103 protein-coding genes and 1 other RNA gene (2 of these 104 running past the window's edge) are annotated in these 115,343 nt (G+C 49.1%); 39 read left to right on the forward strand and 65 right to left on the reverse strand.

The window, feature by feature from the left end; genetic code table 11:
* The 5 genes in view from ACJJIT_RS00270 to ACJJIT_RS00290 are tightly spaced (at most 27 nt apart) and all read right to left on the reverse strand, a layout consistent with a single transcriptional unit that may run on beyond the window.
* On the reverse strand, nucleotides 1–667 hold the 5' portion of the coding sequence (locus ACJJIT_RS00270) for a DUF4350 domain-containing protein (protein WP_444899584.1). Its footprint begins 641 nt before the window's first position; only the first 667 of its 1,308 coding nucleotides appear in the window; the start codon lies at nucleotides 665–667; the stop codon falls past the left edge of the window.
* Nucleotides 657–2,252 (reverse strand): DUF4129 domain-containing protein, encoded by a 1,596-nt coding sequence (locus tag ACJJIT_RS00275; RefSeq protein ID WP_444899585.1) that lies wholly within the window; start codon nucleotides 2,250–2,252, stop codon nucleotides 657–659. Before ACJJIT_RS00275 ends, ACJJIT_RS00270 begins: the two co-directional genes overlap by 11 nt.
* Entirely contained in the window at nucleotides 2,242–3,213 is a 972-nt protein-coding gene (locus ACJJIT_RS00280; RefSeq protein ID WP_444899586.1) for a stage II sporulation protein M, read from the reverse strand. The genes ACJJIT_RS00275 and ACJJIT_RS00280 overlap by 11 nt, the downstream gene beginning before the upstream one ends.
* A 6-nt stretch (nucleotides 3,214–3,219) precedes the next feature.
* Entirely contained in the window at nucleotides 3,220–3,903 is a 684-nt protein-coding gene (locus ACJJIT_RS00285; protein WP_444899587.1) for an RDD family protein, read from the reverse strand.
* Between the two features lie 27 nt (nucleotides 3,904–3,930).
* The gene (locus tag ACJJIT_RS00290; protein ID WP_444887459.1) at nucleotides 3,931–4,677 is read right to left on the reverse strand and encodes a hypothetical protein; all 747 of its coding nucleotides are present in this window, start codon (nucleotides 4,675–4,677) and stop codon (nucleotides 3,931–3,933) included.
* A gap of 170 nt (nucleotides 4,678–4,847) precedes the next feature.
* Between ACJJIT_RS00290 and ACJJIT_RS00295 the strand changes: the two genes are divergently transcribed.
* Both ACJJIT_RS00295 and ACJJIT_RS00300 read left to right on the forward strand, forming a co-directional pair.
* Nucleotides 4,848–5,465, forward strand: a complete 618-nt coding sequence (locus ACJJIT_RS00295; RefSeq protein ID WP_444899588.1) for a DUF2939 domain-containing protein — start codon at nucleotides 4,848–4,850, stop codon at nucleotides 5,463–5,465.
* A gap of 2 nt (nucleotides 5,466–5,467) precedes the next feature.
* Nucleotides 5,468–5,845 (forward strand): DUF2237 family protein, encoded by a 378-nt coding sequence (locus ACJJIT_RS00300; RefSeq protein WP_252083689.1) that lies wholly within the window; start codon nucleotides 5,468–5,470, stop codon nucleotides 5,843–5,845.
* Between the two features lie 83 nt (nucleotides 5,846–5,928).
* On the opposite strand, the gene ACJJIT_RS00305 is transcribed toward ACJJIT_RS00300, so the two are convergent.
* From ACJJIT_RS00305 to ACJJIT_RS00365, 13 genes are all read right to left on the reverse strand, one after another.
* Nucleotides 5,929–6,933, reverse strand: coding sequence for an AgmX/PglI C-terminal domain-containing protein (locus ACJJIT_RS00305; RefSeq protein WP_444899589.1), 1,005 nt, complete (start codon nucleotides 6,931–6,933; stop codon nucleotides 5,929–5,931).
* Nucleotide 6,934: 1 nt separating this feature from the next.
* Nucleotides 6,935–7,456, reverse strand: coding sequence for an ExbD/TolR family protein (locus ACJJIT_RS00310; RefSeq protein WP_444899590.1), 522 nt, complete (start codon nucleotides 7,454–7,456; stop codon nucleotides 6,935–6,937).
* 1 nt (nucleotide 7,457) lies between these two features.
* On the reverse strand, nucleotides 7,458–7,985 hold the full coding sequence (locus ACJJIT_RS00315) for an ExbD/TolR family protein (RefSeq protein WP_444899591.1): 528 nt from the start codon (nucleotides 7,983–7,985) through the stop codon (nucleotides 7,458–7,460).
* An 11-nt stretch (nucleotides 7,986–7,996) separates the two neighbouring features.
* The gene (locus ACJJIT_RS00320; RefSeq protein ID WP_252083686.1) at nucleotides 7,997–8,665 is read right to left on the reverse strand and encodes a MotA/TolQ/ExbB proton channel family protein; all 669 of its coding nucleotides are present in this window, start codon (nucleotides 8,663–8,665) and stop codon (nucleotides 7,997–7,999) included.
* 236 nt (nucleotides 8,666–8,901) lie between these two features.
* The gene (locus ACJJIT_RS00325; protein WP_444899592.1) at nucleotides 8,902–9,180 is read right to left on the reverse strand and encodes a hypothetical protein; all 279 of its coding nucleotides are present in this window, start codon (nucleotides 9,178–9,180) and stop codon (nucleotides 8,902–8,904) included.
* The gene (locus ACJJIT_RS00330) at nucleotides 9,180–9,830 is read right to left on the reverse strand and encodes a tetratricopeptide repeat protein (RefSeq protein ID WP_252083684.1); all 651 of its coding nucleotides are present in this window, start codon (nucleotides 9,828–9,830) and stop codon (nucleotides 9,180–9,182) included. Before ACJJIT_RS00330 ends, ACJJIT_RS00325 begins: the two co-directional genes overlap by 1 nt.
* Complete coding sequence (locus tag ACJJIT_RS00335; RefSeq protein WP_444899593.1) at nucleotides 9,817–12,684, reverse strand: tetratricopeptide repeat protein; 2,868 nt, start codon at nucleotides 12,682–12,684, stop codon at nucleotides 9,817–9,819. The genes ACJJIT_RS00330 and ACJJIT_RS00335 overlap by 14 nt, the downstream gene beginning before the upstream one ends.
* The gene (locus ACJJIT_RS00340; RefSeq protein WP_444899594.1) at nucleotides 12,677–14,773 is read right to left on the reverse strand and encodes a hypothetical protein; all 2,097 of its coding nucleotides are present in this window, start codon (nucleotides 14,771–14,773) and stop codon (nucleotides 12,677–12,679) included. Before ACJJIT_RS00340 ends, ACJJIT_RS00335 begins: the two co-directional genes overlap by 8 nt.
* A 6-nt stretch (nucleotides 14,774–14,779) precedes the next feature.
* Nucleotides 14,780–15,304, reverse strand: a complete 525-nt coding sequence (locus tag ACJJIT_RS00345) for an AraC family transcriptional regulator (protein ID WP_444899595.1) — start codon at nucleotides 15,302–15,304, stop codon at nucleotides 14,780–14,782.
* 111 nt (nucleotides 15,305–15,415) lie between these two features.
* Nucleotides 15,416–16,417, reverse strand: a complete 1,002-nt coding sequence (locus tag ACJJIT_RS00350) for an FAD:protein FMN transferase (RefSeq protein WP_444899596.1) — start codon at nucleotides 16,415–16,417, stop codon at nucleotides 15,416–15,418.
* Between the two features lie 12 nt (nucleotides 16,418–16,429).
* On the reverse strand, nucleotides 16,430–18,001 hold the full coding sequence (locus ACJJIT_RS00355; RefSeq protein ID WP_444899597.1) for a hypothetical protein: 1,572 nt from the start codon (nucleotides 17,999–18,001) through the stop codon (nucleotides 16,430–16,432).
* A gap of 159 nt (nucleotides 18,002–18,160) precedes the next feature.
* The gene (locus ACJJIT_RS00360; protein ID WP_444899598.1) at nucleotides 18,161–20,644 is read right to left on the reverse strand and encodes a LamG domain-containing protein; all 2,484 of its coding nucleotides are present in this window, start codon (nucleotides 20,642–20,644) and stop codon (nucleotides 18,161–18,163) included.
* Between the two features lie 5 nt (nucleotides 20,645–20,649).
* Complete coding sequence (locus ACJJIT_RS00365) at nucleotides 20,650–21,876, reverse strand: hypothetical protein (protein ID WP_252083677.1); 1,227 nt, start codon at nucleotides 21,874–21,876, stop codon at nucleotides 20,650–20,652.
* 225 nt (nucleotides 21,877–22,101) lie between these two features.
* On the opposite strand from ACJJIT_RS00365, the gene ACJJIT_RS00370 reads away from it, so the two are divergent.
* Genes ACJJIT_RS00370 through ACJJIT_RS00395 form a run of 6 tightly spaced genes read left to right on the forward strand, consistent with a single transcriptional unit; the run spans nucleotide 22,102 to nucleotide 28,115 of the window.
* Complete coding sequence (locus ACJJIT_RS00370) at nucleotides 22,102–24,717, forward strand: HzsA-related protein (RefSeq protein ID WP_444889156.1); 2,616 nt, start codon at nucleotides 22,102–22,104, stop codon at nucleotides 24,715–24,717.
* Between the two features lie 3 nt (nucleotides 24,718–24,720).
* A complete protein-coding gene (locus tag ACJJIT_RS00375; protein WP_444889157.1) occupies nucleotides 24,721–25,611 on the forward strand; it encodes an SH3 domain-containing protein in 891 nt (296 codons plus the stop codon).
* A complete protein-coding gene (locus ACJJIT_RS00380) occupies nucleotides 25,581–26,234 on the forward strand; it encodes an outer membrane beta-barrel domain-containing protein (RefSeq protein WP_252083674.1) in 654 nt (217 codons plus the stop codon). Before ACJJIT_RS00375 ends, ACJJIT_RS00380 begins: the two co-directional genes overlap by 31 nt.
* A 34-nt stretch (nucleotides 26,235–26,268) precedes the next feature.
* A complete protein-coding gene (locus tag ACJJIT_RS00385; RefSeq protein WP_444883052.1) occupies nucleotides 26,269–26,745 on the forward strand; it encodes a TlpA family protein disulfide reductase in 477 nt (158 codons plus the stop codon).
* 4 nt (nucleotides 26,746–26,749) lie between these two features.
* The gene (locus ACJJIT_RS00390; RefSeq protein WP_020414172.1) at nucleotides 26,750–26,968 is read left to right on the forward strand and encodes a DUF4266 domain-containing protein; all 219 of its coding nucleotides are present in this window, start codon (nucleotides 26,750–26,752) and stop codon (nucleotides 26,966–26,968) included.
* Entirely contained in the window at nucleotides 26,955–28,115 is a 1,161-nt protein-coding gene (locus tag ACJJIT_RS00395; RefSeq protein ID WP_444899599.1) for a DUF3570 domain-containing protein, read from the forward strand. Before ACJJIT_RS00390 ends, ACJJIT_RS00395 begins: the two co-directional genes overlap by 14 nt.
* Before the next feature lie 76 nt (nucleotides 28,116–28,191).
* Here ACJJIT_RS00395 and ACJJIT_RS00400 read toward each other — a convergent pair whose 3' ends face one another.
* Complete coding sequence (locus ACJJIT_RS00400) at nucleotides 28,192–28,509, reverse strand: antibiotic biosynthesis monooxygenase family protein (RefSeq protein WP_444899600.1); 318 nt, start codon at nucleotides 28,507–28,509, stop codon at nucleotides 28,192–28,194.
* Between the two features lie 4 nt (nucleotides 28,510–28,513).
* Nucleotides 28,514–28,846, reverse strand: a complete 333-nt coding sequence (locus ACJJIT_RS00405; RefSeq protein WP_444899601.1) for an NIPSNAP family protein — start codon at nucleotides 28,844–28,846, stop codon at nucleotides 28,514–28,516.
* Nucleotides 28,847–28,932: 86 nt separating this feature from the next.
* On the opposite strand from ACJJIT_RS00405, the gene ACJJIT_RS00410 reads away from it, so the two are divergent.
* The 6 genes from ACJJIT_RS00410 to ACJJIT_RS00435 all read left to right on the forward strand — a co-directional run bounded on the left by ACJJIT_RS00410 (nucleotide 28,933) and on the right by ACJJIT_RS00435 (nucleotide 35,688).
* Nucleotides 28,933–29,619, forward strand: a complete 687-nt coding sequence (locus ACJJIT_RS00410; protein WP_252083669.1) for an ArsR/SmtB family transcription factor — start codon at nucleotides 28,933–28,935, stop codon at nucleotides 29,617–29,619.
* A 172-nt stretch (nucleotides 29,620–29,791) separates the two neighbouring features.
* On the forward strand, nucleotides 29,792–30,415 hold the full coding sequence (locus ACJJIT_RS00415) for a GDSL-type esterase/lipase family protein (protein ID WP_444899602.1): 624 nt from the start codon (nucleotides 29,792–29,794) through the stop codon (nucleotides 30,413–30,415).
* Nucleotides 30,416–30,556: 141 nt separating this feature from the next.
* On the forward strand, nucleotides 30,557–31,948 hold the full coding sequence (locus tag ACJJIT_RS00420) for a pyridoxal phosphate-dependent decarboxylase family protein (RefSeq protein WP_444899603.1): 1,392 nt from the start codon (nucleotides 30,557–30,559) through the stop codon (nucleotides 31,946–31,948).
* A gap of 177 nt (nucleotides 31,949–32,125) precedes the next feature.
* Nucleotides 32,126–32,476, forward strand: coding sequence for a hypothetical protein (locus ACJJIT_RS00425; protein ID WP_444889164.1), 351 nt, complete (start codon nucleotides 32,126–32,128; stop codon nucleotides 32,474–32,476).
* A 65-nt stretch (nucleotides 32,477–32,541) separates the two neighbouring features.
* Entirely contained in the window at nucleotides 32,542–33,477 is a 936-nt protein-coding gene (locus ACJJIT_RS00430; protein WP_444900880.1) for an alpha/beta fold hydrolase, read from the forward strand.
* A gap of 246 nt (nucleotides 33,478–33,723) precedes the next feature.
* The gene (locus ACJJIT_RS00435) at nucleotides 33,724–35,688 is read left to right on the forward strand and encodes a VCBS domain-containing protein (RefSeq protein WP_444899604.1); all 1,965 of its coding nucleotides are present in this window, start codon (nucleotides 33,724–33,726) and stop codon (nucleotides 35,686–35,688) included.
* 378 nt (nucleotides 35,689–36,066) lie between these two features.
* Here ACJJIT_RS00435 and ACJJIT_RS00440 read toward each other — a convergent pair whose 3' ends face one another.
* Complete coding sequence (locus ACJJIT_RS00440) at nucleotides 36,067–36,843, reverse strand: DUF2884 family protein (RefSeq protein WP_444899605.1); 777 nt, start codon at nucleotides 36,841–36,843, stop codon at nucleotides 36,067–36,069.
* Nucleotides 36,844–37,040: 197 nt separating this feature from the next.
* Between ACJJIT_RS00440 and ACJJIT_RS00445 the strand changes: the two genes are divergently transcribed.
* Nucleotides 37,041–39,434, forward strand: a complete 2,394-nt coding sequence (locus ACJJIT_RS00445) for a zinc-dependent metalloprotease (RefSeq protein WP_444899606.1) — start codon at nucleotides 37,041–37,043, stop codon at nucleotides 39,432–39,434.
* 66 nt (nucleotides 39,435–39,500) lie between these two features.
* Here the strand turns inward: ACJJIT_RS00445 and ACJJIT_RS00450 are convergent, their stop codons facing one another.
* Together ACJJIT_RS00450 and ACJJIT_RS00455 are read right to left on the reverse strand one after the other, a co-directional pair.
* A complete protein-coding gene (locus ACJJIT_RS00450; protein WP_444889168.1) occupies nucleotides 39,501–40,325 on the reverse strand; it encodes a transglutaminase domain-containing protein in 825 nt (274 codons plus the stop codon).
* Between the two features lie 4 nt (nucleotides 40,326–40,329).
* Nucleotides 40,330–40,560 carry a DUF350 domain-containing protein gene (locus tag ACJJIT_RS00455; RefSeq protein ID WP_252083660.1) on the reverse strand — a complete coding sequence of 77 codons (231 nt, stop codon included), beginning with the start codon at nucleotides 40,558–40,560 and terminating at the stop codon, nucleotides 40,330–40,332.
* Between the two features lie 123 nt (nucleotides 40,561–40,683).
* Here ACJJIT_RS00455 and ACJJIT_RS00460 point away from each other — a divergent pair, with 123 nt between their 5' ends.
* Nucleotides 40,684–41,571, forward strand: a complete 888-nt coding sequence (locus ACJJIT_RS00460) for an SPFH domain-containing protein (protein ID WP_252083659.1) — start codon at nucleotides 40,684–40,686, stop codon at nucleotides 41,569–41,571.
* A 272-nt stretch (nucleotides 41,572–41,843) separates the two neighbouring features.
* Here the strand turns inward: ACJJIT_RS00460 and ACJJIT_RS00465 are convergent, their stop codons facing one another.
* The 3 genes from ACJJIT_RS00465 to ACJJIT_RS00475 form a co-directional block, all read right to left on the reverse strand.
* The gene (locus ACJJIT_RS00465) at nucleotides 41,844–43,346 is read right to left on the reverse strand and encodes a S8 family serine peptidase (RefSeq protein WP_444899607.1); all 1,503 of its coding nucleotides are present in this window, start codon (nucleotides 43,344–43,346) and stop codon (nucleotides 41,844–41,846) included.
* Between the two features lie 320 nt (nucleotides 43,347–43,666).
* Nucleotides 43,667–46,486 (reverse strand): M16 family metallopeptidase, encoded by a 2,820-nt coding sequence (locus ACJJIT_RS00470; protein WP_444899608.1) that lies wholly within the window; start codon nucleotides 46,484–46,486, stop codon nucleotides 43,667–43,669.
* A gap of 332 nt (nucleotides 46,487–46,818) precedes the next feature.
* Nucleotides 46,819–47,217, reverse strand: coding sequence for a globin domain-containing protein (locus tag ACJJIT_RS00475; RefSeq protein ID WP_444887434.1), 399 nt, complete (start codon nucleotides 47,215–47,217; stop codon nucleotides 46,819–46,821).
* Between the two features lie 464 nt (nucleotides 47,218–47,681).
* On the opposite strand from ACJJIT_RS00475, the gene ACJJIT_RS00480 reads away from it, so the two are divergent.
* The 3 genes from ACJJIT_RS00480 (at nucleotide 47,682) to ACJJIT_RS00490 (ending at nucleotide 51,098) form a co-directional block, all read left to right on the forward strand.
* A complete protein-coding gene (locus ACJJIT_RS00480; protein ID WP_444899609.1) occupies nucleotides 47,682–48,845 on the forward strand; it encodes a phosphoglycerate kinase in 1,164 nt (387 codons plus the stop codon).
* Between the two features lie 88 nt (nucleotides 48,846–48,933).
* On the forward strand, nucleotides 48,934–49,998 hold the full coding sequence (gene fba, locus ACJJIT_RS00485) for a class II fructose-bisphosphate aldolase (RefSeq protein WP_252083654.1): 1,065 nt from the start codon (nucleotides 48,934–48,936) through the stop codon (nucleotides 49,996–49,998).
* A gap of 119 nt (nucleotides 49,999–50,117) precedes the next feature.
* Nucleotides 50,118–51,098: an alpha/beta hydrolase gene (locus ACJJIT_RS00490; protein ID WP_252083653.1), complete on the forward strand. Its 981-nt coding sequence runs from the start codon at nucleotides 50,118–50,120 to the stop codon at nucleotides 51,096–51,098.
* Nucleotides 51,099–51,816: 718 nt separating this feature from the next.
* Here ACJJIT_RS00490 and ACJJIT_RS00495 read toward each other — a convergent pair.
* Nucleotides 51,817–52,257: a DUF6326 family protein gene (locus ACJJIT_RS00495; RefSeq protein WP_252083652.1), complete on the reverse strand. Its 441-nt coding sequence runs from the start codon at nucleotides 52,255–52,257 to the stop codon at nucleotides 51,817–51,819.
* Between the two features lie 545 nt (nucleotides 52,258–52,802).
* Here ACJJIT_RS00495 and ACJJIT_RS00500 point away from each other — a divergent pair.
* On the forward strand, nucleotides 52,803–53,183 hold the full coding sequence (locus ACJJIT_RS00500) for a VOC family protein (RefSeq protein ID WP_252083651.1): 381 nt from the start codon (nucleotides 52,803–52,805) through the stop codon (nucleotides 53,181–53,183).
* A gap of 108 nt (nucleotides 53,184–53,291) precedes the next feature.
* Here ACJJIT_RS00500 and ACJJIT_RS00505 read toward each other — a convergent pair whose 3' ends face one another.
* From ACJJIT_RS00505 to serA, 6 genes are all read right to left on the reverse strand, one after another.
* Nucleotides 53,292–53,741: a cupin domain-containing protein gene (locus ACJJIT_RS00505; RefSeq protein ID WP_252083650.1), complete on the reverse strand. Its 450-nt coding sequence runs from the start codon at nucleotides 53,739–53,741 to the stop codon at nucleotides 53,292–53,294.
* Between the two features lie 25 nt (nucleotides 53,742–53,766).
* Nucleotides 53,767–54,918 carry an MBL fold metallo-hydrolase gene (locus tag ACJJIT_RS00510; protein WP_444887431.1) on the reverse strand — a complete coding sequence of 384 codons (1,152 nt, stop codon included), beginning with the start codon at nucleotides 54,916–54,918 and terminating at the stop codon, nucleotides 53,767–53,769.
* A gap of 143 nt (nucleotides 54,919–55,061) precedes the next feature.
* Nucleotides 55,062–55,844, reverse strand: coding sequence for a LytR/AlgR family response regulator transcription factor (locus ACJJIT_RS00515; protein WP_444899610.1), 783 nt, complete (start codon nucleotides 55,842–55,844; stop codon nucleotides 55,062–55,064).
* Nucleotides 55,841–56,917 carry a sensor histidine kinase gene (locus ACJJIT_RS00520; RefSeq protein ID WP_444899611.1) on the reverse strand — a complete coding sequence of 359 codons (1,077 nt, stop codon included), beginning with the start codon at nucleotides 56,915–56,917 and terminating at the stop codon, nucleotides 55,841–55,843. The genes ACJJIT_RS00515 and ACJJIT_RS00520 overlap by 4 nt, the downstream gene beginning before the upstream one ends.
* 62 nt (nucleotides 56,918–56,979) lie before the next feature.
* The gene (gene rarD / locus ACJJIT_RS00525; RefSeq protein ID WP_444883034.1) at nucleotides 56,980–57,888 is read right to left on the reverse strand and encodes an EamA family transporter RarD; all 909 of its coding nucleotides are present in this window, start codon (nucleotides 57,886–57,888) and stop codon (nucleotides 56,980–56,982) included.
* A 204-nt stretch (nucleotides 57,889–58,092) separates the two neighbouring features.
* Nucleotides 58,093–59,340 carry a phosphoglycerate dehydrogenase gene (serA, locus tag ACJJIT_RS00530; RefSeq protein WP_444899613.1) on the reverse strand — a complete coding sequence of 416 codons (1,248 nt, stop codon included), beginning with the start codon at nucleotides 59,338–59,340 and terminating at the stop codon, nucleotides 58,093–58,095.
* 150 nt (nucleotides 59,341–59,490) lie between these two features.
* On the opposite strand from serA, the gene ACJJIT_RS00535 reads away from it, so the two are divergent.
* The 6 genes from ACJJIT_RS00535 (at nucleotide 59,491) to ACJJIT_RS00560 (ending at nucleotide 64,300) form a co-directional block, all read left to right on the forward strand.
* Nucleotides 59,491–60,153, forward strand: a complete 663-nt coding sequence (locus tag ACJJIT_RS00535) for a fumarylacetoacetate hydrolase family protein (protein WP_444887427.1) — start codon at nucleotides 59,491–59,493, stop codon at nucleotides 60,151–60,153.
* A gap of 140 nt (nucleotides 60,154–60,293) precedes the next feature.
* Complete coding sequence (locus ACJJIT_RS00540; protein ID WP_252083643.1) at nucleotides 60,294–61,802, forward strand: aldehyde dehydrogenase; 1,509 nt, start codon at nucleotides 60,294–60,296, stop codon at nucleotides 61,800–61,802.
* A gap of 239 nt (nucleotides 61,803–62,041) precedes the next feature.
* On the forward strand, nucleotides 62,042–62,440 hold the full coding sequence (locus ACJJIT_RS00545; protein WP_252083642.1) for a hypothetical protein: 399 nt from the start codon (nucleotides 62,042–62,044) through the stop codon (nucleotides 62,438–62,440).
* A 69-nt stretch (nucleotides 62,441–62,509) separates the two neighbouring features.
* Nucleotides 62,510–62,824: a putative signal transducing protein gene (locus ACJJIT_RS00550; protein WP_252083641.1), complete on the forward strand. Its 315-nt coding sequence runs from the start codon at nucleotides 62,510–62,512 to the stop codon at nucleotides 62,822–62,824.
* Nucleotides 62,825–62,988: 164 nt separating this feature from the next.
* Nucleotides 62,989–63,375: an STAS/SEC14 domain-containing protein gene (locus ACJJIT_RS00555; protein ID WP_444899614.1), complete on the forward strand. Its 387-nt coding sequence runs from the start codon at nucleotides 62,989–62,991 to the stop codon at nucleotides 63,373–63,375.
* 163 nt (nucleotides 63,376–63,538) lie between these two features.
* Nucleotides 63,539–64,300 carry a TerC family protein gene (locus tag ACJJIT_RS00560; RefSeq protein ID WP_444889182.1) on the forward strand — a complete coding sequence of 254 codons (762 nt, stop codon included), beginning with the start codon at nucleotides 63,539–63,541 and terminating at the stop codon, nucleotides 64,298–64,300.
* A gap of 78 nt (nucleotides 64,301–64,378) precedes the next feature.
* On the opposite strand, the gene ACJJIT_RS00565 is transcribed toward ACJJIT_RS00560, so the two are convergent.
* Nucleotides 64,379–64,834 carry a phosphate-starvation-inducible PsiE family protein gene (locus tag ACJJIT_RS00565; RefSeq protein WP_444883029.1) on the reverse strand — a complete coding sequence of 152 codons (456 nt, stop codon included), beginning with the start codon at nucleotides 64,832–64,834 and terminating at the stop codon, nucleotides 64,379–64,381.
* A gap of 76 nt (nucleotides 64,835–64,910) precedes the next feature.
* Nucleotides 64,911–65,507 (reverse strand): esterase/lipase family protein, encoded by a 597-nt coding sequence (locus ACJJIT_RS00570; RefSeq protein ID WP_252083637.1) that lies wholly within the window; start codon nucleotides 65,505–65,507, stop codon nucleotides 64,911–64,913.
* Nucleotides 65,508–65,774: 267 nt separating this feature from the next.
* Between ACJJIT_RS00570 and ACJJIT_RS00575 the strand changes: the two genes are divergently transcribed.
* A complete protein-coding gene (locus ACJJIT_RS00575) occupies nucleotides 65,775–66,722 on the forward strand; it encodes a DUF5996 family protein (protein WP_444899615.1) in 948 nt (315 codons plus the stop codon).
* A 250-nt stretch (nucleotides 66,723–66,972) separates the two neighbouring features.
* On the opposite strand, the gene ACJJIT_RS00580 is transcribed toward ACJJIT_RS00575, so the two are convergent.
* The 7 genes from ACJJIT_RS00580 to ACJJIT_RS00610 form a co-directional block, all read right to left on the reverse strand.
* Nucleotides 66,973–67,797, reverse strand: a complete 825-nt coding sequence (locus ACJJIT_RS00580; RefSeq protein WP_444899616.1) for a DUF5694 domain-containing protein — start codon at nucleotides 67,795–67,797, stop codon at nucleotides 66,973–66,975.
* A 38-nt stretch (nucleotides 67,798–67,835) separates the two neighbouring features.
* Nucleotides 67,836–68,663 carry a DUF5694 domain-containing protein gene (locus ACJJIT_RS00585; RefSeq protein WP_444899617.1) on the reverse strand — a complete coding sequence of 276 codons (828 nt, stop codon included), beginning with the start codon at nucleotides 68,661–68,663 and terminating at the stop codon, nucleotides 67,836–67,838.
* Nucleotides 68,664–68,867: 204 nt separating this feature from the next.
* Nucleotides 68,868–69,329 (reverse strand): YccF domain-containing protein, encoded by a 462-nt coding sequence (locus tag ACJJIT_RS00590; protein ID WP_252083634.1) that lies wholly within the window; start codon nucleotides 69,327–69,329, stop codon nucleotides 68,868–68,870.
* Nucleotides 69,330–69,617: 288 nt separating this feature from the next.
* Nucleotides 69,618–70,136: a nuclear transport factor 2 family protein gene (locus tag ACJJIT_RS00595; RefSeq protein ID WP_444899618.1), complete on the reverse strand. Its 519-nt coding sequence runs from the start codon at nucleotides 70,134–70,136 to the stop codon at nucleotides 69,618–69,620.
* Between the two features lie 332 nt (nucleotides 70,137–70,468).
* Nucleotides 70,469–70,699, reverse strand: coding sequence for a hexameric tyrosine-coordinated heme protein (locus ACJJIT_RS00600; protein WP_152455425.1), 231 nt, complete (start codon nucleotides 70,697–70,699; stop codon nucleotides 70,469–70,471).
* Between the two features lie 96 nt (nucleotides 70,700–70,795).
* Nucleotides 70,796–71,173: a PH domain-containing protein gene (locus ACJJIT_RS00605; RefSeq protein WP_444899619.1), complete on the reverse strand. Its 378-nt coding sequence runs from the start codon at nucleotides 71,171–71,173 to the stop codon at nucleotides 70,796–70,798.
* Nucleotides 71,174–71,338: 165 nt separating this feature from the next.
* The gene (locus tag ACJJIT_RS00610) at nucleotides 71,339–72,259 is read right to left on the reverse strand and encodes a LysR family transcriptional regulator (RefSeq protein WP_252083631.1); all 921 of its coding nucleotides are present in this window, start codon (nucleotides 72,257–72,259) and stop codon (nucleotides 71,339–71,341) included.
* A 206-nt stretch (nucleotides 72,260–72,465) separates the two neighbouring features.
* Here ACJJIT_RS00610 and ACJJIT_RS00615 point away from each other — a divergent pair, with 206 nt between their 5' ends.
* From ACJJIT_RS00615 to ACJJIT_RS00625, 3 genes are all read left to right on the forward strand, one after another.
* On the forward strand, nucleotides 72,466–73,911 hold the full coding sequence (locus ACJJIT_RS00615; RefSeq protein WP_444899620.1) for an NAD-dependent succinate-semialdehyde dehydrogenase: 1,446 nt from the start codon (nucleotides 72,466–72,468) through the stop codon (nucleotides 73,909–73,911).
* Between the two features lie 130 nt (nucleotides 73,912–74,041).
* Nucleotides 74,042–75,355, forward strand: a complete 1,314-nt coding sequence (locus ACJJIT_RS00620) for an aminotransferase class III-fold pyridoxal phosphate-dependent enzyme (protein ID WP_252083630.1) — start codon at nucleotides 74,042–74,044, stop codon at nucleotides 75,353–75,355.
* Between the two features lie 340 nt (nucleotides 75,356–75,695).
* Nucleotides 75,696–76,277, forward strand: coding sequence for an HdeD family acid-resistance protein (locus ACJJIT_RS00625; RefSeq protein ID WP_444899621.1), 582 nt, complete (start codon nucleotides 75,696–75,698; stop codon nucleotides 76,275–76,277).
* Between the two features lie 128 nt (nucleotides 76,278–76,405).
* Here the strand turns inward: ACJJIT_RS00625 and ACJJIT_RS00630 are convergent, their stop codons facing one another.
* Both ACJJIT_RS00630 and ACJJIT_RS00635 read right to left on the reverse strand, forming a co-directional pair.
* Nucleotides 76,406–79,141, reverse strand: a complete 2,736-nt coding sequence (locus ACJJIT_RS00630) for a M1 family aminopeptidase (protein WP_444899622.1) — start codon at nucleotides 79,139–79,141, stop codon at nucleotides 76,406–76,408.
* 143 nt (nucleotides 79,142–79,284) lie between these two features.
* Entirely contained in the window at nucleotides 79,285–80,835 is a 1,551-nt protein-coding gene (locus ACJJIT_RS00635) for a CocE/NonD family hydrolase (protein ID WP_252083618.1), read from the reverse strand.
* Between the two features lie 327 nt (nucleotides 80,836–81,162).
* Here ACJJIT_RS00635 and ACJJIT_RS00640 point away from each other — a divergent pair, with 327 nt between their 5' ends.
* Both ACJJIT_RS00640 and ACJJIT_RS00645 read left to right on the forward strand, forming a co-directional pair.
* Nucleotides 81,163–82,665, forward strand: a complete 1,503-nt coding sequence (locus ACJJIT_RS00640; RefSeq protein WP_444883016.1) for a hypothetical protein — start codon at nucleotides 81,163–81,165, stop codon at nucleotides 82,663–82,665.
* Nucleotides 82,666–83,059: 394 nt separating this feature from the next.
* On the forward strand, nucleotides 83,060–85,225 hold the full coding sequence (locus tag ACJJIT_RS00645; protein ID WP_444899623.1) for a transporter substrate-binding domain-containing protein: 2,166 nt from the start codon (nucleotides 83,060–83,062) through the stop codon (nucleotides 85,223–85,225).
* 17 nt (nucleotides 85,226–85,242) lie between these two features.
* Here ACJJIT_RS00645 and ACJJIT_RS00650 read toward each other — a convergent pair whose 3' ends face one another.
* The 8 genes from ACJJIT_RS00650 to ACJJIT_RS00685 form a co-directional block, all read right to left on the reverse strand.
* Nucleotides 85,243–85,617 carry a RidA family protein gene (locus ACJJIT_RS00650; protein ID WP_444887416.1) on the reverse strand — a complete coding sequence of 125 codons (375 nt, stop codon included), beginning with the start codon at nucleotides 85,615–85,617 and terminating at the stop codon, nucleotides 85,243–85,245.
* A gap of 40 nt (nucleotides 85,618–85,657) precedes the next feature.
* The gene (locus ACJJIT_RS00655) at nucleotides 85,658–86,710 is read right to left on the reverse strand and encodes a Kelch repeat-containing protein (protein ID WP_444899624.1); all 1,053 of its coding nucleotides are present in this window, start codon (nucleotides 86,708–86,710) and stop codon (nucleotides 85,658–85,660) included.
* A gap of 39 nt (nucleotides 86,711–86,749) precedes the next feature.
* Entirely contained in the window at nucleotides 86,750–87,217 is a 468-nt protein-coding gene (locus ACJJIT_RS00660; protein WP_252083613.1) for a GNAT family N-acetyltransferase, read from the reverse strand.
* Between the two features lie 222 nt (nucleotides 87,218–87,439).
* Nucleotides 87,440–90,133, reverse strand: coding sequence for an aminopeptidase N (gene pepN / locus ACJJIT_RS00665; protein WP_444887414.1), 2,694 nt, complete (start codon nucleotides 90,131–90,133; stop codon nucleotides 87,440–87,442).
* A 264-nt stretch (nucleotides 90,134–90,397) separates the two neighbouring features.
* Nucleotides 90,398–91,738: an aspartate aminotransferase family protein gene (locus tag ACJJIT_RS00670; protein WP_444887413.1), complete on the reverse strand. Its 1,341-nt coding sequence runs from the start codon at nucleotides 91,736–91,738 to the stop codon at nucleotides 90,398–90,400.
* 335 nt (nucleotides 91,739–92,073) lie between these two features.
* The gene (locus ACJJIT_RS00675; protein ID WP_252083610.1) at nucleotides 92,074–92,637 is read right to left on the reverse strand and encodes a phosphoribosyltransferase; all 564 of its coding nucleotides are present in this window, start codon (nucleotides 92,635–92,637) and stop codon (nucleotides 92,074–92,076) included.
* 11 nt (nucleotides 92,638–92,648) lie between these two features.
* A complete protein-coding gene (locus tag ACJJIT_RS00680) occupies nucleotides 92,649–94,010 on the reverse strand; it encodes an NCS2 family permease (RefSeq protein WP_252083609.1) in 1,362 nt (453 codons plus the stop codon).
* A gap of 1 nt (nucleotide 94,011) precedes the next feature.
* Nucleotides 94,012–94,797 (reverse strand): outer membrane protein OmpK, encoded by a 786-nt coding sequence (locus tag ACJJIT_RS00685; RefSeq protein WP_444887412.1) that lies wholly within the window; start codon nucleotides 94,795–94,797, stop codon nucleotides 94,012–94,014.
* Between the two features lie 927 nt (nucleotides 94,798–95,724).
* Between ACJJIT_RS00685 and ACJJIT_RS00690 the strand changes: the two genes are divergently transcribed.
* Nucleotides 95,725–96,141, forward strand: coding sequence for a VOC family protein (locus ACJJIT_RS00690; RefSeq protein ID WP_226642070.1), 417 nt, complete (start codon nucleotides 95,725–95,727; stop codon nucleotides 96,139–96,141).
* A gap of 234 nt (nucleotides 96,142–96,375) precedes the next feature.
* Here ACJJIT_RS00690 and ACJJIT_RS00695 read toward each other — a convergent pair whose 3' ends face one another.
* The 5 genes from ACJJIT_RS00695 to ACJJIT_RS00715 all read right to left on the reverse strand — a co-directional run bounded on the left by ACJJIT_RS00695 (nucleotide 96,376) and on the right by ACJJIT_RS00715 (nucleotide 104,484).
* On the reverse strand, nucleotides 96,376–97,911 hold the full coding sequence (locus ACJJIT_RS00695; protein WP_444899625.1) for a cryptochrome/photolyase family protein: 1,536 nt from the start codon (nucleotides 97,909–97,911) through the stop codon (nucleotides 96,376–96,378).
* A 472-nt stretch (nucleotides 97,912–98,383) separates the two neighbouring features.
* Nucleotides 98,384–99,577: a CaiB/BaiF CoA transferase family protein gene (locus ACJJIT_RS00700; RefSeq protein ID WP_444899626.1), complete on the reverse strand. Its 1,194-nt coding sequence runs from the start codon at nucleotides 99,575–99,577 to the stop codon at nucleotides 98,384–98,386.
* Nucleotides 99,578–99,819: 242 nt separating this feature from the next.
* Nucleotides 99,820–100,968 (reverse strand): acyl-CoA dehydrogenase family protein, encoded by a 1,149-nt coding sequence (locus ACJJIT_RS00705; RefSeq protein WP_444883005.1) that lies wholly within the window; start codon nucleotides 100,966–100,968, stop codon nucleotides 99,820–99,822.
* A gap of 141 nt (nucleotides 100,969–101,109) precedes the next feature.
* Nucleotides 101,110–103,266: a 3-hydroxyacyl-CoA dehydrogenase NAD-binding domain-containing protein gene (locus ACJJIT_RS00710; protein WP_444899627.1), complete on the reverse strand. Its 2,157-nt coding sequence runs from the start codon at nucleotides 103,264–103,266 to the stop codon at nucleotides 101,110–101,112.
* A gap of 9 nt (nucleotides 103,267–103,275) precedes the next feature.
* Entirely contained in the window at nucleotides 103,276–104,484 is a 1,209-nt protein-coding gene (locus ACJJIT_RS00715) for an acetyl-CoA C-acetyltransferase (RefSeq protein WP_444899628.1), read from the reverse strand.
* A 377-nt stretch (nucleotides 104,485–104,861) separates the two neighbouring features.
* On the opposite strand from ACJJIT_RS00715, the gene ACJJIT_RS00720 reads away from it, so the two are divergent.
* Nucleotides 104,862–106,103: an OmpA family protein gene (locus ACJJIT_RS00720; RefSeq protein ID WP_444899629.1), complete on the forward strand. Its 1,242-nt coding sequence runs from the start codon at nucleotides 104,862–104,864 to the stop codon at nucleotides 106,101–106,103.
* Between the two features lie 107 nt (nucleotides 106,104–106,210).
* Here the strand turns inward: ACJJIT_RS00720 and ACJJIT_RS00725 are convergent, their stop codons facing one another.
* The gene (locus ACJJIT_RS00725) at nucleotides 106,211–107,245 is read right to left on the reverse strand and encodes an AraC family transcriptional regulator (protein ID WP_444899630.1); all 1,035 of its coding nucleotides are present in this window, start codon (nucleotides 107,243–107,245) and stop codon (nucleotides 106,211–106,213) included.
* A gap of 452 nt (nucleotides 107,246–107,697) precedes the next feature.
* Here ACJJIT_RS00725 and ACJJIT_RS00730 point away from each other — a divergent pair, with 452 nt between their 5' ends.
* Entirely contained in the window at nucleotides 107,698–108,012 is a 315-nt protein-coding gene (locus tag ACJJIT_RS00730) for a helix-turn-helix domain-containing protein (RefSeq protein WP_252083600.1), read from the forward strand.
* A 178-nt stretch (nucleotides 108,013–108,190) separates the two neighbouring features.
* On the opposite strand, the gene ACJJIT_RS00735 is transcribed toward ACJJIT_RS00730, so the two are convergent.
* The 3 genes from ACJJIT_RS00735 to rpiA form a co-directional block, all read right to left on the reverse strand.
* Entirely contained in the window at nucleotides 108,191–108,571 is a 381-nt protein-coding gene (locus ACJJIT_RS00735; RefSeq protein WP_252083599.1) for a DUF4168 domain-containing protein, read from the reverse strand.
* A 212-nt stretch (nucleotides 108,572–108,783) separates the two neighbouring features.
* On the reverse strand, nucleotides 108,784–109,407 hold the full coding sequence (locus tag ACJJIT_RS00740; protein WP_444899631.1) for a transglycosylase SLT domain-containing protein: 624 nt from the start codon (nucleotides 109,405–109,407) through the stop codon (nucleotides 108,784–108,786).
* Nucleotides 109,408–109,419: 12 nt separating this feature from the next.
* Nucleotides 109,420–110,094, reverse strand: coding sequence for a ribose-5-phosphate isomerase RpiA (gene rpiA, locus ACJJIT_RS00745; protein ID WP_252083597.1), 675 nt, complete (start codon nucleotides 110,092–110,094; stop codon nucleotides 109,420–109,422).
* Nucleotides 110,095–110,310: 216 nt separating this feature from the next.
* Between rpiA and ilvA the strand changes: the two genes are divergently transcribed.
* The gene (gene ilvA / locus ACJJIT_RS00750) at nucleotides 110,311–111,825 is read left to right on the forward strand and encodes a threonine ammonia-lyase, biosynthetic (protein WP_444899632.1); all 1,515 of its coding nucleotides are present in this window, start codon (nucleotides 110,311–110,313) and stop codon (nucleotides 111,823–111,825) included.
* A gap of 245 nt (nucleotides 111,826–112,070) precedes the next feature.
* On the forward strand, nucleotides 112,071–112,208 hold the full coding sequence (locus ACJJIT_RS00755) for a hypothetical protein (protein ID WP_252083595.1): 138 nt from the start codon (nucleotides 112,071–112,073) through the stop codon (nucleotides 112,206–112,208).
* A gap of 168 nt (nucleotides 112,209–112,376) precedes the next feature.
* Here ACJJIT_RS00755 and ACJJIT_RS00760 read toward each other — a convergent pair whose 3' ends face one another.
* The 4 genes from ACJJIT_RS00760 to ACJJIT_RS00775 form a co-directional block, all read right to left on the reverse strand.
* The gene (locus tag ACJJIT_RS00760; protein ID WP_444882996.1) at nucleotides 112,377–112,955 is read right to left on the reverse strand and encodes a 5-formyltetrahydrofolate cyclo-ligase; all 579 of its coding nucleotides are present in this window, start codon (nucleotides 112,953–112,955) and stop codon (nucleotides 112,377–112,379) included.
* Between the two features lie 27 nt (nucleotides 112,956–112,982).
* Nucleotides 112,983–113,163: non-coding RNA, 6S RNA (ssrS, locus tag ACJJIT_RS00765), on the reverse strand.
* A gap of 73 nt (nucleotides 113,164–113,236) precedes the next feature.
* Nucleotides 113,237–113,566 (reverse strand): cell division protein ZapA, encoded by a 330-nt coding sequence (locus tag ACJJIT_RS00770; RefSeq protein WP_252083593.1) that lies wholly within the window; start codon nucleotides 113,564–113,566, stop codon nucleotides 113,237–113,239.
* Nucleotides 113,566–113,769 (reverse strand): TIGR02449 family protein, encoded by a 204-nt coding sequence (locus ACJJIT_RS00775; RefSeq protein WP_152455364.1) that lies wholly within the window; start codon nucleotides 113,767–113,769, stop codon nucleotides 113,566–113,568. The genes ACJJIT_RS00770 and ACJJIT_RS00775 overlap by 1 nt, the downstream gene beginning before the upstream one ends.
* A gap of 120 nt (nucleotides 113,770–113,889) precedes the next feature.
* Here ACJJIT_RS00775 and ACJJIT_RS00780 point away from each other — a divergent pair, with 120 nt between their 5' ends.
* The gene (locus tag ACJJIT_RS00780; RefSeq protein WP_444882995.1) at nucleotides 113,890–114,531 is read left to right on the forward strand and encodes a UPF0149 family protein; all 642 of its coding nucleotides are present in this window, start codon (nucleotides 113,890–113,892) and stop codon (nucleotides 114,529–114,531) included.
* On the forward strand, nucleotides 114,531–115,343 hold the 5' portion of the coding sequence (locus ACJJIT_RS00785) for an aminopeptidase P N-terminal domain-containing protein (RefSeq protein WP_444899633.1). It continues 543 nt past the right edge of the window; the window shows 813 of its 1,356 coding nt (coding positions 1–813); its start codon is at nucleotides 114,531–114,533; its stop codon lies beyond the right edge, outside the window. Before ACJJIT_RS00780 ends, ACJJIT_RS00785 begins: the two co-directional genes overlap by 1 nt.

The following is a 115,343-nucleotide window of genomic DNA, read 5'->3' on the forward strand; positions in this document are numbered from 1 at the left end:
CGTGATAGAGCAGTTGGCCTGCGTCGAAATGTAATTGAATCTCAGCCCCACCGGCGGTAGGCAGAGTGATCAAGTCTTCCGGTTCAACATCAGGGTTGCGGGGTTTTTTCTTTTTGGTCTCGGTCTGCTCTTCGGCTTCGTCGATTTTGCGATTGTATTCGCGCATAGCCTCACCGGGGCTCTGCTCCGGGCTCAGTTCGGCATCTTCGCCCAACAGTGGCTGCAGGGGATGCTCAAAGCGATATTCCTCGTGGCCTTCTACGATGGAGACGCCCAGGTTTTCCAGCAGCCAGTCGCGTTCGGCACTGCCTCCTTTCTCGGAATCGAACCCTGCAGTATGTGCCACTACGATGGCGTGCCCCCCGCTTTCCACCCATTGCAGTAGCTCCTCAACCCGCTGGGAGTTGTAAGCTTGGTTGGAGTTAGCGATAAACAGAGTCGCATTTGGGGACAGCCCATTCAGGACGGAGATATTTTCTGCCTGGCGCGGTTCCAGCCCTACTTGCGCCAAGTAGTGCTCGGCCGCCAGAAACAGATTGCGCCGCGCCTCAGGCCCCCAACCGCGATCCTTTTCTTCTGTGTAGCGTTCAAAAAAGGTGAGAAATAACCATACCAGTGCCGCACAGAGCAGCAGGGCGAAGCCAATTACTAGACGTTTAACGGTCATTGCCGAACACCTCCTGCCACTGTTGGCACAGGCCGCCCAGCTGCTCATCGGCGGGGGGGCGATGAGCATAGGCCAGCTGTTGCCAACTGCCGGTGAGTTGCTGCACAAACTGGCTCAGTGGGGCGCTGACTGGGCGCAGCGCTTCCTGTGGTGATCGCTGGCGCTGGCTTACCAGCTGGGCACACTCGCTTTCGGTAAGGTGGTCGCCAAACTGGAACTGGAAATCCTCAATTAAATGGGACAGGGTGGAACGATACAGGAGGCCGAGACCGGCGCGTTGATCGCCGGTCCGCCACAGGCGCATTACTTCCGCACATACGTCGTCGGGCAGGCTGGATTGACGTACATCGAGTCCGAACAGGGTTTCTGGCGCTACCGGTTTTGTTTTGGGTTTGTGTTGCCAGCGCAAGCTGTTGAGGATGGCTTCGCGGTGGCGCCACCCCAGATAGAGCAAGCCGGCAATCACGCCAATCCAAAGTAGTAACTCAATGGGCTTGGCGAGCAGTGCTCCCCAGTTGATGTCTGAGGAATCATCAGTCTCCTGAGAGTTTTGCATAAGCCATTTGAATAGCCATTCGAATAGCTCAATGATCCACTCGGGAATTTTTCCTCGCTCTTCTTCAATTTTTTTCAGGCGCCAGCCGCTCTCCTGCTCAATGCTGTGAAAATCCTCTCCGGCGAGAATTTCGTCAATATGTCGTTGCGCTTGAGCCGGGGTTTGCAACGTTTCCGCATAGGCCTGTGGCGCCGGTGCCAGGGAGGTGCCGGCCAGGACGCACAGTAACAACAGAGCGGCTAGGGGGGAGGTGCTAGTGGCGGTCTTTTTACCAGCCCGTTGAGCGTCTCGGTAGCGCTCGACCAAATCGCGGAATTGAATCTCGATATCCCAGCCTTCCAGCTCGATGCGCCGGCCGATATACAGGCAAAAGCCGCTGACGATATAAAATGGCGCCACCGCCGCCATAATAAGTAAACAGAGAATATTGGATGCCCATTCCAGCGCCAGGGTCTCGCCGCGAATCAGTGGAATCCATTGGATATTTGCCACAATCTGCTCGGGAATAAACAGATAAATCAAGATAAAGGCTGCGATGAGGAAGAAGGATTCCAGGTGAATACCAGTCAAGGTCAGCCAGGTGGCCGCACCGGAGTGTTTGCGGTGCAGTACACTGATACGCGCGCTACGAGCGGTGCCTTTGGATTGCTCCAGTACAGTGACCGGCATATCAAAAGAGCGGGTCGGGCTCAGGCGACGGAGGGTGATCCAGGCGAGCCAGTCGGTGCGGTTGTAGCGGAAAAACTCTTTGAGTGCTGCCAGTGCAGATACCGGTGCGCCGAACAGAGTGCGGCTGATCATGAACAGCGGCAGGCGGTCAAACACCGGTTTTAACCACCAGAGAGCGAACAGTGACCAGCCGGGATGAGCCGGGAAGAACCAGGCCAAGACACCCAGTACCAAAGCTGCCGGCAACAACCAGACCAGAAACATCGGCAGCCAGTGCTTGCGTGCCAGGGCGACACCCAGATCGATGGATTCCCAGGGCGAGCGCAGGCGTGCCCTTACCGCCATATTTTTAACTTGCATGGCTGGAATCCCCGCGCCCAGCCAGGGCGAAGTAAGCGAATACCAGCAGCCACAGCAGGGCGCCGAAACCTAACTTAATTGTTATGGGCGTGGTAGCACTGGAGGACCAGAAGGCTTCGAGGAAGGCGGCGATCACCAGCATCAGGAAAGTGCCGTACATGATTTTCATGGCCTCGACACTGGCCAGGCGCAGCGCCACAGAACGGCGGTGTTGTCCCGGCTCTACCAGCGAGCGCCCTAACAACAGGCCCGCGGCGCCGGCCAGTACTATGGCGGTCAGCTCAAAGGCGCCGTGGCCGATCACAAAAGGGTAAAACGTGGAGACAAATCCCACTCGCGTGATATGCCCAAAAGCCGCACCGATAAATAGCCCATTAAAGACCAGGAAAAAGATGGAGCCGAGTCCGAACAGTATGCCCCCGGCAAAAGTGCGGAAAGCAATGCCAATATTGTTCTTGATGTAGAAGCCAAACATGGCCAGATCGGTATCGGAGCCGCGCTCGCGCCCCAGCACGCGGTTGCCGGGATCGTACATCGATTCCAAGGATAATACGTCTCCTGGCGACATCACCGCATAAATCAGTGCGTCGTTATTGTAGGTGCCGATGCCCATCACTAGGGCGGGCAGTAAAAACAGTGCCGTTGCCAACAACACTACGCGGCCATTGGCGCGCACCGCCTGGGGAAATCCGGCCAACAGATAGTGCAGCCAACCTTTGCGGCGCAGAGTTTGCTGGCGGTAAACTCGGTGGTGGGCCGCTGTAACCAGCTTGTTGAGGTGGTCGATCAGGCGGCTGGTATATTGACGCTCTTTGGCCACCGCCAGTTGCTGACACAGCTCCCGGTAGACGACCGGAAGATCCAGGGCGCTCGCCTGCGCACTTTTGCTATCGCTTTTCAGCCAGGCTTCCAGCTGTGCCCAGCCGTCGCGGTAGCGATTCTCAAAATCTCTCTGTCTCATAACCCCTCAGCCCCTGCCGCCCAATAACCAACTACCCACAGAGCGCAGGTATTCCAGCGCAGCGCTATCTCTCTTCTCGGTAACGGGTTCGAGTAAATTGGCCAGCTCTTGTTGGCGCGCTTCGCTCAGGTCTTCGTGGCGTTCCAGTAAACTGATCAGGGCCAACTGGTCCTGTTGTTTGAAATTGCGGGGTGGTGGAAGAGGCGATGTATCCGGTAGGGCTACAGGCACCTTGTCCTCGTCCTTGTAGATCACCAGGGTACCGGCGGCCAAGTCACCGAGGCGCTGGAAGTGTCGCCCGAGGGTCATGGCAATAACGCCGGTGGCGTAAGCGAAAGGGAGAAAGTCGGCAAAGCGCAAAAGGTTGCGCACTATGGAAGCACCCCAGGAGATGGGGGTGAGATTGTCGTTGACTACCATCAGGCCGAAGGCCTTCTTACCCGGTGTCTGGCCGCCGCGCAGCACTTCGAAAAACACCGGGTAGAACCACTCCAGCAGGAAGGAGCAGACCAGCCAGATTCCTATACCGGCAGTTTCGGCAAAGGCCAAACCTATACCCAGTGCGGTCAGTATTAGGGTGCGGTAAAACACATCCACGGCAAAGGCGAGGATGCGCGGCACAGGCCCTGCAGCCCGTGCACGCAGATCGATACCCTCAGGGGTTTCGACGTTGTAGGTGGTATCCAGCAAGCTACCACTCCTGTTAGATGCTACAAATTAGGAACCTTGAGGGCCACCAAAAACTTTGCGGTAGGCGACGCCGTATGCAATAGAAGCTAATGGGAGAGCCCAGATAAGGCCTATCAACAGTGCCAAGCCACCTACAAGATAGATAAGAATTAATACAATAAAGAAGCCCAAAAAAGCAAACCAGTTGTTGGTAATGGCTTTGCGGGATGCTTCCAGAGCTTTCCAGGGGCCTAAATTTTGGTCAGCTACCAGGGGGAGAGCCAGCATATAGGCAATGACCAGATAAATCCCTGGGATTACCAGTAGAAGGAAACCAATACCCACTAATATGCTCATGATGATGTAAGTCACACATAAGGGTACTATTTTATCGAAGTGCGCAAAAACCTCAGTACCAGAGGTTTCTTCTTTTCTGGCGATCTTGATGCCCACCATCATCATCCCCACAGCTAGGGGAACCCCTACGATTCCGGTTATCAAGTTATAAATGATTGTTGATGAGAGGGATGCACTAGCGGCCCCTGTCAGATCAAATGCTGGGTAGCCAGTTAGTAGACCGGCAACAAAACTGGTTGCAGCAATTGCGATGATATAAAGAATAATGGCAAACCAAACTGTGCGCTTTTTGCCTTTCGACAGCTGCCAGCCCTCATTGATGGCTTCGCCAATAGAAAAGGAATAATCACCGGCAATGCCTTTCTCGAGTGATCCAAAATCGCCAGCTTCACTATTTTCGGCAAGTTGGGACTCGGGAGCTTTATAAATATCACTCATCCTGTTTGATTTCCTTATTAAAAGTTAACGGATTGGGATGTGCAGAGCCTTGAAGACGAATATCGCACAGGCGCGTTGTGGGAACAATGCCACGCCAGTACAGCGGCAAATTAGGTGATGAATCTTTCTCAGCATAAAATTCGCCTTAGACGTAAAGAGGAAAGGTAATAATGAAGAAATTTCTATGGGCGGGGGCTGTGATAATAATGGTTATCACAGCTGGATATGTGGCACTGCCCTTTTATGCAATGGAACAACTGCAACGTGCGGCGCAAATGGCGGGTGCGCAGGAGCCAGAAAAAAGGCGAGAGAGCATCGATACGCTGGAACGCTACGTGGACTTTCCGGTATTGCGTGACAATTTAAGAGTCCGTTTACAGGAACAGCTGCGCTCTTCTATAGGCAATTCAATTCCACAGGAATTTGATGAGCTACTAACCGCCGGTGCGAATTTTGTCATGGGCCCATTAATGCAACAGTTTGTAACCCCAGAGGGGGTCGCAGCCCTGTTGCGTGGCGGTGAGGACTTACAGGGAATGGAACGAAAGTTGTTTGGCCAGGACACAGCACCCCAGGCAGATTCCTATCCGCAGACCCGGCAAGATTCTGAAGAAAAGCCTGAGAGCAGTTGGAGACGTCTCAAATGGCGTTTTACCGATATTAACCACCTGAGTGCGGATTACGGGGAGGCCAACCGGGCAGAACTGCGGTTGATTATGCAGCGCAATGGGCTGCATTGGCAGCTGGTGGATATCGAATTACTCAATGGCACCGAGGGGGAAGGCTGATAATGGAGATGGATAGTTCGGTTAATGTGTTTGGCGATGCACTTATTCCCTGCAGCCTGGCACCAATGACCGGTTTTTTTCGCGACGGCTGCTGCAACACCTGCAAAGAGGATCAAGGCTCCCACACGGTTTGTGTGGAAGTAAATGATGAGTTCTTGGCATTTTCCCGCAGCCGTGGCAACGACCTGAGTACGCCGATTGAGGAGTACGGGTTTCCGGGGTTGGCTCCGGGAGACCGCTGGTGCCTGTGCGCCGCCCGCTGGTTGGAGGCCCAGCAGCAGGATAGGGCACCGAGAGTTTTTTTACAGCGTACCCATGTGAAAGCTCTGGAGATAGTACCTCTACAGCTACTGCGACAATACGCTGCAGATTTGAATTAATCAGTGCGGAAAAGAAATTGGCACAGCGAGCAAGCTGTAAAGGGTTGCTCCGCTGTGCCAATGTCATTTATCCAAAACCCCAATCAGGATGGCAGGAAGTCGATGGAGTAATTGCGGGTTGTGGCTTTAACATCCGCAGAACCAAAATTAATCATGCGGATCCTCGCCAGCAGCTTGCGCTCCAGGGCGGGGTTGTTCAGCTCACTCTCAATCAACTTGATGGACGAAATAGTGCCGTTTGCTTCAATCACCAGCTGCACGGTAATTTTACCCTGCAGGGTGGGATCACGGCGTAAGGCACGGTCATAGATCGCATTGATTGCCGCCTTATTGGCCTCCATTATGCCGCGAATGGCATTGTCAGTTCGCGCCAACTTCTCACCTCTGACTCTCCTGGCCGCCTGCTTGGCGGAGCCTTGCGCCTGAGCCTGCTCAACCCGGGTGGTTTGTCGGCCCGCCAGTGATACGCCTCCCGTGTCAGTGCTGATGCTCCCGGCCCTGACACCGCCGCTCGAAGTTTTGGATTTGTCGCTGATCATATTGCGCTGTGTTTGTGCAGCAGTGGCGCTGCCGGCACTGAGCTGACCGCGGGTAACTTCACCCGTATCAAAACTCTCACGCATATCCAATAAATCGTCGGCCAGGGCATTGATGCCGCTGCTCGCCGCTTTTTCCCGCGCTTTTTGTATAGTGGCAACAGGGGGTGTCTCTACTTTACTGGGCTCGGGTTTCGGAGCCGGTTTCGGCTTTTCCTTCTCGACTTTTTTAGGTTCTGGTTTTTCTTTGGGTTTCTCTGCGTCAGGTTTTTTTTCCTCAGGCTTCGGTTTGGCCTTGGGTTTGGGCTTCGGCTTGGGGAGCTCCTTTTTCTCCAGGATAACCTTGGCCAGTTGTGGTGGCACTCGCTCTGCCTGTTCCCGGGTCAGCTCCGGCACTGGAGCAAAGGTAACGATGGAACCGCAAACGGCGAAGACAATAAGCCCTGCACGCAGGAACTTTATAAAGCGCTGGTCTTCCTGGTTGGAAGCAGACCAGGGCAACAGGGTTTCCTGTAGTTGCCAGGGGGCATAGCGGCTGGTTGCAGTGCTCATATCAGCTTTCCACCCCCGCGGGATCTATTGGTGCTGTCTGCTCAACAGCAAAAGAGATATCGCGGTAATCTGCCTGGGCGCAGGTCTGCATAATCTGTTTGAGCAACTCATAGGGAACCTGCTCGTCACCCATAATGGTGACCGAGCGTCCCCTTTGCTTTTGCTCGTCGCTGAGTTCACCGGCGCGTTCGGCGCGGTACTCCAGTTCCTTCAAGAGGGGCTCGATATTTTCCTTACCAGCGTCAATATCGTTAATGCCTACGATCATGCGATCACCAACGAATAATTGCTGATTATTGACCCTCACGACCGTAGTGACTTCCGGCTTTTGCTGAGAAGTGGACTTGGGTAGCTTGATGGTTTTATCTGATTGCAAAACCTGTACATCGCTAGTGGAGTTCACCAACAGGAAAAATACCAGAATGGTGAAAATGTCCATTAGAGAAACCAGATTGAGCTTCGATTGCTGTCGTTTCTGTCGCTGACGCCGCTCCTGTAATTTGGCGGCTGCGTTAAGCATCATTTTATTTCCCCACTACGGTTGTTTGCTGGGGGGCATCGCCCAGGGAAATCTGTGGGAACAACTCGGCATCGACGACTGATGCGGCAACTACTGCTCGATAGCTGCGTGCGGTATCCATAGCTGCCACCAGGGTTTTATAGGATGTACCTTTTTCCGAGAGAATGACCAAGTCGTCTTTCTCGATGGATTTTTCCCGTAAGTTACGCTTTATTTGCTGCAGTATCAGGGAAACCGTTTCCATATCTGGTTCACCATCGATATTCTCCACTCGCCTGACTAGTTGCCCTGCCGGGTAATTGATATCAACATGTGCGGTGCGTAATACCAGTTCCAACTGTCGATTTTCCTGTTCAGTTGCACTACTGCTTCCATCACTGATGCCAGGAAGATTGAGTTTTAAAACTGAGATATGGGAAAACACCATATTGAGCAGCAGTACAGGAACCAGGATAGTCATCAGGCTCATAAAAGAGGTGATGTCCAGCTCTGCTTCCTCGTGTCCACGGCGACGAATATTTAATTTCAACATGGCGAGAGCCCTCAGGCATTCACTGCGCGCTGCTGTTCCGTTTTTTGTGGGCGGCCCATAGTCAACAGGTTTAGGAACTTTACTCCGGCCATCTGCAGGCTATCTACAATTTCATTGGTCTTGTTTTGTAGCATGGAATTAAATAGCAGAAGGGGAATTGCTGAGATAAGCCCGAATGCGGTGGTATTCATTGCTACGGAGATACTGGTAGACAACATAGTGGCTTTTTCCGCAGGGTCGGCAGCGGCTACAGCGGTGAACGCTGCGATAAGGCCCATAATGGTGCCTAATAAACCGAGTAGGGTAGCAATATTGGCCAGGGTAGCCAGGTAGTTGGTGCGCTTTTCCAGGCGCGGTACTGCTTCGAGGATGCCCTCTTCGATTGCCAATGCAATATTTTCCTCGCGCTTGGCGAATTGCAGGGTATTAATACCGGCGGCGGCAATGCGACCCATCGCAGCATCGTTGTCTCGGGCCAGTTGTAATACATTTTGATAACTGCGTTTTTGCAGTAGCGGTAATACCTGCAGATAAGCGCGGCGATTGGCGCTCTTAGCGCGGGAAAGAAAAATCCAGCGTTCCACTACCATAGCGAGGCCGATAACCAGCACTAGGGCAATAGGATACATAAAAGGGCCGCCAGTCTGGAAAAAGCGCAATAACGCCTGAGTAAATTCCATGATGAGTGTCTCCACAGAAGTAAGTGTTTAATTAGCGATATTTTTTTGCCAAACGGCCATTCCATGGTCATTGGGCATGATGATGAATATTGTGGAGTCGGATGAGGGCTCTACAATAAACTCCTGATAAGTGAAATACCTGCGGTGGCTTATCCCTGCTCCACTGGAGTACTGAGTTTCAGCAAAAAAGCACGATTACATTAGTTTGTGGTGCTCGATGAGTATTATTATTTTTTCTATTCATTTTTTTCTTCAACAACCGGCTTGGCACTGAGCAGTTGAATTTCCCGTTTGAATTCTGAGAGCTCCTGGTGCTTGAAAACGGTATTAAAATTTTGGGCCAGAGAACTATCAAGGCGCTGTAGGCTGTCGGCTTGCTTCCAAGGGATGATATACAGCACTTTGGGCTGTTCCTGACTACCGATTACCGTGGATTCCAGTGTGGTAATTTCATCCGCACGGGCGGTGAAGCAGGCGCAAATTATGGACATTAGAATAATTAATTTATCTCGCATCAGAGTCTACGCTCCAGTTCCAATATCCAAGCGTCGAGTAATTTGTCTCCTTGTTCTCGACTGCTCTGGGCCAAACGGTATTGCTGTAATGCCTCTTCCGGCCTGTTTAGATAGAGGTCATAGAGAATACCCAGATTGCGGTGCGCATCGCTAAAGTCGGGCCAAAGGTTCAGCGCCTGCAGGTAGCACTGTTCGGCCTCTTCGAAACGGCCTGCGTCACGTAGTAGTGCAGCCAACTGATTCCAGGCAAATACATTACCGTCATTGACCTCAATCGCCTTGCGAAAGCTATTTTCCGCATGCTCGGCCTGTTCACTTTTCTGCTGTACTATCCCGAGGTTTAGCCAGGGGCCAGAGAGCTCTGGCCAGCGTTCAATGACCTGCTGTAGCTGCTGCACTGCGGTTGAGCTATCTCCGTTGTTAAAGCTCTCGTGTGCCTGAGCCATAGCGACGCTGGCCTCTTTGGGAACCCGCTTGGCATTCGCCAAATAGGGGTTTTCGGTAATTACATGCTCAATTGAGGCGTCCTTCTGTTGAGCATTTTTACCAAGTGGAAGGCTGCCACAGGCGCTGAGTGTCGCCAGAATCAGTAGTGTTGCTGTGAGGCGAAAAATACCACTGGGGCAATTGCGCAAATCAATGCAGTGCATGGCTCCACTCCAGGGTTGCTTCCGGTTTTTTGTAGCGTGCGGGTAACAGTTCGCCGAGTGAGGCAAAACTACGTTTGACCCAGTCGTCGTAAATTCCATCACTGGTGCGCTGAATATTGGCCTGATGCAGCTCTATCGCCTTTTCCTCGAAGGGGAAGGCCTGCTCTTCCAGTAGGATTTCGTACTGCTCCAACTCAAGGTCATTCAGGTTTTTGGGGCGTTGAGATTCCATCAGGTCATGGCTGAGCTGCCGATAAACTTCAGCTAAACGGAAATTGGCCTGGGTGGTGAACTCCGCAATTTCCAGCTCGAGAACCTTGCGATAATCGGCCACGGTGGTTTTCATCGCGCGCTTTTTATTGGCGAGACTGGTTTTTAGCGGCAAGTGCAATTTTAATGAAGCGAATTTTTCATAGCTCTGCTCTGCCAATGCGCTTTGGGAATAGGCGGACAGGTAGCGGCCCCGAGGGGATTTTTCTGAATTTTTTGCTAATTGCTGTAGCCAATAATTCTGTTTATTAGGTTGATTGGTTTGCGCGTACAGTTGCACTAACTGATATTGCGCTTCCAGACGTTGTTCAGCAGGCTTTGGCCAGAGCTTGTTGTAGTTACGGTAACTCTCAATGGCACCTTGATACTCACCTGCTTTTTGCAAGCTTTCCGCCGCGAGGAATAAGGATTGGCGACGTACTTCTCGGTCGGGATCATTTTGGGCAAGTTGCAGTAATTCGCCGGCTGCAGCGGCAGGCATTTTTAAGGCTTCAAAAATAACGACCGCCTTGGCGGCGAGGGTAGGTGCCAGCTGATGTGCAGGATAGAAACTCCGGAAGTCTGCGAGTTCAGCACTGGCACGCTGCCACTGCTGTAATTCCATCAGGTAATTGATCGCGTCATACTGGGCGGTGGCTGCAATTTCGCTGCGTCCACTCTCCCTGATTCGCAGCAGGTGGCGCAACGCCTCCTCACTGGGAATCTCTCTGCCATCCTCGGTGAGTGCTGGTTGCGCAAGTGCCAACTCTGCCTGCCTATAGATGGAAAGTTGAAGTTGCTTGCGTGTGTCCTCGCGCAAATGGCTATCCTTAGGCTGTATATTCAGCGCACGGGTATAGGCTTCTTCCGCAGCCATATAATCTTTCAATGAAAAGTGACTGTGAGCCAGGATCATCGCGATATTTAATTGCTGAGCTTTATACGCTGGTGGCTGCCACTTATCTGCAGCTTGTGCGGCGGCAATAGCCTCGGCAAAACGTGACTGTTGTAGCAGCTTATCTGCGGCAGATAGTTGTACTGGTAAGGCTCTTTTATCCTGCGGCCAGCTCTGGGCAAATTTAAGGCTGGCCTCAATGTTGCGATCCAGCCACAGGATTTTTTGCTCGGCATCCTGCCCCGGTGTTTCTTTATGCACTTGTGCCGAGCTAAGAATGGCTGCATAACCAGCCTCCGCACCATGCTTCTTGTCTTGATATTCCCAGGCTACCTGGCTGTATGCGCGCCAGGCTCCAGCGTAGTCGCCAGCCTGCTCGAGACATTCGGCCATCAGGAAAACCATTGGTGGAGTGCGGGGGTCCTGTGGAAAAGTCTGTGAAAACTGCCGGTAGAGTTCCGCTGCCGCTAGGTAAGCTTTGCGAGACTGAGCTTTGAGCTGCTGTTTTTGTTTACTTTTATTAGCCGGTGCCTTGGTCGCTAACTGAGCAAGTTCCTGCGCGCGCGCGTGGTCAAATTGGGCTAACTCCTCAAGCCAGGGGCGCAGTGACTGTGCCAGGGCTTCGCGCTGACTTGTCTCTGCCTGCTGCCAATACTCACTGCGAATACCATAGCGTTGTACAAATTCCCGCTTGGTTGGAAGCACCTCATCGTGTAAGCCGCCATTTTGCAGTGTTTCAATAGCTTGCAAATGTAATGATGGCGCTTCAGTGCTATTGGGGTAGTGCTTAACAAAAGTCAGATAGGTATCCGCGCTGTTGCGGAATAACTCTTTTTCTCGATACCAATTGCCCAGAGCGCTGTACAGCAGGTGCTGATAACCTCGTGGTTTGCCATCGGGATTAAAGGACTCGATAGCTTCGGCACCGCCCAGATAACTAAAATTCAGGGCCAGGCCACGAAGGCTATCCTCGCGCAGGCGCTTCTGGCCCAGAGGTAACTCTGCTTCGCTGGCACGCTGCTGCAGAATATCCAGAGACTCGAGAAATATCTCCGTGGAACGGCGGTAATCGCTGGATTTAAACTCTGACCAGGCGAGCATATAGCGGGCATTATCGGAAAATGGACTTTCGCCCTTCTCCAGCAATGCGCGGAAGTCCTGTGCCGCTGCCGAATATTCCTTGCGATTGAAAGCTGCTTCGCCTCGGCGGAATAAAACCTCCCCCATAAACGGTGACTCAGGTGCGCCCTGGGCGATGCGCTCCAGTGCTTGCAATGCGCCTGGCATTTCGCCATCCATAGCACGAGCTCGCGCCAGACGATAGAGAATATAGTCGTCTCGGGGGCTCTCTTTGGCGAGTGTCTGGTAGTGCTGCACCGCACTGGCAAAACCGACTGAAACTTCCGGGTTATCCGCCTGATGTTGCTCCAGTCGCTCCATTTCCAGATCGGCCAGGCGCAAACGAATCTGTGTGCGAATCTGCGGGTCTGGCTGGCTGGCCAGTGCTTGTTGATAGCTCTGCACGAGAGTGGCGAGATCAACCGATATCAACTCAGGGGGAGCTGATACAGGTTCTTCAGTGGAAGCAGCCGTGGCCGTGGGCAGATCTGCAAGTGTCAGTGCGGACTGATTGCTGCAGGCGGTACTGATACAGCAGATAGCGGCAGTGAGCAGGCGCAGGGAAAAGCTTCTGGAACCAAACCTATTCACTCTGCCCCCCTTCATTATCGGGCAATAGAGCTTCTGCGGTCTTTTCCTCAGTTATTTTCTCTACTGTGGCTTTGCCTTTTTCGTGAGTATTTTCGCCATCTTGCGTTTCCACCTGAGTATTTTTCTCAGGGTTTTTTGGCGGAGGCTGGCTGGCGGCCTCTAGCATGGAGGCATCCTGTAAGCGCGCGATAGCGAGGCGGGTGTGGGCCTGGTAACTGTGAATCCGCGACTGCTCTCGCTCCAGCTCAGCAATAATATCCCGGCGTAGGGCAGCCTCGACCTTTGAAGCCGTTTTGGCTATGGCTGCGCGTTGGCCGGATAATTGCGCCGCAGTGCTAGCCAGACGCTCTGTTAGCTGGGTCAATTGCGGTGCGCGGCCCACTTCTGCAGAGGTTTTACCTAGTTGCTTCTCACCATCGCGTAAGCTGGATTCGAGTAGTTGCAGAGTTTTGCGCTGTTGCCACAAGCGGTGATGATACTGTTCGCTGGCTTGCCATAATAAAATGCCACGGGCTTTAGCCAGGGTCTCGCCCTGGTAGTCGGACCCCTTACCGTTACTGCGCAGTAGTTGATAGCGTTGCTCAGCGCCCTGCAGTATCTCCAGCATCTCGAATATCTCACTGTTATTTCCACCCTCCCCGTTGCTGGTAGCTTCGAGCAGAGTCAGTGCGTCACGCTCCCCTTCTATTTGGGCCAGGGCATCGTTGAGATTGCGGTAGTGTTGCTTGGCGATTTGCAGTTGCTGGTCAAACTCTGCGCTCTGGTACTGCCCGATAATGCCGGAGCGCCTTTGGTGACGCTCTTCGATCAATGAATGCAATTGTGGAATTTTTTGTGACCAGTCATAGAGTACTCTATCCATCTGCTGCAGGTCGCGCAGCTCCGACAGGCGCAGTTGGAATTGATCGCTCTGTAAAATGGGTAAGAGAAAATGCTGGTTGTCCCGCAGTAAGGGTGCGGCTTGAGCCAGTTGTAGCCAGCCGTAGCGTTGTGACTGGCTAAATTGACTGGCGTCCGCCAGCGGTTCTGAAGACAGCTTCCGCTGTAAGTGCTGCAGCTGCTGCAATGTGCTCTCGAAATATGTGGCTGCATCACTATAGGCGCTTAGGGCTTTATTGCGTTCAGCCTGCTTTTCATAGGCATAGGGCAGGGCGACCCTGGCCTCCCGTGCGGCGGGACTGTGTTGGTGTTCTGCCAATAAAAAACGCAGGGCATCTACCCCCTCCTGGTATTGCTCGCTGTTGATCGAAGACCAAGCGAGCCCGAGCAGAGCTTTGGTTGCCCAGGGGGTGTGCAGGCGCACTTGGGAAAATTCAGCTTGGGCCTGGGAAAACTGCTCTGACAATGCCATAGCGTAGCCAGCGCCGATATGCGCTTTGTCCGCGAGTATCAGGATATCCTCTGAGGGTTCATCCTGCTCAGTCGCCAGTGTGCTTGCGAAGCGATATTCCTCGGCGGCGGCAACTAACTCTCCTCTTCGGGCTAAGGCTGCGCCTAGATTGATGTGTCCGAGTAGGCGCTCTGACAGCGGCAGATCGGCTCTTTTAAGGAATTCCTGGGCTGTGGAGATTTCTTCACTGCGCAAGGCCAGGTTAAGGGGGAGGGTAGAGGAATCTATGGCTCCAGACTTTTCCAGATTTTTTGCCGCTAAGGAAAAGTCACCCTGCAAATAGTTCAGCTCTGCCAGTTTCAGCCAGGCTGCCTGGTGCAGTTTGGAATCTGTATCTTGGTTGCCGGTTTGAAGCTGTAGTTCGAAAAGTTCGGCAGCGCGCCGATGCAGACCAAAACTGAGGCTGATTCCCCCTTCGATCAACGCAGCACTGTCGCGGTGAACTTTAATTGAATCACGTTGCTTGGCGACAAGAAGGGTGCTGAGGGAATCGAAATTATTGCCTTGAAAGTACTCATACAGGGTTGCCCCGTAGGACATATCCTGAGCTTGGCGATACTTTTTGTCTTCGGATTGCGTCTTTTCCTGAGGCGCTGTTTCTTCCGAGGTAACTTCGGTCTCGGTGCCATAAGTAGGTAAACTGGCACCTAGCAAAGCGACACTGAGGGATATTATGCGGGAGAGGGGCCGGTAGCTCATGGGTAATCAGGGCGTGGGCCATTGAATGAGTTCAAAGTCCGGCTGTTGTTTGCCGGTTTTATCTGAGATGCGCAATTCGATAACAACGGGCTCATCGGTCTTTTCCAACTCTAGAGTAGCGCCCCGCTTATACTCGCGTCCCTCTGGTCCAAGACCTGTAAAGAAAGCGGAAATGGTGTAGTTACCAGATTTCAGGTTGCCTTTGTGCAGGGGTTGGATACCACCGCGTACAAGGGCACTGCGTTGGTGATCGGTATACAGATGGCTGGCTGTGAGTTTATTGTCGATATGTAATTTCACAGCGTCCAACTGAAAATAGTGACCGACATCCACAGAAACATAAAAAGCCACTTGGCTTTGTGCCGGGTAGAGCAGGTCTTCCTCCAGGATTAATAAATCCCGGTTTAACTTAATAACATCACGCTTTAGATTTTCCAGCTTTTCAGCAGAAAAAGACTCTTGCTGAGCCTGAGACGCTGCGCCTGTGAAGAGGGCGAGTGAGAAAATAAACAACTGGAGAACGCGTCCCATGGAAGGCCTTTCGCTTGCTTTTGGCTTTATTGTGTAATGGGCGCAAATTATGTCAGGGGCGCAGCTATCTGGTGTGATCCCGTTGGCAAATTTTTTACGACGTTGTAACGATTATTGTGGATTTGCCAGTCCCTGACTGAAGAACAGACGTTTGTTACTGTCGATAACCACTGCTTCAAATTGGGGCAGGCGATCAATGAGTGCCAGTCCTTTTTTCTTACCCAGCACAAATACGCTGGTGGAAAGTGGATCGGTATCAAAACCCCTTGGGCCGATAATACTGACACTGATTAATTTATCGCTATCTCCAACAGCTGTGTCTGCGGGCTTTCCGGTATTTGGATTGAAAATATGATGTATACGCTCTTGCTGTTCATCGATAAAAAAGCGCTCGTAGTCACCGGAAGTTGAAATGGCAATGTCGCTCAGGGGGATTACTGCGGCACTTTTGCTTTTTTCTCGCGGGTGACGAATGCCTACCAGCCAAGGTTCACCGCGTTTATCGCCTAGCATACGTGCATCGCCACCGGCACTGACACTGGCACAGCAGATTTCAGCCTGTTCGAGAATCTGAATGGCTTTATCCACAGCATACCCCTTGGCAATTCCACCCAGGTCAATTTTTGTTTTGCTGTGACCAAAACGCAGGGTCTTGGACTTTTTATTCAAATGTAAGTGGCGGTAGTTCAGCGCCTCAATTAGAGAGTCAGTAAGGGCTGAGTCTGCCTGTTTTCTGTTGCGGAAATCATAGTGTTTGCCGAGAGTAGCGTAGCTGATATCAAAGGCTCCACCGGTCAGGTGGCTGAACCAGAGGGACTTATCCACCAGAGAAAGCAGCTCATCGGAAATATTGACTGCGGTTTTGCCTGCCTCCCGATTAACGAGGGATAGCTCGCTTTCTGGCTTGTAGGGTGACAACTGGTTATCTAAGCGATGGAATTCTGCCATTACCTTTTCGATCAGGTATTCAGCCTCACTGGCATTCTCGTGCCAGAGCTGAAGGCGGACTTCAGTGCCCATGATTGCACGCTCGGCATAGTGCCACTCGGCCAATACCGGTGCCGCACAGAGGGCGGCACCACCAAACAGGAGAGATCGAATAAAACGCAACATCTCAGTATCACATTATCTTATAGGGGCAAAAGCGGTCATGCTGTCCCTGAGGGTAACGCTACCGAGACCGTGGTTGGGAAAGATTTTTTCAAAGTTATCTTGTTCACCATGTAAAGCCAGGTAATTCATGACTACCGTTTCTACCAGTAGATTAACGTTGTTGGCGGCGGGACTTGAAGACGTTTCCACGTCCCCGGAGGAACGCATATAACCCAGCTGCTGATGCCTTGCCTGCTCGTCGACGCTGCCACCGAGTAATTGCGGACGCCCGGCGGGGTTGTATACCAGGAAGAAAGAAGCAGCGGTTTGCTGATTGTCTCCGGTCCACACACCCTTGCCACGACCTTCGACAGAGTCGTCGATCATTCCGTTGGAGAAAACCGAACCATCGCTGAAGACATAAATCATCAGTGGCTGGTTGCGACGTGCAGCATACTCCAGGCAGGCGCCAATACAGCGACCGGCACGCAGGTCGCGCATCTCGCCGGTGGCGCGGTCGCCAGTATGGTAGTCGTAGCCGCCCATGGTGATAGTGCCGGCACCGGCATAGCCATTCACCACTAGTTTCATCGTTGAAGCGGTTTTGCGGAATTCTCCATCCCCACTCAGTTCAGCACTGGTAAAAATACCGGAGGGACCGACAATATCCGGGTCGGCTTCGGGGTTTAGATCGGCGGGATTACCGAAGCGGTCCGCCAGGTCAGCGCTCTTCATATAACCGCAACGCACCATATCCTTGATAATCGCATCGGCTCCCACACGAGTGTTTACCTTACCCAGCTTGGCATCAGAAATACGGTACATGGATTCCATCACTGCAACCGTGTCTTCCTGGCTGAGCAGTCCCACCAGATCGCCCACATCCACGAGGCCGGTAACATCAGAAGGCCTGTCCACTTTGGTGGGGCGAACTTCAGGGTTGATCATTGCCGACGGAGCCATGGAGTTACCACCGGAATCACTGGAGCGAGAGCCGATCAGGGCCAGTAGGGAACCATTGGCCCCGGCCTTGTTGATTCCGTACATGGGGTTGTGAGGATTGTTGCCGGTATCGTTTTCCGAGCGTGCCGGGATCACCGCACCGTTGGTAGCGGTAGCAGTGCCGGAGCTCACTTTTTCCAAGATACCGCGCAACATGCCGCTGTCGCTATGGAAAGCAAGGCCCAGGTCGGTGTTAACAAATCCTTCTCCGGCTGAGGGGATCATATCGCCCGGCAGCCCCTGTTTGTTGTAGCCGGCCGTACCGAGAAAATCCATCTGGCCACCCTGTTTGCCTACCAATACATTGGAGCCAGCGATATTGGCTCCACCGGCGAGGTCGAAACAGATAAATGGGATTTTACCGGCGCCAAAAGCGCTAACATCACAGGGGCCGCCGTTACTCTTGCGCAGGTCTTCCAGGTCGGCAGACAGAGCTGCGTGGGCATTATGTGGGTTGGCAAACATACTGAATACAGAGCCACCTAATACTGTCGCCATACCCGCGCGGAAGCCCTGGGCGAGAAAATCACGACGGGTTACCGGGCGGTGGTGATCCGGGTGGCGTAGGGGCTGGTCCAGCTCAAAATGTTTTTTCTTGCTCATAGTTTTTTGCGGATTTTTTATCCGATGTGCCGGTAAATTATTTTTTAAATTTTTAGCAGATTGTTGAAAATTTTCTTTCGACAATCTTGTCTAGGCTGTGATTAATCTTCCCAGGTACGGTGTTTAAAACCGTACCTGGGCGGCAGCCCGTTTTTTTAATCAGTGAATCAGGATCATAGCGCTGCCCATGGCGGCGGCGCATACGGCTTTGACCGTGGTCTCGGTGCGATCTGCTTCACAACCATTGCCACAGGCAGTCATGGTGTTGATCAGGCTGTTTAATTCTGCTTCTACGGTGCCCAGGTCTGGTGCACTAGACAGCTGCGAGTGGCTGCCGTCATGCCAGTTCATTTCGTGGCCCAATAGGCTTTCCATTAATGGATCAATCACCAGTGCTCGTTTACTAGCGCTGTCAAAAGCTGTATTGGCAGGAGCATTAAAATCAAAACCTGGGAAATAACTTCCGCGCGCATTGGAATCCACCAGGGTGCTGCAGTATTTCACGGCAAGTTGGGTGATACCCATTTGTTGTGCAGCCAGGAATCCGCTGATATCACTGGAGACAGGTAGCTGGCGCTTCACGGCTTCCCAGGTTTCCATCACATCCGGGTGGGCGCTGGAAATGCCGGTGGCGCGAGAGAGGCTGGCGTTAATCTGCTCGAAGCGGCGCAGGCCAATACGCGGTTGGGCCTCCAGGTCTGCTGGCTCCGGTGGTGCGGCAGGTGTGGGCTCTACACGAGTAAAGCTAGCGTTGCCGATACGCTCGAAAGTAAGGAAAAATTCATCTTCCAGGGGGCCTTTATCGAGGGTAATGATAGTGCCAAGCCTCGACAGCTTCTGGCCTTGCAGGGGCACATAACTATCATCGATTTCGGCGGATAATTTAGCCCAAGACTGGCCCACTTCCGCTTCGCGACCATTAATACCGATACGCATGCCTTCGATAGCGATACCTTTCGGATCGACACTTTCATCCAGGCTGATAAAGGTAGGTTCACTGAACAGGTAGGCATAGTTGTCGAACTGCTGAACGGTAAACATTACGTAGCTTTCGGCAATGCCGGTGTGTTCTTCAACTTTAAACAGCAGGAAGTATTTTTCTCCGACACCTACTTCATAGTTGGTGGCAACATCATCGGCAGAGAGTGCGCGAGAGTGAATCGCCAGCATGCGGATAGAACCCTGCCAGCTATTTCCGTTACTTACTTCACTACCAACCGCTAGGGCAAAGGTGTCGTCCCAAGTGCTCAAAAGCCCCGCTTCGCTGGGGTCCATTTCCCCAGTATCTGCGCCGTTTACAAAGAGTTTACGGCCGTTGATCGGGTCAAAGGTCGCGACCACGTGCTGCAAACTCGCCTGTACCAGCTGGTCTGCATCATCAGTCATCAGAGCTGGCATTCCATCCGCATCGGTACTGTCACTGCGGTTCTGGAATATGTAGCTGTACTGCGCCTGGCCTAGGGTGAGGTTGCGAATATCGTCACCGCCGGAATAGGTAACCAAACGTGCGGGACCTTCCTGGGTGACATTGGCTGGTGCAGCCCAAACCTCAATAGAGTATTCGCCGGTGGCAGTGAGAGTTTCGTATAACTTACGGCTGGTTGCCGTAGCGCCCTGGGCTTTACCACCTTTAAGCTGCAAACCCCAGGACTCAATCCACTCCACATCGCCTGAAAGAGCCAAATCAATGGCTGGATTTACCCCGGAAGTGTCATAAGCCGTAGTGCCACTACCGGTTTTAAATTCATATAGGGCGATTGCATTATTTTCTATACGGCCACCACTGCTGGCGACAATACCATCGGTGAGAAGCAGAGCCTTACTAAGGATCCAATTCGGATTGACTTCAGTAGGGGCAATGCTGTCGGCAAAGGCTTGGATAGCCGCCGTCATTTCCGCTGCGTTGCTGGAGCAGTTATCCCAGCAATTGTGAAATTCACTACCCAGGCGTACAGAGAAGCGTGAATCCGCAGGGGTATCCAGGTTCATTTTGCTTTTCGCCGCCTCGTAGGCGAGATCCACATCAGAGCTAGCAAAGTAGGGTTTTTGTGTGAGCGCGGCATCTTCGCTGTGGCAACTGGCACAGTAGTTACGCAATACTGGGTAAACGGTAGTGCCGAAGTTACTACTGGAGACAGGGAAGCTCTTGCTCGCGCCCACATCGCGTTCAATTGGGGCAGTTAGTGTGACTGTATTACTGAGACCGCCGCTGGCTCGAGCCCATTCTTCAATATAATTGGTAATAATTTCAGCGCAGGCATCGTCGCTGGAGAGCCAACAGTTGTGCCCGCCGCCCACCTTGGTTACCAGGCGTGACTCTTCCGGGAGGCTTAGGTTTACCAGTTCACGACCTTCATCGTAAGCTGCATTAATATCGTCACCGCGTACGAAATGGGGGCTCTGCGCGCCCTCTACGTGGCAACTACCACAGCGATTCTGTTCGGCCAGGTTATCCCAGATATAGCGCTTGTACTGTTTGACATCTTCAGTTTCCGGTGCTGGGCCTGAATAGCTGGTGCCGTTATTGGATTGGTTCGTATTTGGCTGCTCTTCTGTATCTTTGCCACTGCCGCCACTACAGGCGGCAAGGAATGCTGCTGTACATAAAAGGGTAGATATTTGCAGGTTCTTAAAAATTTTCATTGTTATTAATCTCCCGCGCAATAAACCGCAGTATCGGCGTATACCTGCTTCAGTTTGTAACCGGAGCTGCTGAAGTTGTTAGTGATGGCTTCTATACGTGCACGATCATTGGCATCTTCAGGATCACGCAAACACACCTGGCGAAATACTTTAGTGACTTGGCAGCTGGCGAAAGCACGACTGTTGGCCAACTCCTCACCGAGAGACTTTGCCCCATTACCGCTACCGGATAGGGCACTATTCCATCCAAGATGCAGGTTGGGGCCCTCACGCCAATAGTTGTCCCAGCGATCGTCGGGAAGCTGGTATCCGTGGGGAAAGTTTGCCGCATTAATGTGGTTTTTAGCTTTCACGCGACTGCCGGTTTCCGGATCTGTATCTCCTGCACCGTTATAGTCGAGTGCCCCGTTGTTGCCCTCTGGGTCATTGTCTGCATCGTAGACATAATCGTAATAGGCGAAGGCTTGGGCCATAGGGTCCATACCGCTGTGACAGCTGACGCAGTTGTTTTGAAATACCCGGCTATCCCCCCCTGGACTGCGACTGACATCCTGGCGAATTCGATCCGGTGAACGTGTGCTGTCTTGCACCTGCTCCATATCCCGGCACATATGGTTGAGCATGGTAAAACGGAACATGGCGCGGTTGGTGCCAGCACTAAAAAAGGCCTTTGCTGCGGCACGACTGGTAATCACACCGGCAGTAGCATCGGCCGGAAGCCCATTAAGGGAAGACTGACTTTGTCTGGTGAGATTTTCTTTCAGGGAATAACCACCAGCTTCCAGAGCTTCGTAGTGATTATTGTTGCTGGTACTGTAACTTGGCAGCCCGGAGACATTTCCGGTATACAGAATATTTGCTGACAGTAATTGGCGAAAATCCATATCGTCCCGGACCATACCAATAACGGTTGCGCTGTAATCATTTAACGGCGCAAACACATCCTGTTCCTCGTTAGTCCAAGGTGTGGCCAGATTTTTCAGGGTCACATTGTAAAAGTCATCGTGTTGCATTGCCGTATAGGCAGCACTGGCAGGATCGCCATTGGCGATGTCCTCGGCCATATCCAGCAATACACTTTCAGAGGGAATTGTGCCGGTGATACGGCTGTGAATTTGCAGAGCCTGATCCTGAGGGGCCGCAAGGGCTGGGGCACTCCAAAGGCCGGCCCCGATTATTGCGCCTACCACTGTGAGCTGGATCACACGCGCTCGAGACGAATTATTTTTCATTGGTTTATTTTGTCGATGGGGTCAGTGGGGTATGTCAAGGCATACTAAAAGCGAATTTCAGGACTGTCAGAATGACTTTTAATATTTGCGTCCCAGTTGGCAAACTTTTTGTGCGCAACTTGCGAGAATTACCCTCGGCGGCAAAAACCGCACACAGAAATAATGAAGGGCCTTCTGCAAATATTACCGGCATGTTGCTGGTGCCTATGCTGGGTAGAAAAAATAATGAAATCTTTGCGTGCAGTGCCACTACTACTGTTGGTGGCTGCTTGTAGTGGTGGTGGCGGTTCCTCTAGTAGTGGGGAGCAGGCGGAAGATCCTGTAGTGGTGGATTACCCTATTGCCTTCGTGCGTCGCCAGCTTAATAAGGATGATGAAGGAGCCCTAGAGCAAGATAACCAATACCAGCCCCAGGATTTTTTCCCCGGTGCTGAACTGATTCTGAAAGATCGTGCTACAGCAAGTGCTGCAGAGACAGTAATTACCGCAGAAATTTTTACCGGTGATTACGATGTTAAAGATCTCAATACCTCCGCAGATGGACAGCGTTTGGTATTTGCCATGCGCGCACCAGAATTAGAAAATGTTGATGACGATGAACAGCCTACCTGGAATATTTGGTTATATGATCTTGAAACCAAAGAGCTGAAAAGAGTCATACAGTCCGATCTGATTGCAGAGGAAGGGCAGGATGTTGCCCCGGCATTTTTGCCAGATGGGCGTATTGTATTTTCCTCTAGTCGCCAGCGTCGTGCCCGCGCTTTGTTATTGGATGATAATAAGCCACAGTTTTCTGCCCTGACAGATGATCAGGATGAGCCCGCTTTTGTTTTACATGTGATGGAGGCGGATGGCAGTGATATTCGTCAGATCTCTTTCAATCAGAGCCACGATCTCAATCCCACAGTACTGAATAATGGACGTATCCTGTTTAATCGTTGGGATAATGCCGCCGGTGTAGACCGCTTAAGCCTATATACCATTAAACCGGATGGTAGTGACTTATCTTTTCATTATGGTTATCACAGCCAAGAGACCGGCACTGAAAATTCACTAGCCACTTTCTCCAGGCCGCGTGAAATGCCTGATGGCCGTTTACTGGTCAACCTACGTTCGCCTTCGGGAGTAAGTTATGGCGGCGATCTGGTGGCTATTGATGGAATAAATTACAGCGAAGCCTATAGTGAAGCCGGCGGTGAGGGGGATCTGGTTGGTCAGGCCTCTATCGCCTTTGCTGAGGTCACAACTGATGGAACCCTCTCTCCCCATGGCACATTCTCCACAGCTTGGCCTTTCTACGATGGTACCAGCAGGTTGTTGGTATCTTGGAGTGAATGCCGCATTGTGGAGGAAGAGACGGAACTGCTACGTCCCTGCCCAGAAAATTTAGGGGAAGAAGAGGAACCGGTATTAGCTGATCCTCTTTACGGCCTGTGGATTTATGACTACGTGGCCGGTACTCAACTACCCATTATCGTCGCGGAAGAGGGTGAAATGATTTCCGAGGGGGTGACACTGGAGCCCCGCACGGAGCCGGCTTATATTCCCGACCCAATTCCTGGAATAGACGTAGATGGCGATCTAGTGCAGGAATCTGTGGGCATTTTGGATATCCGTAGTGTCTACGATTTTGATGGTGAGGATATAGCGGGAATAGAAACTCTCGCTGATCCTGCTATGACTACTGCCGATGAGCGTCCCGCACGTTTTCTCCGTATTGTAAAAGCTGTAGCGATCCCAGATGACGACACCCTGGACTTTGACGGTTCGGCTTTTGGTCGCAATCGCAGTCAGGGTATGCGTGAAATCCTGGGCTATACGCCTATTCAACCGGATGGTTCGGTACGGGTCAAAATACCTGCCGATACTCCCTTTGCAATTTCAGTGATAGATGCCGAGGGTAAGAGAATTTTTGAACAACACAATAACTGGTTACAGTTACGACCCGGTGAGGTACGCAGCTGTGTGGGCTGCCATACCAGTGAGAGTGAAGTGGTTCATGGTCGCGTTGATATGGAGCTGGAATCTGCCTGGAGTGGGGCTCCTACTTCAGCGGCGCCATTTATAAATACCGAGCCTGCATTACTGGCGGAAATGGGTGAAACCATGGCGCAGTTATTGGCTCGGATTGTTGGAGAAGCTGGATTAAAAGGTGATATACACTTTTCTGATGTCTGGACCGATCCAGCAGTTCGCGTTAAAGACACTGATATTTCTCTGGCTTACGCTGATTTATTGACTGAAATCCCCGCTCCATTAGCCTGCCTGGATAATTGGGGGAGCAATTGCCGCAGTGTTATTCATTACGAGCAGCACATTCAGCCAATCTGGGATCTGCCACGTCAAGTTGTGGATAATGCCGGTACGGTAATTAGTGATAATACCTGCACTGCTTGTCATTCGCCGGTAGATGCCGCTGGTGCTACACGAGTTCCCGCCGCGCAGCTGGATCTGACCGCAAGCGCGTCTTCTGTGAACGATGCTTGGTTTACCTCCTATGCTGAACTACTAGTTGATAGCCCGATATTGGATCTTGTCGGTGGAATTTTAACTCCACGGCTGAGGCAGGAGACGGATAATCAGGGCAACCCGGTATTTGAAACCGATGAAGATGGTAACTTGATTCTCGATGCCAATGGAAATCCTATACCGGTGATGATCGTTGTAACTACTTCTTCTGTCATGGCTGAAACTGCTGCAGAAAGTGCTTTTTTTCCTATCTTTTCGACCGGTGGTGCGCATACGGGACTCTTAAATCCGGCTGAACTACGTTTAATTGCAGAGTGGCTGGATATCGGCGCTCAGTACTATAACGATCCTTTTGCGGCACCGGCTGACTGATCCATGTCTATTTTAAAGAATTATCTTTTTATTTTCCTGCTGTTCGGAGTCAACTTCCTTTCTTCCTTTGTATTTGCAGAGGAAGTTGGCGAAACACAATCGATCGAGAGTCTGAGAGTCGGTGAATCTTCGGGAGATGTCTCTGAGGGATTCCTCACGGTAGAGGAAAAATCAGAAGCGGTAATTCCCACTGCGATCAATGTGGTGAGCAAGATACCGGATGACGCAGAGCAAGTTACCGTTGGTAACGCATTTATCAATATGTATCGAGGCCCTGGCCGCGGTTATCCGATTTTTCATGTGGCTGAATATGGTGAAAAAATTTGGCTGCTTAAACGCCGCACCGATTGGGTAAAGGTATTGGCTGCGCACAATAAGACTGGCTGGGTACGAGTTGCGGATTTGCAAAACATTTATGGTGAGGAGGGTGAGCTGGTGCGGGTTTCCCTTCCCGATTTTAGAAATGTGCAGGCGGGTTTCTTTTATCTGGGCTTATCCTATGGCGATTTTGCCGGAGCTAATTCCTTGGCGACAAGAATCGGTTACCAATTTACCTCTAATTTAGCTACCGAATTGCGTGCTACTCAGGCTGTTGGTGAATTTTCAGATAGCCAGGTTTATCAAATGGCAATACTGCATCAGCCGTTCCCGCGTTGGCGATTATCCCCCTATTTTCTACTTGGTGCTGGTCTAAATATCACATCACCTAACGCAACCATTATTGCTACGGAAGATCGTCAGGACACAGTAATGCTGGCAGGCATAGGCATAAAAACGTATCTATCGCGCCGCTTTGCCATAAAAGCGGAATACACAAACCACTACCTGCTCACCTCGCGGGAAAATAATCAGGAGATAGTCGAGTGGAAACTTGGTTTCGACGTATATCTGTAGGCACTGCAACCCTATCCGCGCTGTTTAGTGCTCAGGCCTGTGTCGCCCAGCAAGGTGAAGACGTTATTGCAGATATTGTCGTCTCAGACTTGGAGCGCCGAGAGGTACGTGATGCACTGATCGACAGTGAAAATATTGAATTGGGCATCTTTGCCGGAGTCATCAATGTAGAAGACTTTGGATCTAATGCCCTCTATGGCACCTCTGTTTCCTACCATATTACTGAAGATATCTTTATGGAAGGCACCTATGCGCAAACTGAGTTGGGTGAATCCAGCTTTGAGCGTTTAAGTGGTGCTGCTCCTCTGTTGACCGATGAGCAACGGGAACTCAGCTATTACAATTTCTCTCTGGGTTGGAATATTTTTCAAGGAGAGTACTTCATTTCAGATGATTGGGCATTCAATACAGATTTTTATCTGGTGAGTGGTGCCGGCAATACCTCTTTTGCAGATGAAGAGCATTTTACCTACAACTTTGGTGCTGGAGTGCGCTTGTTGGCCAATGATTGGTTGGCATTACGCTTTGATGTACGTGATCACGTATTTGAACATGAATTATTTGGGGAGGCACAATCCACTCATAATTTGTCAACCCAATTAGGTTTTACTGTATTTTTCTAGTTTTTTAAAAGAATAGTCAATAAGGATTTTTAATATGTTACGACTCGTTGCTGCTTTTATATTACTAATATCGTCGATAGGTATTAGTGCCGCAGAACCCTCCCGAGATTTTACGCTGGCTTCTAACCAAGGCGCGAACCTGCGCCTGGCGGAGCAGCGCGGTGAAGTAATTATGCTAAATTTCTGGGCTTCCTGGTGTGGGCCATGCCGCCAGGAAATGCCTTTATTAGATCAGTTGCACGAGCGTTATTCCGCTGCTGGATTCCAGGTTTGGGGCGTAAACGTAGATGCACATCGATCTGATGCAGAGAAATTACTGGGAAAAATACCGGTGGACTTCCCCATCTTATTCGATAGCACCAGTGAGGTGAGCAAAATGTACGGTATTGATGCTATGCCGAGTACTGTTTTTATCGACAGAGATGGCAATGTTCGCCATATCCATAAAGGCTATCGCGATGGCGATGAGGCAGCTTATAAGAAAATCATTAAGGAATTAATCCGGGAGTAATAGAATGTTGCGCTACTTGTTGCCGCTGTTGGCGGTATCGCTATTCAGTGGCTGCACAGTAACGCCCTGGGTGGCTCCTTATGAGCGTCAATATCTGGCGGACCCGATTATGGGTTTTGAGAGAGATCCAGTCGCCGCCAGTTATATGAACCATGTTTATGAAGCCCGCGAAGCGGCCAGGGGAGCCGAAGGTGGTAGTGGAGGCGGATGTGGTTGTAACTAAGTTGTTACGTTATTTCTTTACAGTAGGGTTATTTTTGCCTACTTACGCTTTTGCTGCCGTGTTACCTGAGGAGCGAGCTGATAATCTGTACCATGCCTATAGTGGTGGAGGGGTGACCATTGATGGCCCTTCAGTGTTAATTCGTAAGAATATCGGCAACAATGTTTCCTTTTCCGCAAATTACTATGTAGATATGATTTCCGGGGCCTCTATTGATGTTGAGGCAACTGCAAGTGAATATACTGAACGGCGCGATCAGTACTCTCTCGGGGTGGATTATTTGGTGGATAAAACCACCATCAATTTAGGCTATACCAATAGCTCGGAGAGTGATTATGAAGCCCAAACAGTTGGCTTTGGCATTAGTCAAGGATTCTTTGGCGACCTAAGTACTATTGATCTTCGTGTCAGCTATGGTAGTGATGAAGTTTTTCGCAATGATGATGAGTATTTTTCTGATGAAGCTCAACACCGTCGCTATGGGGTGAGCTGGAATCAGATTCTTACACAAAAATTAATTGCTGAATTAAGCATAGAGACGGTTACCGATGAAGGTTATCTGAATAATCCTTATAGGACTGTACGTTTTCTTGATCCAACAGTTCCGCAGGGATTTAGTTATCAACCTGAGGACTATCCAAGGACCAGGAATAGTGATGCGGTAGCTATTAGATTAAAATATCGATTACCTTACCGTGCATCAATAAAAGGTGAGTATCGCCGCTATGCGGATAGCTGGGGAATAACGGCGGATAATATCGAGTTTCGTTACACTCACCCGCTAGAAGAGCAGGATGAATGGATCCTTGAAGGTAAGATACGCTATTACCAGCAAACCAGTGCCGATTTTTATAGCGACTTGTTTCCCTATTCGAAAGCTACCAGTTTTCGAGCACGTGACAAAGAGTTGAGTAACTATACCACGCTAGCACTTGGTATAGGTGTATCTTATGAATTGCCACAACGCTGGTCCCTGCTTAATCGCAGGAATACTATAAACCTATATTGGGATCATATCCTGTTTGACTACGAGGATTTCCTCGATGTTACGGTGCATGGTGATAGTACGGCTATTACTCCGGGAAGTGAACCTGCCTATAGTTTCTCTGCGAATGTTATTCGTCTCTTCTGGACTGTGCGCATTTGATATTTTAAAACCCCCTCAATGGGAGAGTATGCTCCCCCATTGAGGATAGTGGTTGAATTTGGAAGAAAAGAGCCAATTACTGATCATCGGCTCGATGAATATCGTAATCCTTTATTACTGTGGCAATCCGTATCCGGTAGTGATCAAAGAAACTGACTCTACCCAATTTCTGAGCTTCCCGATGTTGGCTCTGGCACTTCCAGGATTGTACGGCTTGCTCGTCCCGCCAAAAAGAAAGTGAGAGAAAGTTGTCTGGGTTGTGGAGGCTCTGGAATCTCTCCACCGAGATAAATCCATCTATATTTTTGAGATACTTTCTCAGTTCCCGGGCCTTGGAAAAGTAGACTTCTTTGCTGTCATTTTTAGGTTTAACTTCAAAAATTACCGCGATCACCAGTTTATCCTCCCCTCAAGCGTATATAAGTAGATGGAACTGCTGTGAGGAATGAGCGCTTTTCCTCCAGGATAAATTTTTGATTTTGAGCAAATAGAAAATTGTCATGGCCACCTTCCGATGATTTCAGTCGTATTCTATATTTCTCATAGCTCGCCAGACTATCGAAACTAATCAGGCCAAATGCACGGTTATTGGTGCCTTCATAGGGTAGAAAATAGCCTATTAGCTCTCCTCCACATTCAGGGATAATTTTACCCCAGTTCTCCGCATACTGTCTAAATTCATAGAGCTGATAGGGATTAATACGATACTCGATAAAACAGGTGATCGTCATAGGTTTTGCCTCTGTTTGAAATTCATTGCATTCTATGACACTAATTTTTTTATGCTTCGATCTACAACGAACTATCTGGTGTGTCTATGGAGCCTGATATATCTCTGGTGGCGGGTTTGATTGGTGATAAGACTCGCTCGAAAATGCTAATGGCACTGATGGGTGGCAAAGCCCTGACGGCAACTGAGTTGGCCTGTGAAGCTGATATCAGTGCTCAGACAGCGAGTACGCATTTATCCAAACTCACCGAAGGGGGTTTACTGGTGGTGCGTAAACAAGGGCGTCATAAGTATTTTCAATTGCGCGATTATGAGGTAGCAGAGTTACTAGAGAAACTACTTAATATCGGTAGTACTCCGATGCAAGGAAGTATTGATACTGGTCCTAAAGACCCCGATGTTAGGAAAGCTCGAATTTGTTACGATCACCTGGCAGGAAGTCTCGGCGTAGCCCTATACGACTCTCTAGTGGCAGAAAGTGTCATCATCGAAGAGTTTCAGAGTACGAAATTGACTGAAAACGGCAAGAAATTTTTCCGTAATCTAGGTGTTGATATTGGTGGATTGAAAAACACTCGGCGTCCATTATGCAAGTCTTGTCTAGACTGGAGTGAGAGACGCAATCATCTGGCTGGCACCCTGGGTCAATGGATATTAGAGGATGCATTTCGAAAAAAATGGGCACGAAGGAGGGTGGATTCTCGTGTGATCGATTTCTCGAGCCTTGGGCTTAAGAAATTCCTGCATAACTATCGAATATCATTTGATTGTTGAATCTTGGTGCAGGCGGTAAGTGGGTATATTAACCGCCTGTTAAATTATAAATTTAATGCTATTTTGAATGGCGGCTCTTTAAGATCTTGTTTCATATATTGTTGGAGCTCAATTTCTATTGGTGATGACCTCTAGCGAATATATAAGTTAATTTACCTTATAGGTTATTCCTATGAATAGAAGAGTACCCAAAAAAATCGCTTTTATTGGTTCCAGTTCTATCTATGGTCGAGGTGATACCGAGTTGGGCGGTTTCGTGCAAAGGATTCGTTTCCGCTTCGAACCTTTGAATCCCAAAAACCTAGTCTACGCCCTGGGAATATTTGGTGAAAATGTTGTATCGCTCACTCAGCGGGTATCATTGGAACTTTCTGTGAGAAGGCCACATTTAATAGGGCTTTACCCAGGTTTTAATGATATTTGTCGCACTGGTGGGGCAGAAGCACAGAATACGGTAACTCTAGATTTTTTTCGTCAAGCGATTTTAGAGCTACTGCAAGCATCTAATTCGATTGCCCCCAGCTTTGTAATGACGGGTATTCCTTTCGATGAGCAGAGAACAACGCCTTATCGTGACAGTGATAGTTATTTCTTTCGTAAAGATGCACAGCTTTATAGTCAGGTGGTGAGAGAAGTTGCCTTTAGTGAGGGAGTCCCTGTGCTGGATTTTGAAAGTTTATGGTGCGCACTTGAGATTATTCCACTGCTTTCTGAGGATGGTCTCCATGCTAACCCCGCTGGGCATCAGTTACTTTGTGAGCAAACCTGGGATTTTATTTCGAGAAATTATTTATAGAGCGTCTACTTTGATTAGATATGCGTTGAGGTTCTTTCAACGGTTTATATCTGATCGATATTTTTAATTTTTGTTGCGAAATTTCCATTGTCGCCTAAGAATGTTGAAGAAATTTGATAAAAGGAAGTATGAGGTGGATAGATGGGAAACAATAAAGTCACCAGTAATTTAGAATCGTTGAAAGCTCTATCTGAGGCAGCGCGGTGTGCTGAGGAGTATATTTCTGGTATTCGAGAACAAAGAGTCAGCCCATCATCTTTGGAGTTGGCTGAGTTGGAAAGATTAAACTCCTCCCTGCCTAACAAGGGACAGGATGCTCAGCAAGTGATTGCAGATCTCCATCATTACGCCTCCCCCGCCACTGTGGCGAGTACCGGTGGTCGCTTTTTTGGTTTGGTGGTTGGAGGTTCCACACCTGCGGCAATGGGGGCCTCTATTTTGAATGCGGCCTGGGACCAGGTAGCGGTACTCGAATCATCGGCACCATCGGCCATTTACTTGGAGCGAATAGCCGCCCAGTGGCTGCTGCAATTATTAGAGTTACCAGAAGAAAGTAGTGTTGGATTTACCACTGGTTCCTCTATGGCAAACATGGTGTGTTTGGCTGCAGCGCGCAACCGTCAATATGAGAGAATGGATATTGATTTGGCGAGAACGGGGCTCGCCGGAGCCCCACCGCTGAGGATTGTCGTCTCTGCAGAATCACATGTCACAGTGCATAAAGCCCTTTCGATTCTCGGTATTGGCAAGAATCAATTGGTGGAGGCTCCTTGTGACAATCAGGGCCGTGTGCGGGTGGACACTTTTCCCGAGCTGGATGAAACCACCATCGTGTGCTTGCAGGCAGGTAACGTGAACTCTGGTCATTTCGACCCCTTTAAAGAAATTATCCCGATGGCCAGGGCGGCTGGGGCCTGGGTACATGTAGATGGTGCCTTTGGCTTGTGGGCGGCGGCATCACCCAAACAGCGGCACCTGACTGCGGGAGTGGCGTTAGCGGACTCCTGGGCGGTGGATGGGCACAAATGGCTAAATACACCCTACGACTGTGGTGTTGCTATCTGTAGTGAAGCCCAGATGGTACATCGTGTTATGACTACTCAGGCGCCATATTTACAGGCTGGGGTTCAGGTGCCACCGAAGGATATGGTTCCCGAATTTTCCCGCCGTGCCCGAGGTGTTGAGGTCTGGGCGGCAATTCAGGAGATGGGCAGCGAGGGGGTGGCCGCTCTGGTGGAGCGGTGCTGTGGATTTGCCCGTCAGTTTGCTGATGGACTGGCCAAATTAGGCTTTGAAATTCTCAATGAGGTAGTGCTGAATCAGGTAGTGGCCAGTATCAATGATGAATCCGCTTTGCAGCAGATTGTGCGTATAGTGCAGGAGGAGGGTGTGTGCTGGTTTGGTACTACTGTGTGGCAGGGTAGAGTGGCGTTACGTCTCAGTGTCTCGTCCTGGGCAACTTCGGCAGAGGATATTGCTTTGTCACTGGATTCTATTCGTCGAGCAATGGAACAGGTGCTTGAGGCCAAGTGATTCTAATTCCCGCTTGGAGAGATCAACTTTTGGGCGTTGCCACTCTGTGCGGTGGCAATACTGACTAAGCGTTGTGCTCGTTTTCCCTAGAGGATTCAGAACTCCACTGCTGAATGCAGTCTATCCTTCTGGTTGGCCCATGAATTTTAAAGTGGGCTGAACTGAGAACATTGGCGCATGGAGCAGATGAGCGATTACCCAAGAGCACTGGAAATCACCTTCGATTCGGTGCGCAATGTTGGCTTGGCTGCAGCCTTGCTGGGGGCCGCAGCGGTGATTATTCAGGCTCCCTCTCTTGCATTTAATCTCAATTGGTTGGCCTATACCGAAGCGGCACTGCTGGCTGGCTTATCTGCAGTATTGCAGTTATTAAATCTTGGCGCCTGGTTTCTGTCTATGCGTCGTCTGGGCTATAACCGGTTTTGGCTTACCTTGGCCGGCGGCCTATTTATGATTTTATTGATGCACTTTTATGTGGCTGTTGCTTCGACCAGTCTTAAAGGGCTGACTTTCACTTCGATGAATTGATGCTTTATCAGATCACACCGATTTTATAGACAAGCAGCACGGGCCAGGGAGACCCTGTCGTGAGTATGACATTTTGGATTGTTTTAATACTTTTACTGATTTTTGTCTGGTTACTGGGGATCGCTTTTTTTAGCCCAAATCTGAACCGTAATGAATTGTCCAATTTTTCCTACAACCAGTTGGCTTTTGCCGATGGTTTCTCGGTGAATTATCGGGAAGTTGGCAGGGAGGGGCGTCCGTTGCTGTTGTGCTTTCACGGTGGTGGTGATTCCTTAGGGGGTTGGGGAGAGTGGGCAAAAGTTTTGGCTAGGGATTACCACCTGATATTGGTGGATCTCCCTGGCCATGGGCTCACAGATCCCTTGCCGGGGGGCACCTATACCCCCAAACACCTGGCGGATTTTATTGGGCGCTTCATTGAGGCAATGGGCTTAGAAAAGTTTGTGTTGGTTGGCCATTCCTTTGGAGGCAACGCAGTATTGCGATACCTGATTGAACATCCCGATGCTGCAGAGGCTGCCATCTTGATTGCACCGGGTGGTTACCAATGTGGCAAGGGGTTGGAAATGCCTCCAGCTATGGCACGATTTGTACTTAGTCACTGGGGGCGACGCTTTGTCTCTCATCTGGGTAGCCGTGGGTTGCTTAGAAGAATGTTAAAAGCACGGTTTTTCTACAACCCAGCGGCGCTGCCTGAAAAAATGGTGGAACGTATCTACCTCCTCTCCCGTTATAAAAAAAACCGGGGAACAGTTCTTAATTTGGTGGCTAATGCCACTGTAAATTTTCAACCACTTAACGGTCTTGAAAATATCAAGACTCCCACTCTGTTTATTTGGGGTGCGGATGACCACATTATTCCCTTGGAGGTGGGTCGCTACTTTTCAGGTAAAATATCTGGCAGTCAATTGATAACTTATGAAAATATTGGACATATGGTTCATGTTGAAAATGCAAAAGTCAGTGCCGATGATGCAATTAAATTTATCAAAAAATCGTAGGTATTTTTATAAGTTAAAGCCAACTAAAAAGTTCGGTGAATGCCTGATCCTTCGAATATAAATTTCCTTCAGTGCTTGCGGTTAATATTAAGGTGAGAAGTTTCCTTTTTTAGTTGAAGTCAAGTCTTTATAAAAGTAAATGAATAAAAAATAATATTTTCGTTAATTATGCAGCTCTCAGCGTGATCAGATAATTGCTTGTTAGGCTGCTACAAAATATATGTCATGCTTCACAGAATGACAAAAATGCCCCTCTATAATTCGCCCCAATTTATTAAAAATTACAACTTGTTACTTGGGGCTAAAATGAATGATTCCTTCAAGCTAATAACGGCTATCTGTTTATCCGTTCTGTTGACTGCCTGCGGGGGCGGCGGAGGTGGTTCTGATAGCGAGAAAGATAATAATCCTGGGGCTATTGATAATAATGGCGGTGGCACCCCTGATCCTGATCCTGATCCTGATCCTGATCCTGATCCTGATCCTGATCCTGATCCTGATCCTGATCCCGATCCCGATCCCGATCCCGATCCCGATCCCGATCCCGATCCCGATCCCGATCCCGATCCCGATCCCGATACCATTAGTGGTGGTGAAGGTAGCGTTAGCGAGGATAATGAGACCTCTACCTCTGGTAAGTTGATTGACAGTGTTGATGCCGAGCAAACTTTTGAAAAGCTTACTGAATGGGGAAAGTACGGTCTGCTTGATGTTTCTCTTGATGGTACCTGGAGCTATACCCTGGATGCGGGTCTGGCCGACCCCCTGAGCGCAGATGAATTGGTAATTGATGAATTTATGATTGGTGTCGGAACAGGTGATGACATCACATTAATTACTATCCAGGTGACAGGTGCGGATGATGCTTACACTTTTAGCCCTGAAACCCCTCTAGCTACTTTGCTCGTGGGGAGCGGCGAAGATGCCAAGGGTACTTTGACCATCATAGATGTTGACGGCAATACCCCAGGGTTTAATGAGAGTATTATTGCTGGGAATTATGGTGATTTTAGGATTACCAATGTTGGTAATTGGGAATATATCCTTAATGACAAAGTACACAGTCTTAATGCTGGGGATGCGGACACTGATACCATCACTTTCACATTAACTGATGGTGCGGAACAATCCGTTGTTTTTTCTGTTGTTACAGTTGACCCTAGTGGCAATGGATCCTTTGAGTTCTCAGTGGAGCAGAAACGTGTAATGCTGGATACCCACAATGAATATCGTGAGAGATGTGCTAAAGGTGAGGCCGGTGAGGGGGATAATGCCCCCAAAAGCGCCGGTAATATGCAGACTCTTTTCTGGGATAATGCCTTGGCTAAAGTGGCGAAAGAAAGAGCATCAGCTTGTTACTTTGGTCACTTAAATGGAGCTGCTGGTATTCGAGAGGCTTTTGAGAAAGTTAAAGACGAAGTTTCTTTCGTTCTTCCTGTTGGTAATATTGCAATTGGAGAAAATGTTTCAATTTACATATCTAATCCACCAGCGTCGCAATATGATGCTGACCATTGGGGCGGATCAGTTAAATCCTGGTATGCTGAAAGCCACGCTTATGACTGGGATGCGATGCGATGTCACGATGACACCTGCGGGCATTGGGCCCAAGTATGTCATGGGGAAACTCGCTATGTAGGCTGTGCTGTGGCAGAGTGCGATAGTGTTATAGGCTCCAATAACCCTGCGTATAATGACGGCGCACATGTTTTAGTCTGTAATTATTTCCCTGCGTTGAATCAGGCTGAGATACCTTTCACTGATAACTATGGTTTTGATACTTGTAGAACCTGTATTAATTATGATATCCCTTTCTGTGTTGACAATATGTGTACCGGTGGAAAATCCACAAACTGGAATGCCTCGAAAAAGAAAGATAAGTATGTTGATCAATGTACCGACGGCTTAGGTAGGGATATAGTACCCTGTACTTTTGGTAACCATCCACCGCCCGCTCAAGTTACAGGGTTTAAATATACAGTTTCTGATAGGCAGGTAAAATTATCCTGGAATGAAACCATCAAAAATGGCGGCGTACTTCACTATAAGATCTTTCGTGGTGAGGAACTAATAGATAAAACTCGTCAATTATTCTATAGGGATTCTGATGTGGAGCAGGGTGTTAATTATCGATATAAAATTATAGCGGTAGACCATGCTGGTCAAGAAGGCTTGCCCGTTTATTTAGATGTACGTACTAATTCAAATTAGTAAAGAATAAAAAATATGCTTTGAGAGCGGGGGAGGAGCCAGGATATGGTGGATTTCAAGCTCTCAATGCATGGTTGCTTGTAAGTTATACTGGACGAATATTATTTTTATATTTTAATAGTTCAATACTGAATAAAGACTTTATTAAAAGTTTTACAGGGTAAAAGTTACTTTGTTGCAGGGTATTATCTGATTATTGCGTAAGAAAATATTTTTGATTTTAAAGAATGTTCAAGATAGATTTACCTGCAGATTATTTTTAAGTGCTTTATCATTAAGTGAGGATTAGTTTTCCTTTCTAAAACCAATCGATGGGATTTGTAATAGATAAAAAAAGGCCGCATAGCGGCCAGGTTTGGGGGGATAAAAGAGGTAGAATTATTTTATTTTAACCAAGTCGTAATCACCCAATGCGGGCACTGTCAGGTGAATTTTTGATTCCAGTCGGTCGATGGATTGCAGGGAAGCACATAGCTGCTCCGCAGTGTGTTCAATTTGCTCAGCGCGTTGTTCCAGTAGTTCTTCCGCTTCCTCGGTAACACGCTCCTCAATACTCTGACCGCCAGTGAAGGCTGCCTTGAGTGCGTGCCAGGCAATAGTTCCTGCGGCATCCTTGGCCAAGCGTTCGATGCGGGGCTCAAATTCTTTGGAAATCGTCTCGTCGATAAAGTTACCAATCTCAGTATCGCCGAGATAGTAGATTTCTCCCTCGCGATTGAGACGATCTTCGGTGCGCTGGACTAAATCTGCAGAGAACTGCTTAAGCTCCTGATTTTCTGGATGATCTGGCCCGGCCAGGGCGCTAATAGCAATAGATAAGCCATCCATAGCGATATCTACGGCCTCTAAAGTGACTAGCAAGGTATCACGGCCGGCTGCATGCAGTTTTTGACGATATTCCTGTAACAGCTCTTGTTGTTGATCATCCAGGGTGATCATGTCTCCATTTACTATTAGCTGTGCAGGTGAGTGAAAAGACACCAATTGCTGCTTATCGCTATCCTCGTGTATTTCGAAAAAATCGGACCCCACTTTTACGGTGTAATCCAGGGTGGACTCACAGTTGTCAGTATCGATATGAATGGACTCAAGTGCCATAACTTGGCTGGCTCCACCCAGGCTGATCAGGGCTGATATCGCAAGTGGCTTCCACATATTTATATCTCTGTATTGTACCTTTCCCATTGAGACGAGGTAGGGGCTGTGAATAGATGCAGAGAATAGGAAAAAAATTGCAGGTTATTTTTTATACAGATCGGGACTTCTCTAAGTGCTACCCTAGGCCGCGGTCCAATGCGGTGATGGTGCTGCAGGGTATTGGCTCTAAATAATTAAGAATTGGGGGATGGCAAATGTCATTCAGCAGGCAGTTGATGGCTCTGTGCTTAGTGTTGTTAAGCACAGTGGCTCGGTCTGGGGATATCGCCGAGTACACGGCGGATATGCGCAAGTACAGTGGTTATCACGATTTCTATTGGGATGAAAACAGCGCTCGGGTGCTGTTGCAGATTAATGAGTTTGAGCGTGAACTGCTGCTTCTCACTGGTCTGGCCCAGGGGCTTGGATCCAACCCTGTGGGTCTGGACCGCAACCAGATAGGCGAGAGCCGTTTGGTTAAGTTCCAACGTGTGGGTAACAGGGTGCTAATGCACCAAGTGAACGCCAACTATCGCGCTGAATCAGAAAACCTGGCAGAACGCCGCGCGGTGGAGGAGGCTTTTGCCTCTTCTGTGCTCTGGGGTTTTGAAACCTTGGCACAGGAGGATGGCGTTGCCCTGGTGGACTTTACCCCTTTCCTGCTCAGCGATCAGCACGGTATTAGTGCTCGCTTGAAACAGGCGGAGCAAGGCAATTACTCTGTGGATAAGTCCAAGTCTGCAATCTACTTGCCCCGCACCAAAAATTTCCCCAAGAACAGTGAGTTTGAGGCTCAACTGACTTTTTCTGGTAGCAAGCCTGGTAAGTATTTGCGTGAAGTGGTGCCAACTCCCACTCTGGTTTCGCTGCGTCAGCATATCTCTCTAATAGAGCTTCCTGATAAACAGTACCAGCCGCGGGTATTTCACAGCCGCAGCGGTTATTTCCCCTTCACTTTCCGTGATTACGCTACGGCAATTGACCAGCCACTGGATCAGCGCCTTATCTACCGGCACCGCCTGGAGAAAAAACCGGGTAGTGATGAAGTGGTTGAGCCTATTGTTTATTACGTGGACTCCGGTGTGCCGGAGCCTGTACGCAGCGCGTTGGTAGAGGGAGCCAGTTGGTGGAACCAGGCTTTTACTGCTGCTGGTTATAAGGACGCCTTCCGCGTGGAAATCTTGCCGGAAGGTGTAGATCCGCTGGATGTGCGTTACAACGTAATCAATTGGGTACACCGCTCCACCCGCGGTTGGTCCTATGGGTATTCTGTTTTTGACCCCCGTACCGGCGAGATTCTCAAGGGTAATGTAACTCTGGGCTCCCTGCGTGTACGCCAGGACTTTCTAATCGCCCAGGGGCTTTTGCAGCCCTATTCCGATATATCTGCTAATACTCAGGCCTTGCAGGCGATGGCGTTAGCTCGAATTCGTCAACTGTCTGCTCACGAAGTGGGGCATACCCTGGGTCTTGCGCATAATTTTGCCGCGAGTGCCGTAGAGCGCGCTTCCGTGATGGATTATCCGGCGCCGCTGATTGCCCTGTTGGACACCGAGCTGGATTTCTCCGAGGCATATGCCACTGGTATTGGCGATTGGGATAAGTTAGCAATTCGCTATGGCTACGGAAACAGCGGGGAGGAACAGTCCTATCTGGATAGCATCATCGAAGAAGCGGAGAAGCAAAAGCTGCGCTTTATTTCTGACCCCGATTCCCGCGCGATAAACAATGCTCATGCAGCCTCCCATTTATGGGATAACGGCAGGGATCCCCTGGAAGAGTTCAGCCGTTTGACCGAGCTGCGCCGCCATGCTCTGGATAATTTCTCTCGCGCGGCAAATCCCAAATCCGCGCCTCGCTCTGACTTGGAGGAGACCCTGGTGCCAGTTTACTACGGGCATCGCTATCAGGCCGAAGCTGTGGGCAAGTTGATTGGTGGGCTGGATTACGATTACTTATATAACGGCGCTGAGCAGAATAGCTACACGCTAGTACCGGCTGAGCGCCAACAGCAAGCCATGGATGCGCTAGTTGAAACTCTGTCGCCAGAATTTTTGGCATTGTCAGAACAGGTTCTTCAGCTAATTCCCCCCAAATCCTATGGTTATGAACGCACCAGGGAGAGCTTCCCCTCTCACACCGGTGTTGCCTTCGACGCAGTGGCTTTGGCCGAAGCAGCAGCGGGTCACACCCTGTCGATCCTGATGGACCCACAGCGGGCGGCACGTATGGATCAGCAGAATGCACGTAGTAGTGAAATTCCCGCATTCGATAGCCTATTAGAGAGGCTTACGACGGGAGCTCTAAATAATGAACAGTATTCCGGTTTACACGCGTCAATTCACCAGCGTATCAACCATGTATACATCCAGAAGCTGATGCTGCTTGCTAGTGATCGCACTGCCGCTGAATCGATACGAGCCAAGGCACAATTACAGCTGGCCAAATTCCAATTGGCACTTGGGCAGAAAAAATTATTTGGTGAAGATTCGCAGGGATACAATGCCCATTATTATTTCCAAGCCAAACGCATTGAATCTTTCATGCGCGGTGAACTTGAAGTAAAAGCCGGGGACATTAAAGCGATGCCACCGGGTTCACCAATCTGAGTCTTGTCGCGTTTGAGATTAAGCCTGAGATCACCCGGAATAATTGCCGGGCGATCCCAGGCAAGATCAGCTGCGAATGAACTGAGATTTTTTTATCCAGTGACTGCCGCGATACTTTCTCGTAGAGGCGGAATTGCGTTTTGCCCAGAAGAAATGGCGATTAAACTGGAACTCTACTTCATAACCTTCTGCCAGGGCTGCCAATGGCATCGCTTGCCAGCTGGTCTGACGCCGTTTGCTGGTGGCTTCCAGTAGGTACTCCTGGCCATCCAATATGGCAACTACCCAGGCGTGTCCCTGGCCTTTGTGTGTCCCTAGTGCTACTCGCGCGTCCACGCCCAGCTCAATCAGCCAGTCGGCCAGTAAGATGGCATGATCTTCGCAGTCGCCGCGCTTTTGATAATAAGCCTGACGGGATGTCTGCCAGATATCGGAAAGTCCGGCATACTGTAGATGGTCGTACTGATACTCCTTTTGCATCGCCAAAGTATATAGCGGTACCCAAAGCTCGCGGGTTTGGAAAGGTTTGAAGCCCACCAGGTAACTATTGGCAAAATGGTGCTGTTTATCCAGCCCTCTTGCAGTGGCTGTGACTGCCTCTAGCCCTTGCCAGTTCCAGATGGAAACCTGTGCGCTCTCCTCAAGAGAACGCTTGGCCACTACCTGTTGGATCGTTTCTTCCGATAGTGGATAGCTGGTACCCACTACTCTTACCACCCCATTTTGGCGATCTATGGTGTCAGCGTTAGTAGAACCATAGGCCCTACTTGCTGAATTGAGGGGCTGCTTTGACGAAGGTTTTAATTCAGGCTTTTGAATTGTATTGCGTAGAATTTCTGGCAGCGTTAACAGCACAGAGAAAATAAGCAAGGGGACAATCCATTTATACACGTTTTTACCCTTTCAATCCGAAAGAAATAATGATGGCAACAAAAATCAAAATTGTGGACGCAAAGATAGAAACTGCGATATTGCCATTTTTCAATTCACCTTCGATGTCTACTGTACGTAGCAGTTTTTTGTCGATTGTTATTAAGGCGATTATTCCAATAAAAAGAGCCAAAACTGTGTAGATTAGGTTGATGCCGAGATTAAATAGTGTTGCGGTTATAAATTCTAATTGCATATTTTTTATTTCGATAAATCAGATTTAAATTTTACCGATTATAACATCTTTTACTTAATTTCTCTGTCTTGTTGTATGTGAGTAAATACAATATCTTGTTTTTTTCATTGATTGGTGTTGAAAATGCGTTTTGTTTCAGTTGCGGGCCTGGCGGCTTCCCTTTTTATGTTGTCCGCTTGTGGTGAGCGGGTAGAAGTGCCGCCTGCACATGTTGGCAAGGTGTTAACGGAGAGTGGCTACAAGCCCGAAGTGGTACCGCCTTCCAAGTTTCGCTTGGATATGTGTATGTTTTATTGTGACAAGTTGGTCACAATGACAATTGCAGACTTTGGTCATTTGGAAAAATTTAAAGTCTTTATGCCCAAAGATCAGCTTAATATGAGCTTTGATGTACGTATGACCGGTGCCATCAGTAGAGAGGCTATCGATAGTGTTTTCGATCGTATTCCGCCTGACAATGACAATATTTCGGTAAATCGCGTTTATGGTACTTATGCACAGCCGGTAATTAGAGATGTGGTACGCCGTGTTGTAGCCAAGTACTCCATCAATGAGATTGCTTCAAGCCGAGAGTCTCTGAGCCACGAGCTGTTTAATGAGGTATCCAAAGCCCTAAAAGGCACACCCATAGAGATTAAGCGTTTGGGACTGGCGGATATACAATTTCCTAAGGTCATCACTCAGGCTAAAGAGCGTGCGGCCGAGCGCCGTGAACTCATAGAGCAGGAAAAAGCTCAATTTCAGATTCAGAAGATACAGATGGAGCGCGATTTGGAGAGGGAAAAAATGAATCGTGCCATTGCCCGTGAAAAAGCGATTGGACAGAAAGAGGTCAATGATCTGCTTGCCAAATCGGTGACGGATAAATATCTGGCTTATAGAACCTTGGAAGTCCTAGATAAAATGGCTGAGTCAAACAACAAGGTATTTTTGCCTGTAGAGGCATTGGGGACCATCGGCATGCAACACGCGGTCCTTAATGATCAAGTAAAGCAGGTGGCTGGTAAATAGTGTTTGTAGATAAAGGCTAGAAGCAACTTCTGGCCTTTTATAACCTGGCGAGCAGATTTTTGTTGGGGAAATTGGATACTTATAAAATATTAAACATTATGTAAGTATTTAGAGCTTCTATTTCTGGAAAGCTATAGCTCAGAGCACACTTGGCTGTTCCTGCAATAACAGGCCATATTATTTCAGCTGCTGACTGCTAATTCTAATCAGAGGTTGAATCCTTCCCAAAGGAGGAGCAATAAGCTCCCCCATCTGAGAAGGTTTGATCAGAATTACATGGAGCCGGTGCAACCATTGGCCGCCAGGTAATCAAATGCGGCTTTGGCCTGAACCAAGCCATAACCATAGGCATTGTCACGGCCAGCATCACCCAGGTCCTCTGCGGTAACATGCAGGGCTGTGCGAATTTCGCTATTGCTACAGTTCGGGTAGTGGCTCCAAACCAGAGCAGCTACACCAGCAACATGTGGGGTCGCCATGGAGGTGCCATTAAAGTAAGCGTAATCCTGTGCTTCGGTCTCTATCGTGGCACTGGCACCCAGCTGGGTTAATAAAGCGCTGCCATCCGCATCGGAAATACCCACGGAAGGAATATGAGTCTCCACGCCACCATGGGTACCGTAAAGCATTCCGGGTACGTTGTTGTAGATGATCGCTCCAACACCACCACCGGCTTCGCAGTTCAGAACTTTATCAGCAAAGCTGATATTGCCACGTTGAATTAGACAGATTTTACCTGCTGCACTTACGCAGGCAGATTCAGCGGTACCACAATCTTCCAAGGCTCCGGTAATCGTCCCAATGGGAGTACCAGTCATAGCTGCGGCTTCGACTTCAGCCCCTGCTACTTCCAGGGTGGCTGCCTGGCCGCTGCCAGTGGGGATGGAGGACAATACCTGCACGCCAGGCCCAGCGAGTTCAACCTGATTGGTTTGCTGGGAGAAACCTGCGATGTTTTTGTTGCTGTCGATCGCTGCTACGGAGACAACGGAGTTGTAAGAGGCAGGGTAGTTATGACGGGTATTGCCATCATTACCAGCGGCGGCAATTGAGAGAATGCCGCGTTTATTGAGATTATCGAAACCGCGTCTCTCAAAGAAGCTGGCTCTGTCACCACCGAGGCTCATATTAATTACATTTGCACCATTCGCTGCACAATCTTCTGCAGCGGCAATCAGGGATGAAGAGTAAGCCCAGCCATCAGCACCAAATACTTTGACGATGTGCAGATTGATATTGCTGTTAGGCATTACCCCCACAACGCCAGCGTTATTATTCATGGCGGCAATAGTGCCGGCTACATGGGTACCATGGCCATTTTGATCTTCATACCAGTTGCCAGTACCCTCTGGATCGTTGCTACCAGTAACGGCATTGCCTGACAGGTCTTCGTGGGCCAGGTCGTAACCGGAATCAATGATACATACGGTACGGTTGCCAGCTTGTAAATCGCTGAGTTGGTCTGCCTGTACCATAGGGATACCGTAAGGTACTTCCTGAGACAGTGGATAACGTTTCAGATCCTCTTCAATAAAGGCGACATTGGGGTTCCTGCGTAGTGCCATTAATGCTTTTGCCGGCAGGTGTGCAGCCATAGCGTTATGGTTGCGAACGTCAAGCGCTTTACGGCCGCCGTTTTGCTGAACCAGAGACCTGACGGACTCCCCCTTGCCTTCTTTGAATGTAACGATATAGCGCTTGTCTTCGGCAGTGGCAGATGTCGCTAGGCTTAATGCCAGGGCGCCGCTGGCAAATATCGAAAGGGCCTTTTTCATGAGTTACTCCTTAACAGATATTATTTTATTTTTGGGGAAAGGAAATCCTTACGGGAAGCAAATCCCGCCTTTCCCCGTCATGAAAAATAACAACCTTTTAGTTTTTGAGGAATCAAAAACGTGCTTTTTATTTAAAAAAATATATTTTTAATAGCTGGTTAAAAATTGGCGGTTTTTTCATTGAAAGGTTTTCATTTGAAAACGTTTCTTTACGGCGGGTATAAAAATAAAAAATAATACTTAAGTATTTAAATTTAGTTTTAAAGGTGTGTGAATTAGAAGCCAGGCACACTTTTGTGTGCCTGGTCAGTATTAGGGGGCTAGTTCAGGGTTGTTTTTTCTATCGGATTGCCATTGGTATCGAGTTCAATAATCTGACCAATGTTAAGTTCAAGAATACCGTTTTCTATTTTGCTTTTATCACCAACAATCACCCAGATAAACTGATCTGGCTTGATAGTGTCCTGGGCCAATTTGTGTATTGCCTGAAGGTTTACATTGCGGATTTTTTCTGCATAGCTATCCATATAATCCAGAGGGCGGTCATAAGTGATTATGCTCGAAACTGCACTGGAAACAGCTTTAATGGTTTCAAAGCTACCTGGTAACTCATTGACACTTTTATTTTTTACTTTTTGCAACTCCTCTTCCTGAGCTGGTTTTTTGCTGATATAACTGCGCAACTCAGTCTGCAGTTCTAGCAGGGATTCTCTGGTTTTATCTGTTTGTACCGGTGCATAGATCATTAATGGCTGCTGGCCTTTCGCTCCCGTTAAAAAGGAATAAGCCCCATAAGCCCAATGCTTATCTTCGCGCAGGTTCATATTTAGGCGAGCGGTGAATGTGCCGCCAAAAATATCATTCATCATATGCATCGCATCGCGCTCAGCAATCTTTTCGGAGGGCGCCAGCAAGCCGCCAATAATAATACTTTGTTCTGCGTCAGGCTTGTTAATTAGATAGACACTGGCTTTTTGAGGATGTGCTACTCGTGTAAGGTTTTTCTGGGGCAGGGGACTTTCTGGTGCGCTCCAATCGGCAAAATGCTGTTCCAATTTCTGTGTTAATACCTCGAGGGTGATATCACCAACAGCAACTAGGGTGGCATTGTCTGGACGCAGCCAAGTTTTATGGTAGTCCACCAAGTCATCACGATTTAATGACTCTATAGAAGTCTCTGTACCGGAACCGGTAAATGGTACGCCGTAGGCATGGCCCTCTCCATAAAGTAATGGCGGTAAGCTGCGTAACGCCATTTGTACTGGACGAGTTTTTTCTTGTTGAATAGCAGCGATCCAGCGCGACCGTTTACGTTCAATTTCCTCTTCTGAGAAAGCCGGGTGCATAACAATGTCGGCGAATAGCGCTAGGGAGTCATCTAAGTTGGTTTTCAAGGCATTGAGGCGCACGGTAGAAGTGTCGATGTCGGCTCCTGCGCCAATATGAGCACCCAGTATTTCCTCTCTCGCACTGATCTGCAGTGCATCCAGTTTGCTGGTGCCCTCTTTCAGCATGGACATCGCATAGCTGGATGTGCCCAATTTGTTGCCTTGATCTGCGGCATATCCGGCATCAAACTGCAGGCGTAGATCCACGACAGGTACAGAGTTTCGTTCAGCCAGGACTACTTTAAGTCCGTTAGAAAGCTCGGCTGTTTGTAGCTTGGGGAAGGGTACACTGGGGAAATTGCCCGTCTCAGGTAGTTTGCTGCGGTCAGCCCCGCTTTTGGTTGCTTTGTATTCGGGGAAGGGCAGAACCTCAAGATTGTAATCACCACTGGACAACCATTTCTGTGCAGCTTCACGAACCTTTTGTGGGGTGATTTTTTGTTTCTCACTCAGTGCATCCAGATAGGCATTGGGGCTGTTTTTATAGAGCTCGCCACGGGCAAGGAGTACCCCTTTACCGCTCCAGCCTCCGACTTGCTCGAGGCTGCGCACCATTGAGGCGTATTCGCTCATATTTACCCTGGCCAGCTCCTCCTCGGTTGGCCCTTCGGCAAGGAATTTCTCCAGCTCTTCCTCAATGGCGGCTTCCACCTTAGCAGGCGCTACACCGGGCTTGACGTCTGTGGTAATAGGGAAGATGGAGGAGAGTTCGAATTCATGCAGGCCCACGCTGATATTGGTGGCGATTTGGTCCTTGTAAACCAGACGCTTATACAGGCGTGAATTCTTGCCGTCACCGAGCACTGCTGCGGCCAGAGCAATAGCATTGGCGTCTTCGTGGGTGAGGTTGGGGGTATTCCAGACTTTATACAGGCGGGGCTGGGCTACGCGGTCGAACATTTGCTCGCGGCTGGATTGATCCCGTTTTGCAATCCAGGCCTTTTTCTTTATTAGGGGAGGGCCGGCGGGGATATCGCCAAAGTAGTGGCTCACTTTAGCCTTGGCCGTTTCCACGTCGATATCGCCAGCTAGGACCAATACGGTATTAGCTGCACCATAGTATTGTTTGAACCATTCATGCACATCCTCAAGGGTTGCGGCATTGAGGTCTTCCATCGAGCCGATGGTGGTCCAGGAATAGGGATGATTGGCGGGAAAGATCGCTTTTTGCATACGCTCCCAAACTTTGCCGTAGGGTTGGTTTTGCCCTTGGCGCTTTTCATTCTGTACCACCCCGCGTTGCTCATCGAGCTTTTCCTGGGTAATCACTCCCAGTAAGTGGCCCATTCGATCGGATTCCATCCAAAGGGCCATGTCCAGTGCGTTGGTCGGTACAGTTTCAAAGTAATTGGTACGGTCTAGCCAGGTAGTGCCGTTCATTCCTGTGGCACCGGCCTGCTCAAAAGGTTTGAAATACTCGTCGTTGTAATTTTCTGAGCCGCTGAACATCAAGTGCTCAAATAAATGGGCAAAACCTGTGCGTCCAGGTTTTTCATCCTTGGAACCAACGTGATACCAGACTCCCACGGAAACAATGGGAGCTTTGCGATCTTCATGAACGATAACGCGCAGGCCATTCGGCAGGGTAAATTTCTCGAAATTGATGGAAAGCGGAGCTGTGGCACTTGCTGTGGAGGTTAATGCTGAACTGAGAGAGTTTTGTTCGTGATTATTATTTTCTGGTGCTTTTCCGCAGGCAGATATAGCCAGAATCAGTGTCAGGGGTACACTGTACTTTCGTACAATTTTCATAGTATTTCCTTGTCGAATAATCCTAATAATCGGTATTGGGGGCGCTTTTGAGTAGCAGGCAATTAACGCTGAGTCTCTTATGAGTTTCTTATTATAAAATTTTTTCTGAAAACAGATTGGCTAATAGTTTGCTGCTTTCTCCATAAATACGACACTAGTTCATGGAGCAGTTACCTGTGCAATACGATCTAAAGAGTTAGTGGGTCTGCTGTAGACCTATATTGATGCACGATGAATTGAGCTTTATTACTGAGTTCTTATAGCGGGCGAGGGAGCACCTGGCAAATACGCTGCTTTACGCGTAGGTGGCTCCCATTAAAAAGCCTAATGACTTAGTAGGCTTGGCGAATGATATCGATTCCTGGTGTGATGGCACGGTTCCATGCCGCTTCGATCTCAGGGGAGAACGCCTTGTCATGTTGGCGTAGGGTGGCTATCAGGGCATCAAGCCACAGGCGGTACCATTCTGGGCGAATATTATAGCCAGTGCGGTCGTGGCTTTTACCTAGGGCGCGCAGTTTGGTATCAGACATACCACGGGAGTAAAGCACTAATTGCATAATGCCGTTACGCAACAAATGCCGCTGGGCCTTCATATCTGTATTGGCAAACAGGTTACGAATGTCCGCGGAGCTGCCCATAAAGCGATCGTAAAAGTCCTTAAAGAATTCCTCATTGTTGCAGCAGCGTCCGTAACTTTGAAAGACTATATCGCTGTCGGATTGTTCCATAGGTAAGAAATCTCCATATGTGCCCCGCCGCTACCGTGGTATACGCCGGGACTTGTGTAGTAGTGCTTATTCGATGGGGTCGGCGATTCTAGCGGTGTGGCTTTTCAGCGAAAAGAACTTTTGCATCAATGGGTTACAGAGCAGAGAGGCAAGAGAACGCGAGTCGTAAGGGTGAGGCTGAATCTCTCAAGCCATAGATTCTAGTTGAGTCTTTCGTGCAGCTTCTCTGCCAAATACCTAGCTCGCGTATGGAGTTAGGAGTTTATATGAGCGCGGCTATAAGTTTGGCATTAGGTGCCTACAGGTGCTTCTGCCAAACAGGCTTAGAGTGAATTTCGATCTTTTCTGGCTCTGACATTAAAACTGCCATGTTTTTCCTTGTTTAACTGTCGGCAGTGGTGCGGCGCAGTTGATATACTCCGCGCCCACATTTTCAGTTAATCGAAGTAGAAGAGGATTGGCGAATGGCGGTCAAATTGATGACAGATCTGGAGCTTGCGGGTAAGCGCCTACTAATTCGCGAGGACCTGAATGTACCGGTGAAAGCTGGTCGGGTAACTTCTGACGCCCGTATTCGCGCGGCGCTTCCCACTATCCAGGCCGCCATTGATGCTGGTGCCAAAGTACTGCTGATGTCCCACCTGGGCCGTCCTACAGAGGGGGAGTATTCGGATGAATTCTCCCTGGCTCCGGTAGCTGCGCATTTAAGTGAACTACTCGGTCGCGAAGTGGCCCTGATCAAAGAGTGGCGCGATGGCGTCGAGCTGGCTGAGGGCGATGTGGCGTTGCTGGAGAACGTGCGTTTCAATGCCGGCGAGAAAAAAGACAGCGAAGAGCTGGCTAAAGCTTACGCGTCACTCTGCGATATTTTTGTAATGGATGCCTTTGGCACTGCGCACCGCGCTCAGGCTTCCACACACGGTGTGGCCAAGTTTGCTCCAGTCGCTTGCGCCGGTCCATTACTGGCAGCCGAACTCGATGCTCTGGAGAAGGCACTGGCCGAGCCAGCCCGCCCATTGGTAGCGATAGTGGGTGGTTCTAAAGTGTCTACCAAGCTCACCGTATTGGAGAGTCTGGCGGATAAAGTAGACCAGCTGATTGTGGGTGGTGGTATCGCCAATACTTTCCTTGCCGCTAGCGGCAAGCCGGTGGGCAAGTCTCTCTGTGAGCACGACTTGGTGGATACCGCTAAGAGTTTGATGCAGAAGTGCGATATTCCTGTGCCCGTTGATGTTGTGACCGGTAAGGAATTCAGCGAAGCAGCTGTAGCGGAAACCAAGGCCGCCGATGCCGTGGCTGAAGACGATATGATTTTTGATATTGGTCCACAATCTTCTGCAATGCTGGCGGAGATTCTTAAGGGCGCGAAAACCATTATCTGGAATGGTCCTGTTGGCGTATTCGAATTCGATCAGTTTGGCGCTGGCACTGAACATCTGTCTAAGGCCATTGCCGATAGTGATGCCTTTTCTATTGCCGGCGGCGGCGACACCCTTGCGGCTGTGGATAAATATGGTATTGCCGATAAGGTATCTTATATTTCCACGGGCGGTGGTGCCTTCTTGGAATATGTTGAAGGCAAGAAGCTGCCCGCGGTAGCCATCCTGGAGTCCCGCGACGAAGACTGAGTACCCAATAATGCCCTCCTCTTAAATGTGGAAGGCAATAAAAGCAAAAAATTACAAATACGACGAGTAGACGAGAAAGGAATTTAATATGGCTCTTATCAGCCTACGCCAATTGCTGGACCACGCTGCCGAGCATGGTTACGGCGTACCGGCCTTCAACGTAAACAATTTGGAACAGATGCGCGCGATTATGGAGGCGGCCAAGGAAACCGACTCCCCAGTAATCGTGCAGGCCTCCGCCGGTGCGCGTAAATACGCCGGTGCGCCCTTCCTGCGTCATCTGATCCTGGCCGCCATTGAGGAATTCCCTGAAATTCCAGTGGTAATGCACCAGGACCACGGCACCAGTCCGGCAGTGTGCCAGCGTTCTATCCAACTGGGTTTCAGCTCTGTGATGATGGACGGCTCCCTGCGTGAGGACGGCAAAACCCCGGCTTCCTACGAATACAACGTTGATGTTACTCAGCGTGCAGTAGATATGGCGCACGCCTGTGGTGTTTCTGTTGAGGGTGAACTGGGTTGCCTGGGTTCCCTGGAAACCGGTATGGCCGGTGAAGAGGACGGTGTTGGTGCTGAGGGCAAGCTATCCCATGATCAGCTGCTGACCGACCCGGAAGAGGCTGCGGACTTTGTACAAAAAACTAAGGTGGATGCCCTGGCAATCGCCTGTGGTACCAGCCACGGTGCCTATAAATTTACCCGCCCACCTACTGGTGACATCCTTGCTATTGATCGTATCAAGGAAATCCACGCGCGTATCCCAGGCACCCACTTGGTGATGCACGGTTCTTCCTCTGTGCCTCAGGAGTGGCTGGCGGTAATCAATGAGTTCGGTGGTGAAATCCCCGAAACTTACGGCGTGCCGGTGGAGCAGATTTGCGAAGGTATCAAGCACGGTGTGCGTAAGGTCAATATTGATACTGACCTGCGTCTCGCCTCCACCGGCGCCACCCGTCGTTTCCTGGCCGAGAACCCGTCAGAATTTGATCCACGCAAATTTTACAAGGCTGCTATGCAAGCTATGAAGGAAATTTGTGTTGCGCGTTACGAAGCCTTCGGTACTGCCGGTCAGGCCAGCAAGATTCGTCCGCTCAGCCTCGATGCCATGAGTGAGCGTTATGCCGCTGGCGATTTGGAACCGCAAATCAAGTAAGCACTTACTTATTTTGCAGTGAAGAAAGGCGGATATTGTGTCCGCCTTTTTCATATTTAAGTCACTATTCACTCAGCCTGTCTCTTCCCACCCAGTGAAAATGCAGTACCATTGGTTCAATGGAAACCTTGCAAGACATCAACACCTACGAAAGTAGCCCGGTAATTCAGCGTCCGGACTACTCGGCTTTGCGGCAAAAGCTGCCGCAGCTGGACTTTGCCAATGATACGGCACCGCTGCTGACTGAGATGCAAGATTACCGAAATTTTTACGACTTACATTTTCCTCTCTCCTATAAAACCGGTGTCGGCACTTTTACTGCGGCGGGCTTTGAGCTGGTGTCCCAATATTGGCTGGTTGAAAAACCACGCGGTACCTTGTTTATCTGTCATGGTTATTTCGATCACACAGGTATTTATGGACCAGCGATTCGTTTTGGCCTCGAGCGCAATCTCAATGTGGTGATTTTCGATTTTCCTGGTCACGGCCTCTCCAGCGGCGAGCGGGTGGCTATTCAGACTTTCCTGCAATATCGCCAGGTATTTGATCGTCTTTTATCGGTTGCCGAAGGGAAACTACCCAAGCCTTGGCACGCCCTGGGGCAAAGTACTGGTGGTGCTGCCTTATTAGCGCACTTGCAATACAGTCGTAAACAGCCACTAGATAAGGTTTTTCTGTTGGCTCCTCTGGTGCGCCCGGCCAATTGGCTTCTGGTGAAATGGAAGTACTATCTTGGACGCTTGTTTATTAGTGAACCCAGTCGAGAGTTCACGATTAATACCCACGATGCCGAATTCTCCCGGCGCCAGGCCCTGCGCGACCCCCTGCAATCCAGGGTAATTTCCATGTGTTGGCTCGGCGCCATGGTGGATTGGATCAAGACTTTCCCCAAAAGCGCACGCAATCCACGCAAGATCTTGGTGGTACAGGGCACCGGTGATGGCACGGTGGATTGGCGCTATGATATGCGCGCAATTCGCGATCGTTTTCCGCATTGCCACCGAGTATTAATTCGCGGTGCCCGCCACCAAATGATCAATGAAACCCAGCCCTATAGGCATCAGATACTGGCTGCTATGGATGACTGGTTAAATAGATAGGCTAAAAAGCCTCTCATTCCCCAATTTTATCTATGCTAATTTTCCACTGATTTTCTCATATTATTACATTGAGAGGCTTTATTGGGCTCGGTAATTCTATTGATTGAGCCTTTCATCACATGTCTCATGTTTTTCAAAGAGAGAGGGAGATTCTTACCAAAGGATTTCTCCGATAATTAGGGAGGTGAACAAGGGTAAGAAAATGATTGAGGGGGGAAGAGTCGAGAGAGGCGAATTTCTTTCTCAAGTAATATGTACTTTATTTCAGCTCCTAAGGAAAAATCATAAGTATTTACAATCCTGTGCCGTGTCAGCAGTCTACTGACACTATTCCATGGCTGAAAAATTATGATGGATTGTTGTTGGGAGCTTGTGGCTTAAACAGAAAGGCCCGTTGTAGGTGTATTTTAATTCTGAAAAAATTGAATGGGTTGTCAATTTTTAAAAAGTAATTTTTTGGAGTTACACTGAAAATTTTGTAAACCCTAAAATATCTGAAGTGAAATATAAGGTTGAAGAGATTTCCTTTTTTTGAGAAAAAACAACTATGTTAGTGGTAGTTAAAGTGCTTGTTGATGGTGGTTGTATGAAGGTTCTGCCTGCTTGACCTGGATCGATATTTTTGGTCCAGGTCAAGCATGTTGAAATCAAGGTATGAAAAGTTTGAGGTGGAATTATATTTTCTATCTTGCGTTCTTATTGATTATTCTGCTTATTATCATGTTTCTTCTTTAGGCCACTGCCAAGCCAGCCAAATAATTACTAACTTAAGAGTGATTTCAATAAAGCCTAGATAAAAATAGAAGTACCATGATGACATGAGCATTGTGGCACCCAAGAATATAATAAATATTGTGGCAACAATTATATTAAGCCATTGGCAAATCTTCGGCTTTAGCATTAAGGTTAGTGCAACCATAATGCATGGTATTGATACTATTATCGCCACTGAAAGCAGTGAACCTTGAGTAACTGCACCGAATGGGCCGAATCCCTCTATAATTCTCTCAATTTTTCCTATCTTGAACAGTCCAAAGAAATCTCCATATATATAACAAAATAATACTGATGCCCACAAAGCAGATATTTTAATTTTCACATTTACATAAGGTTCAGATAAACTGACTGTGGTTTTTCGTGTTTCTTTTTTGTTACTCATGATGTCCTCTAGACTTTATGTACGACTGCTTCTTTACTTGAGTTGGTTTCAATTCTTGGCATACTTTATTTGAGTCATTTTGTTTTCCTAAAAAACGTTATTTGAGTCCTATACATAGAGCATTATCATGCAATAAGGATATTATTAGATGGTGCCATTAACATTGTGTTTTCAGATTAGCCCACATATTCTTCGTCTTCGCTTGCCCTATATGATTTCATGTTGCCTATAACAGCTGATATCGACTTTTCCCCTCTTGCATTTAATCTAAACTTCATCTTCTGATAGTTGATTAATATTTATTCTCTATGCCTCTTTTTGTTCGAGAGTTTATGTTTAGGCTATTAGTGTTGCTATCTGGAGATTGACGGAATGCTGAATGAGAGCGTTGAATGGCAGTATGCAGCGATAAAGTGTTGACCAATTTTTAGTCGGGGTAGATGATAGTCATACTGGAGAAGACGTGGAGTAAGAGGAACTCAGTTATTACTACCTAGATAACCTTACAGGTTGTCTTGTCATTTACTATTGAACAGGAGGGTGTAATGTTTAGTCATATCATGGTTGGTGCTAATGATGTTCAGCGGTCTAAAGCATTTTATGATGCTGTTTTAGGTGCTCTGGGGTATGAGCCAGGTGTTATTGATGAAAAAGGTCGCTGCTTTTACTTCACTAAAACCGGTGTCTTTGCTATTTCCAAGCCTATTGATGGGGAAGTAGCTTCTCATGCCAATGGCGGTACTATAGGTTTTAGTGCAAAGAGTACTGAAGAAGCTGATGCTTGGCATCAAGCAGGTCTTGCTAATGGCGGGGTTGCTTGTGAAGATCCTCCTGGAATACGTGAGGGTGTAGCTGGCAAATTGTATATTGCCTATTTGCGTGATCCTGCAGGAAATAAAATTTGTGCCTTACATCGGGTGGGGTAAAGTTTCTGACTTGATAGAATCGCCAGCCTTAAGTGTGCTGGCGATTTTTGGTGCGCTAACGAGACAGGCTAATGTGAGTAGCCATTAAATTTTATTTTTTATGTTGCCTTAATTTATTTTTTCTTCTGGATTTTTGAAAATGGTTGTTGGTTCCCCTTCAGGGCCAGAGTAGAAAAGAATGATGGTTACTGGTTCACTACCATCGTTGCGACCATAATGCCATTTATTGGTGACCTCAATAAAAGCTTTTCCCTCTCCGAGAGTTAGTGTTTCTTTTTGTCCAGGAAGAACAATAGTCAACGTGCCTTTCTCAATATACACACCGTTTAAAACAGGATGTTTGTGTACTGGCATTTGCTTTCCTGGGGGGATTTTTACGCGAACAATAGTTAGCTCTTGTTGACCCGGTTTCATTTCAGGGAGTTTATGCCCCTCCCAGTCTTTGCTTGAAGCCACTAATTTTTCGAACGTTACACCACCAATATCTGCCTCTCCCTTAGCACTTAAGGGAAGTGTTAGGCAAGCAGATACAAGAATCATAGTTTGAAGAGACTTCATAAGGAGTTTCCATATGATTTTCAGGTTAGAGTTGAGAGCCGCTATTTTCTGTTGATTGCTTATGTTGTATGTCTTGCTTATTTGTGGGTTTTTTACTTGCTTTATTGTTCTTGCTGTCTGATGGATACTCCACCCTACATTGTCCGCGTCCACTATCTGCAAGTGTTATTTTATCTAAGTCATCCATTACTCTGATAGGGCCCGTGTAATAGTTGCTCATGCCGGCAATAAATTCCTTTTTATCGGCTTCCGTTACCGGGGGTGGAATAAGATGAGTCAAAGCTACAGATTTTACTCCAGCTTTAGTTGCCATTTTGGCAATATCTAGGGTGTTAGAGTGATAATGAATGATTTGATCCGCTTTTTCATAGCGAAGTCGTGCCCTGCGATTGTTCCCCGTTTGCTTGAGTTTACTAATGTATTGAGCATAGCTGAGGGCTTCAGAAATTAATAAATCCGCGTCACGTTCAATATTTTCCAGGCCATCGAATACATGGGTATCTCCGGTGATAATGACTTTACAAGGACCGAAACGTATCTCATAGCCAAATGCTGGAAATACGGGTTCATGATGTACGGCAAAGACAGAAACCGTAGTGTTTCCATGGTGCCAGACTTCCTGAATAACTTCCGATTGATCTCCGGCAATATTTATTAGGTGTGGAGTGGCAACAGCTAAAACGGGATCGAGTATCCCTTGTCTATTTGCTGATCTAAAGAGAATATCGGGTCCAAAACTCTTCCTGATCCCCTCCATAATGTTGAAAATACCATAGGGCCCATAAACGTTGATCGGTTTGCTGGCGCCTACAAACCAGGATTCATTAATCACCATTGCCAGACCCCCAAAATGATCGGAGTGCCAGTGAGTAATAAATATAGGGTCCACTTGAGCCAAGTTAAGATCCAGCTGGCCGATACGCGCTGTCGTACCTTCACCCGCATCAACTAGGAATAATTTTCCACTACTGCGTATTGCTACACAGGCAGGGTGGCGCAGCCATTGATAGGCCGGGTCCGGGGTTCCGGTGCCACAGAAGTAAATATGCATCTTGCCATCGTCTTCCACATAGGGAGGATAGTGACGAAGGGATTCAGGTTGTTTGGCTGTCGAATGAGAAGACAGAATTGAGAAGAGTAGAATGGCCAGGAAAAGTTTGGCGAAAACTTTCAGCATTTTTTTGCCAATCGTTGATCTTGGAGATAAACCAAGAGTAAGCCCGGATCTATAAAACTTCCATTTTGTTAATTCCTAGACTTCAGATCTTATCTTTTTAAGTTCTTTTAATTACCGAGGTATAAAACCAATCTTTGCTTTGCTTACATTTGCTTAAATAAGTGCATATAGCGTCTGCTGACAGGCAAAACTTCCTGGCAATATTTTAAATGTATTTGAGCTGTATCTCCGTCTCGGATGACATGTTGAATGGCTTTAAAGTTAACGACTACTGAGCGATGTACTTGTACGAAATGTTGTGGGTCCAGCTGGGCAGAAAGGTCTTTTAGAGGCGTTTTAATCAGTGCTTCAGATGTCTTCCCATGTGATTCACTCCAGGCTATTAGCGTATATTTTTCATCGGAACGTAAATAGTGGATATCCTCTACCGCGATTAAACGCAGGGTGTTTCCAATGGAGGCTTTAATCCAGCGCAAATAAATGCTTGGTTGCGTCTTTTGAAACTGCTCGGTAATTTGTTCCAACGACTGAAGGCTGTTTTTTACTGAGCTTGTCATTTGCAGGCGTTCTTGCAGACGAGACACGGTGTTGGCTAGTCGGTCGCTTTCCACAGGCTTAACCAGATAATCCAGGGCTCCTTGCTGGAAGGCCCTCACGGCATATTGATCGTAGGCGGTAATAAAGACCAAATGGGCGCGGCGGCCAATTTCCTGTGCTGCCTCAACGCCGGAAATACCCGGCATTTGGATATCGAGAAAGCAAATATCCGGCTGGTGGAGTTCAAATAACTCTATGGCTTCCCGGCCATTGCGCGCCTCCGCCACAACTTCCAATTCGGGCCATTGGGCGGCAAGTTTGCGAATAAGGGCTTGACGCAGTAGGGGCTCATCATCGGCGACCAGGGCGGTAGCAGTGCACAGAGTCATAAGTGTTGTTTCCTGGCGATAGGGTAGTGGATTTCTGCAAGCATTCCCCGAGGTTGTAGAGCCGATAATTCCAGCGAAGCCGTTTCCCCAAAAGTAAGGCGTAAACGTTCTCGCAATGTTGAAAGTCCTGTTCCTATTCCGCTGGTTTTACCTTGCATGCCCACCCCGGTATCTTGAACTTTTACCCTGCACATGCCTTTATGTAGGAGTACACGTATTTTTATTTCACCGCCGCTTTCGCTGGGATCTATGCCGTGGCGAACGGCATTTTCAACAAGGGTCAATAATGCCAAAGAAGGGCAGGGGACTGAGTGAACCTCTTCATCGGCATTGATAGAAAAATGCAGGCGATCGGGCATGCGCATTTCCATCAGGGACAGGTAAGCTTTGACCAGGGACAGTTCTTGGCCAAGAGTGCTCTGGCTTGAATCTAACTGTGGAATGGTTGCACGCAGATAGGTGATCAGGCTGTCCAGTAGTGCTGGTGCCTGTGGAGAGGCGGAATCCACCAGCTCACGCACATTGGCGAGCGTATTAAAAAGGAAGTGTGGCGTTACCTGGGACTGTAACAATCGCAAGCGACTATCCAGTGCCTGCCGCTCCAGTGCGCCCCGCGCACGTTCAAATTGTCTGGCCTGCTCGCGTACTATTTCATCTCGCTGGCGCAATAGGGCGGACATGGCGATCCAGGGGGCAAACAATACACCGGTTACCATAATGGCAAGAAAGCCCAGGTGCTGGTCGTGGTTTTGCCAAAATGAGGGTCCACCTTCTTCTGCTGTGCCCATGTAGACGGTCAGTAAGGCCAAGGGTATGGATAGAGCTACCCCAACAACTTGAAGGGCCCAGCGCGGTAATGATTGCGGTAACTTTTGGGGCCAATGTTCCAACAGTCTGTAAGACAGCAGCGCGGCCAGTGCGGAACTGCTGGTGCGCACCAGCAGTTCTGGATAAGTACCTTTCCAGTAAAGTCCTAGGAGCAGGGTCCAAGCCAGTATGGCGATTAGCACCGTAAGTAACTGCTGCCGGCCAAGCGGCAACTTATCGATTGAAAGTCGAGGGGGTTGGTGCATGGCGGTACTTAATCCTTATCCGTAGCCGCCATTTTCACACACTGGGCTGGCGAAGCTTATCCTTAAAGTGAGGCCTTGCCCTGCAAATGGAGTTTGCGTCTTTGCGCCAGGGCATCCATTGAGTAGAGCGCTAGACCCATCCATACAAACATAAAGGTAGTGAGTTTGCCCTCGCTAAATGGCTCACCAAGCATTTGGGTGGCGACCACCAGCATTAGTGAGGGCCCGATGTACTGCAGGAATCCCACCGTGGATAAGTTCAGCCTGCGCGCAGCAATAGTGAATAACAGCAGTGGCACTAGTGTGACGGGGCCGGCCAGCACCAACAGACTGTTTAGTTCCCAGCCGTTATTCAATAAGTTACTGGTGGGGCTGGCGCTCCAAAGCAGGTAGATCAAGGCTACCGGCAACATATACAGGGTCTCTATGGCCAGTCCGGTAAGGCTTTCCACCGGCGCACGTTTGCGCGCAAGCCCATAGAGGGCGAAAGACCCAGCCAGGAATAGGGCGATGACCGGCACACGGCCGAACTGCCAGAGTTCGTGGACAATACCCATGGCGGCAAGCGCCACCGCCAACCATTGTAGGCGCCGCAATTTTTCCCCTAGGAATAAAACCCCCAGGACAATATTGATTAATGGGTTGATGTAGTAGCCGAGACTACTTTCCAGCAGGTGGCCATTGTTAATAGCCCAAATAAATACCAGCCAGTTACCGCCAATCAGTGCGGTAGTAAGGGCCAACACCCGCATTTTCTTGTGGTCGCGCAGAGTACGGATAAGATCGGGCAATTTCCCCAGCAGTAACATAATCAGCAGCGCCAGCGCGAAGGACCAGATACTGCGGTGGGCGAGGATCTCAGCTGCGGGAATGCCTTGTAGCTGATTAAAGTAAATTGGGGCCAGCCCCCAAATAAGGAAGGCGGCAACGCCGGCGAGAAAGCCGGTAGTGGCGGTATCGTTGTTGCGCAAGGGAACACCTGCTATGGAAAATGCGATGTTGGCTTGGGCCCGGTCATGCGAGAGGGTGCGTGTGGGACTGAACCAACAGAATAGGAGCTGCTATTGTAGAAGTGAGCGCCATGGTGGATCAATCCTTTTATCGATCAGCTGAGGGCGCAGAAAGACGGGTGGCAGAGGAGTTGCACACCCGTCCATAGAGGGCTTTCTAGGGAGCTAGAACAACACGCGGCAGCGCAGGGTGCCGGGGATATTCTTCAGTTTTTCCAGCGCTAGGTCCGAGTAAGCCGCATCCACATCAATCACCACATAACCCACTGTCTCGTTAGTCTGCAGGTACTGGGCAGAGATGTTGATGGCATTATCTGAGAACACCTGGTTAATGGCACTTAATACACCGGGGACATTTTTGTGGATATGCAGCAGGCGATGGGTACCGGCGTGTCCTGGCAGTGCCACCTCGGGGAAATTCACAGAGCTGGTGGTGGTACCGTTATCGGAGTAGTGCGCCAGTTTTTCCGCCACCTCGGTGCCGATATTTTCCTGGGCCTCCATGGTGGAACCGCCCACGTGGGGAGTCAGCAGGGCGTTGTCGATGCCGCGCAGTGGGGAGAGAAATTCATCGTCATTGCCGCGTGGCTCTACCGGGAATACATCGATAGCGGCACCGGCCAGGTGCTTACTATTGAGGGCTTCTGCCAGGGCTTCAATATTTACCACGGTGCCACGGGAGGCGTTTAGCAGTATGGCGCCGGGCTTCATTTGTGCGATTTCTTCGGCACCCATCATCATTTTGGTAGAGGGCAGCTCGGGTACATGCAAGGAAACGACATCGGACTCGCGCAGTAACTCCTGCAAAGAGCCTACCTGGCTGGCGTTGCCCAACGGCAGCTTGGTGATGACATCATAAAATTTCACCCGCATACCGATGGCCTCAGCCATGACTGATACCTGCGAGCCAATAGCACCGTAACCGATAATCCCCAGGGTTTTACCGCGGGCTTCGAAGGAGCCCACTGCGGATTTGAGCCAGCCACCGCGATGGCACACGGCATTTTTCTCTGGGATACCGCGCAGCATGAAGATGGTCTCGGCGATAATCAGCTCCGCCACGCTGCGGGTATTGGAATAAGGCGCGTTAAATACGGCAACCCCGAGCTCAGTGGCCGCTTGCAGGTCCACTTGGTTGGTTCCGATACAGAAACAGCCAACGGCAACCAGTTTCGGGGCATTTTCTAGCACCTTGCGGGTCAGCTGGGTGCGGGAGCGAATACCGATAAAATGGGCATCCGCGATCTTCTCGATCAACTGATCTTCGGGCAGGGAAGTTTTTAGAAACTCTATGTTGGTGTAGCCACGGGAGGCCAACAGATCAATAGCCGACTGGTGTACACCTTCCAGTAGCAGGATGCGAATCTTGTCTTTTTGTAGGGACTTTCTTTGATCGGAATTGTGCGGAGCCATAAACTATCTCTTCACTGAGTGCGGGTAACGCGATGTAAAAAGTGCTTTGCCACTTCTAAGAGGTGCCGAAGTCAGGCGAAGGCGCGATCATAGCACATGCTGGTTATGTCGCTTTATTCGAAATTCCTATCCTAACTATCTTATTTATTTATGTACCAACACCAATTTACCTGTGGCAGTGAAGTTCCTTACAAGCTGGGCAAGATTATCTGTGTGGGGCGCAACTATGCCGACCACGCCGCCGAGTTGAATAATCCGGTACCTGAGGAGCCGTTGCTGTTTATCAAACCGGCTACTGCGGCAGTAGAAATGGCCAAACCTATTCACCTGCCCACGGGACGTGGCAGCTGTCACTTCGAGGGTGAGTTGGCACTGCTGATCGGTAAGAAATTGACCGACGCCAATGCGACAGAAGTTCCCCCGGCAATTGCTGGGCTGGGTCTCTCGCTGGATCTCACTTTGCGTGATTTACAGGCACAACTGAAGCAAGCCGGGCACCCCTGGGAAAAGGCTAAGGGCTTTGATAATTCCTGCCCCCTTTCTTCTTTCGTCAAATTGGACTGGTTGCCGGATTGGGACAAGCTCAGTTATTCGCTGTGGCTAAACGGCGAGCAACGCCAGTGTGGTAAAACTGAATATATGCTCACCCCGATACTCGATTTGGTGGCCTATATCAGCAGTTACTTTACTCTTGAACCCGGCGACGTGGTGTTGACTGGCACCCCAGCGGGCGTCGGTGAGCTGCATCACGGCGACAAGCTGATGATGCAGTTACAGGATGATTGGTTACAGGTGGAGACTGAGGTCGTGTAATTCTACTTAGGGGCCTGCCTCTTGGGGCCCCTTAATGTACTTGCCAAGCCACAATAAGCCGGATGCCAGCAACCCCTTTGATTTGTGATCACATTTTCGATATAACCTGAAAAAACTAATAGTCTCAGACGAGGTGTGCCATGAAAGAAGAAAATAATATCCCGCAAAACCTGCAGGAGTGGCAGGCTCTGGCGGCCTCACTCAAGATTGAAGGCCGAGCCTTTATCAATGGCGAGTATGTAGATGCTCTATCTGGGGAAACTCGTGCCACCTATAACCCCGCCAATGGTGAAGAGTTGGCGCAGATCGCCAGCTGCGGTCCACAGGATGCCGATCTGGCAGTCAATGTGGCACGCGAGACTTTTGAGTCCGGTGTCTGGTCGAAAATGCCGCCGATGCAGCGCAAAAAAATTCTGGTGCGATTTGCCGAACTGATCGAAGAACACTTAGTGGAAATTGCCCTGTTGGAGAGCCTGGATGCGGGTAAGCCCATCGGCGATACCATGGCCGTGGATGTTCCCGGGGCAGCCACCACTATTCGTTGGAGTGGTGAGGCCATCGACAAGATCTACGATGAAGTTGCTCCTACAGGCCCAGGTGAGCTTGGTCTGGTAACCCGCATGCCGCTGGGGGTGGTGGCGGCAATCGTGCCCTGGAATTTCCCATTGTCCACCACCGCCTGGAAGTTGGGGCCGGCGTTGGCCACTGGCAATAGTGTGATTCTGAAGCCGGCCTCCAATACCCCGCTGACAGCGATTAAATTGGCTGGTTTGGCCAAGAAAGCAGGCCTGCCCGATGGCGTACTGAATGTATTACCGGGACCAGGTAGTAGCTTGGGTAAGGCGCTGGGCCTGCATATGGATATCGACTGCCTCACCTTCACCGGTTCCACCGAAGTGGGCAAGACCCTCACTGAGTATTCCGGTCAGTCAAACTTGAAGCGTACTTTCCTGGAGTTGGGTGGAAAGAGCCCGAATATTGTCTTTGCTGATGCCGACTTGGATAAGGCCGCTGATGCAGCAGCACTGGCCATTTTCTATAACCAGGGGGAAACTTGTACTGCGGGTTCACGCCTGCTGGTAGAAAAGAGCATCGCCGATGAGTTTATTCAAAAGGTAAGCAAGGCTGCTGAGCGCTTTAAGCCCGGCCACCCACAAGATCCCAATACCGCAATGGGTGCGCTGATCGATCGCAGTCAGTTCGATACGGTTGAATTCTACGTGGCCAAGGGCCTGGAGCAGGGCGCGCAGCTGGTATGTGGTGGTCAGCCGGTGGATGAGGTGGCCGGTGGCTACTATTACGAGCCGACCGTATTTCGCAATGTGACTGGCGAAATGACCATCGCCCGCGAAGAGATTTTCGGCCCGGTACTGTCGGTGATCGAGTTTGAAACAGAGGAGGAGGCGCTCGCCATAGCCAATGATTCCATCTACGGGCTGGCGGCAGGTATCTGGACCAACAACTTGGGCCGCGCCCATCGTATGGCCCGCGATATCTATGCGGGCTCTGTGTGGGTCAATAACTACTTTGGCGGGGATATCACTGTCCCATTTGGTGGCTTCAAACAGTCGGGCAACGGCCGGGATAAGTCCCTGCACGCCTTGGATAAGTACTGTGAATTAAAATCCACTTGGATAGATCTCAGCTAGATTCACTCTTCCTGCATCTTAGTAGCATAAATTTACAAAAGGGCCACAAATAGTGGCCCTTTCTTTGCCTCGCTAGTTTATTTATCACCCCTTTTATTTTCCTGTCACCTAGCTATTCAATCTGGCGTGAATTATTTAGTCAGCTATACCTAAGTTATCGCCTTTTAAAAATGCCTTCGGCGACATGGCCCATAAACTGGGCTGGAGTCCGTGGAAAAACCAGCTTGAGGAGAATTGGCTTGAGAAAAATCTGCCTGTTTGTCGTTATCCTGGCTGTCAGCGGAATAACACCTCTACGGGCAGCGGAGGCCCCCAGGTTTGGAGAGATTGCGGGGCTAGTCAGTGTGGAGCGAATATATGCCCAGGCAATGCGCACCACACAGGTCCACAGTTTGATTGGCAATTGGATGGAAGTATTTGTCCGGCATGGCGATGCGGTGGAAAAGGGGCAACTTTTGGCGGTTTACAAAAGTACTAGGGGGAGGGCTGTGTTGGAATATATTGCCAGTCGTTCCGGGCGGGTACTTATTAATAGCCGGGCAGCACTGAATACCGTAGAAAGTGTTCTGGAAATCATCACGGTACCCCATGAAGAATATTGTCGACATGTAGATTGCACAGCTGCAACAGAGGAATAGAGCTTATCTATCGGGTTCATCTACTGGTTGTGAGTATTCTGGGGGTTCTGGAACAGGGCCTCTTACCTCATGAAACTCATTTATACCCATGAAAACCGCCTCCTGGTGGAGCTGGTTAAAAGTCGCCTGGAAGTTGCCGGTATAGCGGTCAAACTGAAAAATGAATTTGCCCAGGGTGCATCTGGAGAGCTGGCCCCGAACCAAGCTTGGGCGGAACTTTGGTTGGAGCGAGACCGAGATTATGAGCGGGCCTGTCAGCTATTACAGGATGCCGAAGCTGAACAGAGAGGCTGGACCTGCCCCAGCTGTGGTGAAGAGAACGGGGCGGCCTTTGACTATTGTTGGCAATGCGGAAAATCACGGCCGGTAGCCTGTGAAGAATAGCTATTTTCATGTGTCCAAATTGTATTCCTTCAAGCAGAAGTAATGTTCTTAGCCTGATAAAAATAAAGCATTAATTTTTGGCGCAACGACTTCTAAGTGTTTATTTAGAGTGTGTATTGAAAGCTAACTTATCCTGTGTAGAAAACGTCAGTTAAGGGTGACCTATGAGCGATCAACCTCACGGTGTTTCTATCGGTTTGGAGCAACAAGGCAATCACTTCTTTTTGACTCTGCGAGCTCGCGGAAAACTGACGCATGAGGATTACCAGACCATGGTACCCATGCTCAACTCGGCTATTGCCGGTGTAGAAAACCCCAAGATTGATTGTCTAATGGATGCCAAGGAGTTACAGGGTTGGGAGCCGCGCGCTGCTTGGGACGATTTAAAGTTAGGGTTATCTCATGGCCGTGAGTTTAATCGGATTGCGGTAATCTCTGAGAAGCGCTGGATGAAAATAGCTAGTAAAGTGGGGAGCTGGTTTATCAGCGGTGAGTATAAGGTATTTGATTCTGAAGATAAGGCCATGATCTGGTTGCGTCAAGGCGAATAGAGTAGCTTAATATGGCCTACTCCCTGACACTCTCTTCTGAACACTGAGTTAGTAGAGAAGTCAGGTGACTACAAAAGATAAAGTTTGGTGCTGACTGTGCCATATTGGCCTCCCCTAGTTACGGGAAGAGCATTTCAGAATAATTAATGGATAAGGAATTTTTATGTTCGAGTGGATAGCCAGCCCGGAAGCCTGGGTTGCTCTGGCTACATTGGCAGCGCTGGAAATAGTTCTCGGTATCGATAATATTATTTTTATTTCTATTCTCGTTGGACGCCTTCCGCCCCATCAGCGCGAACCGGCTCGTTTTATTGGCCTGACCCTCGCTATGGTAATGCGCCTAGCATTATTGTTTTCCATCGTCTGGATTATGGGGCTGGTAGAGCCACTGTTTAGTATTTTTTCAATGGAGATATCCGGCCGAGATATTATTTTAGTGGGAGGCGGCTTGTTCCTGATCGCTAAAGCCACACATGAAATACACAATAGCTTGGAGGGTGCTGAGACTGATTCGGCCTCACTGGGGACCGCCGGTTTTGGCATGGTGCTCCTGCAAATTGCCATTCTCGACATCGTATTTTCACTCGATTCTGTGATTACTGCCGTAGGTCTGGTAGATGAAATCTCCATTATGGCTGTCGCCATTGTCCTAGCAGTAATGGTTATGCTGGTAGCCGCTAAACCAATAGGTGACTTCGTCGATCGCCATCCAACGGTTAAAATTCTCGCGCTGGCATTTTTGATTATGGTTGGACTTACCCTGGTGGTAGAGGGCTTTGATGTGCATGTACCCAAGGGGTATATCTATTTTGCCATGGCATTCTCGATGGCAGTGGAGATGCTTAATTTGCGCCTACGTAGTAAGAAAGAGCGCAAAACAAAGCCGGTGCGGTTACATCATGCATTACGTGAGAATGATAACTAGTATATAGAGCTAGTCTTAATTGGGCGAATGGTGAATCAGCACTTCGCCCAATTTAAAGTTGCTAATATAGTGTAAAACTTAGTAATTACTTCTTTTGTTTTTCAGTATTAGGTAGGTTAATCCTAGTGCTAGAGTCGCAGCTGCCAGCCCGATTAATTCTCCCGCACTGACTTTATCCAGATCCAGAATTATAAACTTACGCGCAAGCGCCAGTATAGCAATTAAGACTACAACGGTAGTTTGAATAATACTCTGCTGCTTGGTTACCACATATTGCAGGGTGTGGCTGAACTCCAGTGCAATCAGTAAGGTAATAATCTCACCGAAAATAGTCTGGAATACTTTGTGATCAAGAGGATCTTTCATGCCGATCAATAGCATGGAGTATACAGAATAGGCAAGACGACTAATGGCGATAATAACAATTACAATAATGATAAAGGTGAGAAGTAGTGCAATAAAGCTTTCGAATTTACGGTAATAATTCTGGATGGCACTTTCTGGCTTGGCGGTCTCTTTATCTGAATTACTCATAGTTAATTGCCTGTGAAAGTAGGCTAGGCATATTAAGCATTTAGAATTTCTTAATGAGGCTATTCATAAAATATATTTACTCCATACCTGTTATGACTTCATTTTTCATCAATGAAATAACTTTAGTACTCATTGGCATTAATCTGTGTAAGATAACCGGAACCTCATAAGATACACCAATTCCCAGCTGGGCACTGCTGTGTGGCATTATGGTGATGTCGTATTTAGTCCAAATTGAGACAGGTTGGGTTTGTTCCAAGAGGTGTATTGACTTGTTTAAAGATTTTAAGAAGTCACTACCCACGCGTAGCTGTTTCCCTCCTTTATATGGCAGAAAATTTGCCCAATAGCTACCATGGTGTGGAGAGGCAATAGAGATAAATTTATGCACCTTATCAATACCGCTCATGGCTTGTAGGTAATAGCGCGCGACAATTCCCCCCATGCTAAATCCTATCAACGTACAAGTCTCCTCTCCCTTAAGTATATTCTCCATCTTTGCCATTAATTGAGCGGATAAATGCTCCATACCGTGCCAACCTGAGTTGTAACGCAAGTGAATGTAATGTGTGTTATAGCCTGCTTCAGAAAGTATACGTTGCATTTTTAACAGAGAGGTACCCCGGTCAAAAATCCCGGGGACTAATAGAACAGTATGGCTTTTGCGGCTCATGCGTGACAGGTATTCAGTTGTTTAGAGTTGGTATGTTTGGGGTAACGCGATTAACTTATTAGTTTCTCGACTGAAGAGTGTAGTTTGCAAGTCAAAGGCGTGGGAATTTGCTTGGTGACACTAATAATGTATTTATAAGTTATGTTGGCATGTAGAGAATCATTTGGTGTCGATAATGTTACTGTTGTGGATTTTTCCGAATGCTGCTTATTTTTTGCTGAGGCAGTAGTCTTTTATTTTATTTGTTGTGAGTGATCGGAGTGAAATATGAAGATGCCTTCAAATCGTTCTAAGAATTCAGATTGGCCTGAACTTCACTTTCAAGATTGGTCAGACACTGTGGCCACATTACATCTGTGGACACAGATCATTGGTAAGATTCGCTTGGTTCAGACACCTTGGACAAATCACTCCTGGCATGTGCCTTTTTATATATCAGCAAGGGGATTGAATACCTCTCTGATCCCCTATGATGGAAGAGCTTTTTCTATTGAATTTGATCTTCTTGAGCATCAACTTTCAATATTGGTCAGTGATGGTGGCAGGCGTATCATACCGTTAACGCCAATGTGCGTTGCCGATTTCTATATGGCGGTTATAAATGTAATGAGGGATCTTGGTCTTTCAGTTGAAATCTATACCACACCTAGTGAGATTGCCAATGGTATCCCCTTTGAAGAGGATAGGAATCATTGTCATTATGACTCAAGGTTTGCAACCCGTTTTTGGCAGGCGCTAGTGCAAATAGATAGAGTTTTTAAAGAGTTTCGTTCCCGTTTTATAGGGAAATGCAGTCCTGTGCATTTTTTCTGGGGAAGTTTTGATTTAGCGGTTACACGTTTCTCTGGCAGAGAGGCACCTCTGCATCCTGGAGGCGTTCCAAATTTCCCTGACTGGGCTGCTCAAGAGGCATACTCTCATGAAGTCAGTAGTGCTGGGTTTTGGCCCGGCGGAGGAGGTTATAAAGATGCTGCATTTTATTCTTATACGTATCCTGCATCTGATAAATTTTCGGGTCAAGAGGTTAGTCCGGATTCTGCGTTTTATTCAAAGGAGCTGTCTGAATTTATCCTTCCTTATGATGAGGTGAGGAAGTCTACTGCACCAGATGAAACATTATTGGCTTTTCTGCAGAGTACCTATGAAGCTGCAGCGAGCACTGGAGGGTGGGACAGGAGTGCTCTAGAGAAAGAATTTATTCCAAAAGCTAGATAGAAATATTGATAGCAAAATCATAGGTATGATTATTAAGGTGGATGTAATCTTGTTTTTGTATGGTAATTCCTGAGCTGAAAATAAACTATCTTACACGTAGTTAGGGAGGGAAAACTAAAGTTAAAATTTCTTGTGTGTCTATTTTTTGCTAAGCTTGGATATCACACTATATGTAGTGTGATATCCAAGGGTATGGATTGGAATGAGTATTACTCTCAATTGTTAGTGATAAATAAGCTGGGTAGGAATTCTAGAGGTAATCATTAATATCCCAGGCCTCGCGCTGAAGATCAGTGGCCAGAAGTGTTTTCATAAGTGCGGTATGACCTGAACCCGCAATTGCGATAACCTTGGTTCCTGGTTGAGCCTTAGCTTGGATGTTGGCATACATGCGAAAATTCCTATGCCACCAACTGACTGACGCATCTGCTCCTGAGAAACCTTCACCAGAATCAATATCATTTACCATAAGGTATAAATTCATATTTTTTCTGTCTCTCTCAAGAGAGTTATCAATTTGGAGCAACTGTCGTAAGGGGAGTGTTTTGTGCTGCTTACTAGCTAAAGTTCCAAAATCTGCTATTTGGGCATCAAACATTTTTTTTCTTACAGGCGCATTGGTACTCATATAGCTCATGAGTTTTTCCCCATTCCAGTGCACTTGATTTTCATCATAGCAAATAACACCATTCAGTTTCGCTTTGGCTGCAATGCGAAAACCCAGCTGTTGGTGCTCATTAACTTCGAGTTTATGTTTTCCACTCAGGTAAGATTGAAACTTTCTATCAATCTTTTCCTGTTTACTTGGGTCACACTCTAGCATCACATGGGTGGGGGATTCACCGGCTAGTTTCTCGGTTAATTGCTCCAAATAGGCTTGATTTTCTCGCGTTAGCACATCGATAACATTTAACTTTACTGTATCCCGGCCAGGGTTTGCAAAATGAAAGGTACCGAATAACATTACCTGGGCCTGCGGTACTTCAGGGCTGGATGATACTTCTTTTTCTGCAGCCCAACTTGAGCAAGAAGCCAGGGCTATGATACTGCTCAAGAGCTTTATAAGATTTCTCATTGTTCCCCTAATTCTCCATTTATTATTTCTAATATTTTTTATAAGTATTCATTAACATCCCAAGCCCGGCGACTTTTATCAACCTCTAGAAGGGTCTTTAGGATAGCAGTATGACCTGAGCCACCGATAGCAATTACTTTAGTTCCCGGCTGGGCTTTGGCCTGTATATTAGCGTACATCCGGAAATTACGGTGCCACCAGCTGGCTGCTGCATCGGCTCCAATAAAACCTTTACCCGCACCTATATCATTTCTTGATATATATAAATTCATATTATCATGTTCCTCTGTGGGAGCATTGTTAAATTTAAGTAGCTGGCTTAAAGATAAAGTACTATGTCTGTGAGACGTATCCTTGCCGATTTTCTCTATAAGTTTGTCATGAATTCTTTTTCTCTCCGGTGTTTCTTTAGCCATATAATTTCTTAGTTCAGCACCTTTCCAATGAACATTTCTTTCGTCATAACAAAGTACTTTATCCAGTCCCGCCTTTGCCGCTATACGAAACCCCAGCTGCTGATTCTCATTCACACTGAGATCGTGGTTGCCATTTTTATAGGAAGTGAATTTACGATTTATTGTTTTTTGACGTGTCGGCGGGCATTCAATTAATACATGGGTGGGCCCCTCATCTGCAAGCTTGCTAGTAAGTTGCTCCAAATAGCGCTGGTTATTGGGGGTCAGTACGTTGATTACCTCTGACTTTACTGAATCCAATCCAGGATTATGAAAATGAAAAACACCAAATAGCATTACTTGGGCTGCTGGTGTGTCCTGCTCTGGCATTATGGGTTTTTCAGTGGCGTAGCCAATAGAGTTGACAGCTAAAGCAAATGTACCAGCTAAAATTAAGGTAAGTTTTCTCATTGTTATACTCCCTGTGTTCATTAAAATGAGTGACGGTTGTTATGTCACTCACGGTAAGACGCTGTAGAATCACAGGGAGATGCAGTATTAATAAATTTATTGTCTGCTATTTAAATAAAGCTATCTGGTACTAATGGCTTAAAGGTTCATTGATCACCTTGTCTCATTGAAACCACTTATCAGAAAGGCCTTATTCTTAAGTGGCTAGATGTTTCCTCTCATTCTTGAAACTATCGTCTCAGCATTTTTCATCCTTGCAGCTTGGGCTACTTCTGTCACTACAATCGTTTTTCCAATTGGTGATAAGGATATGCCTGCAAGCTTTAAGTGTTGAATGGCGAAAGGGATACCAATGATGGTTACAAAGCAGGCAATAGCATGTACCAAATGACCAATCGCCAACCAAATTCCGGCAAATAGGAACCAGATGATATTGCCGATCAAGCCAAGTCCACTGGTCCCAATATCTTCGTTTAGGGTCAGCTCCTTGCGTGAAATAGCCTCACGTCCAAAGGGAAAGAATGAGAACTTGCCCATTACAAAGCAGGCCCTACCCCAGGGAATACCGATAATGCTGACAAAGGCGATTAGTGCAAAAAACCACCAGCAGAGGCCCATAAAGACTCCGCCAAGAATAAACCATAAGAAATTGCCCAGGGTTCGCACACTTACTTCCTCGAGAGTTATTGTGGGGACTTAATGCAGTTGCTGTTCAGGTACCAGGGCTAAAACCTTGCCAGGCGGCACCTAGAAAGGCGATATCTTCCCCCTTTTGATATGCCCATACCACTCTGACGCGGTAGAGAGCTTCTATAGATGCATTAGGGCAAAACTTTGAATGAAGCACAATGGCTGGCATAGAGTGGTCAATCTCACCGGCTGGCGAAAGAGAGGTGAGCGCACTAGAAGAAAGCCCAATACTGCTAAGGATTACCGTTTATTAGCTTTTATACTTTATGGGATGAGTTCGTTGGCTGGGGCATTGACATTCAGTAGCCGCTCGCATTGACTCTTGCCAATAATTGGCAGTTGGTTATCCAAAAGTCCCATTTGTTTAAGTACAGAGGCTTGATCCCAATAGATATGTTCTGAGCTGATCCTATCGCCGTCAAAGTCAATTACTGCAACATGGGGAACAGACAATTTCCTTCCCGTGGCTTCGATACCTGGAGCGAACCAATCCATACGCAGGGAGTGTGTCAAATGCAGGATAAACTCATCGATAACTCTGTGTTTTCCTACTGTGCGAGTCAGTAGCTCCAGGCTAACATCGGCCGGCATCTGCGGTATAAAAATATCCCTATAGAAGTTCCTCAGGGGTTCCTTTCCGGTTGCACCTGTGTTTACCGGGACGTGAATTAAAACAGGGTTGTCGGTCATAGTGGCGATAGCAGCATCAGCATCCTTTAGCTCAAACTCGGCTGCTGTATGGGTTTCCCAGACCGTAACAAGTCGCTCTTCTTGCTCACTCATGTCTATAACCACTCCATATTCCAAAAGGAGATAGGTACCAATGGCAATGTGATCCACTCAATTGAGCCTTACCTTTATCGATATCTATGCGAATGTCTAGATCAAGGTTTCTCTGCCACGGGCATCCAAAAGAAAGAATAGTTGCAATATAGATTGAAAAATTGGGGATGCTGGTGTTTCTAGATGTTTATAGTGAATTCTGTTGAATATCAGCCTGGGAGATTGGTTTTATTTAGGTAAAGCTTGACTGGATATTTATGGTGAGGTAGGGGAGAGGCGCTTTACAGAACTTTTGGCTAATTTTCAAATTCAATGTAAAGCGCTGAAATCTCTTAACCGCGCCAGTAGTTATTGGCGGCAGCTACTGTCTGAAAGTTGATGGCAACTACCTGGGATGAGGCGATCAAGCTATCTGCGTTTTCCTCGTAGGAAGCTCTCAACTTGCCTCTGACCTCATCCGAAGGTTGGGTGTATTTCACTCCCATTCTGGATAGTTTCATGGCCAATTCAAACCCTTGCTGTGCATTCTCGGTAATCAAACTTTCTAACCACATGTGTGACATGAACTTCCCTCTCTTGTGTATAAAATCTGTGGTGGTTTAAATATACCGACTTAACATTAAAAATGAAGGCCTAAATTGTGATGTCCTTCAATATTGTTAAGCCAGTACATACTTACTGATATATTGATTAAATTGGATAAGATCAAAAGACCCTTTGATTTCAAATTTGACCTTTCCCACCTCGCTGAGATACACCACGATTTCACAGTCCAGGTCAAAGGTGCCAGAGCTTTCTACAGAAAACGCCTGTATTTTACTGTAGGGCAGTGATGTGTAGTCGACCTTGGAGCCGGTAATTCCCTGGACGTTGGCTGCGATAATTCTTTTGTTGGTAAAAACCACCTGATCGCGAATGGTTTTGAACCCTGCGAAGATAGATTCACCTTCAATTAAAAATTTATTGAAATCATCTCTAGCCTCTGAGATATCAATAGGCTTCAGTTTGAATATGGGTGAATTTTCAAAGTCGATCATAAAGCTTCCATGTGATTCATTCTGACACGCAGTCATTGTATATATGCTGCATTTTTATAACAGTGCAAACCTTTGGGTTTATTGCCAGTCATTAATGGCTTATAGGTCTTTCATCTGGGAAGCAGTAACCTAGACCAATTTAGGCTACTGTGGCTTTGCCGGTAGTTAGTTTTTAATTACTAAAGCCCGCAAAAATAGCTGCACAGCTGGGTGGTCTGCTGCATTCTTTTTAAAAGTTGCAGCATTCTGAATGCGGTAGTGAAAACGCTCGGCCAATAGCGGCTTCAGCTTGCCGCATGCCACATATTTTTGTGCGAGATAATCCGGTAGAAAGCCCACAAAACAGCCGGATAGAATCATCGCTAGCCTCGCGGCCATATGGTTAGCGGTGGAACGGTTGGGAAATAATCGGTAAAGGTGAGCCGCGCCAGAGAGCACGGCATGACTGGGGGCTGCCAGTTCCTGCTGGGTAAGTAATTCCTCGCTGACCTGATCCGCTTGGGCACATGGGTGTTGGGCGCCACAGTAGAGTGTGGATTGGTGGTGGAATAGCGGCTGGTATTCCAAGCCTGGTCGACGTGTGTGCAAGGGGTTAATCCCCACATCGGCGCGGCCGGCGAGTATCTCCAGCTCCAGTTCCTGGGGGGCGGCAAGTTGTACCTCCAGGTGTAGCTGGGGGGCCTGTTGGCGAAGGTGGGCAATGGTTGCCGGTAAATCCAGTTGTGGTATCTCCAGCACATCGTCTGGCATCACCAGACGCAGATTTCCGGTGAGGTGAGACTGAATGGCATTCACCTGGCTTTTAAAGGCCTCCAGATGGCCATCCAATTCGAGGATGGCCTCGAAGAGTGACTCCCCCTCAGGTGTCAGTTTGAAGTCGGCACGACCGCGGGAGCGCAGGCACAATTGCATACCCAGGCGGGCTTCCAGGTCGGAAATATGTACGCTAATGGTGGAGCGGCCGATATTGAGCGCTACCTCTGCAGGCGCCAGGCCACCGGCGCGCACCACTTCACGGAAAACGCGTAACAGGCGAAGGTCTATATCGCTGAGGCGCCCGCCCAAGGCGCTTTTTGTCTTGCCCATCTGCCGATTTATCCCGTGTTATTTGAGTTAGTTTGCCGTAGCTTAGGCACTGCCCGCGGAGTGGGGATTGGAGTGGACAAACCACTTCACCCTTAAGTTTGATAAATATAAACTTTAGTTCGAAAAATACTACTATTCTCCCTGGGCTGCTGCGGCCAGAATCGCCGCAATACCATTAATAACAGTAAATTATCAGGAGTTTTCCGGTGGAACTGGCGAATCCAAACCTGTTGAAGTCTCAGAACTATATCGATGGAGAGTGGCGGGATGCTGCGGGCACCGCAGAGGTGCGCGATCCGGCCAATGGCGAAGTACTGGGCTTAGTGGCCGATGGTTCAGCGGAGGATGCAGAGGCGGCGGTAGCAGCTGCGAGCGCCGCATTCCCGGAGTGGAGCCGCCGCACCGCCGGCGAACGTGCCGCCATCCTCAAGCGCTGGTACCAGTTGATTATGGATAACAGCGATGATTTAGCGCGTCTCCTCACTTTCGAGCAGGGCAAGCCGCTGGCGGAGGCCAAGGGGGAAATTATTTATGGCGCCTCTTTTATCGAGTGGTTTGCTGAAGAGTGTCGCCGAGCCTACGGCCAGACGATCCCTACCCACAATCCGGCGATGCGCCTGAGCACCATCCGCCAGCCGGTGGGTGTGGTGACCTGCATCACCCCCTGGAACTTCCCCAACGCCATGATTACCCGTAAGGCGGCACCGGCGCTGGCAGCCGGCTGTACTGTGGTGATCAAGCCGGCACTGGAGACTCCACTGTCCGCATTGGCGTTGTGCCAGCTAGCAGAGGAAGCGGGTCTTCCCAAGGGCACCATCAATGTGGTGACCGGCAGTGACTCACCGGGCATCGGCAAGGTACTGACCCAGGACCCGCGCGTGGCCAAATTTACCTTCACCGGCTCCACCGCCGTGGGCAAGCTGCTGATGGCGCAGTGCGCCAGCACCGTGAAGAAGATGTCCATGGAACTAGGTGGCAATGCGCCTTTTATCGTATTCGACGATGCAGATATGGAGACGGCGGTGCAGGCCTGCGTGGCGACCAAATTCCGCAACGCTGGCCAGGTGTGTGTGGCCACCAATCGCATTTATGTGCACGAGTCGGTACACGATGAGTTTGTGGAAAAGCTGCGTGCCGAAGTGGCCGCACTGAAAATCGGCCATGGCTCCGAAGAAGGTGTCAGCATGGGGCCGATGATTTATCGTCGCGCGGTGGATCGGGTACAGGACCTAGTACAGGATGCGGTAGAAGCCGGGGCGAAAATCGAGATTGGCGGTGAGCAGCTGCCCAATGGAGAAAACTATTTCGCTCCCACCCTGCTGACCGATGTCACGGATGCTATGCGGGTGGCTCAGGAGGAGAACTTTGGTCCCATCGCCGCAGTACAGAAGTTTACCGATGAAGCCGATGTGATCCGCCGTGCTAACGATACCCCTTACGGTTTGGCTGCCTATGTGATGAGCGAGAACATTCGCCGCGCGAACCGTGTGGTGGAAGCGCTGGAATACGGCATGATTGCCTGTAACACCGGGGTATTCTCCACCACCGTAGCGCCTTTTGGCGGCAACAAAGAATCCGGTATTGGCCGCGAGGGCGGTGTCGAAGGCATGGCCGAATTCTACGAAACCAAATACTGCTGCTTCGGCGCCTGATTTTTAGTTTCGAACGGCAGTGCCGTGCGCTTGTCTGAGATTGCACAAGCGCCTGAAAAAATTCGTGGGAGTCGCTGGCTCCCCAACGTAAATATTTTGAAGTTTCAGGGAACTTGCGGAGATACAGTTTATGTCTGAAATGCCAACCAACGCTTTCTGGATGCCCTTTACCCCCAACCGCACCTTTAAATCTGCCCCGCGGATTGTTGAGCGCGCCGAGGGTATCTACCTCACCGAAAAAGGTGGTCGCCAGATTATTGATGCCACCGCCGGTCTCTGGTGCAGCAATGCCGGTCACGGCCGCACAGAAATTGCCGAAGCTATTTATCACCAAGCGAAAACCCTGGATTACAGCTCCATCTTCAATTTTGGTCACGAGTTGGGCTTTGAATACTCCGAGCGCTTGGTGAAGCACACTCCCGATGGCCTGGACCATGTATTTTTCGGTAACTCCGGTTCCGAGGCCGTAGAGACCGCGCTGAAAATTGCTCTGCAATACCAGCGTGCGCGTGGCAAGGGCACTCGCACCATGTTTATCGGTCGCGAAAAGGGCTACCACGGGGTGAACTTTGGCGGTATTTCCGTGGGCGGTATCGCTCCCAATTACCAGGGCTTTGGTCAGCCGGTGAAAGCGAACCATATGCGTCACACTCTGGATATTGAGCGCAACGCCTTTAGTCGCGGTTTGCCGGAGCATGGTATAGAGCTGGCGGAAGACCTGGAACGCCTAGTGGCTTTCCACGGTGCCGATCAAATTGCTGCGGTCATTGTCGAGCCGTTTGCCGGTGCTGGTGGTGTAGTACTGCCACCCAAAGGTTACCTGAAGCGCCTGCGCGAGATCTGTGACAAGCACGATCTGCTGCTGATTTTCGATGAGGTGATTTCCGGTTGGGGCCGCACCGGTTCCGCTTTCGCTTCTATCGAGTTCGATGTGACTCCAGATATGATCACCTCCGCGAAAGGTATTACCAATGCGGCGGTGCCTTTGAGTGCGGTGTTTGTAAAAGACGAAATTCATAACACTGTTATGAATGCAGCCGCCGAAGGTATGGTGGAATTTTTCCACGGTTACACCTATTCCGCACATCCAGTGGCCTGCGCTGCGGGTATGGCGACTCTGGATATTTACGAGCGCGAAGGTCTGCTCACGCGCGCGTCTGGTGAAATCGGGCAGCACTGGGAAAATGCCCTGCACAGCCTGGCGGATATGGACAATGTGATCGATGTGCGTAACTACGGCCTGGTTGGTGCTATCGAGCTACGTGCCCCTGAAAACCTCAAAGGTAAGTTCGGAGGCAAGGCTTCCCTTATGGCCTGGGAATCTGGGGTAATGGCGCGTGGTATCGGCGATGCTCTGTGTATGTCCCCACCGCTGATTATCGAAAAACACGAGATCGATGCGATTGTGGATAAACTGCGCGGTGTGATCGGCGAGTTGGCCTGACCCATACCCTCCGCCGGCAGCCTTAGGGCTGCCGGTTGTCTCCTTATCTGAATCCTTTTTTCTCCCGCTAAAACCCATCCATGCTAAGCACCCGCCCTCTAACTATTCGCTTGCCTGATTTTTACGTTCACAAGATTTCTGCGCCTATTTGTCGTTAAGGGCTACACTGAAATTAGCGGCCTGCGGCGCGATCATAGTCTTTGCAGAGTCGACTATTTGGTCGCGGCCGTGGGCCGCCGCTCCCTTATTTTTGCTGGTTCCAGGGAAAATATGTTCGGCTCTGCAAGGCTTCACAGCCTGGCGCTTCACTCAATGCTGATCTGTAACCCGGGGACTGCTTATGTCCACTGATACTTCTCCTATCCCCGCCGGCCCCATATTGAAGGTGCTCTCCGCCAACTGGTGGTTACTGCTGTTGCGCGGTGTTATCGCGGTAATCTTTGGTGTGCTGACATTTATCTGGCCGGGGTTGTCACTACTTACCCTGGTTTTGCTCTTTGGTATCTATGCCCTGCTCGATGGTATTTTTTCTTTGGTGGCGGCAGTTATGGGGCGGCATGCGAGCACTCCTCTTTGGTGGCTGATTGTGTCTGGCCTGATCAGCCTGGCTGCGGGTATTGTGACTTTTATGTTTCCCCAGGTAACCGCTTTGGTACTGGTGATTTTTATCGGTGCCTGGGCATTGGTGCGGGGAATATTTGAAATTGTTGGAGCGATCCGACTGCGCAAGGAAATCGACAACGAGTGGCTGTTGATTGCGATCGGTGTGCTCTCGGTAATTTTTGGTCTGGCAATATTGGTCAGCCCTGGAGCCGGAGCCCTGGCACTGGTATGGGTGATCGGGGCCTATGCCATTATCTTTGGTCTGCCCATGATCTGGCTGGCATTCCGCCTGCGCAAGCACAACAAAATCGAGAGCTGAAAAAAACTATCGAAGGGTACCGGTGCAATATTCGGGTGTCTGCACAGGTTATTGGTTGGAAGGTTTAGCGTGTACAGGGTGGGGAAATCTCCTCACCCTGTACGGGATAAATAACAAAAAATAGCGGTTTATTTATTTGCCAGCTCTACCGATTTTGGCAGAGCTTCCATCAGCGACTGGCCTTTTTCCTGCAATGCCATACACAACTGAATACGCTCTTCAGTCTGCGCCAGGCTGCGCTGGTAGCCGGGCGTCAGCTTGCCGTGCTGGGCGAATAGCTGCTGCAATTCATCCAATTGTTTTTTATCGCAGAAGGCATTGGCAAATGCGGGTGTATGGCGGCGGATCTGCGCGGGGATTTTATCCACAACCTGGACAAAATTATTGCGCAGCCAAGCCCAGTGTTGCTCCTGCACCAGCGGCTGCGCCAGGGCGTAGCGAATCATTGCAAAAGACTCCCGCGGACCCATCTGTTCGCTGAGTGCTAACTTTTGGATAGTCTCTATTTGCTTGGGGCTATTACTGCTGCCGATGGCATTGGCACTGGCGTTTTCAAAGCGTGGATCATCCAGCTCGGTGCGCACTTTAATCAGGTGTGTGAGGAAGTCCTCTCCGGCATCCTGGATAGCCACGGTCAGGGCGGCTTCGTACAGGTCGGAGTTCAATGCCTGGGGATCGCGCTCGGTGTTAAAGCCGGTAAAGGCTGTAGCCTTTTCCATTAACTGATTGCGGGTATCCGGGTCTTCTGCCACCAGTGCCATAAAACCGAGTAGGGCGCTGTGTAGCATTTGCTGGTCAGCATCTTCGCTGCTCGCGCTGTTGCTCAATAGTGGCAGATACAGGTTCTGGGCAAAGTTTAGGAAAGCCAAGCGCTCGGCATCGTCGAGATAATTATCGCGGTACTTACGCAGGTAGCGCAGAGGCATGGTAATTACCTGGCGCTTGTCTGCTTTCGCTGACTGGCGCACAACGTCGAGCAAGCGGGGAGCAGGTAGCTTACCGGCTTCGAAGGCAGCGAAGGCACTGTCGATAATTGAAAGTTGCTCCGTAGGGGCGAACTGGGTGAAGCGCTCGGTAAGGGCCTGCCACTGGGGCTCGGGCAGGTTCCAGCGGTAGTAGCCGCTGCCCTGTGCGTTGGGCATTACCCAGCTGGGGCAGCTGCCTGCAGCGAGTTCCAGGGTCTCTTCTTTACCGGTCAGTATCTGACACTGCTGGGTGCCGCTGTCGCTGCTAAAGCAGAAGGGGATACTCCACTGCTGTGCGGTTGTAGCAATAGGGGAGCCAAGGGGTTTGTAGCGGCTCTGGGTGACATGCAGTTTGGCTTGGGCCGGATTGCTGCAGTCCAGGGCCAGCTCCAGTTGCGGTACACCTTTTTGTTCGACAAAACTACGGAAAGTCTCTGTCAGTTCCGGGGTACTGGTTTCCTTCCCGATCACTTTGTAGAAAGAAGGGGAGTCTGCCTCACCACCGTTAAAAGCTTCCAGATAGCGGCCCAAGGCCGGACGGAATTTCTCCGCGCCGAAGTAGTTATCCACCATATTGATAACGCCCAGGCTCTTGGAATAGGTGATGGAGTCGTAGGCGTTGCGGATATTGTTGTTGTCGCTAACAGGCTCGCGAATGGCGCGGGTGCTGGCGAGGGAGTCCAACTGCATAGCGCCGATTGCGTAGGTGGCGGCGTTTAGGTCGTGGCCGCCCTCGGGTTCCATAATACGCAGGGCCAGTGGTTCGCCCCAGGTGGCGAAGCCCTCTTTTAGCCACAGGTCGTCCCACCAGGGGGGAGTCACCTGATTGCCAAACCACATATGCGCGATCTCATGGGCGTGTACCTCTACCAAAGCCAGGCGTGCGCCGGGAGCGGGGTTATCGCCCACCAGAATGCGCTGCTCGCGATAAGTGATGGCTGCAGACAACTCGGTGGCGCCACTGGGCCACTGCGGCGCGGCGATAATATCGAGCTTTTTAAAGGGGTAGGGGCGCTGCAGTTGATTCTCGAAAGTCTCCACCATTTTGGGGGTGATATCGAGGATGTAATTCATATCGCCACCGCGGCCCTGACGCGCAAAACCGCGCAGGGGAATCGGGTCCTTGCGGTACTTACTCGGTGGAATAGCTGCGCGCTCAACCACATCGAAGGGACCTACCGAGAGGGACAGCAGATAAGTGGACATGGGGGGAGTGGTGGCAAAAGTCACTCTCTCCATGCCGCCCGGCACGGTCTCGCGTTTTAATTCCGGCCCATTACTGATAGCGGCGTAGCCCTCGGGCACAGTGAGGCTGATGGAGAAGGGCGCCTTTAGGCCGGGTTCGTCGAAACCGGGCAGATATTTGCGCGCCTGGATGGACTCAGACTTGGCCAGGGCATAGGCATTGCCCTGCTCTTCCACTTTAAACAGGCCGGCTAGATTGCGATCGAAATCTGCGGCGTAATCCAGCTGCAGAGTGAAATTGCCCGCCGGCAGTTGTTCGGAGAATTCAACCGTAGCGACGCCGCTGTCGAGGACCTCGCGGTAGCTGGCTTGCACCTCACGCCCGTCTGCCAGTTGCGCAGTGGCTTTGGTTACCGACAGGTTCTTGCCGTGCAACCAGATATGGTTGCCGGCCTGGTCCAGCTGAATGTCGATAGCGACACGGCCACTGAAAGTATCTTTGCGAGGATCGAGAGTCAGGTCCAGGTGGTAGGCGCTGGGCTTTACTCCTTGGGGAAGCTTGCCCTCAGGCGCTTCTCTGATGTCCAGGGCTGTCATTTGAGCGCTGGATTCCTGGTCGATTTTCTGCGGGGCCTTTTCCGCCGGGTTACACCCGGCGACTGTTACTGATAACAGCGCCGCGCTCAGCAGGGCGAGCGGTATCTTCTTGTTCATAGAGCGATGGGGTACTTGGCCAAAAAAAAGGCCATTGTACCGCTTTGGCGGAAAATTACGTGGGGCTGTGGGCGTTGAGATAGATCCAGGGGGAATGCCATGCCCGGCGATCAAGCGCTGGGCATGGTGATGGCTGTGAAAGTTTACAGGTGTGGGACAGTTAAACTGGAAACCTTGCTGCTGCTATAAGGCACAGTGATGGTGTAGTTGGTATCTTGTGGCTTCTTGTAAATAGGGCCTTGAGTATCAATAGCCATAACTACTCGGTGACCAGCAGGCACATCGTAGCTGGTGGTGAACAGTTCAACCTCCACTTTTTGCTTCTTACCTGGCTGTTCAGTGCGCACAGTAATTGGTGCGTGGGTGATCAGGCGGCCAAGGCCAAAGAAATTGACATCGTAGAGATGTACATTCATTTGAACCTCGCTCTTACTGGGCTCGATCCACATCTCTAGCTTTGGTGCGCCGCGGACTTTCAGGGTCTCAGACTGCCTTGGTGACTTGTATTCGATGGCATAGTAACCGTTGATTGCCATCATAGGAGCGTATACCGGAATGCCGAAACCTTCTAAGGCATCGGAAACCAATGGGATACCGGTACCAGCAAAGGTATCCCAGCCCCCGTGGAATTCATTACTCCAGCTCCAGCCATCATATTTACCGCTCTCCATACTGCCGCTATTGAACATGGTAAAGCGTGGTTGTAGATACCAGGTGGTGCTCTCTTGGGTTACTGGGTAGTCCTCATAGTGCTCCAGCTTGTTGCTGATACGCACGGTCATGTCCACTTTAGGTTCGCGGTTGATTCCGTTGTCTTTGCCCTTCAGGTGGTGATCGAACCAGCGGAAGCTGGTAGACCAAATGTGTCCATCGTTGCCAGAGAGTGTCTCGGTAATGGCGTGGGTACCAGGGTTTAGCATTAGCTTCTTGGGCCCCTCAAGTAGGGAGAAAAAGTCTGTCATGCTGTTGGGCTTGAAAAGATAATCGGCAAAGTTATTCGATACTAGTACTGCAGTGCCATTTTCATTTAGTTGATCGACATAGCTTATTGCCGAGCGTTTGGCGCCGAACTCTATAACTTGCTCCATGTTCTGGCCGCTGCGCAGGTCATCCCAGACTTGCTCAAGTTCAGCTTCTTTATCGAAGGCGGTGGTGACAAGTAAGCTACCCCAGACCAAGTTAACGGTTTCATTGGGGTAAAGCGCTTCAACTACATCGGCCCAGCCGGACAGCGCAGCAACCGCATCAATACGAGAGTCTTGCGCGGCGCTTAGTAGGGAAATACCGCCACCATAAGAAATACCAGCCATTCCCAGTTTGCCCACGGAGTAATTGGATTCGAGCCAATCAATCAGCACACCCACATCGGCAATGCTGTTCTCTCCGGCCACGTCCACCAGTCCACCGGAGTGGCCAAAGCCGCGGGTGGAGTAGCTCAAAACCAGGTATCCATTTTCAGCCAGCTCCTTGGCCTGGAAGTGGTACTGGCGTTTTTCCAAGCCCCAGCTGTTGGTGAAGATCACGGTAGGGTAGCCCTCCGCTGGTGCCGGGGTTTCCGGCACAAACAGGTTGGCATCGAGTACCGTTCCGTCGAAAGAGGTAATATCCAGGTCGGAAATATATTCAGGGGCCGACCAGGCATGCGCTGACATCATAGCGCCGCCAAGCAGCGCCAGTAGTGGTGTAGTTTTCATTTTTTTCTCTCATCAAAGTAAATTATTTTTATTTTTTGACCATGATTAATACATTGGTCAGGAGCGCAATATATAGAACCCGGCCGCGTATTTGTATGCTGTTTGATTAAAAAATGAGACGCTTGTCTCGTAGTTTGTCGCTGCCCCCATTAGGTTTTTATATCGACTTTTTTAAATTCACTTTGTCCAGGTGGTCACATAAAAATCGCCTAAAAAGTTCATTTCTTATTCATATTGATCTTTTTTTGATCAATAAAAACCGGTAATGTGTGCTTCTACGATTTGGCCACGGAGGGCTTCGGCAACAATGACTCGGTGGCCTGAACTATGGTTTCTCGCTCAGCTGTTTTCTTAGTACTTTTTTTCGTTTTCTCACTGTCTGCCAATGCTGCATCCCGCTACCTCGGCGAGGAGATCTGGTATCAGGTAGACAGTAAAAACTTTCGGGTTATTACCGATGGCGACCCCAAAGCGGTAAAAACCCTGGTGGCCGATCTGGAGCGCTATCGCGCCGTGGCCATAGAGCTGTTGGAGGTAGACCCTAGCGTCCCTAAGCTCACAATTTATGCAGCCGGGGACCGCAAAACCTATGCGGGTCTGGTTGGGGCTGAGTTGGCGGAGATGACCAACGGCCTGTTTGATACCTCCGCCGAGGGCAGTTATGCCCTGGTGAACCTGGATGGCCGCAGTGTAAAAAAACAGCTTAAGGCCCGTGAATTTCTCTTTCACGAATATACCCATTTCCTTAGCTATAACGGCAATACCACGCATTTCCCCTACTGGTATAGCGAGGGCTTTGCCGAATTTATGGCGACTATGTCCTTCCCTAAAAAGGGGCGTTATGAACTGGGCGAAATTCCCCAGGAGCGCGCTCAGACTCTGATGTATGCCGGCTTGATGCCGCTCGACCGGCTGCTGCGTGCAACGGTGTACGATACCGACCCCGAGGAGAAAGCCGATATCTATGCCAGCGGTTGGTTGCTGTCCCACTGGTTGATGATGGAGGGCGATAAGGCGGAAGAATTTAAGCAGTTTGTCAAAGACTACAACGATGGTGCAGATCCGGTGAAATCACTGGAGAAAGCCCTGGGAATGTCGGTAAAAGAGCTTGAAAAAGTGTATGTAGCCGCATTTGACTCAGGGGAATATGAGGTGGTCAGTGGGGATATCCCTGCTGATTTTAAAGAGGTGACACCTCGAGTGAAGCGCCTGCAAAAGCGGGAAGCAGTAAATGTACTGGCGAACTTTATTGCCCAGTCTGGTTACAACCTACAAGCCCTCGACGATCTGATTACCTATTCCTACCACACAGGGATCTACAGCACTGAGCTGGCTGCCATTAAGGCGAGTGCGGATCTGCGTATAGGGGATTTTCCGCAGGCCAGTCATTTGCTTGCCAGTGTGCCAAAAAAGGATCGCCGGCAACCCTGGTACCTGAGTGCCCACGCTTGGCTGACGGTGAATCAACAGGCCACGGTGCCCAACGATGCCCGCGATTTACGCAGTCTGAAAAAGGCCCGTGAAGAGTTCGACTACCTGGTGAATAAAGAGCCTCAGAATGCTTCTCACTGGTTTGGTCTGGCCATGGCTATGGAAATGTTGAGCTATCCCCGTGAGGAATATCTATCCAAGCTTGAAGAAGCTTATAAGCGCGCACCGCGGGAGCTCCATATTGCTCAGTGGCTGGCAGAAGAACTCTATCAACAGAAAAATGCGGAATACTTTGCCCGGGTGGCAAAGCCGCTGATGTTCGAACTCCCGGATGAGGAGGAGAACCGACAAATAAAAATGAGATTGGCGGAGCTACAGGGCAAGCCTAAATCCAGCTAATAACAATAAGATGCTCCCAGAATAATAGAGGGGCTGTCACTTGATGTAAGAGACAACCCATAGTCGCCAACGTATATTTGCCCGGCAATTTGGTTTGCCGGGCTTTTTTATTGAGGCTGCGGAAAACTGGTACGATTTGGCTTATTGTTACTGATGTTGGGTTTCTTCCTGATAAAGGGGGAGTACTACTTAACTACTAACATTATAACGATGACGCCTTACCCGGTGCTTTTTAACTATTGAAAGACATCGAACAGAAGTCAGAATTTGTTTTTAAATACCTTTAGACGCCGACGCCTTGCGGCGACAGTAATACTCTACGCCGCACTAATTCGCTAGTTAGTCAAAAAGTGGATGGATAACAATAACAATTTCGCTGAAATAAGGTTGAACTGTGCATAAAAAAATAGTCGCGATAACTTTTCTGATCGTCGCTCTTGTGTGTTCAGTAAGCTGTGAAAAGCGCTCTTCTCAACAAGTAGAATCACAGCAGGTTGAACCCCAACAGGTCGTCGCTGAACCCACTAAAGAACCTGAAATTGTTTTTGCGAACTACCCGGAACTCGGAGACCTACCCGCCTTACAGGAGCGAGGCATCTTGCGCTTACTTGCTCCCAGAGGCCCTGAGGAGGATGCCCTGCCGCGTTCTGGCTTGCCGCAGGGAGAGTGGCGGGAGCTTGCAGAGAAATTTGCCTACAGCCGCAACCTAAGGCCCCAGTGGGTTTATGTGGATAACTTTTCCGGTTTGGTCCCCGCTTTGGCAGAAGGCCGAGGTGATGTGATCGCCACTAATTTTTCCCGCACGGCCAAAAGACGCTCGCAGGTGGCGTTCACACGGCCGCTACAAACGGTGAATGAACTAGTAATTACGCTTCGCGATTTGAATAGCCCGCTACAGGAGGTAGCCGTTCGCCGTGGCAGTGCCTATGCCGAAACCTTGAGTGAAGATACAGATCAGGCCTATAAGGTCACGCTCCTGGATGGTGCGGTGGCAAACAGCGCATTGTTAGATGCTGTTGTCGCAGGTAAGTATCAGGCAACCGTGATGGACAGTAATTTGGCCGATGCGCTTTTGCCCGATTATCCGCAGCTCGCTGCCAGCGATCAGCTGGAATCCAGCAGAGATATTGCCTGGGCAGTTCGTCTCAATGCCATAGAGCTACGACGTGAGCTCAATGAATTCCTGACGGCAGAATTGGTATTGGCCGGGCAAAACTCCAATAAAATGATGCGGGATTGGGAGGGTATTTTAGCGGATGGCACACTGCGAGTACTGACCCGTAATCATCCAGCTTCTTACTTTATTTGGCGTGGGGAATTGATGGGGTTCGACTATGACCTGCTGAAAAAATTTGCTCGTGACCATAAGCTTCGCCTCAGTATGGTCGTGCCCGATGCGGATATGGATTTAGCAGATGCCCTGCAGGCAGGTATGGGCGATATGATCGCCTCGTCACTGACGATTACCGAGATGCGCCGTAAGCAGGGGCTCGTTTTTACACGCCCCTACCTTGAGGTGACTGAACAGCTGATTGCTCCAAGCAAAGATATCTCCCTGCAAGGTGATGTGCCCTTAGAGCAAATGCTGTCGGGAAAGATGGTGGCTGTAAACCCACAAACCAGCTACCGTGAGAGTCTCTCAGAGATGGTGGTATTGCAGCGGGAGCAGGGAATCGCCCCACTTCAGATATCTGAGCAGCTAGGCGCAACAACCGAATATTTAATCGATGCCGTTGCTCAGGGGTTATTTCCCTATACGATTGCAGATTCTCATCTGGTTGCGATCGAGAGCACTTATCGCGATGATTTTAGGGTGGTGGCTGAATTGCCCAGTGTCAGAGAAATAGCCTGGGCTGTGCGTGCTGATCAAAGCCAGCTGCTGGGAAAATTAAATAACTTTTTAAATAAACACAATCGCGATTTGTTTTTTAATGTTACTTACAATAAGTACTTTAAAGAGAAAAAGCGTATTCTTCGCCATCAGGAAAATCGCCTGCGCAGTAGTAGTGATTCACTTTCACCCTACGATCCTATAGTCCATAAATATACGGATAAAACGGATCGTGACTGGCGCATGGTGGTTGCTCAGATGTACCAAGAAAGCCAGTTCAATCCCCGCGCCCGTTCCTTTGCCGGGGCTCAAGGTCTGATGCAGGTGCTCCCGCGTACTGCTCGCCAATTAGGGGTTGATAATCTTTATGAGCCTGAGAATGGCATCCGTGCGGGAGTGTCCTATCTCGATTGGCTGGATCAACGCTTCCCACAGATGCTTTCGCAGGAGCAAAAAATATACTTTACTTTGGCTGCTTATAATGCCGGCCATGGCCATGTACGTGATGCTATAGCCCTTGCCCAGCGCATGGAATTAGATCCCAATCAATGGTTTGGCCATGTAGAACAGGCCATGCTGTTGTTATCCAAGCCTGAATACTATCGCCAGAGTCGCTTTGGCTATGTACGGGGTCGGGAGCCGGTTAAGTATGTGCGGGAGATACGGGATAGATATATAGGCTATCTCGGTGTAGAGCGTAATGGGCCTCCTCGGGGAGGCGAATGGTGATTCTAGCCTTGATGGCCTTATACCATAGCCGCTATTGCCTCAATCTCTAGTTTTAGGTCAGGGTGAATCAGATTAGAAACTTCTACTAGTGAACAGGCTGGCAAGTTTCCGTCATAAAACTGAAATAACGCTTTGCGCAGGTTACTGGTCTGTTCGATGTCCTTTATGAAGATTGTTAACTTAATGAGATCAGACTTGTTCCGCCCCTCGTATTCCAGGATATTATCTATCTGAGAGAGTACCTCTTGGGCTTGATCTAAAAATTCTTTTTTCTGAGAAGTGGTTCCCTGTGCGGTCAAGCCCGAAATGTAGAGCGTATTTTCATGGATAACAGAATGTACATAAGGGCCTTTTTGTGACGGTAGAAAGGGATATTCTCTTTTTTTAAGCATAATTAATCCAAGCTTATACGGAAAATTACAAATCTAGGGGTTATGGTTTCCAGTTCATTTTTATAGTCGACGCTAAGGTCTCTTGTGGACCAACTTTAGCGGCTCCGCCAATAATATAAATGGTATCGTTAATTGTAACAGCACCGTGTCCATGGCGAGCCATAGGGAGAGAGATTTCTTTTCTCCACTGATCACTAATTGGGTTGTATGACCAGATCGAGTTAAATGCAGAGCCTGTTTTCCAGTAACCGTTGGGGCCAAAGGCTTCTCCACCGGTAACTATTATCTTTCCCTTTAATGGTGTGGCAGTTAGCCCGGCAAGTGATTGGGGTAGCGGTCGTATTTTATTCCACTTGTCCAAGCTGGGATCATAGACTTCCGCGTAGGAGAGATTCCTAGCCTTATTATTTCCATTGCTAGCTTGGCGCCCACCAATAGCATAGATTCTATTGTTTAATGCCGCACCTGCTGCGGAATTTCGGCTGATAGTCGCCGGAGCTGCAGTTTCCCAGTTGGCATTGTCTATCAATATATAATGATTTTTCGTATCGCTATTTTTAAGTTGGTCGTTAGGTGTTTTTCCACCGATAACATGGATGCCTTTTGATGTGTTGGCATAGATGCTTTCGGCCATGGGAGCGGGCAAGCGGGGCCCAGAGGTCCAGATATCTTCACTGTTGGACAGCTTATAAACAGTAGCCTTGGCCTGCCAAGCATTGTTTTTTACTCCATTGAAACCTCCAATGCCATAAAGATATTTGGAGTTTGCAGCCATACCTAGATGGTGTATAGCTTCTGGAAGTGGTGGACCATCTCGCCAAGTTTTGGTTTGGGGTGAGAATATATAGGTGCGATCTGTAGGTGCTAGACCATAAAACATGGAATTAGATGATGGAATAAAACCACCTGAAATATAGATTTCTTCAAAGAATACAGAGGGGTATATTTCCTGAACGGCTGTTTTTAAGTCTGGTAGTTTAATGAATCGTAGTTTATGGGAAGATTGCCCTGTTCCAGCTTTCCCCTCCATTCCACCTAGTATAAATGGTGCCGCTCCGATAATTTTTAAAAAATCTCTTCTAAAGTAAGGCATATGTTTGTATCTTCCCTTAAATTAAATGGTAAAGCTTGCTTACAGCCTAAGTTTTTTTGTAAAAAATAGACTGTGTGGATCCTCTCTATAGTTGGAAAATGGCCCGCAGGATTTAAAGCCATTTTGATAGTAAAGTGCTATTGCTGGAGCAAAATTTAACCTGTTACCAGTTTCAAGCTTTACCTCACTGTAACCTCGTCTTCTGGCTTCATTTATTATCTCCTGTAATACAGCTTTAGCGACACCTTTGCGTAGGAAAGATTGGCTGGTTTTCATTGACTTGATTTCTCCCAGAGTAGAGGAGACTTCCTTGAGGGCGCCACAGCCTGCTAGAACGCCATTGATCTTTGCGCTCCAGAAGGTGATTTTGGGATCAACTAACTCTTCTGGTTTGAGGGCGTGCACACTTTCAGGGGGGGAGTGCTGTTGCATTTCTTTTAGGTGCTGCGCCAATAACTCTACGACGGTACCATCTGATAGATCGTCTTTTTGAACCGCTATATACATAGAGATGCCTTTGTTATTTTAAGTATAGATACCATTGATGTTTAATTTATGCAGGGCTAAATTATGTTGGGTAGTAATTGTTTTCATTGTTTTATAGGCATTTATCCATTGGAAGGCGAGTTCAATAAATAAGGGCCCAGAGGCCCTTAAATATTCTTATAGTATTGATTCTTTTATTTTTTTGTGCGCTCTACAGGGCATCTATAAAAATAGAATCCAATGTTATCCTTTATTCTTGATGAGTAAAGCTTGCCCCATTTTGATGCATCGTTCACTGGTGTAGAGATGATTTTTTAATGCTTTAACCAGTGTGGGCTTAAATTGAGGGTTTTCTTCAAGAGTGGTGCTTATTTTTTGAGCGCCCTTATCTGAGCACATTAGGGGAAAAATATTGGTATAGCTACTGATTAGCTCTGAGGAATCCTCATTATTAATTTGCTCCAGTGCGTAAAGGATTTTTTCGCTGTTATTATTAAATAGGGAGATTTGTTCATCTTTAAATAGAGAATAAGAGGCCTTGCGCAGTTCACTCAACTTGAAGTTATCCCTGTGCTGAATTAAGTTTTCTAACCATTTTTGTTTGATTTCTGGTAAAGGTCTTACCGCTTCGGCAGCAATGGCATTCAGTTTTGATCTGTCTGAGCTATCTTTGCTTAGTTCACGGGCAATAGCTTGTTCATAATCAGAATATAAATAGCGATTTTGCAGGTGAATTAAATCCCAGCGCATATCCGGATCTAAGATCAGTCCTTTAACTGAGAGTTCACCCATCAGTAATAGTTTGGCATTGTTGAGCGCACTGTTCGAATGAGCTATTTCGGTAAATAGCTCAAACCAAGTCTTTTGTTGATCGCTGCCTGCAGGTGCCTGCTGTAGCCGCTCCCACACAAAATCCTCCATAGTTTTTAGAATTTTACTACGGCGCTGTTGATCAATAGGAACTTGGTTTAGATAACTATGGACATAATTTAAATAGCGCGCATTGAGTCGAATAGCACTGATATCTTGTTCGACGACACCATTATTAATAACAAAACTGATGTATTCATCAAGGGGGAGCTTTGCATCATAGGCGCTGTCGAATAGGCTTTGCCACAGCATAAGACGGGTGAAAGGATTTTCAATGGCATGGAGGTATTGAGCCATATTTTTCAGTGTGATTGAGTCAAGAGTTACCTTGGCAAAAGCCCAATCTTCCTCGTTAGGATAGAGAATTTGAGGGCAGGATAACCCTTTAGCACTCTCTACTTTGGTTAATGCGTCGCTGTACCTTACCGACAGGGTGGCATAGCGTTTCATAATCCCCTCATCCATACGATAGAAACCGAGCTGAGTGCGTTGTTCGCGTAGCGTCGGGTAATCATCTGGAGCTGTCTGTGTCAGACTAAGGTCGGTAATCCGATCATTTTCACATTCGAAACTTGCTTCAATAGTGTTAAGACCGGCTTGATAAAGCCATTGTTGTTGCCATTCCTCCAGATTGATGCTGGCGGCCTTGCCCAGATGATTAATAAAATCATCAAGTGTAGAATTTTTGTAAGAAAACTCTTTCAGGTAACTGCTAACGCCTTGACGAAATTTTTCTTTACCGAGGAAATAGGGTAATTGTTTGAGTATAGAGCCCCCTTTACCGTAGGTAATACCATCAAAATTGCTAAAAGCTTCTTCGGTATTTTTTACTGGTAGCTGGATGGCATGAGTAGTGGGCCTTTGATCGGAGTAATAAGCCCACTGTTTAGTACCAAGATAAAAATTTTCCCAGGCATTGGAAAATTCACTGTTCTCTGCTAAAGATAGGTTGGCCATATAAGTGGCAAAACTTTCATTTAGCCAAAGATCGTCCCACCAGTTCATGGTCACTAGATTGCCAAACCACTGATGTGCCAATTCGTGCGCAATAACATTGGCCAAGCGCATACGCTGGGCCTGGGTTTTTTCTCCACGAGATACGTAGGCATCATTAAAAGTGACTGCTCCCACATTTTCCATGGCACCCGCATTGAAGTCGGGTACCAGGATCTGATCATACTTATTAAAGGGGTAATCTATTCCAAAATAGGGTTGGAAAAATGCAAAGGACTGCTTAGTGAAGGTAAACCAGTCTTCGGTTTTAACATATTGTGCCAGGCTCTGACGGGCCATCAGGCGTAGAGGGATACCTTTGGCGTTATCCTCCCAAATATGGTAGGGCCCAGCGTGTAATGAGAATATGTAGGATGAGAACTTTGGAGTTTGTGGAAAAAACCAATGCTTTATTTCACCCTCGTGCTCTACTCTATGTTCCCGCTCCGCACTGATTACTATCCACTCTTTTGGCGCTGTGACATCTAGTGTATATCGAGCTTTAAGGTTCGGTTGGTCAAAATGTGGGAAAAGGCGATTGGCGTCATAGGGTTGAAAATCAGTGTATAAATAGACTCTACCATCTATAGCGTCTTTAAATCGGTATAGACCCGACCCATTATTTGAATAAGGATGTCGATAATTTATTGTAATTGTATGCTTCTTATTGGGCAGCTGTGTATTATCAATACGAATAAAATGTCCATTGTAACTGAAAGGAGTCTTTTGGTTATCCACCTGTACAGTTTCAACAGTACCTCCAGAGAAATCGACAGTTAGAGGCTGTTGTAAGGGTTTGTTGAATTCAATTTCAGTTACAACTGTGCCGGAAAAACTTTCTCCGTTGCGATCAAGATGAATACTCAGTTGGTAATCTACCTCTGCAATTTGCTGTTTTCTCAGCTTTGCATATTTCTCAGATAGCCCCGCGATCTCCGCTCTTGTTACAGGTTTTGTTGTAGAAGTTTGTGCGGCTTCTGTACTACCTGGCTTTTGCTCACAGGCAGCGAACATGATACTGCACAAGAGAGTGGTAATAAGTCTTAATCTTTTAATCTTGGTTTGATTGATCATGGTGGTCTCACCGATCGGTTAGTTGTTATTGCTATGATTCTATATTGGTCCGCAATTTATGCACCGAGAATCTTACTATTGGTGCTATACAATAAATAGATGAAATGGCCCAAATAAAAAGCGGTTAAAGTGGGTTAGTCTTCAAAATTATATCCCATGTAGATTCGGGATTATTTTATTAGCAGGGCTTGAGCGTTAAGGGGTTGTTCTTATGGGGTGAATTGCTGTTTAGCAAGGGGGGAAGCCGCTAACAGAATAAAAACGCTATTGACCGTTAGCAACTTCAAGAACAGACTCAGCGAGGGCGTTTACCAGTCCATCAATCTCTTCACGGCGTGTAATAAATGGCATGCCCAATTGAATGGTGTCTCCGCTATAGCGAACATAAAAGCCTTTCTCCCACATCTTTAAGGCAATGCGGAATGGGTGTAATAAGGGCTCCCCTGGGGCTCTCTCAATCGTTAGCGCGGCGGCTAGGCCACAGTTGCGGATATCGTAAACCAGAGGCAAGTTGCTCAGCTGATGTATATATTCTTCCAGAAGATAGGCAAGCTCTGCTGAGTGCTTGAAAAGGTTATCTCTCTCTAGAAGATCCAAGGTCGCAAGTGCTGCTGCACAGGCTACTGGGTGCGCTGAATAAGTGTATCCATGGGGCAGCTCCAACTGGTAGTCGGCTCCTCCTTGCTGCATAAACGTCTCATAGATCGTTTGCTGCACCACCGTGGCTCCCATGGGGATGACTCCGTTGGTGAGTTGCTTGGCGATGTTGATAATATCTGGAACTATGCCAAAAAGCTCTGCACCTGTAGCAGTGCCCAGTCTGCCAAATGCGGTGATTACTTCGTCGAAAATCAGTAGGATTTGGTGTTGCTCGCAAATATCCCTAAGTCGCTGTAGGTAGCCTTCTGGTGGGGGTAAAATACCGGCAGAGCCAGCCATTGGCTCAACGATGACAGCGGCAATATTGCTAGCATCGTGTAGCTCAATAATTTCTAATAGTGATTCGGCAAGGTGTGCCCCATTTTCAGGCTGTCCGCGACTAAAGCGATTTTCCGGCAGTAGTGTATGGGGAAGGTGAGCGGTGGAGAGCGCCGGACCATAGATGGCTCGGTTGGCTCCGATGCCGCCGACACTAACTCCACCAAAATTCACTCCGTGATATCCCTTACTTCGACCAATCAGTTTGGTCTTGCTGGCCAGTCCTCTTTTGCGCCAATAGGCACGGGCAATCTTCAGCGAGGTCTCCACTGCTTCAGAGCCGGAATTGGTGAAAAATACCCGATTGAGGCCCTCCGGCATTAAGCGAGTGATTCGTTCCGCCAACTTGAAGGAGCCGGGGTGGCCAAACTGAAAGGAGGGGGCGAAGTCTAGAGTCTCCAACTGCTGGTTAATGGCTTTGGCGATTTCTTTTCGATTATGACCCGCGCCACAGGTCCACAGGCCTGAAAGGCCATCGAATATCTGGCGACCATCAGCACTGGTGAAATAGCACCCATCAGCGGCTGTAATCATTCGTGGGTCTCGTTTGAACTGCCGGTTACCGGTGTAGGGCATCCAGTGTGCATCGAGTTGTGTTTGGCTGAGCCCTGCAAGTTTGTCGTTCATTTTTATTTTCCGACAATTGGGACAGTTATCTTAGACAATCTTTAAATAGTTCGTTGTTACCATTTGAAGCCCTAAAGCAACATTATGAATTTATTTAAGGCCCTCTTAATTCTGGACCAACTTTTCTATTTAATAAATTGCCTAAAACTAACTTTAGTTGCATAAGTGGGGGCTTTTGAGAAAGGTTTGAAGTATGGGGCTTGATTGTAGCTTGTCGGTTCTAGCGTAGTTTTTAGACCGGAAGAGGTGGAGCGAGAGGAGTCGTAAGGGTACTGACAACTCAACGATAAAGAAGGGGAAGTGCCGGGGACTTGAGTCCCCGGTAACAAAGAAGATCAGACTGCGGTAGCAATCCGGTCAACGTAAGGGGCGAGTTCAGGCTTGTTCTCCAGGATTTCTTCCCGGGTGAGGCCGTCGATCTCATGAGGGAATACCAGCCACTCTTCAGTCTTGTGGATAAAGTAATCCGGCTCGCGCTTCGCTTTGTTGTTTTTCGGCTTGTAGTAAGGCGTTGCGATACGAATCTCTGGCGTGTTCTTTTTACAGGCTGCGCGCAGGTCTTCAATTGTTTGTTCAATACTCAGGCCGGAATCGTGCACATCGTCAACGATCAGCAGGGAGTCGTGGGACTCAAGGCGCTTAATCAGGTAGTTCAGACCATGCACTCGGACTTTCTTGTCGCGCTCGCCGATACCGAGGTAGGAGGAAGTTCGGATTGCGATATGGTCCGCATCCACACCCATCACATGAAGCAATTCTTGTACCGCGATACCTACCGGAGCGCCGCCACGCCATACACCAACGATGTAATTAGGGCGGAAGCCGCTCTGATAGATTTGTTCGGCAAGCGCGTAGGAATCAATCAGCAGTTGCTGTGCGCTGATAAAATGCTTTTTCATCTGTGTACCCCTCAGAAAAAGGCGAACTTGGCAATAAAGAGAGCCGCTAACACGTAGACACTGATGCTGACGTCTTTACTGCGCCCGCTCAGTGTTTTGATGACTGCGTAGGCAATAAAGCCCAGAGCAATACCGTGAGCGATAGAGAATGATAACGGCATCATTACTGCCGCAATCACCGCCGGAGCGGCTTCGGTGATGTCATCCCAGTCGATGGAAGACAGACCGGAGGTCATCAGGACGCCGACATACAGCAGAGCTCCGGCGGTCGCATAAGCGGGAATCATCCCGATCAGCGGGGAAAAGAAGGTTGCCAGCAAGAACAGACCAGCGCAGACCACTGCAGTCAGACCGGTGCGTCCGCCTGCGGTAATGCCCGCGGTGCTCTCAACGTAACAAGTAGTAGTGGACGAACCCAGAACAGAACCGACTACAGAAGCGGAGCTGTCTGCCATCAGGGCTTTGCCCATGCCCGGCAACTTACCGTTTTCATCGAGAAGCTTGGCGCGGTCGGAGACACTCAGCAGAGTGCCGGCAGTATCGAACAGGTCTACGAACAGGAAGGCGAAGATTACACTGATCATACCCACTTCAAATGCCCCGGCGATATCCAGTTCGAGGTAGGTGGGCGCCAGGCTCGGTGGTGCGGAGACCAGGCCGGTGAACTCTACTTTACCAATAGCCAGTGCAATAACGGTAACTGCGAGAATGCCAATCATTACCGAGCCGAGCATACGGCGGTAGGACAAAGCCACAATAATAAAGAAGCCCAGAGCAGCCAGCATAGCTTCAACAGACTTAAGGTCCCCCAGAGTCACCAGGGTGGCGGGGCTGGCAACCACGATCCCTGAGCTCTTCAGGGCGATAATCGCCAGGAACAGTCCAATACCGGCTGCCAGGGACTGCCTCAGGGAGGTGGGAATACTGTCGATTATCCATTCCCGCAACTTAAAGATACTAAGCAGTAGGAACACTACCCCTGATATAAACACTGCACCCAGGGCAACCTGCCAGCTATAGCCCATTTCGCCCACCACTACATAGGCGAAGAAGGCGTTGAGGCCCATTCCCGGCGCCAGTGCGATGGGGTAGTTGGCGTACAGCCCCATAATTAGACAGCCGATCGCAGCAGCAAGACAGGTTGCCATAAACACGGCGCCCTTATCCATACCAGCCGCCGCCAGGATGTTGGGGTTTACAAAAATGATGTAAGCCATGGTCAGGAAAGTGGTTACACCGGCAATCACTTCCCGGCGAACATTTGTCTGACGCTCAGACAGCTTGAACAGCTTTTCCAATAAAGAGGCGTCGCCGCCCGCCTGGGGAATACCAGACCCTGGGGTCGCTGATGTTTGGATATCAGAGGGTTTCATATCAGAAGTGGTACTTTACTAGCAGGTTAACATTGCGCTCGTTGGAGTCGGTATTAAAGGTTCCATCTTTGAACCCAAATTTGTCATTCCAATGCACGTATTCAATACCGGCATACAGGGCTTTCGGCTCACCCCAGTTGGCGCCCACGTCCCATTTGAGCTGGGAAGTGAAATTCATACTTGGGTGTGTATTTTCTGCGGCGCTGGTCCAATCGATAAAACCGTCGTATACGAAGCTGGAGTCTCCCAGGGTAAATGGCATGGCCCAAACCAGGGTCAGCTGCTCGTTGCTGGCCTTGTCATCGTTATCGCGGCGGTAGGCGTTTACTTGGACAAAGGAAAAACCCGGAACTGCAAGGTCGAAACCGAGACCTGTCAGAACGTTGGTGAAATGCGGGCCTGTGGCTGTGAGGTGATCGGGGTCATCCATATTGCCCAGCTCTACAGTGGTTGCCACTAATACGTCGGTTACCGGCCCCCAAGCCAGTTCACGATCGCTGAGCTTCCCCAGGCTCAGACGCGGAGAAATTTCTGAATAGAGCTCCTTTGAACCATCTTCTGAATGCAGATAGTCGGCAAAGATAAACAGGTCTCCCCAGCTGTGGCCACTGGCGTGTTCAAAGGTCACTACAGAGCGCTCTGAATCATCGGTGGTCAGGCTGTAGTTCATTTCATAGTCGCGGCCATACAACAGGCTGAGGCTGTTATCGCTCCAAGTCATTTCTGCTTGGGCAGCTACAGACAACAGGCCGGAGGCCAGTAGTAGCAGGGGCTTGGTTGGTTTCATTGTATTACCTCTGTTACAGCGACAGGCGGAAACCGCACTGGCGGCCGACACTTGGGTCGGCAGTTGGTTAAAAAATAGTCGCGGAATATACCCGAGTTTACTGAGTGTTTTCCAGTATTTTTTTTCAGCAATAGCCTCTAGGTGAGTAGCCTTAAAGCAATGAAGTACTAATAAATTTTTAAAAATAAAAACTAAATACCTTTTAGCGGTTGGGTAAGCCTACAACCGGGAAAAAGGCCTATTGAAGGGCTGACCTGATTTTTGGTTACGTTGAACCGATACTTTTTAATAAGGAAAGGTTGTGGACCAATACCTGCTGCCTGCAAATAGGGCGCCAGGCGGTACAGGGAGCACTAATAAGGTGCAAGAGTTTGTAAGGCAAAGCGTTGTGGAAAGACTTGGAGGGAACTGTATTAAGCGGAGCTGAGTACACCTTGTGCATGGGTCACCCTACTAGCATGCACCATTGAGGTGCATCCTGAAGATTCTATGTATGGCTTTCTTTTAATAGTGGGCCCTGATGTAGGAGTGACTTGTGAGTAACTTCGTTATTAATCAGAGTCAGTTCTTCCCAGCAACACATGTGTTAAAGTACTGCACTCAATTAGGAGGATATTTCAAGGCTTGCCGGTTAGTAGTGACCTGATTACGCCTTCTGTTGTTTTTTTGAGCACTTGGTGGGAGAGACTCACGAACCGCCCTATAAATAGGTGCAATATGTGTCTCTCGGGGCTCTGGCAGCTGCCTTGTTATCCGGATGTCATCTGGGAAGCCCTTGATCGGCCCTGGTGGCGTAAATAATAAATTGGGGTCGCTATACCCCGTATGTACCAATTGGTTGCTTGAGAAATCTATCCCCAGGGTGTTGGCTTGTGATTATATGTCAATCAGCGGGATGAAGAAGAGCGGCCGGGAGTGGGAGGTTTTATGAAATCCAATTGCTTGCACCTTGCAATCCCCGCAGGGGACCTTGAGGTAGCCAAGAAATTTTACTGTGGCGTTTTTGGCTGTAAAACTGGAAACAGCGAAGAAGGGCGCTGGGTAGATATCGATTTCTGGGGCAATGAACTTACTTTGCATCAGAGTGAAGAGAAGCTGCCGAACGTACGCCATAAGGTTGATATGGGAGCGGTAGCTGTTCCCCATTTCGGTATTCACCTGCCGGATGATGAATTCCAAGCCCTGAAAGCTCGTATCGAAGCTGCTGGCCTGGAGTACTTGGATAAGCCATATCGTCGCTTCGTTGGCAGTGAGTACGAACAGGAAACCTTCTTTATCGAAGATCCGAACGGTAATGTGCTGGAAATGAAAACTATGGTGAACCCAGAGCTGATGTTTAAATAGCGCCATGGACCACAGTTAGCACATATTGAGTTAGCCCGAGATACCATATGTATTGTCTTTTGTATTGTATCTTGGGTTAATTTAAATTTTTGCCCCCTCTTATTCCTCCTCTTTCTTTTCTTTATTGTTTCGTTTTTTTGAAAACCAACTTATAGGTGAACTACTGCCTGCAGTGTTGATGGTTGCGAGGTTATTTTATTTAAGCCTCTTGGCTGGAGCAGACGAGTGAATTTTCTAATTGCAGCTTAAAGAATTTATGAAACTACTGGCTTGAGCTTGGATATCTTTTTTTTCCTTCGTTGTCAATTTATCTAAGAGGCTGAACATCATAGACATTCTCGGGTTTTTCTTAAAATAGTTGCGCTTTTCTAAGAGAAAATTCCAATAAAGACTATTGAAGGGACATGCATCTTCACCAACTCTCTTCTTTACATCGTATCGGCAGTTATCACAATAGTTGCTCATTTTATTGATATACGAGCCACTGCTTATATAAGGCTTTGTTGCGACCAGTCCGCCATCGGCATATTGACTCATACCGCGAGTGTTCGGTAACTCTACCCACTGAATAGCATCGATATATATCCCTAAATACCATGCATCTACCTGGTCTGGGTCGGTTTGTGTTAAAAGAGCAAAGTTACCAGTTATCATTAAACGCTGAATGTGGTGGGCATAGGCGTGCTCAAGACTGTTTTTGATAGCGCTTTTAAGGCAGTACATATCCGTTTGCGCTGTCCAATAGAAATTGGGCAGCGAATTATGATTTTGTAGTTTGTTGATCTTCGTATAGTTTGGCATCTCTTGCCAATAAATGCCGCGCATATACTCCCGCCAGCCAAGAATTTGCCGGACAAACCCTTCTATTTGATTCACATGAATTTCCTTCTTGTTGGAATTCCAATGATCAATAGTGCGATTGATAACTTCACTGGGGGATAGTAATTTGCAGTTAAGAGAAAAACTCAGGCGGCTATGAAAAAGGTAGGCCTCGTTGGGGTCCATCGCATCCTGGTAATCGCCGAAGTGTGGTAAAAGATATTTACAAAAATGGTTAAGGACTTTGAGGCTATCTTCTCTACTTGTTGGCCAGGTAAAATGCTTGGCGTTAATAGAACCAATGGTTTTTATTTTTGCGGCTTGGATACGTTTAAGTGTTTTTTTCACATTCTTTCGAAATAGGTATTGTCGGGGAATTTGAGGATCTTCACTCCATTTTTTTCGATTCCCTTTATCAAAATTCCACTGGTTTCCTTCAGGATTCCCATTTGTATCGACAAGTATATTGTTTTCCCTGCGCATATGGCGATAGAAGCTTTCCATTAAGAGAGTTTTCTTTCCCTTAAAGAAATCCTTTAAGTAGTTTCTGGTGGTTAGAAAATGTTCTGTGTCATAGGCTTTATACTCTATCTGCAACTCTTGAACTATTGTATTTAGTTGCTCTTCAAGGCGATACTCATCAGGTAGTTGATATTCAAATTTCTGAATATCTAGCTGAGCAACTATTTGTCGAATATTTTCTTTAAGATTTTGTCGATTTTCTTTGTGATCAATCTGATAGTAAATGACTTGATGACCATGTGATTTCAGCCACTCGGCAAACGTTTGCATGGATTCAAAAAAGGCAACCACTTTTTGAATATGATGAATGGCGTAATCTGTCTCCTGTCGTATCTCGGCAATATGGTAGAAAATATCTGGACTGCTTGATTTATACCAAGAGTGCTTATGGTTGAGCTGGTCGCCGAGTATTAATCGTAGCGTTTTCAAAAGGAAAGCCTTTTTGGAATACAGTTTTTTTCAAAAGGTTATATTTGGTTAAGAGTAAAGCTACTTGTATGCTTTTCAGGTCTCATAACTTCTAAAGTTTAGTAGTTCATCGCAGATTGGAGTTACGCTTTTACGCCAAAGTCATTGATTTTATGATTATGGTATACTGTATGTGTTCACTGTTTATGATTGTTATAGTTGCTTTATTTTGCCTATTGATTGACGCTATTTAAGTGAGAAATAGCATAGGGGGCATAAACCCTAAGAGTCCTTAAAGTTGACTGCTATCATTTACAATTGATCAAAACCTCAAAACCTCAAAACCTCCGAAGGATGTAAATACGACTTGAATTGTAGGCTTAGCAGTTCTTCAGCGAATACCTTTCACTGCTTTACTTCAAATATTTCTTATGCATCTGAATATTCGGGCGATTCTGGATCATGTTATTCATCTGGCAGTTTTTTGAGTTGTCTAAGCGATAACTTTTTGAGCAATTAGTCGGTCAATGTCCTTAGTGTTAAACCCTAGTGAGCTCAGTAGGGATCGGCTATCGGCACCCAGTTTGGAGCCTGCTTGGTGTTGTATATTTTTCTTTCCATTAAACTTGAAGGGCGTGTTGATCTGTAGGAGAGGGCTGTCACTTTTGGTCTTTGCGTTTACAACCATTTGCCGCTCTTTGAACAATTTACTTTCTGTTGCTTCACTAAAGTTGAGAACAGGCTCAACGCAGGCGTCGAGATCAGAGAAAACATTAATCCATTCACTCAGCTTACGTTGTTGTATAACCTCGGAGATATCTTGTTTCAAGCTCTCTTGCTGATCGCTCTCTAGTACCCGAACCATCCAATCCGGATGCCCAATTCCTTGAAAGAAAGCTTCGGCAAACTGAGGTTCAAGGCTACCAACGGATAGATAGCGGTCATCGGCTGTACGGTAATAATCATAGTAACTTCCACCGTTAAGCAGTTCCATTTCCACCTTAGGATCTCCACCATTTGCGAGAGCACTGGCTCCGCTTATGGCATTCAAAGCATAGGCACAGTCGGTCATACTGATATCGATATAGCTGCCGCTGCCTGTTTGTTGGCGGTGATACACGGCGGCAAGAATTGCCATGGCTGCATGGTGGGATCCACCGGCAATATCGGCAACTTGCATACCACTCAGACTGGGTCCGCTGCTCTGCCGACCGGAATAGCTGGCGAGCCCTGAGAGTGCAAGATAATTGATATCATGCCCAGCACGCATTTTAAGAGGGCCATCTTGTCCGTATCCGGTGATTGAACAATAGATAATATCTGTGCGTATATCACTGAGGTCTTCATAGCCAAAACCAAGCTTATCCATGACTCCTGGGCGGAATTGTTCAATGACAATGTCGTATTCAGAAAGTAGTTTTTCAATAATTTTCTTTGCTTCATGGCTTTTTAAATCTAAAGCCAAAGATTTTTTGTTGCGATTAATTGTTGCATGAGCTGCGGAAACGGGATCTTCACTGTCGATCATAGGTGGAAGCCCCCTAAGCATATCCGGACGATTCGGCGACTCTATACGTAGAACCTCTGCACCCATGTCCGCTAATAACATAGTGGCGTATGGACCTGGAAGCAGGGTGGTGAAATCGAGTATACGTAGGCCTTGCAGGGGGGTGATAGATTTATTCATTACTTATTTTATATATTATTATTTGGAGGTTTACGTAAAGGAATTTTCAGAAGTTAAACATGTAATTAATCTTTTGTATGACAAGTATGAACGAATTGTGTAGAAAAGTTATATTTATTAGTTGATGGCAAATAGAGATTGGTGTAGTTGAAATCGTAAATTGGACCGGCGATTAATTGTTCTCTTATTAATACAGTGGCAGGGTGAACCCGGCGATAGTGTAGACCGCCGGGTTATTGCATTTAGTTATCACGGAGAATTTCACGGGAAATAATGAGTTTCATGATTTCATTCGTTCCTGCATAAATACGTTGTACCCTGGCGTCAGCCCAGGATCGGGCAATAGGATACTCCCACATATAGCCGAATCCACCATGGAGCTGAACACACTCATCCAGCATCTTACATTGGAAGTCGGTAGCGAGTAATTTGGCTTTTGCTGCAGTGGCTACATCAAGCTTTTTCTCGTAATGGAGTTCCAGGCAACGATCCACAAAGACTCTGAGGGCAGAGAGTTCACTGTCCAGTTCCGCCAGCTTGAACTGTGTATTTTGAAACGCGGCTATCGGTTTTCCAAAGGCTTTGCGGTCTCGTACATAGTCAATAGTCCACCCTAATGCTGCTTCCGCATTGGCAATGGCAAAAATAGCTACACTGAGTCTTTCCTGCGGTAATTCCTGCATTAGGTAGACAAAACCTTGGCCTTCAGCTCCCAGTAAATTCTCCTGGGGTACTCTGACATCATCAAAGAAAAGCTCGGAGGTATCCTGAGCTTTCATGCCAATTTTTTCTAGATTATTGCCTCTTTTGAATCCTTCCGATTTGGCATCAACCAATAACAGGCTTACTCCGGAAGCCCCTTCACTGGGGTCTGTTTTTGCAACAACGATAACTAGATCGGCGTGCTGGCCATTGGTTATAAATGTCTTGGAACCATTGAGTAGATAGTGATCGCCACGCTTGATTGCGGTTGTTTTTACTCCTTGCAGATCGGAACCCGCGCCGGGCTCTGTCATGGCGATGGCCGTTACAATTTCACCGCTGATACATTTAGGTAAGTACTCCTTTTTTTGCTCTTCACTGCCGTAATTAATAATGTAGGGTACGGCAATATTGGAGTGCAGCCCCCAGCCGATGCCAGAAAGACCTGCACGGGCGATTTCCTCATCGATAATAGAGTTATAGCCGTAGTCCAGCCCAAGGCCGCCGTAGGATTCGGAGATTTGAGGGCAGAGAAAGCCCATTTCACCGGCTTTATTCCAAAGAGCACGATCGACCTGCCCATCTTTCTCCCACTGGCTGTGAAAGGGGATGGCCTCGTTTTCGAGGAACTTTCGCACGGTATCGCGAAAATGCTCGTGGTCTTCGTTGTAAACGGTTCTCGGTATCATTCTGAACTCCAACATTCGTTTTTATTATCTGGAATTGTAGACTCTTCGCATTTGTGCAATTGCGGGACTGCCCGGCCGTGGCAGCCCCGATAATTCTGCTGAGTCTTCTCGCTCATCAGTGACTTCGCAGTCTTTATGTGACTAATGGGTATCCTTCAACTCCTCTCTGGACTCGGCGAGTGCTATTAATGTTTCCGGGGGAGAAAATCTGTCCCCGTAGGTTTCGGCAAGTTTTTGGGCGCGCTGTACAAAAGCTTCAACGCCATATTGGTTAATATATTGCAGGGCTCCGCCGGTCCAGGGAGGAAAACCAATACCAAAAATTGAGCCGATATTGGCCTCTCGCACGCTGCGTAGCACTTTTTCTTCGTAGCAGCGCAGTGTCTCTATGGCCATGATAAATAACAGGCGCTCCTTGATATCCTCAACAGGGGGTTGTTTGGCCGCTGGAAACTCCTGCTGCAGGCCTTGCCAAAGGTGTTTCTTACCCCCTTCTGGATAGCTGTAAAAACCGCCACCCGCCAACTTGCCGGCGCGGCCAAGTTCCAGCATATGATCAATTACAGATTCTGCAGGATGTGTGGGGACACTTTTACCCTCCTTCTGCAGGTCGTTAATTGTCTGTTGGCGAATCTTTCCCATTAAGGTGAGAGAGACCTCATCACTCACAGCTAGAGGCCCTACTGGGAATCCGGCCAGGGATGCGGCATTTTCAATCGTGGCGGGATTTATCCCTTCGCCAAGCATGCCAATTCCCTCATTGGTAAAGCAGCCAAATACTCGAGAGGTGAAGAAGCCTCGGCTATCGTTAACAACAATCGGCGTCTTGCCGATTTGTAAAACGAAGGCGAAAGCCTGGGCCAAAGTCTCTTCACTGGTTTGCTTACCACAGATGATTTCCACCAGCGGCATTTTGTCTGCCGGGGAGAAAAAATGCAGGCCGATAAAGTTATCTGGCCGAGCAGAGGCCTGAGCCAGGCCGGTAATTGGTAGTGTGGAGGTGTTGGAGGTGAAGACAGCACTGCTATCCAGTTGGGCTTCTGCCTCGCGGGTAACTTCGGCTTTTAACTCTCGGTCCTCGAACACTGCTTCAATGATCAGCTCACAACCGCTCAAGTCGGCGGCATTATCTGTTGGGTGAATATGAGACAGGATAGTCTGTACGTGTGCCTCGTCTGTTCGGCCGCGCTCCAGACGTTTTTGCAGTGCCTTTTCTGCATAGTTTTTACCTTTTAAGGCTGCCTCGGTGGAAATGTCTTTCAGCACAACCTCAATGCCCTTGCTGGCACAGGCATAGGCAATGCCGGCACCCATCATTCCGGCCCCGAGTATGCCGATCTTTTTGATAGCTGTGGTTTTCGATTCGCGTGCGGCTGGTGGGAGAGAGGTGCCGGCCTTCAGCGCGTTAAGAGCAAACCAGAAGGTGCCGATCATATTTTTTGCTACTTGACCGCAAGTGAGGTCGACAAAGTAACGCGATTCGATACGCGTGGCGGTGTCGAAATCCACTTGGGCGCCCTCGATAACCGTCGCCAGTATCGCTTCAGGAGCGGGCATACAGCCGTGGGTTTTCTTTTCCAGCATGGCGGGGGCAATCATCAACAGCTGGGCATTTTTAGGATTTTTGGCGTCACCGCCGGGCATACGGTAACCGGGCTGGTCCCAGGGCTGTAGGCTCTGTTGTTCACCGTTGCTGAGGATATGGTCCCGAGCCTTATTGAGCAGCTCTCCGGTATTTTGGGCTGTCTCATGGATTAAACCACTTGCCAATGCTTGCTTGGCTTTTACCTGCTTACCTTCCAGCAGGAAGGGCAGTGCATTTTGAATACCTAGCAAGCGGGGCATACGTACACAGCCTCCACCACCAGGCAGCAGCCCAAGGGTGACTTCCGGTAGCCCTATTTTTACTGAGTTCTCTTCCAAGGCGATCCTATGATGGCAGCTGAGGGCAATTTCCCAGCCGCCGCCGAGAGCGGCACCATTGATTGCCGCTACAACAGGTTTGCCCTGAGTTTCTAGCCAGCGCAAGTTTCCCTTAAGGGCCTCACAAGAGTTAAAAAACTCCTGAGCCTCACTTTTCTTTGCGGCATAGAGGGACTTGAGATCGCCGCCGGCGAAAAATGTTTTTTTAGTGGAGCGAACAATAATCCCCGCATAGTCCCACTGTTTTATCTCCTCCACCGCGGCCTGTAGTGAGTCTGTAAAATCCCGATCCATTACATTGGCGGAGGCATTGGGGTTGTCCATAATCAGGTGGACAATGTTATCGCTGTCTCTTTCCAAGCGTATAGATTTCATATTTTCCCCCTAGACTCTTTCGATAATAGTTGCCACGCCCATACCGCCACCTACACATAGAGTGACCAAGCCATAGCGCAACTGACGTTGCTCTAATTCATCAAGCACGGTGCCAATTAACATGGCACCAGTGGCGCCGAGAGGATGACCCATAGCGATAGCGCCGCCGTTGACATTGATCTTCTGCGGGTCGATATCCAATTCATGTTGGAAGCGCAGCACTACTGCAGCGAAGGCTTCGTTGACTTCGTACAGGTCTATGTCATGGGCACTTAGGCCCGCAGCCCTGAGGGCTTTGCGAGCGGAGGGAGCGGGTCCAGTCAGCATGATGGTGGGCTCGGTGCCGACGACTGCGGCGGAGACGATACGTGCCCGGGGTGTCAGGCCCAGGTCTTTTCCGGCCTGCTCACTGCCGATAAGAATGGCGGCGGCGCCGTCCACAATGCCTGAGGAGTTTCCTGCGGTATGTACGTGTTCGATAGCTTCCACCTGGGGGTAGCGGGAAATCGCTACGCTATCGAAGCAGAGGTCGCCCATGGCAGTAAAAGATGGGGAGAGATTGGCAAGCCCCTCCATGGAGGTTTCTGGGCGCACCAACTGATCGCGATCGAGAAGTAACAGGCCGTTCTGGTCCCGCACGGGGATTACGGATTTGTTGAAGGCACCACGTTGCCAGGCACTTGCAGCCTTGCGCTGGGAGTGCAGAGCAAAGTTATCCACATCTTCCCTGGAAAAGCCCCCCAGCGTGGCAATTAGGTCGGCTCCGATGCCCTGGGGTGCGAAGCCTGTTTCTATGGCGGTTTGTGGGTCCATAGCCCAGGCACCGCCGTCACTGCCCATGGGCACCCGCGACATAGACTCAACGCCACCGGCCACTACAAGCTGTTCCCAGCCAGAGCGGACCTTGGCGGCGGCTAAATTAACAGCTTCGGCACCGGAGGCACAAAAACGGTTTAAGGTGACGCCGCCAATATCCCAGTCCCAACCGGCACTGAGTGTGGCGACCTTGGCGATGTCAGCGCCCTGCTCACCGACAGGTGTTACGCACCCCATTACCACATCATCGACCCTGGCCGTATCCAGTTGGCTGCGCTGTTGCAATTCGCGCAGCAGGTTGGAGAGTAGGGTGATGGGTTTGACTTCGTGCAGCGCGCCGCTGGGTTTTCCTTTGCCACGCGGGGTGCGGATTGCATCGTAGATATAGGCTTCACTGGGCACGGTTATGGCCTCTTTATTTTTGATTGTGGGTACAACCATAGTTGTGTGGGGTTTCGGCGCAATGATGAAAGACGCCAGGGGGGGTGACGTGGTTGTCAGCTCAGATAATTAATGCAGCGAATCTTTTTACTTTACTTATTCCAAATCAAACTAACTCGATGAGTGGTGTGCCGTACACTCAAATAAGGCGCTTTATTTTTTATTTTCGGCCAGCGAATAGCAGCCGATTAGATTGTATTTAAGCCGCAATAGCCCCACCGAAAAATTTAGTTGTGGGTTTTGGCTCACAGGAAAAAGCCTTTATCTGGGTTGATTCATCACCAACACCATTTAAAGAGTGGCTTTAGCTTGCGGTTGTCTGGCAGTGAGGATCGACTATGGCAGAGAATCTACTGGAACTGGCGGCGAGCCAACTGGGCAGCTCGGGTATCGGTACCCTGGCATCTGCACTCAACCTTCCGGCAGAGAAAGGTCAGTCAGCACTGGATACTGGAATCGCATTTGTTCTTGCAGGCATGCTGAATAAAGCCAGTAGTAAAACTGGTATGGCTTACTTGTTCAATATGGTTACGGACACTGAAGTTGCTGATCTCCCCAGTGTTTTGCAGCATTTTGCAGATAAGGCAAAGTTGGAAGCCTCACTGCCAGCCGGTGATGCCATGCTGCAAAAAGTATTTGGTACCCGGGTCGAAGAAGTGACCAAAGTAGCCACTACAGAACTGCCGGGTAATGAAGGTGGCCACCTATTAAAGTTGGTGTTGCCACTGGTGATGGCCCTGCTAGGCGCTCAGGTAAAAGCCAACAAAATGGATGTCTCTGACTTGGCTTCATTTTTAATTGGTCAGAGAGAGTTTTTACGCAACAAGGTCCCTGATGCACTCCTGGATGCTCTTGATGTAAAAGGGTTTGATAATCTGGGGGCCGCCCTGGTTACCCATGGCCATGCCAAGCCTCAGGAACCTCGGGAACAAGCCCTGCATGGCCATGTGGAAAAGAAAAAGCCCGTAAGTTTTAGCAGCTGGTTTTTTCCGTTATTAGTGGTACTAATTGCCCTCTATGCCTTAAATATGTGCATGGACAAGGGTAGGCAGGAGGAAGCGGCAGGCCAGCCTTTTGAGACTCCACAGGAACAGGCCTTTATGGAAGCGCCCTCACAGCCTGCTGGCGATACTCCTCCCAATGAAAATAGCGCCCAGGCTCAGTTGGGCCCGGATAAATTCTCTAGTAACTTGCGGGATTACTTGAAGAGCTTTGATCGGGACCCGAACCAGGAATTTATTCTGCGAGTGAAGTTTGAAAAGGGCACGGCAAAAATTCTTGATCCCCAGTCCGCAGATATTGATGCACTTGCACAAATTATGCAGGAAAACCCACAGCTTACGGTTGCTATTGAAGGGCATGTACAAGGGGAGGGCAATGAAATTAAAGAGCAGGAAATTTCGCAAGAGAGAGCGGATGTTGTGCGGGAGCTGTTGCTGCAAAAGGGGATTGCGGCTAATCGTATGACGGCCACCGGTATGGGATCCGCTAAACCTGTGCAGGAAAGTGAGACAGGGCAAACAACACCGCAGCCGATGAACAATGAGCGTATTAGTGTACGAGTGGTTAATAGCGAATAGATATTTTCACAATCTTGGCAAGCAAATAGCCCTACATTTCTGTGGGGCTATTTATTTTGTGAAGCGATAAAAAACGCCCATTAATGTTGGAAATTTAACGCTGGCAATCAGCTGCGAAATTTCTCGCGGTAGGCGCCGGGGGCGAGGCCGGTCCATTTTTTAAATGCGCGATTGAAAGCACTGGGTTCAGAAAAGCCGAGTCGTTCGGCGATTTCTGCCACTGCGGTTTCCTGCTGTTTTAGCTGGTACACGGCCATATCGCGGCGTACAGAGTCTTTGATGTCCTGCCAGCTGTTGCCCTCGTCTTTTAGGCGCCGGCGCAGCGTTTGCGGGGAGGTGAACAGGCGTGCAGCCACATCGTCGAGGGAGAGATTTTCAATACTGTTCTGTTGTTGCAGCATACGGCGTATACGACCGGTAAAGCTGTGGTCAGATTTATATTGGGTGAGCAGGCACTCCGGTGCTCTGGATAAGAAGTCTGCCAGTTGCTGTTCATCCCGCACCAGCGGCATTTGTAAATAGCGGGTATTAAAAACCAGGCAGGTTTCAGCCTGGTTGAAGTAATGCCGGCACGGGAACATATCGCAGTAGTCCTCATTGTAATCCGGTGGCGGGAAGGCCAATAACACCCGTTCGAGCAAAATGGTGCGATCAACCAGCCAACTGAAAAAGCGCAGCCAGATAACGGCAATGGACTCTACGAAAATCTGATTAGGCAATTGTTTTTCGTTGCTGTGATGAATGATCAGCCTGGCCTCTTCGCCATCCTCTACCAGCTTGATATGCAGGTCGTCGCTGACCATGCTGATAAAGCGTGCTGAGCGCAATAGAGCACGCCGCAGGTTGGGGCAGCTGATGCAGGCGTGGCCCATCATGGCAAAAGTACCCGGTAGCCAGGGGCGGGCTAAAAACCCGCCTGACTCATCATTCAATAAATCCCATTCAAGGCGCAGTAGACTGGCCATCTGCTCACGGCCGATGCGGCTGTCGGAATCTTCAAGATGGGCGGGATCTATCCCGCTGTCCCGCAGCAACTGTTGGCAATCCAGCCCCGCTGCCTGGGCGCCCACCAGCTGGGCGCGAACTACTGCGGCGAGGATACCTGGGTCCGCATCGCGGAGTTTGGGAGTCTCGCTTTCCACTGTCTCAGCCCTCAACGTGATCTTGTTTGCTGGGTGTAATTTTTACGTGCAAGCAGAGATTATGCGCAAAGCGAGCGTGAAAGTCAGGTTTATCCCCAGCGGGTGTAAGAAAAGGGCAACTCTGGCGAGCTGCACGGTAAAGTAGCGCTAATGAAAACTGTAGCTATTGCAGCTTTTTCCACGAAGTTAGACGTATGTTCATTGATTTATCGCCACCACTTATCAGATAGAGTGTAAGTGGTCGTAGCAATATCACTTTTCTTCGCTCTTTGCGTGAGGAGCAAGTCCTCCAGTATTTGGCTATGTTTTTCTCCAGGCGTAGGGAGTATAAATGGTCCAACAAACCCAATGATCAGCTTTTGGATAAAGCGTCTCGTAGGGTGGCTATAAATTAGACTGAAAAGTCAGATAAGATAAGAATAACCTAAACATGCCAATGAGGGAGTGGCCCGATGCCGTCAGCATCCGTCGAAAGCCAGCTGAATCCGACTATTTGTCGGCGTATGTTGATCGCCTATCTGATTGAACAGATTCCCCGCCCCAACAATCCAGCCCTGGAAGAGGCAACCGGGTGGCCGCGACGCACGGTTCAGGACATTATTGCCAAGGGGTTACCAGGCCACGGCACACAGGTGGAGTTTATTCAGGAGGGGGTGCGCCATAATGATGGCTATTACCGGCTTCACGACTGGGGCTCATTCGACCGCAATTGGGTAACAAGCAACTTATCGGTGATCTGTCGGGTGCTGGGAGTCAGCATCGAATAGCCTTTTCTTCGTGGATACTCACCAATAAAGCATCTTATTTATTCTGAAAACCAGCTGACCGGAATTAGCACAAACACGTAGGCACAATTGAAAAGTTGCGCCGACCAGTGGCCGGCGACGAAATCCAATTATTTGTTAATTGAGCAGATTGGCAGTGCAGTGAGTTATTGTGTCGGAATTACTGCGGTTTTTGGTTGTGTCCCTGTTGCAGTATTTTATTGACCTTTTCCAGTAGGGCTGGATTAGATTTAATACTGCTGGCAATTTCCTGATATTTACTCTTTGATAACCCTGCCTTTTCTATAGCTGCGACCATCTTGCCCTGCGCCTCCTTGTTGAGGGCTTCAGCCTCTTTGATATCTGCAGCGGCCTTGAGCTTGGGGGCATACTCCCGGCTCAACATCACGATTGAGCGATAGGCATCAGCAAACTGCTTGAGCTGAGGTTCACTGAAGGAGACTTTTGGGGCCTCGGCCTGTGAAGTTGCTGTCTGGGCGGTCGCAAAGGGCACTGTGAGCAACAAGGCGAAAAGAGCGAGATATTTAAAAGGGAATTTCATTGGGCACTCCTGAAAGTTGGGGGGCGCTTTTGCTTCTACAGAGCAATACCCAGTCACACTGCTCAAATGCCTGGGTGTTGCTGCGGAATCCATCGGTAATTGAAAGCGTTGGCAATCAACTCTGAGACATTAGTTTCAGGGTAGTCAGTTTCAGAGCGGCTGTGGCGCCATTCCCCGCCACCGCAGCAATTTTTATCGGCGGTGGCTCAGGGCTAAAACAGGCCGAGGAACTTCCTGCGTTTTGGCAGAGACTGCTCACAGCTGTTGAGTTGTTGCTGGTAGCGCTGCGCTTTTGCCGAAACCTTGTGGGAAACCTTCTTGAGCCAGGCTTTATTTTTAAAACTACGCCGATTAAAGCCGCCGTGCCCCTCGTGGTAAGCTAGGTAGAGGTGGTAAGCGTCGCGAGTGCGGATTTGGCAGCGGCGCGCACTGGTATTGTTATACCAGCCAACAAAATCGATGGCGTCGCCAAAATCATCTCGATCGGCGCCATAGTTAAAGCTGGAGCGTTGATATCCGCGCCAGGTGTTGCCGAGTGCCTGGGCGTAGCCATAGGCATCTGAGGGCCGAGGACCGGGAATAAAGCCGAGGATCTTGGTGCGCGGGGGGCGCGCATCATGCACAAAGCGCGACTCTTGGTGCAGAATGGCCATCATAACGGCCACAGGTGATCCCCATTTCTCCTCGGCAGCCTTGGCTTCCCGGTACCAGCTCTTCTTCTCACGAAAAATAGAGCAGATATTATCGAGGTTGCTCGGCGGGCTTGTGGCACAGCCCGCGCTCAGTGTCACGGCACCCAACAGTGCCGCCAGCAGTTTCTTATTCTTGTTTTCCATAATGTCTCTAGATTATCCAGCGGTGATGGTTTTCACTCCAGAGCTGGTGCCGAGCAGCAGTACATCCGCTGGGCGCTTGGCAAAGATTCCGTTAGTGACAACGCCGGTGATATTGTTGATTGCGTCTTCCAAGTCCTTGGGTTGCTCGATCTTCAAGTTATACACATCCAAGATGGCATTGCCATTATCGGTAATTACACCCTGGCGATAGACCGGGTCTCCTCCCAGCTTTACCAGCTCGCGGGCTACCAGCGAACGGGCCATGGGAATGACTTCCACCGGCAGGGGAAAATCGCCCAAAGTCTCTACCCACTTACTGTCATCGGCAATACAAACAAATTCCTCAGCACAGGCGGCGACAATTTTCTCGCGGGTCAGGGCCGCACCACCGCCTTTGATCAGCTCCAGGGCGGGGTTAGTCTCATCGGCACCATCCACATAAAACTGCATGCCATCCACGCTATTCAGTTCATAGACCGGGATACCGTGGGCCTTGAGTCTCTGTGCGGAGGCTTCAGAGCTGGCGACGGTGCCGTCAAATTGGCCTTTGATCTCTGCCAGGTAGTCGATAAAGAAATTGGCTGTGGAGCCGGTGCCGACGCCGACGATGGAGTCGGCCTCCAGGCGCGGGGAGATATAGTCGATGGCGGCGCGAGCAGTAGCCTGCTTCAGTTCATCCTGGGTCATACGCTGGATAGTTTCCTGTGCAATTATTTCTGCTTTATCTATTTCTTTCGATAAAAAAAAGCGCAATAAATCTAAAAAAATGGCAATTATGCTGATCAAGGCTTAGACTGGCCTGCCGGTGTTGCGCTTGCGGCGGCTCCATGACCGCCCACTCCTGCTACTACGCTTGCCTGAGTCGCGCACAGAAATTAACCGCAACGGCAGTTGATACACGCCATGCCCAAGTCCTATATCAAGCGCATTTTAGACGCGCGCATTTACGATGTCGCCATTGAGACGCCTTTGGAGCCAATGCGCCAGTTGTCCCACCGTCTGGGAAACCGAATTTTGCTCAAGCGGGAAGACCTGCAGCCGGTTTTTTCCTTCAAGATTCGAGGCGCCTATAACAAGTTACTGCAACTGCCCCCGGAGCAACGTGCGCGCGGAGTAATTGCCGCCTCTGCGGGAAATCATGCCCAGGGGTTGGCAATGGGTGCCGCACAATTGGGGGTGCGCGCGACTATTGTGATGCCAAAGACCACCCCGCAAATTAAGGTCAGCGCCGTTCGTATGCGCGGTGCTGAGGTGGTGCTGTACGGGGATACTTTTGATGAGGCGGCCGGCCGTGCCCGCCAGCTGGTGCATGAACGCGACTTGGTATTTGTACATCCTTATGACGATCCGGATGTGATCGCCGGACAGGGCACCGTAGCCATGGAGTTATTGCGCCAGCATTCAGGTAATCTCGAGGCAGTTTTTATCCCGGTAGGCGGCGGCGGGCTTGCTGCGGGCATGGCGGCTTACATTAAATATGTGAGGCCGGAGACCCGTGTCTATGCCGTGGAGCCAGAGGAGGCGGCTTGTCTTAAAGCGGCCCTGAAGAGTGGTGAGCGGGTCCGCTTGCCGCAGGTAGGGTTGTTTGCCGATGGCGTTGCGGTGGCACAAGTTGGCGAGGAGACCTTCCGTGTGTTGCGTGAAACAGTAGATGATGTGATCACGGTGAGTACCGATGAAATTTGCGCGGCGATCAAGGATATTTTTGAAGACACTCGCTCAATTGCCGAACCGGCCGGGGCAGTAGGCTTGGCCGGCTTAAAAAAATATGCAGAGCAGAGTGGTGGCCGCAATGTGGCTCTGGCGACGGTGTGTAGTGGTGCCAATATTAATTTTGACCGGCTGCGTTATATCAGTGAGCGCACAGAAATTGGTGAGAAACGCGAAGCGGTGCTGGCCGTGCGTATTGAAGAGCGACCGGGCAGCTACCTGCGCTTTTGTCGCGATCTTGGGGACCGTGCTATCACCGAGTTTAATTACCGTTATGCAGGGGATGGTGAGGCGCATATTTTTGTCGGCTTGCAGGTTTCTGCTGGCAGCGACCGCAGCCAGTTGGTAGAAGAGTTGGAGCGCAAAGGTTATAGCGTGACAGATCTCACCGATAATGAAATGGCCAAATTACATATCCGCCATTTAGTCGGTGGGAGAGTTCCGGGCTTGTGCCACGAGGTGGTCTACCGCTTTGAGTTTCCGGAGCGCCCCGGTGCGCTGCGGAAATTTCTCGAGCAATTAGCGGGCCGTTGGAATATCACCCTGTTTCACTACCGCAATCACGGTGCCGCTTACGGCCGGGTTCTAGCGGGTATGCAGGTTGACCCCTCTGAGCGCGAGGAGTTATTGGATCTGTTGGAGCAACTGCAGTTTCCCTTTTGGGATGAAACTGAAAATCCCGCTTACAGCTTCTTTCTGGGTAGCTGATCCCAATTTGGGGGCATGGCGAGAAAGGTATCTCTTCACTTTCTTTTCGAGTAGACCAGGGTTTAAGTTTTGTCGAACCCCCTTGAGCAAAAATGCGACAAAAAACGCAGAAATTATTCAATAAACGGTTACTATTCCGACGATTGTTCAGTATCTTCTTTTGTCGTGGAACTTTTGCTATGGCTTAGGTCATAAGCGGGGTGAAACGCATATAACAAAAAAATTGATCGTACAGGATGGTCCCAATGAAAGCCGATGCGCTGACAATCGCCGTGGTTGTCTTTGTCGCGGGCGTTCTGCTGAGTACTAGTGGTTTGACCGAGGTATTTGCCTCGGAAAAAGAACCGCCAGCTGCTCTGCAAGAGGGAGTGGTTACCCGTTAGGCTGATGCCGGGGGGCGCTCTGCCCAAGCACAACAAAAAAGGCCGGATACCTATGGTGTCCGGCCTTTTTTGTTTGTGCTTTTGCGCCTAGCTAGTTTTTTATAGGCCGGTGAGTGCTCAAAAACTTTGGCATTATGTGATGTTTGTCAGAGAGTTGTTGCTCACGAATTACCGGCAACGATAGATACGCTTCTCTGTCACCACCATATCGAGAGGAATATCCCAGTTATCCGTTGGCAGCTGATCCACACATTGCAATTGGTGGGCGGCGCCAATTAGCAGTGGTCCACTACCGGGCAGCAATTGTTTGTGTTCAAAGGTACGATCATAAAAACCCGCGCCCATCCCCAGACGGGCGCCATTGGGATCGAAAGCCACCAGTGGTACCAGCACTAGGTCTAATATGCCTGCGGCCCGGCTGGGGCTTCGCACTGGCTCAGGAATATCGAAACGGTTTCGAAAAGGTAGCGGGCTGCCATTCCACTGCTTGAAGCCCAGGTGTGGGTGTGGTTCCACCGGTAGTATTGGCAGGTAGAAGCGCTTCTTCGGAAAGCGTTGTAATAGAGGGCGAACATCTAACTCACCATCCATTGGCCAGTAAATACCAATATGGAGGGCGCGCTTCATCTGCGGAATTCGGTTCAGCAAAGTGATGGCAGAGCGGCCATGCAGACGCTGTTGGTAGGCACTAAGCTGCCTCCGCCCCGCGCGCATACGCCGTCGCAGCTGCGTTTTATTTTCGCTCATGAATTGGGGGAGTATAGGAAAAGAAATGGAAACCCCGAGTGTGCGGCTGTAGACGGAGCCTTGAACCGTAAGGTTCAAGGTGGCAGTCTCCGGGGCACATAAGGCTTTCCGCTACATGGCGGACCTGCACACCAGCACCCGCTGGAAACCACCAGGGTAAGATTATCGGCTCAAGGACATAGTCTGCTGGCCAACACCCCAGGGTATGTATTAATTATAACTTGTTGAAAGGGGGGCTGTTAACCGCAAATTGGGATGTTTTGCGGCACTGCTGGCAAAAGTTATGACTGGGCCTCGCTTTCTGGGTCGGTATCCCCCAGGGCGTTTTGCATCTTATTTTGAAGTCGTTCCAGGATTTCTTTCTGTAGGGGGATACTGCTTAATTCCGCTTTCGCTTGGATAAGTTCGTGGGCAATATTGAGCGCGGCCATCACGGCAATACGCTCTACGCCAATAACGGTGCCGGTGGTTCGGATTCGAGACATGCGCTCATTAAGTAATTGAGCGGAAGCCTGTAGTCCCGCACGCTCGCCGTCGGCACAGGCAACGCGGTACTCTTTGCCGAGAATGGAAACGGTGACGGTTTCAGAAGTTAATGCAGAGTCTGCCATCAGGATTCTTGCGTAAGCCCTTTGAGACGATTAATCATGGCTTCAACCCGCGAACGGGCGGCCTCATTATTTTTAATTAAGCGCTGGCGTTCGCGCAGCCAGTCGGCTTCCTGCCGGCGCAGTTCACGATTGTCATTAGCCAGCTGTTGGCAGCGGGCGATCAGTGAATCCACGGTGCTTTCTAACGCTTGCAGCTTATCCATATTTCCTGCGTTTGAGGTCTACGTCTGAGTTCGCAACACGACAGACTGCGAGGGATTCCGCTACTATATTGCCGGCGAAATGGTGGGTCAATCGCTCCACCTGCGTGGACAATCACAAAATTGTCCTTAGAACCCCGATTCTCATGCCTGCTGCTGCCACCGCAGCGCATCGAATCCATCCCGATTAAGAAAAACTGTGCGGTAATCATGACTTCAGAAAACAACCGATTTGAGCAGCTCGCCAATGCCATTCTCTCCGCGGGTGGTCAGGTGGACCCGAGTGAGTTACACGGCTTTACCTGTGGCGTGTTGGCTGCTGGCGCCGAACCGGATAAAAAACGCTGGCAAAAAGAACTGGCGGAGTTGCTCGACCTTGAGGCGGTACCCGCAGATCTAGATCGGGACTTATTGCAATTGGCGGAGGAAAGCCGCAAGCAGCTGGGTGGATCGGATTTCTCTTTTCAGCTGCTCCTCTGCGACGATGAAGATATTGTCAGCCGCACTCTGGCCCTGGGGCACTGGTGTGAGGGTTTTTTACACGGGTTTGGCATCGGTGGAGCAGAAGTAAAGATGCAGCCCACCAGTGAAGAGGCGCTCAAAGATATTGGAGCTATCTCCCAAGTTGATGCCGATCACGTTGAAGAGAGTGAAGAAGCTGAACAGCAATTAATTGAGTTGCAGGAGTATGTGCGGGTTGCGGTGCTCAACATATTTACCGAAGTGCGCGGCAGCCACTCCGGCAGCGGCCCCACCGTCCACTGATGAGCGGCAGCGAAAGCGCAAAAGATCCGCTGATTAGCGGGGCGGAATATGCCCTGCGACGCGCCCGGCTTATGGCGGGGTTGGCCCCGGATAGCCTGGCGATCATCTCATCGGCTGGGGAACAGCTGCGCTCCCGTGATACCTACTTTCCTTTTCGACAGGACAGCGACTTTCTCTACTTAACCGGATTCGATGAGCCGGAATCATTACTGGTGCTTCTACCCGGCCGCAGTCAGGGAGACACGTTGCTGTTTTGTCGCGAGCGCGATAAAGAGAAGGAACTTTGGGATGGGCCACGTCTGGGACCAGAACGCGCAGTAGCTCAATTTGGTCTTTCGGATGCTTTTCCCATCGGCGACCTCGACGATATTCTGCCCGGATTAATGGAAGGGCGAGAGCGTATTTACTTCCCTATGGGGCGCTATGCCCATTTGGATCGACGGCTGCGCGCTTATCTACAGGCGATACAGGAGGCGCCCTCCAGCAAGGGGGCGCCGGAAATGCTTGACCTGGATTATCAGTTGCGCGAGCTGCGTCTGCTCAAGAGCGAACGGGAATTGGATTTGATGGCCCGTGCAGGGGAAATTAGCGCTGCTGCACATCACTGCGCCATGGTGCGCTGCCAGCCGGGACTTTACGAATACCAGTTGGAGGCGGCTCTCTTACATAGCTTTATGGATGCTGGTGCCAGGGAAACTGCCTACCCGACAATAGTCGGCAGCGGTCGCAATGCCCTGATTATGCACTATTGCAGCAATAAGGCACGGATGCGCGATGGCGACTTGGTATTGGTCGATGCGGGTTGTGAATAC

It is taken from the genome of Microbulbifer mixtoriginis (SeqCode), from assembly GCF_052467515.1.

Coding starts and splice junctions, on each gene's coding strand:
- ACJJIT_RS00275 (WP_444899585.1), bottom strand. CDS start 2,252: ATGCAAGTTAAAAATATGGCGGTAAGGGCACGCCTGCGCTCGCCCTGG.
- ACJJIT_RS00280 (WP_444899586.1), bottom strand. CDS start 3,213: ATGAGACAGAGAGATTTTGAGAATCGCTACCGCGACGGCTGGGCACAG.
- ACJJIT_RS00290 (WP_444887459.1), bottom strand. CDS start 4,677: ATGAGTGATATTTATAAAGCTCCCGAGTCCCAACTTGCCGAAAATAGT.
- ACJJIT_RS00295 (WP_444899588.1), top strand. CDS start 4,848: ATGAAGAAATTTCTATGGGCGGGGGCTGTGATAATAATGGTTATCACA.
- ACJJIT_RS00300 (WP_252083689.1), top strand. CDS start 5,468: ATGGAGATGGATAGTTCGGTTAATGTGTTTGGCGATGCACTTATTCCC.
- ACJJIT_RS00305 (WP_444899589.1), bottom strand. CDS start 6,933: ATGAGCACTGCAACCAGCCGCTATGCCCCCTGGCAACTACAGGAAACC.
- ACJJIT_RS00310 (WP_444899590.1), bottom strand. CDS start 7,456: ATGATGCTTAACGCAGCCGCCAAATTACAGGAGCGGCGTCAGCGACAG.
- ACJJIT_RS00315 (WP_444899591.1), bottom strand. CDS start 7,985: ATGTTGAAATTAAATATTCGTCGCCGTGGACACGAGGAAGCAGAGCTG.
- ACJJIT_RS00320 (WP_252083686.1), bottom strand. CDS start 8,665: ATGGAATTTACTCAGGCGTTATTGCGCTTTTTCCAGACTGGCGGCCCT.
- ACJJIT_RS00325 (WP_444899592.1), bottom strand. CDS start 9,180: ATGCGAGATAAATTAATTATTCTAATGTCCATAATTTGCGCCTGCTTC.
- ACJJIT_RS00330 (WP_252083684.1), bottom strand. CDS start 9,830: ATGCACTGCATTGATTTGCGCAATTGCCCCAGTGGTATTTTTCGCCTC.
- ACJJIT_RS00340 (WP_444899594.1), bottom strand. CDS start 14,773: ATGAGCTACCGGCCCCTCTCCCGCATAATATCCCTCAGTGTCGCTTTG.
- ACJJIT_RS00345 (WP_444899595.1), bottom strand. CDS start 15,304: ATGGGACGCGTTCTCCAGTTGTTTATTTTCTCACTCGCCCTCTTCACA.
- ACJJIT_RS00350 (WP_444899596.1), bottom strand. CDS start 16,417: ATGTTGCGTTTTATTCGATCTCTCCTGTTTGGTGGTGCCGCCCTCTGT.
- ACJJIT_RS00355 (WP_444899597.1), bottom strand. CDS start 18,001: ATGAGCAAGAAAAAACATTTTGAGCTGGACCAGCCCCTACGCCACCCG.
- ACJJIT_RS00360 (WP_444899598.1), bottom strand. CDS start 20,644: ATGAAAATTTTTAAGAACCTGCAAATATCTACCCTTTTATGTACAGCA.
- ACJJIT_RS00365 (WP_252083677.1), bottom strand. CDS start 21,876: ATGAAAAATAATTCGTCTCGAGCGCGTGTGATCCAGCTCACAGTGGTA.
- ACJJIT_RS00370 (WP_444889156.1), top strand. CDS start 22,102: ATGAAATCTTTGCGTGCAGTGCCACTACTACTGTTGGTGGCTGCTTGT.
- ACJJIT_RS00375 (WP_444889157.1), top strand. CDS start 24,721: ATGTCTATTTTAAAGAATTATCTTTTTATTTTCCTGCTGTTCGGAGTC.
- ACJJIT_RS00385 (WP_444883052.1), top strand. CDS start 26,269: ATGTTACGACTCGTTGCTGCTTTTATATTACTAATATCGTCGATAGGT.
- ACJJIT_RS00390 (WP_020414172.1), top strand. CDS start 26,750: ATGTTGCGCTACTTGTTGCCGCTGTTGGCGGTATCGCTATTCAGTGGC.
- ACJJIT_RS00405 (WP_444899601.1), bottom strand. CDS start 28,846: ATGACGATCACCTGTTTTATCGAGTATCGTATTAATCCCTATCAGCTC.
- ACJJIT_RS00410 (WP_252083669.1), top strand. CDS start 28,933: ATGGAGCCTGATATATCTCTGGTGGCGGGTTTGATTGGTGATAAGACT.
- ACJJIT_RS00415 (WP_444899602.1), top strand. CDS start 29,792: ATGAATAGAAGAGTACCCAAAAAAATCGCTTTTATTGGTTCCAGTTCT.
- ACJJIT_RS00420 (WP_444899603.1), top strand. CDS start 30,557: ATGGGAAACAATAAAGTCACCAGTAATTTAGAATCGTTGAAAGCTCTA.
- ACJJIT_RS00425 (WP_444889164.1), top strand. CDS start 32,126: ATGGAGCAGATGAGCGATTACCCAAGAGCACTGGAAATCACCTTCGAT.
- ACJJIT_RS00430 (WP_444900880.1), top strand. CDS start 32,542: ATGACATTTTGGATTGTTTTAATACTTTTACTGATTTTTGTCTGGTTA.
- ACJJIT_RS00435 (WP_444899604.1), top strand. CDS start 33,724: ATGCCCCTCTATAATTCGCCCCAATTTATTAAAAATTACAACTTGTTA.
- ACJJIT_RS00440 (WP_444899605.1), bottom strand. CDS start 36,843: ATGTGGAAGCCACTTGCGATATCAGCCCTGATCAGCCTGGGTGGAGCC.
- ACJJIT_RS00445 (WP_444899606.1), top strand. CDS start 37,041: ATGTCATTCAGCAGGCAGTTGATGGCTCTGTGCTTAGTGTTGTTAAGC.
- ACJJIT_RS00455 (WP_252083660.1), bottom strand. CDS start 40,560: ATGCAATTAGAATTTATAACCGCAACACTATTTAATCTCGGCATCAAC.
- ACJJIT_RS00460 (WP_252083659.1), top strand. CDS start 40,684: ATGCGTTTTGTTTCAGTTGCGGGCCTGGCGGCTTCCCTTTTTATGTTG.
- ACJJIT_RS00465 (WP_444899607.1), bottom strand. CDS start 43,346: ATGAAAAAGGCCCTTTCGATATTTGCCAGCGGCGCCCTGGCATTAAGC.
- ACJJIT_RS00470 (WP_444899608.1), bottom strand. CDS start 46,486: ATGAAAATTGTACGAAAGTACAGTGTACCCCTGACACTGATTCTGGCT.
- ACJJIT_RS00475 (WP_444887434.1), bottom strand. CDS start 47,217: ATGGAACAATCCGACAGCGATATAGTCTTTCAAAGTTACGGACGCTGC.
- ACJJIT_RS00480 (WP_444899609.1), top strand. CDS start 47,682: ATGGCGGTCAAATTGATGACAGATCTGGAGCTTGCGGGTAAGCGCCTA.
- fba (WP_252083654.1), top strand. CDS start 48,934: ATGGCTCTTATCAGCCTACGCCAATTGCTGGACCACGCTGCCGAGCAT.
- ACJJIT_RS00490 (WP_252083653.1), top strand. CDS start 50,118: ATGGAAACCTTGCAAGACATCAACACCTACGAAAGTAGCCCGGTAATT.
- ACJJIT_RS00495 (WP_252083652.1), bottom strand. CDS start 52,257: ATGAGTAACAAAAAAGAAACACGAAAAACCACAGTCAGTTTATCTGAA.
- ACJJIT_RS00500 (WP_252083651.1), top strand. CDS start 52,803: ATGTTTAGTCATATCATGGTTGGTGCTAATGATGTTCAGCGGTCTAAA.
- ACJJIT_RS00505 (WP_252083650.1), bottom strand. CDS start 53,741: ATGAAGTCTCTTCAAACTATGATTCTTGTATCTGCTTGCCTAACACTT.
- ACJJIT_RS00510 (WP_444887431.1), bottom strand. CDS start 54,918: ATGCTGAAAGTTTTCGCCAAACTTTTCCTGGCCATTCTACTCTTCTCA.
- ACJJIT_RS00515 (WP_444899610.1), bottom strand. CDS start 55,844: ATGACTCTGTGCACTGCTACCGCCCTGGTCGCCGATGATGAGCCCCTA.
- ACJJIT_RS00520 (WP_444899611.1), bottom strand. CDS start 56,917: ATGCACCAACCCCCTCGACTTTCAATCGATAAGTTGCCGCTTGGCCGG.
- serA (WP_444899613.1), bottom strand. CDS start 59,340: ATGGCTCCGCACAATTCCGATCAAAGAAAGTCCCTACAAAAAGACAAG.
- ACJJIT_RS00535 (WP_444887427.1), top strand. CDS start 59,491: ATGTACCAACACCAATTTACCTGTGGCAGTGAAGTTCCTTACAAGCTG.
- ACJJIT_RS00540 (WP_252083643.1), top strand. CDS start 60,294: ATGAAAGAAGAAAATAATATCCCGCAAAACCTGCAGGAGTGGCAGGCT.
- ACJJIT_RS00550 (WP_252083641.1), top strand. CDS start 62,510: ATGAAACTCATTTATACCCATGAAAACCGCCTCCTGGTGGAGCTGGTT.
- ACJJIT_RS00555 (WP_444899614.1), top strand. CDS start 62,989: ATGAGCGATCAACCTCACGGTGTTTCTATCGGTTTGGAGCAACAAGGC.
- ACJJIT_RS00560 (WP_444889182.1), top strand. CDS start 63,539: ATGTTCGAGTGGATAGCCAGCCCGGAAGCCTGGGTTGCTCTGGCTACA.
- ACJJIT_RS00565 (WP_444883029.1), bottom strand. CDS start 64,834: ATGAGTAATTCAGATAAAGAGACCGCCAAGCCAGAAAGTGCCATCCAG.
- ACJJIT_RS00570 (WP_252083637.1), bottom strand. CDS start 65,507: ATGAGCCGCAAAAGCCATACTGTTCTATTAGTCCCCGGGATTTTTGAC.
- ACJJIT_RS00575 (WP_444899615.1), top strand. CDS start 65,775: ATGAAGATGCCTTCAAATCGTTCTAAGAATTCAGATTGGCCTGAACTT.
- ACJJIT_RS00580 (WP_444899616.1), bottom strand. CDS start 67,797: ATGAGAAATCTTATAAAGCTCTTGAGCAGTATCATAGCCCTGGCTTCT.
- ACJJIT_RS00585 (WP_444899617.1), bottom strand. CDS start 68,663: ATGAGAAAACTTACCTTAATTTTAGCTGGTACATTTGCTTTAGCTGTC.
- ACJJIT_RS00595 (WP_444899618.1), bottom strand. CDS start 70,136: ATGAGTGAGCAAGAAGAGCGACTTGTTACGGTCTGGGAAACCCATACA.
- ACJJIT_RS00600 (WP_152455425.1), bottom strand. CDS start 70,699: ATGTCACACATGTGGTTAGAAAGTTTGATTACCGAGAATGCACAGCAA.
- ACJJIT_RS00605 (WP_444899619.1), bottom strand. CDS start 71,173: ATGATCGACTTTGAAAATTCACCCATATTCAAACTGAAGCCTATTGAT.
- ACJJIT_RS00610 (WP_252083631.1), bottom strand. CDS start 72,259: ATGGGCAAGACAAAAAGCGCCTTGGGCGGGCGCCTCAGCGATATAGAC.
- ACJJIT_RS00620 (WP_252083630.1), top strand. CDS start 74,042: ATGTCTGAAATGCCAACCAACGCTTTCTGGATGCCCTTTACCCCCAAC.
- ACJJIT_RS00625 (WP_444899621.1), top strand. CDS start 75,696: ATGTCCACTGATACTTCTCCTATCCCCGCCGGCCCCATATTGAAGGTG.
- ACJJIT_RS00630 (WP_444899622.1), bottom strand. CDS start 79,141: ATGAACAAGAAGATACCGCTCGCCCTGCTGAGCGCGGCGCTGTTATCA.
- ACJJIT_RS00635 (WP_252083618.1), bottom strand. CDS start 80,835: ATGAAAACTACACCACTACTGGCGCTGCTTGGCGGCGCTATGATGTCA.
- ACJJIT_RS00640 (WP_444883016.1), top strand. CDS start 81,163: ATGGTTTCTCGCTCAGCTGTTTTCTTAGTACTTTTTTTCGTTTTCTCA.
- ACJJIT_RS00650 (WP_444887416.1), bottom strand. CDS start 85,617: ATGCTTAAAAAAAGAGAATATCCCTTTCTACCGTCACAAAAAGGCCCT.
- ACJJIT_RS00655 (WP_444899624.1), bottom strand. CDS start 86,710: ATGCCTTACTTTAGAAGAGATTTTTTAAAAATTATCGGAGCGGCACCA.
- ACJJIT_RS00660 (WP_252083613.1), bottom strand. CDS start 87,217: ATGTATATAGCGGTTCAAAAAGACGATCTATCAGATGGTACCGTCGTA.
- pepN (WP_444887414.1), bottom strand. CDS start 90,133: ATGATCAATCAAACCAAGATTAAAAGATTAAGACTTATTACCACTCTC.
- ACJJIT_RS00670 (WP_444887413.1), bottom strand. CDS start 91,738: ATGAACGACAAACTTGCAGGGCTCAGCCAAACACAACTCGATGCACAC.
- ACJJIT_RS00675 (WP_252083610.1), bottom strand. CDS start 92,637: ATGAAAAAGCATTTTATCAGCGCACAGCAACTGCTGATTGATTCCTAC.
- ACJJIT_RS00680 (WP_252083609.1), bottom strand. CDS start 94,010: ATGAAACCCTCTGATATCCAAACATCAGCGACCCCAGGGTCTGGTATT.
- ACJJIT_RS00685 (WP_444887412.1), bottom strand. CDS start 94,797: ATGAAACCAACCAAGCCCCTGCTACTACTGGCCTCCGGCCTGTTGTCT.
- ACJJIT_RS00690 (WP_226642070.1), top strand. CDS start 95,725: ATGAAATCCAATTGCTTGCACCTTGCAATCCCCGCAGGGGACCTTGAG.
- ACJJIT_RS00700 (WP_444899626.1), bottom strand. CDS start 99,577: ATGAATAAATCTATCACCCCCCTGCAAGGCCTACGTATACTCGATTTC.
- ACJJIT_RS00705 (WP_444883005.1), bottom strand. CDS start 100,968: ATGATACCGAGAACCGTTTACAACGAAGACCACGAGCATTTTCGCGAT.
- ACJJIT_RS00710 (WP_444899627.1), bottom strand. CDS start 103,266: ATGAAATCTATACGCTTGGAAAGAGACAGCGATAACATTGTCCACCTG.
- ACJJIT_RS00720 (WP_444899629.1), top strand. CDS start 104,862: ATGGCAGAGAATCTACTGGAACTGGCGGCGAGCCAACTGGGCAGCTCG.
- ACJJIT_RS00730 (WP_252083600.1), top strand. CDS start 107,698: ATGCCGTCAGCATCCGTCGAAAGCCAGCTGAATCCGACTATTTGTCGG.
- ACJJIT_RS00735 (WP_252083599.1), bottom strand. CDS start 108,571: ATGAAATTCCCTTTTAAATATCTCGCTCTTTTCGCCTTGTTGCTCACA.
- ACJJIT_RS00740 (WP_444899631.1), bottom strand. CDS start 109,407: ATGGAAAACAAGAATAAGAAACTGCTGGCGGCACTGTTGGGTGCCGTG.
- rpiA (WP_252083597.1), bottom strand. CDS start 110,094: ATGACCCAGGATGAACTGAAGCAGGCTACTGCTCGCGCCGCCATCGAC.
- ilvA (WP_444899632.1), top strand. CDS start 110,311: ATGCCCAAGTCCTATATCAAGCGCATTTTAGACGCGCGCATTTACGAT.
- ACJJIT_RS00755 (WP_252083595.1), top strand. CDS start 112,071: ATGAAAGCCGATGCGCTGACAATCGCCGTGGTTGTCTTTGTCGCGGGC.
- ACJJIT_RS00760 (WP_444882996.1), bottom strand. CDS start 112,955: ATGAGCGAAAATAAAACGCAGCTGCGACGGCGTATGCGCGCGGGGCGG.
- ACJJIT_RS00770 (WP_252083593.1), bottom strand. CDS start 113,566: ATGGCAGACTCTGCATTAACTTCTGAAACCGTCACCGTTTCCATTCTC.
- ACJJIT_RS00775 (WP_152455364.1), bottom strand. CDS start 113,769: ATGGATAAGCTGCAAGCGTTAGAAAGCACCGTGGATTCACTGATCGCC.